We start from the raw sequence: 114,052 nt of genomic DNA on the forward strand, positions 1-114,052 counted from the left end.
CGGTGGGATGAATATCGCCGCTGGCCAGCCGTTCGCCCAGCCCGGCATCGGGCTCGTCGGCCGTGAACCGGCTGGCGCTGCCGGCCAGGTTGAAGACATCGCCCGCCAGCGGCGTCAGCCAGCACTCGCGGCTGATACGCTCGGCCAGAACGGCATTGAACAGGTAGCTGCGGGCACTGGACAGCAGCAGGCCCTCGCGATCGTCGCGGCGGCGCCAGCCCCGGGCGAACAGTCGCAGGGCGCGCGTCACGTTGTCACCGCCAACGCCGAAGCGCTGAGGGCCGAAGTAGTTCGGCACGCCGTGGGCCAGCAGGCGCTGCCAGCGCGCTGCCAGATCCGACTCGCTCGCCTCGACATCGCGCAGCACCAGCCGGAAGCGGTTGGCGCGATGCACGCCGCGCTTGAGCTTGCGGGGGTGGCGGGCATGCTCGAGCAGCTGCACCCTGCTCGCCCCGTCCTTCAGCGCCAGCAGGGCCGCCAGCCGCGCCGGCGTGGCCGCGCCCGGCAGCCACACCGACAGCCACTGACGGCTGACCGCCCCGTGATCCTTGAGGCCGCTGACGCCGATATCGCGCGGTCTGACCTCCAGCTGCCGTGCCACGTGCCGGACCAGCACCGGCGTGCTCATGGCACGCTTTTCCAGCCACAGCCAGAGATGTTCTCCCTCGCCTTCCGGCACGAAGGGCATGACCTCCTCGACCCGGAAATCCTCGGGCACGCTGCGAAAGCGCGCCGCTCCGGGCGGCGGACCGTGCCAGCGCGGCCAGTCCGGCAGGAGCTCAGCCGCCATGGGCCGGCCCCTGTCCGGTCAGCAGGATCACCGCTTCAGCAGCAATGCCTTCGCCACGGCCGGTAAAGCCCAGCCGCTCGCTGGTAGTGGCCTTGACGCTGACCTGGCCGAGCGTCACGGCCAGGTCCTCGGCGATGCACGCCCGCATGGTGTCGACATGGCGCGCCATCTTCGGCGCCTGGGCGATCAGGGTGGCATCGACATTGCCGACGACGTAGCCCGCCTCGTGAATCAGCGTCATCACATGACGCAGCAGGTCACGGCTGTCGGCGCCGGCCCACTCTTCGCTGCTGTCGGGGAAGTGGCGGCCGATATCGCCCAGCGCACAAGCCCCCAGCAGCGCATCGCTGATGGCATGCAGCAGCACATCGCCATCACTGTGGGCCACGAAGCCCTGTTCGAACGGAATGTGCACGCCCCCGATGGTCAGATGATCGCCGGGTCCGAAACGGTGGACATCGAATCCGTGGCCGATGCGCAGCGACGGGGTCGTGGCCTGCTGGTTCATGAAGCGTCTCGCTGTGACTCGAGGATCATGGCGGCAAAGCGCAGATCCTCGGGATGAGTGATCTTGATGTTGTCGCTGCGCCCGGCCACCAGCAGCGGCGACAGCCCCAGCGCCTCGACCGCGGAAGCCTCGTCGGTAACGGCCACCCCGTAGCTGCAGGCATGCTCGAGCGCCCGGCGCAGCACGCCGAAACGGAATCCCTGGGGGGTCATGGCGCGCCACAGTCCCTCTCGGGAGGGGGTCGCCGCCACCCGCTGGGTATCATCCTGGCGCTTGAGCGTATCGGTGACCGGCGTGGCCAGCAGCCCGCCCACCCGATCGCGCCGCAGCGCCGCCAGCAGCCGTGCCAGATCGGCGGCAGTCACACAGGGGCGCGCCACGTCGTGCACCAGCACCCAGTCCTCGTCGTCGGCCTGACCGTCGAGGGCGTGCAGCGCCGCCCGTACCGACTGCCAGCGCGCCTCGCCGCCGCTTACCCGCTGCCAGCGGGCAAAGGGGACGGCCGTCTCGTCGAACCAGTCGTCATCGGCATCGAGGCACAGCATAAGCGTCGCCTCGGGCCAGGCGCTGTGCAGCCTCGCCAGTGTCTGGCCCATCACGGTCCGCGCGCCCAGCGGCAGATACTGCTTGGGCCGGTCGGAGCCCATCCGCGTACCACGGCCGGCAGCCGGCACGATCAGCCAGGGGGACTCGTCACCTCTCATTGCGGCGCCTCCGGAGTCGCGTTCACGGTAGTACCGGGCACCCAGATGAACTGCTCATCCTGGCGCACCATGCCGAGATCGTTGCGGGCGCGCTCCTCGATGGCATCGAGGCCGTTCTTGAGATCGACCACCTCGGCGGCCAGCCGGTCGTTGCGCTCCTCGAGCTCGTGATTGTCGGCTTCCAGCAGATCGGCACGAGCCTCGACCCGCTCAAGCTCCAGCAGCCCGCCATCGCCCAGCCAGAGGTGGTATTGCAACAGCGCCAGCAGCGCCACCAGCGCCAGCGAAATCCATTTGAACATCGGGTCAGCCGTAAGCAGGCGCCCGCTGCGGGCGCTCATTGTATCGGTTCATTCGGAGCGCGATTATGCCATCATCAGCGCACTTGCACAGGGGCAGGCGCACGCGCTCAATCGGGACGGGCAGGCGCCTGCCAGCGCTCGAAGCTGCCCACGTGCAGGGCGTAACGTACGGCGCCGGGCGGCAGCTCACGGCAACGATCGTCGAAGTAGTGCTTGAGGGTGCGCTCGATGGTGGGAAAGGCCAGCGCCTCCCAGGGGATCTCCGCCTCCTCGAACAGCCGCACCTCGTGACTCTCCGGCCCCGGCGAGAAGTCTCCTGCCAGCCGGCCGAGAAAGATCATGTAGACCTGGTGGATATGCGGCAGATCGATCAGGGTATAAAGCGACAGCTCGGCCAGCTCGGCACAGGCCTCTTCGAGGGTTTCGCGGCGGGCGGCCTGCTCGGTGGTTTCGCCGTTCTCCATGAACCCGGCCGGCAGCGTCCAGTAGCCCTGGCGGGGGGCAATGGCGCGCCGGCACAGCAGCACCCGATCATCGACCAGCGGCAGGGTACCGGCCACGATGCGCGGATTCTGGTAGTGAATGGTACCGCAGCGCTCGCAGAGATAGCGCAGGCGATCATCGCCGGCGGGAATGGTCAGTCGGACCGGGGCGCCGCAGTGGCTGCAGAAGTTCATGGCACTCCAGGATGGGTTGGAGCCTGATACGCCGTACACGCATCGCACGGGCGCAAGCGGTCGTCGGACAAGAGAGTGGCTCATGTTAGAGAAAGCGCGAACCCGGCTGCAAGCCTGGACACCCCGCACCTTCGATGGCGAGCGCGCCCACGCGGCGGTGCTGCTGCCACTGATCGATGCCGCCTCGCCGCGGCTGCTGCTGACCCGGCGCGCGGCTCATCTCAGCCAGCATGCCGGCCAGGTGGCCTTCCCCGGCGGCAAGCGCGATGCCGGCGATCCCGACCCCGAGAGCTGCGCCCTGCGCGAGGCCGAGGAGGAGATCGGCCTGCCCCGCGAGCGGGTCGAGCTGATCGGCCGGCTCAGCGACCGTCGCTCGCGGCACGGGCTGATCGTGACCCCGGTGGTGGGCATCATTGCCGACGGCCTCGACTTCCGCCCCAGTCCCGCCGAGATCGCCGCCCTTTTCGAGATACCGCTGGCCACGCTGCTGACAGACCCCCGCCGGCACACGGATGTCATCGATGATGCCCGCGGCCGGCTGTTTGTGCCCAGCTACACCTTTGGCGAACATGTACTGTGGGGGCTGTCGGCCATGATGGTGGTCGAGCTGCTGGCCGTGGCCGAGGAGTTCTTCGACCCGGCGCTAATCGCTGCACTCGGCGACGAGCTCGACGAACTTGAACAGCATGGCGCGCTGACCCGCGCCGGGATCGGCCGTGGCCACGCGCATCAGCACCGCCCCGATATCCGGGGGGACTCGATCCGCTGGCTGACGCCCGATCACCCCGCCCAGCGCCACTACCTGATGACCCTGGCGAGCGTGCGTGATGCCATCAACCGGGCACTGTTTCTGGGCCTGTTCGAGTTCGAGGCCCACTTTGCCCGCTACCCGGTCGGCGCCTTCTATCAGCGTCACGTCGACAGCTTTCGCGGCCGCGCCAACCGCATCATCTCCAGCGTCACCTATCTCAACCGCGACTGGCCCGACGATGGTGGCGGCGAGATGGTGAGCTACGCCCCCGGAGACGAGACGCGGGAACTGGGCCGAGTGGCGCCCCGCGCCGGCACCTTCGTCTGTTTCCTCGCCGAGGAGATGCCCCACGAGGTGCTGCCGGCGCGGCTGCCGCGTGCCAGCATTGCCGGCTGGTTTCGTCGCAACAGCTCGCTGGGCAGTATCATCGACCCGGCCCGCTAGCGCCGGACCATGGTCGGGTTGTGGTGCCGCCGCCGGCCGGTCAGGCTTTCAGACCGAAGCGGCACTGCGCTCCGCTCACGCGTTACCCATGCACCTGCCACATGGAGCCCTCATGGTCATCTGCACCCCCTTTACCGCCACTACCGAAGACAGCTGGCTGAACCGCCCCGCCCATCGCCGCTGGCTGATCGCTCAGGGTGAATCGCTGATCGCCTTCGGCAAGGCGTCGCGCCGCCCCGAAGGCGGCTTCGCCACCCTCGATGAACGCGGCCACCCCATTCCCGCCCAGCGCCCGCAGACCCTGATTGCCGCCCGCATGACCCACACCTTTGCGCTGGCCGCCCTGCAGGGCATTCCCGGCGCCGGGGCGCTGGTCGATCACGGCATCAGCGCACTGACCGGCCTGTTTCACGACGACCGCCATGGCGGCTGGTTCGCCGAGCTGCCCGATGATGATGATGACCCCGGCATCGACACCACCAAGCAGGCCTACCTGCACGCCTTCGTGGCACTGGCAGCCGCTTCCGCTACCGCCGCCGGACGCCCCGGCGCCCGGGCGCTGCTCGATCGCGCCGTGGCTACCCTCGAGCAGCACTTCTGGTCGCCGGAGGAAGGCCGGATGCGCGAAAGCTTCTCGCGCGACTGGCAGCAGGGTGAGGCCTATCGTGGCGCCAACAGCAACATGCACTCGGTGGAGGCCTTTCTGGCCCTGGCGGATGTCCTCGAGGCGCCGGTCTGGCGCGAGCGCGCCCTGTCGATCGCCGCACACCTGATCCACGATCACGCCATGGCCGCCGGCTACCTGGTGGTCGAGCACTTCGATCAGCACTGGCAGGAGTGGCGCGACTACAACCGCGACCAGCCGGGCGATCAGTTCCGCCCCTACGGCCTGACCCCGGGACACGCGCTGGAGTGGTCACGGCTGTTGCTCAATCTCGAGGCCGGTCTCTTGCGCCACGGCGAGCACGCCCCCGCCTGGCTGCTCGAGGACGCCATCGGCCTGTTCGATGCCGCAGTCGCCACCGGCTGGGCCGCCGATGGCGCGCCCGGCTTCGTCTACACCGTGGACTGGGAAAACCGGCCGGTGGTGCAGGCCCGCATGCACTGGGTGATCGGCGAGGGTGTGGCGGCGGCCGCGGCGCTGCTGGCGCGCACCGGCCGGGCGCGCTTCGAACACTGCTATCGCCAGTGGTGGGACTACATCGATCTCTACATGGTCGACCGCGAGCACGGCAGCTGGCATCACGAGCTCGATGAGCACAACCGGCCGGCCGCCAGCGTGTGGTCGGGCAAGCCGGACATCTATCACGCCTACCAGGCCACGCTCTTTCCGCGGCTGCCGCTGGCCCCCACGGCCGCCGCGCTGCTGGCCGAACGGCCCGATCTGGCCGGCTGAGGCCCGGCTCAGGCAGTGCCTTCGGAGTGCCGGGCGGCGGGATTGCCGCTGTCGTCCGGCGTCTCCTCTTCCGCCCGGGCACGGGCCTCCTCGGCACCGGTCACCAGCGCTTCGGTCACCTCCAGCTCGGCACCCACCACCGACTGCATCGGCGCAGCCGCAAAGGGCGCGACCGGTTGCGGCGCCGGGCGCACGCCGCGCCGCCAGGCAAAGAACAGCGCCAGCGCCAGCGCCGCTAGTGCGAAGCCGTAGAACAGCCCGTCCTCGCCCAGCGCATTCATCACCGAGGTCAGTACCGGCGCGCTGAGCGTGCAGCCCACGGCATTGATCAGCAACAGCCCCTGGCTCATGCTGACCAGCGCCCCGGCCGGCGCGCGGTCGGCCGCATGACCGACCGCGACCGGATAGAAGGAGAAGGCGCCGCCGCCGAACAAAAACAGCACACCGGCCAGCAGCCAGAACTGCCCCACCACCAGGGTCAGGGCCAGCGCCAGCACCACCAGCACACCCCCCAGCGCAATCAGCACGATCTGCCGGTCGTGGCGATCGGACCAGCGCCCGATGGGATACTGCAGGGCCATGCCGCCGACGATCATGATCGCCATCAGCTGACCGATCTGTTCGACCATGTAGTTCTGCTGCTGCAGATAGAGCGGCAGCAGCGAATAGAGGGCAGCCACGATGACGCCGGAGCCGAACGCGCCGGTCACGCCGGTTGGCGTGATGCGCACCAGCTTCAGCGGCGACAGCGGTACCGCCTGCTCGAGCAGCGGACTGACCCGCGGAATGATTGCCAGCGGCAGGATCGACAGCGTCGCCAGCATGCCGATCAGCACATAGGGGGTGCTCACCGGGGCACTCTGGAACACGCCGAGCAGCAGCTGCCCCAGAGCCAGCGCGCCATACAGCGCAATCATGTAGAAGGCCAGCATCCGGCCGCGCATGCTGCGATCACCGCTGGTCAAAAGCCAGCTCTCGATCACCAGATAGACGCCCACCGTCGCCCAGCCCCCCAGCAGGCGCAGCGCAAACCAGCTCCAGGGCTCAAGCCACAGCGACTGGGCCAGCGCCGAGACGGCCACCAGCGAGGCGAAACAGGCGTAGGCGCGAATATGGCCGATGCGCAGCAGCAGCCGGTCATTGAACAGCGCCCCGAGCGCCAGGCCGATGTAGTACGCCGCCGACACCCAGCCGATGGTATTGACCGAAGCGCCCGCCATGTTCAGGCGCAGCGTAACCAGGGTGGAGAGAAAGCCGTTGCCCAGGGCCAGAATGAACAGACCCGAAAGAGGCGCCAGTACCAGCGCCAGCAGCTGCCGTGCCATGATGACCTCGCAGTGAAGAATGCCGCGGCAGGCGCCGCCGCCACCTCATTCAGGACTGACGAGGCGGCGGCAATATACGCCTGCCCTTTCGTAAAAGCATCCGTTTTTTCCGGCCGCCCGGCGGCAGGTGCCCGGCCGAATGGCCTGCCGGCGTCAGCCGCCGATTATATCGGGCACCGCAGCGGTGAACAGCCACGGAGTAGCCCTCCCCCCATGGCAGCCGGGCATGGCTTCGGTATACTCGGGCGCTGCCCGATCAACCGTGATGGATTCATGACCCTGACCGAACGACTCCAGACCCGCACCATCGCCACCCTGTGGCGGCTCTGCGGCAGCTGCTCGACCCGCACCCTGTGGCGTCTTGCCGGGGTACTCGCACCGCTTTATACCCTGCTCGCCAGGCGCGAGCGGCGCGTGACCCGGGTCAATCTCAGGCGCGCCTATCCCGAACTGGCCGATGCCGACAATCGTCACCTGAGCCGGCAGAGCCTGCGTCACAGTGTGGCCATGATCCTCGAGCTGGGCTTTTCCTGGTATGCCGAACCGCCACGCGTGGCCGGGGCCATTCACCGGGTCCACGGCCGCGAACTGCTGGATGAGGCGCGCGCCGAGGGGCGTGGCGTGATCGTGCTGGGACCGCACTTCGGCAACTGGGAGCTTCTGAACTTCTGGCTGGCCGAGCACTTTCCCATCACCGCGATGTACGAGCCCCCCAAGATGAGTGCGCTCGGCCCGCTGATCCGGCAGGGGCGGCAGCGCAATGGCGCTACCCTGGTGCCGACCACCTCGCGCGGGGTGGCCTCCCTGCTGCGTGCCCTGCGCCGTGGCGAAGTGGTCGGTATCCTGCCCGATCAGGTGCCCGACTGGGGCAGCGGCGTGTTTGCCGATTTCTTCGGCCATCCGGCCTACACGGTCACGCTGCTGTCCGGACTGGTGAGTCGCACCCAGGCCAGGGTCGTCACCGGCTTCACCCGCCGGCTGCCGGACGGTTCAGGCTTCGAGCTGCATTTCCTGCCGGTCGACGAACGGGTCTATGATCCCGATGAGGCCACGTCCGCCGCCGGCGTCAATGCCTGCGTGGAAGCGGCCATTGCGCTGGACCCGGCGCAGTACCAGTGGGAGTACAAGCGCTGGCGCAAGACCCCCGGCCAGCAGCACGACGAGCCCGGCTGGCGCGAACGCAAGCTGTACAGCCGGCGTCACCGCTGATCCGCCGGCGCTGTCGGAGCGCGTCTGTCCCGGCATCAGTCCCGGAAATTGTTGAACTGCAGCGGCAGATCGGGCCCCTCTTCGCCCTTGAGCAGCGCAATCGCCTGCTGCAGGTCATCGCGCTTCTTACCGGTCACCCGGACCTTGTCGCCCTGGATGGCGGCCTGCACCTTGAGTTTCGACGCCTTGAGCAGCGCCACGATGCGCTTGCAGTCGCCCTGTTCGAGCCCCTGCTTGAGTGTCACCTGCTGGCGCGCCCGCACGCCGGTCAGCACCGGCTCCTGCACCTCCATGCAGCGGGCATCGATGCCGCGGGCAATCAGCTTCGCGCGCAGCACCTCGAGCATCTGGCGCAGCTGGAAATCGGCGTCGGCTTCCAGCGAGACGCGCTCCTCTTCCAGCTCGAACGTGGCCTTGACGCCGCGAAAGTCGAAGCGGGTCTGGATTTCACGGTTGGCCTGATCGACCGCATTGGTCGCTTCATGCTTGTCGAATTCGGAAACGATATCGAAAGAAGGCATCACGGGTACCGGGTTGTGGCGGACAGGGGGCGATTATAGAGGCTTTCGCGCCGACCGGAATCCTCGATTGGCGGCATCCCCTGACTTGTTCGCGGCGCCCCGTGCCCGCATATTGTTCCCATTACTGGATCATGCATCGGGAGGCCCCATGCCCGAGACCTACGAACAGCAAGGCGCTCATCGCCACGGCAATGTCCCGGATCAGGCGCATCAGCGGATCATGGCGCGCATCGTCTATCTGCTCTACCTGGTCAGCCTGGTGGCCCTGATCACCGGCGTCATCGGCGCCGTCATGGCATGGTGGTATCGCCGCCAGTGCCGCGAACAGTGGCTGGACGATCATTTCCGCTTTCAGATTCGCACCTTCTGGATCGGCGCGCTCTATACGCTGGCCTCGGTGGTGATCAGTCTGATTCCACCCTTCAACCTGCTCGCCGGACTGGCGCTGTTCCTGTGGTTCGCCGTGCGTGCGATTCGCGGCTGGATCAGCCTGGAGCGTCAGCGCGCTCCCGAAGCCATCGACAGCTGGCTGTGGTAGCCACCCGGTATCGCCCGGCCCGCTTCAGGCACGCCCGGCCCGGTCACGGCTATAGTGTCGGGGCATGTCCCGACAGGAGCCCGCCATGACCTCCGACATGACCACCGGCTACAGCCGCGATGATGCCGACCCCACCCTGGCACGGGTGGTCTACATTCTGTATCTCGTCAGCCTGGCGGTCGGCATCACGGCCTTGGCCGGGCTGATCATTGCCTGGTTCTACCGTCGTGACGCCCCGCCCTGGCTTTACGCGCACTACCGTTTCCAGATCCGCACCTTCTGGATCGGCCTGTTGTGGTTCACGCTGGCCACGCTGCTGCTGGTGGTCGGTGTCGGCTTTCTGCTCTACGGGCTGGTCTATGCCTGGATCATCGTGCGCTGCATCCGCGGCTGGCGCGAACTGGAGCGCCGCCGGGCACCGGAACCGCTGCTCAACTGGTGGTGGTAGCCTTGCCTGACACCGACACTCCGCTGCTCGAATGCCGCGGCCTCACCAAGTCCTTTGCCACCCCCCAGGGGGCGCTGACCGTGCTCGACGGCATCGATCTGGTACTCGAGCGCGGCGAAAGCCTGGCGCTGATGGGCGAATCCGGCAGTGGCAAGTCCACCCTGATGCATCTGGTGGCCGGGCTGGACAGCTTCGACCGCGGCAGCCTGCGCCTGGGCGGCGAGGAGCTGGGCGAGCTGTCGGACCGCCCCCTGGCCCGCCTGCGGCGTGAGCGGATCGGCCTGATCTTTCAGCAGTTCCATCTGGTCCCCAGTCTCGACGTGCGCGCCAATCTCACCCTGCAGGCGCGCCTGGCCGGGCGCTTCGACCCCGACTGGTGCGCTCACCTGCTCGACCGGCTGGAACTGGCCGGCCTCGAGCGGCGCTACCCCGAGCAGCTCTCCGGCGGCCAGCAGCAGCGGCTGGCAATCGGCCGCGCGCTGGCGGTACGTCCCGAGCTGGTACTGGCCGACGAGCCCACCGGCAATCTCGACGAGCGCGCCGCCGGGGCGGTGCTCGAGCTGCTGCTGAACCTGATCGACGAACACGGCTGCGCGCTGATGATGATTACCCACAGTCCGGCCGTGGCCGCCCCGCTGAAGCGCCGCTATCGGCTGACCCACGGCCGGCTGGTGGATACCACCACGGACGGGGCATGACGGGACAGCTCACCCTCTGGCGCACCCTGTTCAGCCACTACCGGCGCCATCCTGGCCAGCTCGCCATGGCGCTGCTGGGGATCGTGCTTGCCGGCGCCCTCTACAGCGGTGTCCAGACCATCAACGATCAGGCCCGTGACAGCTTTGCCCGGGCCGAGGCGATGCTGGGCGGTGAACGGGTCGACCGGCTGCAGGCACCCGCCGGCGATCAGCTGCAGCAGGCGGATTTCGTGCAGCTGCGCCGCGCCGGCGTGCCCGTCTCACCGCTGGTGCGGGGGCAGGTCACGCTGGAGAACGGGCAGCAGCTGACCCTGCTGGGGCTGGATCTGCCCACCCTGCCGCCGGCCATGCAGCCCGATGCCGGCGCCGCCGGCGGCTCCGGCACCCTGGGCGGCAGCTTCATGCAGCCGCCCTGGCAGCTGCGGCTGGCGCCGGACAGCGCCCGCGCCCTCGGCCTGCAGAGCGGCGATCGCCCTCGGCTTGGCGATGGTCGCCGCCTGCCGCCGATTACCCTCCAGCCCCGGCTGGCGCCCGACAGCGGCATCACCGACATCGCCGCAGCAGCGGCCCTGCTCGAGCGGGGCCGGCACATCGACGCCCTGCTGCTGCCGCACTCGGCCACCCTGCCGCCCTCGCTCGCCGACCGGTATCGCCGCGTCAGCGCCGACCAGGCTCTCGCCCCGGGCGAGCTCTCGGCCAGCTTCCGTCTCAATCTCACCGCCATGGGCCTGCTCGCGCTGGTGGTCGGGCTGTTCATCGTGCACAGCGCCATGGGGCTGGCGCTCAGCCAGCGGCTGGATAGCCTGGCCGTGCTGCGAGCGCTGGGCGTGTCGCGCCGGGCGCTGGTAACGGGCGTGCTGATCGAGCTGCTGGTGCTGGGCGTGGCGGGGGCGATACTCGGTCTCATCGCCGGGGTCGGGCTGGCCGGCCTGCTGATGCCGGGAGTTTCGCAGACCCTCGCTTCGCTCTACGACGAGCGCGTGGCCGGCGCCGTGATGCTGACGCCCCGCGCCATCGCCAGCGGTCTCGGCATGACCCTGCTGGGCACCCTGACCGCCGGGCTGACCACGCTGCGCCATGCCGCCGGCATCAACGTGCTGGCATCCGCTCACGCGGCCTTTGAAGCGCGCGGCGGCATGCGCCGCCGACTGCGGCTCGCGGCACTCGGCGCCATCGTGCTGCTCGGGGCGGCGCTGCTCTGGTGGCGCCTGGCTTCGGCCAGCGGTGGACTGCTCGAAGGGCACCGGCTGGCCGCCAGCTTCGTGGTGGTGGCCGGGCTGCTGATCGGCAGTGCCCTGGGGCTGCCCGCCCTGCTGGATGGCGCGATCACGCTTTTCACCCGCGCGGGCCGCCGCGCCACCCTGCACTGGCTGCTGGCGGATACCCGTGCCCAGCTGCCGCGCCTGTCGCTGGCGCTGGCCGCCCTGCTGCTGGCGCTATCAGCCAATCTCGGGGTTTCCGGCATGGTGGGCGGCTTCCGGCTGACGTTTCTCGACTGGCTCGATCAGCGCCTCTCCGCGGAGCTCTTTGTCCACGCCCCCGCCGACCGGGTCGAGGCCATGCAGCAGTGGCTTGCAGGGCAGCCGGGGGTCGGCACCGTGCAGCGCCTGCGTCAGCTCGAGGGCCGGGTGGCCGGGCGGCCGGTCGATGTTCGCGCCCTGCCCATCGACTCGCACACCCGCGCCCGCTGGCCGCTGCTGAACGCCACGGCCGACCCCTGGCAGCGTGTTGCCAGGCAGGACAGTGTGCTGATCAACGAGCAGCTGGCGCGCCAGCTGCAGCGCCAGCCCGGTGATTCGCTCGATTTCACCACGCCCGAGGGGCGCTTTAATGCCACCATTGCCGGAATCTATGCCGACTACGGCAACCCGCGGGGCGAACTGACGCTGGCGCGGGCTGCCGCCGAGGGCCGCTGGCCGACATCTGCCGACCGGACATCGCTGCTGCTCTATGACCTGCACGGGGATCGCCAGGCACTGGCCGGGCAGCTGCAACGGCACTTTGCGCTGACCGGGGAGGACATGATCGACCAGCCCGCCCTCAAGCAGCGGGCCCGCCAGGTGTTCGAGCGCACCTTTGCCATCACCCGGGCGCTCAACGCCCTTACCCTGGGCGTGGCGGCCCTCGCCCTGCTGTCGGCTCTGCTGGCACTGGGGCGCTGGCGGCGCGCCCGGCTGGCGCCACTCTGGGCGATGGGGCTGACCCGGCGCTGGCTGGCGCTGGCGAGTGCCGGGCAGATCCTGCTGCTGGTGCTGCTGACCGCACTGCTGGCCCTGCCGCTGGGTGTGCTGCTGAACCAGGCGCTGGTGGCCCTGATCAATGTCGAGGCCTTCGGCTGGCGGCTGCCGCTGCATGTCTTCCCGCTGCAGCTGCTGCAAAGCGTGCTGGTCGCCGGAGTGGTGGCACTGCTGGGCGGTGCCATCACTGCCCTTCAGCTGTGGCGGACTCCGCCACGCCGACTGCTGGAAGAGTTCCGCTCATGACGTTCGACCACGCCCGCGCCCGCCGGCTGCTGCCCCTGCTGCTCTGCCTGCTGCTGGGCGCCTGTAATGGCGGCCGCGAAGAGCACGAGCAGACCGGGCAGGGCTTTGCCGATCTCGGCAGCGCCGCCTCGGGCTACCGGCACGCCAGGCCGGGGCAGACGCTGAGCTTTCCCCGTGATCACGGCCCGCATCCCGGCTATCGCATCGAGTGGTGGTATCTCACCGCCAACCTGCATGACAGCGACGGCCATACCTATGGAGTGCAGTGGACGCTGTTCCGACAGGCGCTGGCACCACCCGGCGAGCATCCGCCAGCCTCCGCTACCGGCGCCTGGCAGAGCGACCAGATGTGGATGGCCAATGCCGCCATCTCCTCGCCCGAGGGGCATTTTGCACTGGAACGCTTCGCCCGCGGCGGCACCGGCCAGGCCGGTGTCACCGCGCAGCCCTTCAGCGCCTGGCTGGACGACTGGCAGCTGAGTGCGACCGGCGAAAACCTTACCCCCATGCAGGTCGAGGCCGGTGGCACGACAAGCTCGGGTCGGACACTGGGCTACCGGCTGCAGCTCGAGGCCAGCGGTCCGCTGGTGCTGCAGGGGGATCAGGGGTTCAGTCGCAAATCACCCGACGGCCAGGGCTCGTACTACTACAGCCAGCCGTTTCTCGAGGCCGAAGGGCAGCTGCGCCTCGATGGCAAGCGGGTGGCAGTCGAGGGCCGCGCCTGGCTCGACCGCGAGTGGAGCAGCCAACTGCTGGGGGGCGATCAGCGCGGCTGGGACTGGTTCTCGCTGCATCTGGACGATGGCAGCCGTCTGATGGCGTTCCGGCTGCGCGGTGCGCGACACTTCATCTCCGGCAGCTGGATTGCCCCCGACGGCACGGTCACCCCGCTCGGTGGTGACCGATTGTCGCTTGAGCCGCTCGCCACCAGCCGTGTGGCGGATCGCGAGCTGCCGCTGAAGTGGCGTATCACCCTGCCCGGGCGATCACTCGAGCTGACCGTCGAGGCCGAGTATGCCGATCAGTGGATGGACACCGCCTTCCCGTACTGGGAAGGTGCGGTCAAGGTCAGCGGTGACCGTGCCGGTGAGGGCTATCTCGAGATGACCGGCTACTGAGCGGGCCTCCCTGCGACAGCGCAGCAAGGGCGGCCGGGCTCAGATATCCAGCCCGCCAAACCGGCCGGCCCGGTAGTCCCGGATCGCCTGCTCGATCTCCTCGTGACTGTTCATCACGAAGGGCCCCTGGGCGACCACCGGCTCATTCAGGGCAGGCGCATGACCGAACAGCAGCCGGGCATCACGCTCGGCCTCGATCAGCACTTCATCGCCATCGTTCTCAAGCTCGATCAGCTGATGCGGCGCGACGGCAGTACCGCCGACACTCGGCTCGCCGTCGATCACGTAGAGGAAGACGGTACGCTCGCGCGATACCGGCAGCGAGATGCGGGCACCGGCCTTCAGTTCGAGGGTCGACATGAAAACATCGGTCAAAGAGCGGATTGGGCCGATCTCACCGGCCAGAAAGCCGGCCACCAGCGCCAGCCGGGCACGTCCGTCATCCAGTTCCACCAGCGGAATCTCGTCATGCTGCAGCCCGGTATAGTCGGGCTCGACCATCTTCAGCCGTGCCGGCAGATTGATCCACAGCTGCAGGATTTCCAGCGCCCCGCCCGCGCGCCGGAAGGACTCCGGCGACACCTCGGCGTGTACCAGGCCGCTGCCGGCCGTCATCCACTGCACGCCACCGGCCTCGATCACGCTCTGGTGATCGTCACTGTCGGCATGTAACAGCTCGCCCGCCAGGATGAAGGTCACCGTCTCGAAACCACGGTGGGGGTGCGGGCCGAATGGCAGGCCATCGTTGTCCGGCGGATAGCTCTGCGGACCGTGATGGTTGAGCAGCAGAAAGGGATCGAGCTGATCGAGCGTCGCCCCCGGCAGCGGCCGCCGGGTCACGAGATCACCGATATCGTCCCGCGCCGCGGCGTGCTGATACCGGACGCTGCGATGAGCAGACTGGGTCATGAGGGCCATCCGTGACGTGACAAGGGATACCAGCCTGGCACGCGCACCAGCACCTGCAACTCTTCGGCAGGACCGTCAGGCGCGTCAGGCGCGAGCTCGCCGCGCACGCCTTCACGGCTTCCGCCCGTGCCAGTCACGCCATGTACGCAGCCTCTTGACCCGTGGCCGTGCGGCTTCCGACACTGCCGCTCTCTCCTCGCTTTTGGAGCATCATCATGAGTACCGCGTCAGCCGCCACCGGCTTCAGCTTCGATCATCTCAGACAGCGCCATGCCGGACTCTGGCAGGCCTACATCGAGCACGAATTCGTGTGCCGTCTGGGCAAGGCCTCGCTGCCCGAGGCGAGCTTCCGGCACTACCTGCAGCAGGACTACCGCTTTCTGATCCACTTCGCCCGCGCCTGGGGGCTGGCCGTCTACAAGAGTCCGGATCTGTTCGAGCTGCGCCGCGCCTTCGATGCCCTCAAGGCGATCGTCGATACCGAGCTGGAGCTGCATGTCGGCTTCTGCCGGCAGTGGGGCATCAGCGAGCAGGCGCTGGCCGAACTCGAGGAGGCCCGTGAAACGCTGGCCTATACCCGTTTCGTGCTCGACTGCGGCCATCGCGGCGATCTGCTCGATCTGCACGTGGCACTGGCGCCCTGCCTGATCGGTTACGGCGAGATTGCCAACCGGCTGCTCGCCCGATCCACTACGGTGCTCGAGGGCAACCCCTACCGGGAGTGGATCGAGATGTATGCCGGCGAGGATTTCCAAAGTGCCATGCACGATGAGCTGGCCTGGCTCGACCGGGCGCTGGCCGGGGTCTCGCGGGAGCGCTTCGAACAGCTCGCCGCCCTCTTCCGCGATGCCACCCGGCTGGAGATCGACTTCTGGCAGATGGGGCTGAATGCGGCCTGAGCGCGGAGCATGAACGCGCCTGCCGGGCAGCTTTCGGCAGTGGTCCCGTGGTATTGATGAGCACTCCGGTTCATTTGCAAGGGAGGATGGCGAATGCTCGATATCGGTCTGGGTATCGTGGCAGCAGCGCTGGTGCTCGTCACCCTGGTGCCGTTCGTGCCGCTGCGCTACTGGTGGGTACGCGGCTTCGACTTCCCCCGGCTGCAGCTTGCCTCGCTGGCGCTGCTCGCGGGGCTCACCCAGTGGCTGCTGGGCAGCGCCGAGTGGCGCTGGTGGAGCATCGCCGCCTGTGTGGCGGTCGCTGCGGTACAGTTCATGTACATCCTGCCCTGGACCCCGCTGGCAGCGACACCGGTCAAACAGGCGCCCGATGACCACCGTGGCCATCGCATCACGCTGCTGATTGCCAATGTGCTGACCCCCAATCGCAACGCCGAGGGTCTGCTGCGCCAGATTCACGCCCATCAACCCGACGTGATACTGACGCTGGAATCCGATGAGTGGTGGGGCGAGCAGCTCAACCGTTCGCTGGAAGACAAGTGGCGCTACTGCGTTCGGGTGCCGCTGGACAATCTCTACGGCATGCATCTGTTCTCGACCCTGCCGCTTGAAGAGGTCGAGGTGAAATGGCTAATCCAGCACGATGTCCCCTCGATCCACGGCTGGCTGCGGCTGCCCGATAACAGTCGCATTCGGCTGCATGCCATGCACCCCCGGCCACCGGCGCCCGGTGAAAGCGAGGAGTCGCTGTGGCGCGATGCCGAGCTGCTGCTGGTCGGCCAGGAGATCCGCGACAGCCATGAGCCCACGCTGCTGGCCGGCGATCTCAACGATGTGGCCTGGTCGCGAACCACCCGGCTGTTCTGCCATGTCAGCGGCATGCTCGACCCGCGCCGCGGGCGCGGCATGTTCAGTACCTTCCATGCCGGCTACCCGATCATCCGCTGGCCGCTGGATCACATCTTCATCAGCAGCCATTTCACCCTGAATCGGATACAGCGACTCGAGGCCTTCGGCTCCGATCACTTTCCGATTCTTGCCTCCTTCACCCACAGCCCGGCACATGCCGCCGAGAACGATGAGCCACAGGCCAGCGCCGATGAGCGCCGCGAAGCCGAAGCGACCGTCGAGGAAGGCCGTCAGCGCGGCGATGGCGAGGCGCACGGCTAGCCCTGCAGCGCCGCCGTGACCACCGCCGCCGGCTTGACCCTGCGCTGCCGGCGTCTGCAGACTGCCTGTGCGGCAATGGCAATCGCCGCAGCTTGACGGGGTGCCGGTGGAACCGGCTGAGATCGTCCTGTGTCGCCCGGCGGCACCACGACGGGTCCCGATGAACCTGATCCGGCTCGTACCGGCGTAGGGATCAAGCGGAGCGCTCGTCATCGTGAACCTCGCTCATCGAGCTGCCCCTCCCCTCCTGCGCTGTGCGCCGGCTGACTCAAGTCACGCTCTGGAGCACAACATGACCGACACCACGACTTCCCACGATTCGCGTGCGCCGCGTCACGACAGGCAGCGCCCAACGTTTCTGGCCGACAGCGCCCGCGTCGATAGCGCCTCCGTGTCGCCACTGCCCGGCTCGCGCAAGGTTCATATCGAAGGGTCGCGCCCTGACATTCGTGTGCCGATGCGCGAGATTGCCCAGTCCCCCACGACCACCAGCGGCGCCAGCGAGGAGAACCCGCCACTGCTGGTCTACGACACTTCCGGCCCCTACACCGATCCCGCCGCCAGCATCGACATCCGTCGCGGGCTGGCCGATCTGCGCCGCAGCTGGATCGATGAGCGCGATGATACCGAGTGGCTCGACGGGCCCACCTCCGAGTACGGCCGTCGCCGCGCCAACGATCCGCAGCTGGCGACCCTGCGCTTTGATTTAAAACGCACGCCGCGCCGGGCAAAGGCCGGGCGCAACGTGACCCAGCTGCACTACGCTCGCCAGGGCATCATTACGCCGGAAATGGAGTTCATCGCCCTGCGCGAGAACCAGCGCCGCGAGGCGCTCTCTGCACACTACTCGGGGAGCGCCGAGGTCGAGCGTACGCTCGGCCACCAGCACCGGGGCGAGAACTTCGGCGCAAGCATTCCCGATGAGATCAGCCCCGAGTTCGTGCGCGAGGAAGTGGCCCGCGGGCGGGCGATCATCCCCAGCAACATCAACCATCCGGAGAGCGAGCCGATGATCATCGGCCGCAACTTCCTGGTGAAGATCAACGGCAACCTGGGCAACTCGGCGGTCACCTCCTCGATCGAGGAGGAGGTCGACAAGATGACCTGGGGCATCCGCTGGGGTGCCGATACCATCATGGACCTCTCGACGGGTCAGAACATTCACGAGACCCGCGAATGGATCATTCGCAACTCGCCGGTGCCGATCGGCACGGTGCCGCTCTATCAGGCGCTGGAGAAGGTAGGTGGCGTGGCCGAAAACCTCACCTGGGAGATCTTTCGCGACACGCTCATCGAGCAGGCCGAACAGGGCGTGGACTACTTCACCATCCACGCCGGCGTGCGTCTTCACCACGTACCGATGACGGCCGAACGCACCACCGGCATCGTTTCCCGCGGCGGCTCGATCATGGCCAAGTGGTGTCTGGCCCATCACGAGGAGAGCTTTCTCTACACCCGCTTTGAAGAGATCTGCGAAATCATGACGGTCTATGACGTCGCCTTTTCCCTCGGCGACGGCCTGCGTCCGGGATCAATTGCCGATGCCAATGACGCCGCCCAGTTTGCCGAGCTCGAAACCCTGGGCGAGCTGACGCAGATTGCCTGGCGCCACGACGTGCAGGTGATGATCGAAGGGCCCGGCCATGTGCCGATGCATCTGATCAGGGAGAACATGGACAAGCAGCTCGCGTGCTGCGACGAGGCGCCCTTCTATACCCTGGGGCCGCTGACCACCGACATCGCGCCGGGGTTTGATCACATCACCTCCGGCATCGGCGCGGCGATGATCGGCTGGTACGGCTGCGCCATGCTCTGCTACGTCACCCCCAAGGAGCATCTGGGCCTGCCCAACCGCGACGACGTCAAGACCGGCATCATCACCTACAGGATCGCCGCTCACGCCGCCGATCTGGCCAAGGGCCATCCCGGCGCCCAGCGTCGTGACAACGCGCTGTCGAAAGCGCGCTTCGAGTTCCGCTGGGAGGATCAGTTCAACCTCGGCCTCGATCCGGATACGGCGCGCGAATACCACGACGAGACGCTGCCCAAGGACTCGGCCAAGGTGGCGCATTTCTGCTCGATGTGCGGACCGAAGTTCTGCTCGATGAAGATCAGCCACGAAGTGCGTGACCAGTTCCGAGGGCAGAGCCGCGAGCAGGGCATGGCGGAACAGGCGCGGCGTTTTCACGAGGAAGGTGGCCGACTCTACCGGAAAGTCTGACTCTCCCCTGCCGCTTCGACCAATGTCGGGGGCGCCATTCGGTCATGGCACCCCCGGCTGCAGGTGTCTTCGGTACAATGCGTTCCCCTTGAATCCCCGCCTTCTTCAACCGGAGTCTGCATGAGTCAACCGCAATCCGAACGCCCCAACCTCTGGCGTCGCATTCCCCTGTGGCAGAAGATTCTTGCCGGCCTGCTGCTGGGCGCGCTGGCCGGCGCCGTGATGGGCGAACAGGCCCGCATGTTCAAGCCGCTGGGCGATCTGTTCATCAGCGCCATAAAGATGCTGATCGTGCCGCTTGTCTTCTCGACCCTGGTCATCGGCATTGCCGGCATGCGCGACCCGCAGAAGATGGGCCGCATCGGGCTGCGGACCATTGCCCTCTACTTGCTGACCACAGCCTTTGCCATGGCCATCGGCCTGGGCGCTTCCATCCTGCTGCAGCCGGGCGTGGGGCTGGATCTGAGCTTCGATCAGGGCGCGGTCGATGCCAAACAGGCACCCTCGCTGGTCAGCGTGCTGACCGGACTGGTGCCGAACAATCCGATTGATGCGCTGGCCAATGGCAATATCCTGCAGATTATCGTCTTTGCCATCGGACTGGGCATCTCGCTGACCCTGATCGGCGACAGGGGCGAGCCGGTGGTGCGCGTGTTCGAGGGCTTTGCCGAGGCGATGTACAAGCTCACCGAAATCGTCATGGCGTTCGCGCCCTTCGGCGTATTCGGCCTGATCGCCAACGTCTCGGGCCAGTACGGGCTGGAGGTGCTGCTGCCGCTGGCGAAGATGATCGGGGTGGCCTATCTCGCCAGCATCCTGCACGTGCTGATCGTCTACAGCGGCCTGATCTCGCTGCTGGGCCGGCTCAATCCGCTGCGCTTTCTGCGCGGTATCGTCAATGCGCTGGTGGTGGCCTACTCCTCGGCCTCCTCTTCCGGCACGCTGCCGGTCTCCCTGCGCTGTGCGCAGAAGAACCTCGGCATCTCGGAGGGGGTCTCGAGCTTCGTGCTGCCGGTCGGCGCCACCATCAACATGGATGGCACCGCCATCTATCAGGGCGTGGTGGCGATCTTCATCGCCCAGCTGCTGGGGGTGGATCTGTCGATGACCGATTACGGCATGATCATCGTCACCGGCACGCTGGCCTCGATCGGCACGGCAGGGGTGCCCGGCGCCGGGCTGATCATGCTGTCGATCGTGATGTCCCAGGTGGGCCTGCCGCTGGAAGCCATCGGTGTGGTGGCCGGTGTCGACCGTATCCTCGACATGGCGCGCACCAGCGTCAACGTGGCCGGTGACCTGATGGTGACCACCCTGGTCGGCAAGAGCGAAGGCGAGCTGGATCGCACGGTCTATGACGGCGACAACGTCGTCTGAGACAAGCGATGGCGAGGGCCGGGGCGCTCGCCGGGGCGCTCGCCATCGTGCCCGGCCGGCACGCCCCCGACGGCGAGGGCCGTGCCGGCGATTCATGCCGCGGCAGCGGGCTCGAAGCGCTGTTGCAGGTAGCCCTTGATCGCCTCGGACTCGTACAGCCACTCGTCTTCCCCGGTCTCGCCGGTGATGCGCAGACAGGGCACCTTCACCCGGCCCCCACCGGCTTCGAGCGCCTGGCGATCGCGCTCGTTCTGGCGCACATCGCGCAGCTCGATCGGCAGGGCCAGCCGATGCATCTCCTTGCGCACCCGGATGCAGAACGGACAGGTCCGGTACTGATAGAGCGCCAGGGATTGGCAGGCCTGATCCACTTCGGCCTGCGCCTCGCTGGCGCGTGTGACCGGCTGCGGCCGGGTGAGTCGCTCGCTGGCGATCATGACCGGCCCCAGTGCCCGCCGAACGCCTCTGAAGAATGTGCGGGCCACGATACCCATGAAGTTACTCCCGATTGTCTGATGTGCCTGCGACGGCCGGTTTCAGCAGCTGGCGACCGCCGACAGCAGCCGGCTGCGTCGCTCGTCGTCCATGAAGGCTTCTTCCAGCGCATGGCGGGCCAGCTGCCGGAAAATCGCCTGCTCCCAGCCGAATGCGGCGTGACAGGCGATGAAGTTGTTGAGCATGCCCCCGCCGAAATAGGCCGGGTCGTCGGAATTCAGCGTCACCTTCAGCCCCTGCTCGAGCAACATGGGCAGTGGATGATCCTCGAGCCGCTCGACCACCCTGAGGTAGACATTGGAGAGCGGACAGACGGTCAGCGGCATCCGTTTGCTTCTCAGCCGCTCGACCAGCGCGGCATCCTCCAGACAGCGCACGCCGTGATCGATGCGACAGACATCCAGCGCATCCAGCGCCCCGCTGATGTAACCGGCCGGCCCCTCCTCGCCGGCGTGCGCCAGCCGCGGAATGCCCAGCTCACGGGCGCGTTCGAACACGGCCGTGAACTTCTCCGGCGGGTTGCCCACTTCGGCACTGTCGAGACCGATCGCGGCCAGCTGGTGATGCCAGGGCTGGGCCTGCTCCAGTACGTCGAGCGCCTCGTCAGCGGGGCGGTCGCGCACGAAGCTCATGATCAGCGCGCTGGAGATGTCATAGCGGCGCTCGGCTTCACGCATGGCACGCTCGAGCCCCTCGAACGGCACGCCAAGGGCCACCCCGCGCGCCAGGTGCGGCTGGGGATCGAAGGAGAGCTCGACATGGACCACGCCGTCGTCATGGGCACGCGCAAAATAGGCCATGGCCAGCTCGAAGAAGTCCTGCTCGGTGTGCAGCACCGTCATGCCCTGGTAGTAGAGATCGAGAAACGACTGCAGATCGCTGAACTCATAGGCCGCCCGCACCTCATCCACGCTGGCATAGGGCAGTGTGACGCCATTGCGCGCCGCCAGCTCGAACATCTGCTCGGGTTCCAGGGTGCCTTCGATATGCAGGTGCAGCTCTGCCTTGGGCAGTGCCTTCAGCCAGGTGTTCACCAGTCGCCTCCGGGGGATCGTGTTCTTGAGCCAATGGGTTATCCGGCGCCATCTTGCCATGGCACTGCCCCCCACGCCCTGACAGAATGATTTTTTCACTCATCTGCGGGGTTCGGTTCACCATGGCGCATACGGTTCCAGCGACGCTTCACCCCTCGCTCTCCTCTCGGGTACTCGACATGCCGGACAATCGGATCGTGGCGATCGCCGATCTGGCCCGTCACGATAGCTCGGTGATTCGCCTGTGGATCGGTGAAGGCGATCTGCCCACGCCGGCCTTCATCAAGCGCGCCGCCAGCCATGCCCTGGAGAGTGACGAAACCCGTTACAGCTACTCGCAGGGGCTGCCCGAGCTGCGCCGCGCCCTGGCCGACTATCACCACCGGCACTGGGCAGTCGACATCGACCCGGCGCGCTTCTGCGTTACCGTGGGCGGCATGAATGCCGTGATGATGGCCATGCAGGCGGTACTCGATCCGGGCGACGAGGTGATCATGCCGAGCCCGGCGTGGCCGAACTCGAAGCAGGTCATCGAGGTGCTGGGCGGCGTCAATGTGCCGGTCGCGTTCGACTTTCACGACGATGGTGCCATCGAGCTGGCGCTGGAGAAGGTGTTTGCCGCGGTCACCGAGCGCACGAAGGTAATCTTCATCAACTCGCCCTCCAACCCGACCGGCTGGCGCATGCCGCCGGAGGACATGATCCGGCTGCGCGACTTCGCCCGGGAACGGGGCATCTGGATTCTGGCCGACGAGGTCTACAACCACTTCGTTTATGACGACACCGGCCCGGCGCCCTCCTTCCTGTCGATCTGTCCCCCGGAGGATCGACTGCTGGTCACCAATACCTTCTCCAAGAACTGGTGCATGACCGGCTGGCGGGTCGGCTGGCTGGTGTTCCCGGCAGGGCTCGATCAGCTCTTCGCCCGATTGTGTCAGTACAACACCACCGGGGTGGCTACCTTCCTGCAGCACGCCTGCATCACGGCGCTTGACGAGGGGGATGACTTCATTCGCGAAATGGTCTCGCGCTGTCAGGCCTCGCGCGACATCCTGGTGGCCGGACTGGCCGAGCTGGACAACGTGACCGTGTTCACGCCGCAGGGCACCTTCTATCTCTTCTTTCGCATTCACGGCCTGACCGGCAGCAGCCTCGACATGGCCCGCCGCGTGCTCGACGAGGCCCGGGTCGGAGTGGCGCCCGGCAGCGCCTTCGGCCGGAGGGCGATGACTACCTGCGCATCTGCTTTGCCATCGAGCCGCAGCTGGCACGCGATACCCTGGTCCGGCTGGTGCCCTTCCTGAAGTCATTGCAGCACGAGTCATCGCAGCACGGCGGCTGATGGCAGGACGCGGTCGGCCGGACCGAAAGCGCTAGACAAAATTGCCGCGGCAGATATCTGCCGCGGCAATTCTCGTACTGCAGGCAGCATTCTGCAGAAAAGGGAATTCTGCAGAAACGGGAAGCATTACTTGCGGTTTTTCAGGGCGTCCTTGGTTTCACCCCGGGCCGACTTGCCATGACCCTTCGCCTGCTGGGCCTTGCCCTCGGTTTCGGTCTGATGGTTATCGGTAGCCTTGCCAACGCCTTCCTTGACCTTGCCGGCGGCCTTGTCGATTGCGCCTTCCGCCTTGTCGGCTTTCGAATCCTTTGCCATGACACCTACCTCCTTGCTGGCATGTCGGGTCGAACGACCCACGGCAAATGACGGCACGCCGGTGCCATCACCTGACTTCAGGATGGCTCAGATTCACAACAATGCCACCCCTGATTGCAACCGGATGTAAATATCGGGAGCGGTCGGTGCCCATGCCACGGGCAACCGGGGCCCTCCTGCTGTCATGGGTTACAAATGCGTACACAACGCCGACATTGTACCCGCGAGGCTTTGATATACTTTGGCCGACTCACTCTGAAGGAGTACGTCGCGACATGATCACGATGATGATCGGCGTAGTGCTGAATCTGCTGGGAATACTGACGCTCTGGTCCAGCTTCACCAGCAGCTATTACATGGACCCGGCGCTTCAGGATGTCTTCTATCTGGCACTCGGACTGTGGGGTGTCTCGGTGGTCGGTGCCGTGCTGTGTCTGGTGCCAGCGACACGCCGGATCGGCTCCACCCTGGTGTCGATCGGCTCGCTGATCTTCTTCCCGCTCGGCCTGATTGCCATGATCGGCGCACGCAAGATGCTGCTCGAACAGAAGAGCCGCGAGAAGACGGACAGGGAGCCGCCCCACTCGACCGGCTACTCCGATCTGGTCTGATCAACCGCACCCGACTGCCCGGCAGGCAGGTAACCCCGTCGGACAGGCCATGACAGCTGCCGGGGAAGCCGGCAGTGCCTCTCCATCCAGCGCCCGAGATCTCCCCCGGGCAGTGCACTGCCGGCCCGATCGGCTCAGCCGGTGCTGCCGTAACGGCTGATCAGATAGCGATTGATGTCCTCGGATTCGTACATCCATTCCACCCTGCCATCCTCGTGCGCAATGCGCAGACAGGGCACCATGGTGCGCCCGCCGCCCTGCTGCAGCTCCTGCTTCGCCTCCGGATCGCGGCGGGTATCCCGCAGCTCGATATCGAGCCCGAGCTGTTCGATCTGTCGCAGTACCCGCTGACAGAACGGACAGGCCGGAAACTGATAAAGCACCAACTCCTGAGTCATCAGACCCTCTCCCTGAACCCGGCAGGCCGGGTGTACATTTCGATCGTGGTGGCCCCTGTCTCCCGGGCCTTGTCCGTTGGGACACATCCCTCAATGTGGTCACGAATGGCCGAATTGCCAACCCTGGCATGCCGTCGTCGCGCCACTGCCGCTCTTTCGGCCGGCACTGCAGGCCCGGGCTCGAATGGCGCAGGGGGCGCTTCGGCCACCCTTGCTCACGACACCGGAAAGCACCGCTGGCTCAGGAGGCCGGCGAGGCCTCGCCCGCACGATAAAGCTCCTCCGGCACCGTCACCTCTTCGATGTCCACGATCTCGCTCCGGTTCATGGTGATCTTCCAGCGCTGGATGCTGACCTGCTCATTTTCCAGGGTGCGGATCACCAGATTGAGCTGATGACGCTTTTCGACCTCGTCACGCACCACCTCGTCCTTCTTGAGACGGTAGACCTGGTCAGTTTCACGCTCCATCAGCCGCGAGAGCGACTGGAGATCGAGCAGCATGGTTTCGCGGATTTTCTCGTAGCCGCGGAGAAAGCGACCCGGTGACATGCGCGACCGACTGCGGTAGTGCAGGATGACCTCCTCGCGCTGGCTCAGACTGCCCTTGCGCGCCGCCTGGATGACCTCATCCAGCTGCCGGTAGCGGGTATAGTCGAGCCATTCGAGCTGGCTGCCCACCGTCTCGCCGCTTTCCACATCGAAATAGCGCCGCCGCCAGCGGGGCCGCCCCTTGCGCAGCCAGCGCAGCAGGGTATGGCGCAGATCCTCCTTGAAGACCTCGCGCATGGCATACAGCAGCGCCAGCACCAGCACGAACTGCAGGGTCAGGTTATCCATGGCGTGACGCGCCAGGATCAGCAGCGTGGCCATCACGAGCATGATCAGTCCGGCTGCCAGCGCGCGCACCATGCGCCCCTGGTGGGCGCCCAGCTCCCGGGTACTCTGCCTGAGCATGATGGGATATTCGATCAGCCGGCGCAGCCGGCGCATCTTGTTGGCGATGCGTGACGGGTCCGCGGTGACGCGCGCCGAGTTGTACTGCTGGCGCTCGCGATGCGCGCTCTCCTCCCGGCAGAGATCCAGCAGGCGCTCGCGCGGGGCCGCCAGCGCCTCGTTCTCCGGCAGATGGGAGACCAGCCGCAGCAGCTGCTGCTCGGTCAGCCAGGAGAGATAGTTGTCGATGCTGTTGTGATAGCGGCGATGCTTGTCACGCTCGGGCACGAGCTGTCGCAAGCGTCCGAGCACATCCCGGCACTGTCCGGCCAGCTCGTCGAGCCGCGCGTCGCTGATGTCGTCGGCGTTTTCAACCAGCTGCTGTACGGCATGCTCCAGGGCCACGGCATACTGCCAGGCATAGAGACTCAGCCGGACGCGATACTGCCGACCGCCGCGCTCCTGTTCGACTGCCGGGTCCTCCCGGTTGCGGGGCAACCGGTAGCGGCTGCTGTGATACATGCGCCGCACATGAAAGGCCTGATGATAGAAGCTCTCTTCGGGCATGTACCGCGAATCGAGCCCCAGCTCGCCGGGCACGAACAGATAGATATCCAGCTGATGGGCGGTCGATTCCCGCAGCACCCGGGTCAGGCGCAGATTGAAGCCATCCCGGCGCTCAACGCTGATCACGTAACCGGCGGCCTCCTGCCCGTTCGTCAATGTGGCCGAACTCGTGCTCCAGACAGCGCAGCAACCGGTCGGCAGGATCGTCCTCCTCATCCGGATCCAGTGCCAGCAGGGCCACCGGACTGCGCTTCAGGAGCCTCATCGAAGCGCCATCGAACATCGCCGGATCCGTCTCCCGACAGTACACCAGCGCTCGTGCCCCGGTCCGCTCGATCAGCGCCGGCACCTCGCCCGGATAGCAGACCCGCACGCCGGCAATCCGGGTGCCGTGCTGCCAGGGCGCATCGCTGACCAGCGCCTCGAGGCGCAGCCGTGTCTCACCGGCCAGCCGCTGCTGCAGCCGGTGGTGCACCGCCTCGATGCCACAGATGATGACACCGTGCACGTCAGCACCGCGACCCGTGCCGCGCCTGCGATCATGCCAATACCTGAGCCACTTCTTCATTCCCTGCCTGCGTCTGCCATTTGCTGAAATATGCCGCCAGGCTGCCATGGCAACACCGCCAGCCCCTGCCCTGCGAGTGTCTGCCACAATGGCGCCAAACCATCTAGACTCCCTTCAGGAAAGCATACCAGTCCATGGGCTGTTCGATGGCAGCACCATCGCCCCAGTGATCGCCAGGAAACAACGTCATGACGTATCCCCCAGCGTCCGATCAGCCGCACACTCCCGAACAGGGTCCCGGGCGGGAAGCCGACACCCCGGCGGCCATTCCGGCCCGCGGCTGGTGGCAGACGCTGCTTCGCGTGCGTGCCGAGATCAACGACAATCACGCCAACCTGATCGCTGCCAGCATCGCCTTCTACGGACTGCTGGCACTGTTTCCCGCCATTGCCGCCTTCATTTCGCTGTGGGGCATGATCTTCGATCCCGACCAGGTGCAGGCCCAGATCCGCATGCTCAGCAGTGTGCTGCCCAGTGAAGCCTCCACCCTGATCGAACAGCAGGCCAGCGCCGTGGCCGCCCAGCCCGGCAGCGGCCTGGGCGCCACCGCCATCGGCGGCCTGGTGCTGACCCTGTTCAGTGCCTCCAAGGGCGTTCGCGGTTTCATGGCCGGGCTCAATATCATGTACAACGAGCGCGAGGAGCGCGGTCTGATCCGGCGCACCCTGATCACCTGGCTGCTGACGGCCGGGCTGATCCTGATGACCATCGTCACCCTGGGCAGCATCACCCTGCTGCCGGCGCTGATTGCCCGCCTGCCGTTCGGGGGGATGCTCAATGCGCTGCTGATCTACATCCGCTGGCCGCTGCTGCTGGCGCTGGTGATGATGGCCCTGACGATTCTCTACCGCTTCGGCCCCAGCCGCAGTCCGGCCCGGCTGGGCTGGGTCAGTGCCGGTTCGGTGGCCGCCACCCTGCTGTGGCTGCTCGGCTCGATCGGCTTTTCGATCTACGTGCGCAACTTTGCCAGCTACAACGAGACCTATGGCGCCATCGGCGCCGTCGTGATCCTGCTGATGTGGTTCTGGCTCTCCGCCTTCATTGTCCTGCTGGGGGCCTCGCTCAACTGCGAACTGGAGCGTCAGACCGAGCAGGACACCACCACCGGCAGACCGAAACCCATGGGAGAACGGGGCGCCTGGGCGGCGGATACCGTGGCCGGCGAGCCCCGCACGCAGCGCCGCTGACGCCGGCCGGCCCCTGCAGGACCAAAGCACAATGTCGGCCGGGCCCGGCTCCCGGCATGATGCGGACATGGCGATTCATCGGCCCACTGGCATCTTCGGGAGCCTACTCATGATCCCCTTCAGGCGATGGCTGACCCGTGACCCGCTGCCCTGGCGGGCCCGGCACATGTTCAACAGTGACGAGAAGATCGACACGCCCGCCGGTGCACCGACGCCCGTCGCCGGCAGTGCGCCCCGGCCGGTACGGGGCCGGCCGCCCTCCCGCGAACGGGATGCCACGCTCCGCCGGACCCACCGCAGTCGTTAACCCAGTTGAAAAAACAGTGTTCTCTTCTATAGTCGCTTATCCGGAGCGGCCTTCGACGCACATCGCCGAAGGCCGCTCCGGCCGGCACCATGCCGCTGGCATGGCCCGCCCGGAAAGGATTGCACACATCGTACAGGGAACAGACATCATGGCTCGGAAAGCACAACGTCTTACAGGCACGCTGCTGGTAACGGCAGGTCTGCTGGGCGCCACGCCCGCGCTGGCAGCCCCGCAGGGTCTCTACTCCTCCAGCGAACTGATGGATGCCGAAGTCTATCTCCAGGGCAGCGATCAGCGCCGCATCGGCGAAGTCGAGGATATCCTGCTGGGCGAGAACATGGGCGTGCAGGCCGTGGTCATCGAAACCGATGACGACAGCGAACTCGGTGAGCACGAGTACGTCATCAACAAGGGCGACTTCACCGTTCAGACCACCAACGAGGACAACCTCGACGAGCTGAGCTATCGGGTGACCGTCAACATGGATGAAGCTCAGGTCTCCAACCAGGCGGAGTACACCAACGACTGGTGGCAGAACGCCAAGCGCGATGCCGCGCAGGCCTGGGAGAGTACCCGCGAGAGCGCTTCCAGCGCCTGGCAGAGCACCCGCGAGGCCACTTCCAGCCTGCTGAAAAAGGCCAGCGACGCCATCAGCCCCGATCAGTGATCGTCCGCGCCGGCCGCTGCGCCAGCGGCCGGCATTGTCAGCGCCCCGGCCGGGCCGGGGCGCTGCCGGCTATCCCGGCATCAGGATCAGCGCCCCCAGCGGCGGCAGGGTCAGGGTCAGTGAACAGGGCTGTCCATGGGCCCTTGGCTGGCGCGCCGCTACCCCGCCACCATTGCCGACATTGCTGCCGCCATAGAGCTCGCTGTCGCTGTTGAACCGCTCGAACCAGCGGCCCTCGCGGGGCACGCCCACGGTGTAGTCCTGCAGCACCCGGGGCGTGAGATTGACCACCACCAGGGTGGCCCCACCGTCATGACTCCAGCGCAGCCAGGCCAGTACGCTGTTGTGCGCATCATCGCCGACCACCCATTCGAAACCATTCGGACGATCGTCCTGTTCATGCAGTGACGGCAGGGTGCGATAGAGCAGATTGAGCTCACGCACCAGGTGCTGAACCCCGGCATGACCGGCATCGCCGAGCAGCCACCAGTCGATTTCGCGATCGTGGCTCCACTCCTGCCACTGGCCGAACTCGCACCCCATGAACAGCAGCTTGCGCCCGGGATGGGTCCACATGAAGGTGAGATAGGCCCGCAGGCCGGCGAACTGCTGCCAGCGATCGCCCGGCATCCGGGTGATCAGCGATCCCTTGCCGTGCACCACTTCATCATGGGAGATCGGCAGCACGAAACGCTCCGAGTAGGCGTAGACCATGGCAAAGGTCATCTGGTGATGGTGGTAGCTGCGATAGAGCGGGTCCTGCCCCATGTAGCTCAGGGTGTCGTGCATCCAGCCCATGTTCCACTTCCAGTCGAAGCCCAGCCCGCCCTCGCTCACCGGCGCGGTCACGCCCGGCCAGGCCGTGGACTCTTCGGCAATCATCACTGCCCCCGACACTTCCTCGAGCACCACCTCGTTGAGATGGCGCAGGAAGTCGATCGTTTCGAGATTCTCCTGACCGCCGTAGCGGTTGGGAATCCACTCGCCCTCGCGGCGCGAGTAGTTGCGATAGAGCATGGAGGCCACGGCATCCACGCGCAGCCCGTCGATGTGGAATTCGCGCAGCCAGTGCAGCGCCGAGGAGAGCAGAAAGCCGTGGACCTCGCGGCGGCCGAGATTGTAGATGTAAGTGTTCCAGTCCTGGTGAAAGCCCTCGAACGGATGGCTGTACTCATAGAGCGCGGTACCGTCGAACCGGGCCAGCCCGTGCGGATCGGTGGGAAAGTGGGCCGGCACCCAGTCGAGAATGACGCCGATCCCGGCCACGTGACAGGCATCGACGAAGGCCGCGAAATCCTGCGGCGAGCCGAAACGGCCGCTGGGCGCAAACTGTGACAGTGGCTGATACCCCCAGGAACCGCCGAAGGGGTGCTCCATGATCGGCAGCAGCTCGACATGGGTGAAGCCCATCTCGCTGACGTAGGGAATCAGCGATTCGGCCAGCTCCCGCCAGCTGTAGCAGGGGCCATCGTCGCCGCCATGGCGGCGCCAGGAAGCGGCATGCAGCTCGTAGATCGAGATGGGCGCCTCGCTGGCCTGACGCAGGGGGCGGGCTGCCAGCCACTCGTCGTCGCGCCACTCGATGGGCGCCGGATCGGCCACCACCGAGCCGGTCAGCGGCGGTGGCTGCGTGGCCAGCGCGACCGGATCGGCCTTGTGCAGCAGCTGGCCATCCGCTCCGATCAGCTCGTAATGGTAGACCGCGCCGGGGGCCAGCCGCGGGATGAACAGCTCCCAGACCCCGGACGGATGACGCCGGCGCATCAGATGGCGGCGGCCATCGTGGCGATTGAACTCCCCGATCACCGAAACCCGCCGGGCATTGGGCGCCCACACTGCAAAACGCACGCCGGCCACGCCCTCCACACTCATCGCGTGCGCGCCCAGACAGGCCCCCAGCCGGCGATGCGTCCCCTCGCCGATCAGATAGAGATCGAGCTCGCCGAGCAGCAGCCCGAAGCTGTAGGGGTCCTCGACCACCTCCTCGCCCCACGGCCAGCGCACCCGCAGCAGATAGGGCTCGATATAGTCCAGGTGGGCCACGAACAGCCCGGGCAGCCGGCTGCGCCCCGGCCGCGCCAGCAGCCGGGCCGGCGTCTCGCGGGAGAGCACCTCGACGCCGATCGCCCCGGGCAGCCAGACTCGCAGGATGACCCCGCCATCGGGCTGCTCATGCGGTCCCAGCACGGCAAAGGGGTCGCCGTGGCGCCCCTCGCACAGCGCCTGGGCGGTATGCTCGTCGAGCTCCCGATCCGGTGCGGCAGTACCGGCGGCGGCCGACTCGATATGGCTGAAATCACTCATGAGATTCTCCCGGAATAGCGGCGCTCGTCGAGACCGTGATCATCCGTGCGTTGGATGGCCTCCGTCAGGGCCGCCAGACCGAACAGGGGCACCTTCAGCCAGTCAGGGCGATTGGCCGCCTCATAGGTCAGCTCATAGGCGGCCTTCTCGAACAGGCACAGATGCAGCAGGGTGGTGAAGGTATCGCCGCGCTCGCTCTCCATCTTGAGCGACGCTCCGGTGACTTCGCGGTAGGTGGCCAGAAAGGCCGCACTGGTGTCACGGTAGTACTGTTCGGCCACCCGGCGGTCCTGCTGCAGGGTGGCCTCGTCACGCTCGCTGCGCTGCGCATTCTCCAGCGCCATGGCGGCCGCGTAATCGAACGAGCGCAGCAGGCCGGCCACGTCACGCAGCGGGCTGTGCCGGGCCCGTCGCTCGGCCAGCGGCCGGGCCGGCTCGCCCTCGAAATCGATCAGCCAGGCATCCTCCTGGGCCACCAGTACCTGCCCGAGATGCAGATCGCCGTGAATGCGGGTACGCAGCGCGCCCACCAGCTGCGGCTCGACGGACTGCAGCCACTGCTCGAGCCGCTCCCGACCGCTCAGCACCACCGCCGCACGCGCCCGGCCGGCTTCGGTCAGCCCCGCCTGGCCATTGGCCAGCACCGCCATGGCCTCGCCCAGTCGGGCGCGGACACGTTCGAGCCAGGCGTGGGCCTCGGTGTCGTCAATGACCTGCGGCACGAAACCGGGCTCCTCGGTGGCGCGGGCCAGCACCAGGTGCATCTCGGCCAGCCGGCGCCCGAGGATGGCCGCAAAGGCGGTCAGCGTGGTCATGGCGCCAAAGCTCTCTTCAAGCGGCGGCTCACTGCTGCCGCCCTCCTCCGCGAGTCCCTCGCGGGCCTTCTCCTCGCTGGCCTCGCGCATGGCCCGCTCGAGCGTGTTGAGTGTCCACAGCCAGCCGTCGCCCTGGTTGGCGACATAGCCCTGGGCCACCATCAGCACATGGGGCGTGCCGCTCTCGTCGACACGCACGATCTCGCCCAGCAGCGGCGCAATGTGCTCGAAGCCCTGCCCGGTCAGGTAGCGGCCCATCTCGGCCTCGGGATGCTGACCGGATTCGAGCTTGCGAATCAGCTTGAGCACGATGCGATCGTCGATGATCACCGAGCTGTTGGACTGTTCGACGCCGGGATAGCGGACATCCTGCTCCTCGGGGGCCAGCTCGGCCCACAGCGGTGCCAGCCGCTCGCCGGGCAGGAACTGCAACTCTCCGTGTTCCAGCGCCAGACGCTGACCGAGCCGCAGCGACTCCATCAGCCGCAGGATCACCGACGGCATGGCGAAGGCATCGGTCAGATAGCCCACTTCGCGCCCGCGCCGCATGCGGGCCAGCGCCAGGGTTTCCACCAGCGCCGAAGGGTGCTGTTCATCGACATGGGTCAGGGCCAGCAGATAGCGCTGTGCCGCCTCGCTCTCGCCGGTCTCGATCCAGGTTTCGCACAGCAGCACGCTGGGCACCGTGTCGCCGGGCGGGGGCGTGAGGATGGTGGTGTGCCCCAGCTCGACCTCGAGCCGCGCCGCCTGCTTGGCGCCGAACCAGCGCCGCTGGGCGAGATAGATGGGCAGGATGTCCCGCTCCAGCTGACGCCGGGCGGGCGGTTGCAGGATATCCTCGATGCCGCGCTTGATGATCAGGGTCAGCAGATCCGGCATCACGCTGTGCGCCGGCGTGTGCCAGGCCGGCAGCTGGGCCTCGCCGGCCAGCGTGAACCAGTAGAACCCGTAGGGCGGCAGCGTCATCTGATAGGGCGCCCGCACGATCGGCGGAAAGGCACTGCCGCCGATCATTTCCACCGGCACCTCCCCCTCGAACGCCGACAGGTCGAGCGCCACCGCCTGGGCGGTACGGGACACGTTGGCCACGCACAGGATGACATCGGTCTCGCCGCCCTCCGCGCCATATTCGCGCAGATAGGCGAGAATGCGCCGGTTGGCCGGCGTCAGCATGCGCAGCGTACCGCGCCCGAAGGCGCGATGGCGATTGCGTACCGCCAGCAGGCGGCGGGTCCAGTTCAGCGGCGAGTGCGCATCGCGCGCCTGGGCCTCGACATTGATGGTCTGAAAGCCGTAGAGCGGGTCCATGATCGGCGGCAGCACCAGGCTTGCCGGATCGGCGCGCGAGAAGCCGCCGTTGCGATCCATCGACCACTGCATCGGCGTGCGCACCCCGTCCCGATCGCCGAGATGAATGTTGTCCCCCATGCCGATCTCGTCACCGTAATACAGCACCGGTGTTCCGGGCATCGACAGCAGCAGGCTGTTGAGCAGCTCCACCCGGCGCCGGTCACGCTCCAGCAGCGGGGCCAGCCGCCGGCGGATGCCCAGATTGATGCGCGCCCGCCGGTCGGCGGCGTAGTGCTCCCAGAGATAGTCGCGCTCGCGGTCGGTGACCATTTCCAGCGTCAGTTCGTCGTGGTTGCGCAGGAAGATCGCCCACTGGCAGTTGTCGGGAATGGCCGGCGTCTGGCGCAGGATGTCGGTGATCGGAAAGCGGTCCTCCTGCGCCAGTGCCATGTACATGCGCGGCATCAGCGGGAAGTGGAAGGCCATGTGGCACTCGTCGCCGTGACCGCTCCCGTCGCCGCCGAAATAGGGCTGGGTGTCCTCCGGCCACTGGTTGGCCTCGGCCAGCAGCATGCGGTCGGGATAGTGCCGGTCGATCTCGGCGCGAATCCGCTTGAGTACCGTATGGGTCTCGGGCAGGTTCTCATTGTTGGTGCCCTCGCGCTCGATCAGGTAGGGGATGGCATCCAGCCGCAGCCCGTCGACGCCCATCGCCAGCCAGTAGTGCAGTACCCGCAGTACCTCTTCCAGCACCGGGGGATGATCGAAGTTGAGATCCGGCTGATGGGAGTAGAAGCGGTGCCAGAAGTACTGCCCCGCCACCGCATCCCAGGTCCAGTTGGAGTGCTCGGTATCCAGAAAGATGATGCGGGTGCCGCTGTAGGCCTGGTCGCTGTCCGACCAGACATAGAAGTTGCGCTCCGAGGAGCCGCGCGGAGCCTGACGGGCGCGCTGAAACCAGGGATGCTGGTCGGAGGTGTGGTTGATGACCAGCTCGGTGATCACCCGCAGGCCCCGGGCATGCGCCTCGCTGATGAAGCGCTGGGCGTCGGCCAGCGTGCCGTAGTCGGGGCTGACATCGTAGTAGTCGGCAATGTCATAGCCGTCATCCCGCCTCGGCGAGGGATAGAACGGCAGCAGCCAGACGGTGTTGACCCCCAGCGACTGGATGTAGTCGAGCTTCTCGATCAGCCCGGCGAAATCGCCGATGCCGTCATTGTTGGCATCGAAGAACGACTTGACGTGCACCTGATAGATGACCGCGTCCTTGTACCACAGCGGATCCTCGATGAAGCGCTCGCCTGCTGCCTCGCCGCTTCCCGCTGCTGCACTCTCCACCGAGTGCAGGGCGGTGCGAACGACCCTGCCGCTGACATTGATCATGATCCTGCCCCCCCCCCAATCCCTGGTCTCGTCACCGTTGTCCCGTCAGGCCACCCCGCGCCATCCCTGATCCGGCGCGCGGACACGCCAGATCCCGAAGGGCATCTCCGGGGTCAGCCGGGTCCACTGCCACTTGCCGTACCAGCTCCAGCGGTGCCCGGTCATCAGGTCCTCGCCATGGAGCTCGGCATCATCAGCGAGTCCGAACCACCACAGCGGCAGCTCGAAGTGCCCCTCCTGGGCGGCATGCGGATCAAGACTGATGGCCACCAGCACCACATTGCCCTGCTCGGGCGTGCCCCGGGCAAAGTAGAGAATCCGCTCGTTGTCGATCTCCAGGAAGGTGATGCCGGTATGACGCTGCAGCGCCGGATTGTCGCGCCGGATCCAGTTGAGCTGGGCGATCTCGCCGTTGATGTTGCCGGGGGCGAAGTAATCGCGCGGGCGGATTTCGTACTTCTCGGCGTCGAGATACTCCTCCCTGCCGGGAATGGGCGCCGCTTCACACAGCTCGAATCCGGAATACATGCCCCACAGCCCCGAGCCCATGGTGGCCAGCGCGGCACGGATCAGGAATCCCGGACGACCGGAGGACTGCAGGAACACCGGATTGATATCGGGCGTATTGACGAAGAAGTTGGGCCGATAGCACTCGCGCAGCGGCGACTCGTTGAGCCGGGTGAAATACTCGGTCAGCTCGGCTTTGGTATTGCGCCAGGTGAAGTAGGTGTAGCTCATGCTGAAGCCGACCTTGCCCAGCCGTGCCATGATCGCCGGCCGGGTAAAGGCCTCGGCGAAGAACAGCACCTGCGGATCACGGCTGCGGATATCGGCAATCAGCCACTCCCAGAACGGAAACGGCTTGGTGTGCGGATTATCGACCCGGAAGATCTTCACGCCCTCATCCACCCACAGCTGCACCACATCCCGCAGCGCCTCCCAGAGCGCCGGCCGGGCATCCTCGGCGTAGAAATCGACGTTGACGATGTCCTCGTACTTCTTGGGCGGATTTTCGGCGTAGCGGATGGTGCCGTCGGGCCGCCAGGCAAACCAGCCGGGATGCTCCGCAAGCCAGGGGTGATCCGGCGAGCACTGGATGGCGAAATCCAGCGCGATCTCGAGATCATGCTCGTGGGCGGCGCGCACCAGCGCCCGGAACTCCTCGAAGCCGCCGAGCTCGGGGTGGATGGCGTCGTGACCGCCCGCCTCGCTGCCGATCGCATAGGGGCTGCCGGGATCATCCGGCGCCGGGGTCAGGGTATTGTTGCGCCCCTTGCGATGGGTATGGCCGATGGGATGAATGGGCGGGAAATAGAGCACGTCAAAGCCCATGTCGCGAATCATCGGCAACCGGGCATGCACATCGGCGAAGGTGCCGTGACGCCGGGCATCATCGGTCTGCGAACGCGGAAAGAGCTCGTACCAGCTGGCAAAGGCGGCGCGCTCGCGATCGACATCGAGCGGGTAGTGACAGTCGCTGCGGGTGAGATGTTCGAAGGCCTCCGCCTGCTGCATCGCCGCCTGGGTTTCGGGACTCAGCAGGGTATCGACACGCTCGGCCGTGGTGGCCGGTTCATGGTCAAGCTGTGCCAGGACCTGGCGGAGCTGGATCAGGGCCGGCGGCTCGTGCCACTCCCCGGTGCCATCCTGCAGTGGCTGACCATTGCCGTTGCCCAGCCGGTCGAGGGCATCGAACACCAGCCGGCGCCCCTCCTCGAGCTCAAGCGCAATCGGTACGCCGGCGGCGTGCTTTTTGGTCAGCTCGTTGCGCCAGGTTCCGAAGACGTCGCGCCAGGCTTCGATCACGAACTCGTACCGCCCCAGCGTCTGCGGCGTGATGAAACCTTCCCAGAGATCATTGCCCGCCGGCTGTACCAGCGTCATCGGCGCAGTATGCCAGCCGGCGGCCGCCTCCTGGCCCGGCGGCACGGGTCGCCAGCACACCCGTGCCGCCAGGGTGTCATGGCCATCGCAGAGGATCACCGCCGTGACCCGCACGGTTTCGCCGACAATGGCCTTGGCGGCAAAGCGGCCGTCATCGACGCTCGGCATCACCGCTTCGATCGCCAGCCGCGGGGCATGCATCATCTCCGTCAGCGAATGCCGGTCGCGCCCGGCATGACGCGGTGCCTCGGCCGACCCGAGGCTCGCGGTCATGCCGGCCCCCGCCCCCTCGCGGGCGCGGCCCACGGCGACGCCGGTATCGGCCCGCTCGGACCGCGACGCGCGATAATGCGCAGACTTGTTCATGGTCTCTCCCTGACCGCCCCTGGCGTGTCCTGTTTCGATCGAATGCCCCACACGCTGCAGACCCGGCGCTACCAGCCCGGCCCGTTGCTCTCGTGGCCCCTGACCAGTTCCAGCAGCACCAGCGAACGCCCCACCACGGCATAGCGCTCGTCACCCTCGAACATGGACAGGGTGTGGCGTTCGGGCTCGGCGGTATGCAGCCGAAGACACCAGCCCTCACCACTGTCCACCGGCGGCAGGCGGAACTCGACCTCCTCCGGATGGGTGTTGATCAGCAGCATCAGCGTGCTGGCGCTGCCCCGCTGACGAATGCCGGTCGGCTGGGCCCGCCCGTCGAGCAGTACGCCGATCGCCCCGGACTCGGGGGCCTCCCAGTCCTCGATGGTCATGCCCTCGCCCGCCGGCGTCAGCCAGCTGACGTCCCGCACATCGAGCTCCTCGTTGTATTCGCCGGTGAGAAAGCGGGAGCGATGCAGCACCGGATAGTGCCGGCGCAGGGCGATCAGACGCTGGGTGAAGGCCAGCAGCGCCTGTCCCTCGGCGGACAGGTCCCAGTCCACCCAGCCAATCTCGCTGTCCTGGCAGTAGGCGTTGTTGTTGCCGGCCTGGGTGCGGGCGAACTCGTCACCCGCCAGCAGCATCGGGGTCCCCTGGGAGAACAGCAGCGTGGTCAGCAGGTTGCGCATCTGCAAAAGGCGCAGCGCACGAATCTCGGGGTCGTCGGTTTCCCCTTCGACACCGTGATTCCAGGAGTGATTGTCATCGTGACCGTCGTTGTTGTCCTCGCCGTTGGCCTCGTTGTGCTTGTCGTTGTAGGTCACCAGATCGCGCAGCGTGAAACCGTCATGAGCGGTCACGAAATTGACCGAGGCATAGGGCTTGCGACCGCGATGGGCAAACAGGTCGGCGGAGCCGGTCAGGCGAGTGGCAAACTCCGCCAGCTGCCCCTCATCGCCCTTCCAGAAGCGGCGCATGGTGTCGCGGAAACGGTCGTTCCACTCCGCCCAGCCGGGCGGAAAACCGCCCACCTGATAGCCGCCGGGGCCGCAGTCCCAGGGCTCGGCGATCAGCTTGCACTGCGACAGCAGCGGGTCCTGACGGCAGGCGTCGAGAAAACCGCCGCCCTCGTCGAAGCCGTGCGGCTCGCGGCCGAGGATGGTCGCCAGATCGAAGCGAAAACCGTCCACCCGCATCTCCTCGGCCCAGTAGCGCAGCGAGTCGGTGACCATCTGCAGCACCCGCTGATGGGAGAGATTGAGCGTGTTGCCGGTCCCGGTATCATTGATGTAGTAGCGCGGCTCCTCGGGCATCAGCCGGTAGTAGGTGGCGTTGTCGATACCGCGATGCGACAGGGTCGGCCCCATCTCGTTGCCTTCGGCGGTATGGTTGTAGACCACGTCCAGCAGCACCTCGAGACCAACCGAGTGCAGTCGGGCCACCATCTCCTTGAACTCGTTGACGGTATCGGTGGCCATGTACTTCGGATGCGGGGCAAAGAAGGCCAGGGTGTTGTAACCCCAGTAGTTGTGCAGCCCCAGCTCCTGCAGATGGCGGTCGTCGGCGAAGGCATGGATCGGCATCAGCTCGATCGAGGAGATGCCCAGTCGGCGCAGATAGTCGGTGATCGCCGGCACCCCCAGCCCCGAGAAGGTGCCACGCAGCATCTCGGGCACTTCCGGGTGGCGCATGGTATAGCCGCGCACGTGGGTCTCGTAGATGACCGTATCGTCCCAGGGAATGTGAATCTCCCGGGAGCGCCCCCAGGTAAAGGCCGGATCGATGACCCGGCATCTGGGCATGAAGGGCGCGCTGTCGCGCTCGTCGAAACTGAGATCCCCGTCCTCGTGACCGATGGTGTAGCCGTAGAGCGCATCATCCCACTGCAGCTCCCCCACCAGCTGCTTGGCATAGGGATCGATCAGCAGCTTGTTGGGGTTGAAGCGGTGCCCCTGTTCCGGCTCGTAGGGGCCGTGGACACGATAGCCGTAAATCGTGCCGGGCCGGGCATCGGGCAGATAGCCGTGCCAGACCTCGTCGGTGTATTCCGGCAGCTCGATGCGTTCGCGCTCCTCGTGGCCGTCGGCACTGAACAGACAGAGCTCCACTTTCGTGGCATGGGCCGAAAACAGCGCAAAATTGACCCCCAGACCATCCCAGGTCGCCCCCAGCGGCCACGGCAGGCCTTCCCGCACCCGCGAGCGCTGACGCTTCTCGCCGATCTCTGCGATCTGCTCTTTCTGCGCTTCATCGGCCGGCTCCCAGCCCCCCGGCGGCATGGCCGTCTCCTCATGACTGGCACCGTGCTCGGTGCCGCGTGCGGGATCGTCGCTGTCGCCATACATGGTTGGATCACTCATCAATCAGGGCTCCGACAGGAGAATGCCATTCTGCTTGAGCAGTGGTTGCCGGCAGCGCCGGGCGTGCCCCCGGGGTCGCTCTTCCGGCAGCCTCGAATCCGCGGATCATGATTTGCGCGGTCGCCGGGACGAGCCGGTACCGGAGGTATTCGAGCCGGCCGTGCGTGTCCGGCGACTGCGCCCGCGCGGCTTGTCGGGCACCGGCGTTTCGGGCGGGGCCGCGGTATCGGGGCTGTCGGGGCCGGTTTCCGGCACGTCCGCCGGCGGCGGCACATCTTCCGGCGGGTCGGCCGGCCGCTCGAGGTCCGGATCATCCGGCAGCGCGGGATTCACCTCCGGCCGCGGAGGTTCGACGGCCGGTTCCGGTGCATCCGCAGCAGCCGGGGCATCCGGCGCCGCAGTGTGCGGCGAGGCCGCGCCGACGGACGCCCTGACGCCCGTTTCCGGCATTGGCGTGTGGGCATCGGTGCGGTGTTCGGCCTCGACCAGCCGGCACGCCATGTGCCAGTGCCGATCGGCCTCCCCCTCCGGACAGCCTTCCGACTCCCAGATGCGATAGGCCAGCAGTCTGATACGCAGTTGTTCGTCCATCATCGCCCCTCCTCAGGGATCGCCTGCATCGTCACGCACCAGCAGGCACAGCGGCAGCTCGGTCAGCAGCCGGCCAAGGGTCACACTCTGTTCCATGCTCCGACCCAGCGAGGATTCGGCACAGCGCAGGGTGACGGTTCGTCCTGTCAGCCAGTCCATCCATGGCATGCGACAGATCTGCATGTCGCTCTCGTCAAACCAGCGGAGCCGGGTCCGGCCCCAGTACTTCGGATCGATCTGCAGCGTCTCGCCCTCGAGCAGGGTGCCGACATGCCGCGCTGCCACCACCACCAGCTGTTGCTGACCGTGACGGCGCCGGAAGGCCACCACCTGATCGGCCCGTTCGCCCTCGGCAGGCAGCGGCTGGTAGTCGCCCTCGGCCAGCAGTGCCGGGTAGCGCTGACGCAGCAGCAGGAGCATGTGCACGAGTGCCTGCTTGACGTGCCCGTCACGCCAGTGCTTGTGCAGCTCGACGAGGGGCTGCGGACCGGCCAGGGTACGCTGGCGCATCGCAAAATCGACCGGTCGCCGGTTATCGGGATCCACCAGCGAAAGATCCCAGTATTCGGCGCCCTGGTAGAGGTCCGGCACGCCCGGCGAGGTCATCCGCAGCAGGGTCTGCATCAGCGAATTGAGTGCCCCGGCGGGAGCGATCCGCATGGCCATGGCGTGGATCGAGCGGCGCAGGGGATATCCCGCCGGCGAGGTCAGCAGTCCGCGGGTGAAGGCGCGGCACGCCTGCTCATAGGCCGTGTTGGGATGAAGCCAGTGGCTGGTCAGCTTGGCCTCGCGCAATGCCTTCTGCTGCCAGGCCTCGATTCGATCGGCAAACTCGCTCAAACCGGCCGCGTCGTCGGGTGACAGCTCCTGCGGCCAGGCCCCTGCCAGGATCTGATAGAGCATCAGTTCATCGGCCGGCAACGGGGTAATCCCCGAGTCGATCACCGGCGTTGCCTGGCTGCGCAGCGCGCCGGCATCGACGAACCAGTGGCGCACGGCCTCGGCATATTCACTCCCCCACTCCGACAGTGCCGCCAGCCGGGCACGTACATCCTCGCCACGCTTGTGATCATGGGTGGCCGTGGTCAGCATGGCGCGGGGAAAGCGGGCGTGACGATCGAGATTGGCGGCATGAAAGTGCGCCACCGACATCGCGAAGGTGGACGCCTCGAAGCCGACATCACTGCGCGACAGCAGCACGCCACTGCGATAGCCCGCGGTGTCCTCGACCGCCTTGGCGGCCACCGGCGAGGTCAGCTGCTGAAAGCGGGTAATGGCGCGCAGCCGGAGCGTGCACTCGGGCTCGTCGAAATCGCCTGGCGCCTCGCCCCCCAGCCACTTCTCCAGCGCATCGAGCACCTGCTGTCCGGGAGGTTCGACGCAGTTACGGGCGGCCTTCAGCGCCCGCTGGAAGTGCGGCTCGTCTACTGCCGGGCGGCCGTGCTCGTCAGCATAGGTCCGGTAGATGCCGAACTGCACCACCAGTTCGCGCAGGGCGCGCCGGATCATGCCTGCGGTCAGGTCGCGACTGGCCGGATGGCTGATCGCCACCGCCCGCAGGGCGCGTATGCAGCCCTCGAACTCGCTGGCCAGCAGGCTCCCCAGCATCAGCCGCCGCGCGCGCAGCGTCTCGAGCCGGAAATCCGCGGTACGCCCGGAGAGCGAACTCCACAGCGTGGCCAGCGGCATCTCGCCCCGGGGATCATGCTGCAGCGCATTGACACTGTTCATGAAGGCATAGCCGGTATCACCGTCCACGCCCCAGTCGTCGTGCAGCTGCTCGTCCTCGGCGAGGATCTTCTCGACCAGGATCGGCAGCCGCGCCGGCGCACTGCTGCGCTCGGTCGCCGGACGACGGGCAGCCAGTTCATCGACGCGCGCCCGCAGCCGGCGGCAGTAGCCGCGCGGATCGGCCAGGCCATCGACATGATCGATGCGCAAGCCATCCACCCAGCCACGCTCGATCAGCTCGAAGACCCGGGCATGGACCGCCTCGAAGACCTCCGGCAGCTCGACCCGTACGCCCGCCAGCTCGGTGATATCGAAAAAGCGCCGCCAGTTGAGCTCGTCGTTGCCGGTGCGCCACCAGGCGAGCCGGTACCACTGACGCTCCAGCAGCGCGTGCAGCCGCTCGGCACCCTCCGGGGTATCGCCCTGGTACGCCACCAGCACCCGGGCAAGGTCACGCTGCGCCGTCTCACCGGCCAGCCACTGACCGAGCTCGGCGCGCATCCCTTGCACTCCCGACCGGGCCCGCTCGGCCTCGTCCGGCGACAGCGGCAGTGCGTCGGCCTGCGCCGCCAGCGACTCGGCACCGGCTGCCCTCAGGATGTCGCCCAGCGAGTGCATCGCCAGCGGAAAGCGGTGCTCGTGGTAGCGCAGCTGCAGCACCCCGGCCGCTGCATCAAATTCCGGCTGCAGCTCGCCGGAGCGCAGCACCACGCCATAGGTATCCCCCAGCAGCGGCAACAGCATGCGCCCGTTGAGCGCCGGATCGGGCACCCGCCAGTCGATATCGAAACAGTGGGCCCGGGCACTCTGCTCGCCCATCAGCAACACGTCCTGCCACCAGGGATTCTCGTGACCGATGGCCAGATGATTGGGCACGATATCCATGATCAGGCCCATGTCATGGGCGTGCAGGCGCTCGATCAGCCGCCCCAGCGCCGCCTCGCCGCCCAGCTGCGGATCGATCCGGCCGGGGTCGATACCGTCATAACCGTGCGTCGAATCGGTACGCGAGGCCAGCAGCGGCGAGGCGTAGAGATGACTGACGCCCAGTGCACTGCAGTACTCGACCAGTTCGCAGGCGTCATCGAGGGTAAACCCCGGATGAAACTGCAAGCGCAGCGTGGCGCGCAACGACGTCATGAGGGGGTCTCCGGGCCGGGTGCGGGATCGCTGGCGTGATAGGCACGCTCGAGCGTGGCGCTGTCGACCCCCGGATTGCGGATCTGGCGCAGCATGGCCAGCCGCGCCTGCACGGCATCGGATGCCAGCCGGTTAGCCTCGGGTGGCTGACGCCGGCACCAGTTGGGATGGCCGTTCACGGTGCCGGGCAGGTTGGCCTGCTCGATTTCGCCCAGCAGGTCCTCGAGCGGAATCAGTGCCAGCCGGCTGGCACTGCGGGCGATCAGCCGGATCGCGCCATCCACCACCTCCGCCGGCACGGCGTCCGTGGCGATGCCCAGGGCAGCGGCCAGCCGCTGGCGCTCCTCCTCGCGTCCGGCCCGCTCCTGCGCCGGCTCGTCGATCAGCCCGAGGTGCTGGCGCCAGTCGATGTCGCGCTCCTGCCACCACCCGGCCACGGTAGGCAGGTCATGGGTACTGGTCATTGCCACGGCGTCCCGGGTGTAGTCCGCCGGGGAACGGAACCCGCCGTCATCCCCGCGCTCGAACCACAGGACCCGCATGCCGAGAATCCCCCACTCGTTCAGACGCTGCCGAAAGTCGGGGGCCACCGTGCCCAGATCCTCGCCGATCACGATCGCCCGGTGACGCCAGGATTCCAGCGCCACCAGCCGCAGCAGATCCTCTTCCGGATAGGAGACATAGGCCCCTTCGGTCGGCGCGGCCCCCTGCGGGATCAGCCACAGCCGCGACAGCCCCATGGTGTGATCGAGGCGGATGCCGCCGGCGTGGCGCAGCCCGGCGCGCAGCGTCTCGATGAAGGTGGCAAACCCCTCGCGGATCAGGCCGAGCGGCGAGAAGCCGGCCACGCCCCAGTTCTGACCGTGCGGGTTGAACTCATCCGGCGGCGCGCCGACATCGAGCGTGGTCAGGGTCTCGCCGGGGCGGCTCCAGGCCTGGCTGCCCTGGGGCGACACGCCCACGGCAATATCGGCAATCAGCCCGATGGCCATGCCGGCCTCCACCGCCGTGCGCTGCGCCCGCGCCAGCCCCCGGTCGATCAGCCACTGGGTGAAGGCATGAAAGGCGATCTCCTCGCGCTGGCGACGCATGAATGCCTGCGCCTTCGGCCGTTCGATGTGCTCGTGGCCCGCGGGCCAGCCGGCCGGATCACCGAAGCTTGCACACAGCGCCTCGAAGCAGCAGTGCTCTTCCAGCATCCGCCCATGGCTGCGGCGAAAGCGGGCAAAGTCGGCCTTCAGCCCGTGATCCTCGGCGGCGCCGCGAGCGTGACTGAAGCGCTCGAACACCCGCCGCAGCCAGCGCCAGCGCGCCGCTGCCACCGCCGGATAGTCGATCAGCTCCAGCGCTTCGAGCCGCACCCGGTCGAGCTCGAACGCCTCCCGGGTAAAGGTTTCGGCCAGCAGCTGATCGGGCGCGGCATGCAGGGCGTTGTAGACCAGCCGGCTGGAGGGGGCGTAGGGACTGATGCGCTCGGCATCATGGGCGAACAGGGCATGCACCGGGCTGATGGCCACGCTGTCGACTCCGGAACCGGCGGCACGCCTGACCAGCTGTTCGAGCGCGGCGGTATCGCCGAGCCCGCCATCCCCCTGACGCCGCAGCCCATAGACCGGCACGGTAAGGCCGTAGCGCCGCTCGCGCGGCAGGGCCATCGCATCGATATCGGCAAGCCCGAAGGCCCGCTCCGGCGCTACCACCAGGGTACCGCGATAGAGCACCGCCTCCTCGCCGGACGCAGCGGCCGGCCTGATCTCCAGCTGATAGTAGCCCGGTTGCGCCGGTGCGCTCAGCTCGCCCGGCGCGGTCAGCTCACCCTCGCGCACGCCCCCGTTTTCATCGGTCAGCACCCAGCGGCTGCCGGCGGGCACGGCCGATGGCAGCGCCACCGGCTGCGCCAGCCGGGCCGTCAGCAGGGGCGGCCACTGCGCCGGATGCTCGGGCTGGTGCAGCCGAATGAGGCGCTGCCGACTCGTGGCGATCTCCTCCTCGTCTCCGGCAGGCAGCCCCAGTCCTGCCAGCACCGCACGCAGCACGTCATCGCTGACCCGCCGGGCAGTATTCGAACCGTCCACCCAGTCGATACTGACCCCGGCCGCCTCGGCCAGCCGATGCAGTGGCGATGTCAGCTCGCTCATACCCCGGCCTCCAGCCGCCAGACACGTATCGCACCGCCGGGCAACTCGGTCACCTGCTCCCCCGTTCCCCACTCGAACAGCTGGTGGCCCCGGATCACCGGCTGCATCACCGAGGTGTCGCCGAGATTGACCGCCAGCGACAGCAGGCTGCCATCTCCCAGCTTCCAGCGCGCATGCACGGCCCGATCTCCCAGCACCTCGGCATCGAGGGTTTCGACGCCCTCGAGCCGCGGCACGATCTCGGCATGACGCAGCGCCAGCAACCGCTGATGCAGGTCGAGCCAGTGCTGCTGACGGGGGTCATCGTCCTGCCACCGGGGCTGCGATGTGGTAAAGCTGGCCTCGGCATTGGGGTCGGGAATGGTGGCGCGGACCTCCGGATCGGCGAAGGCAGGAAAGGCGGCGAACTCGCCACGTCGCCCCTCGCGCACCGCCTCCGCAAGCTCCGGGCGGTGGTCGGTAAAGAACAGGAAGGGACGCGTCTCCCCCCATTGCTCCCCCATGAACAGCATCGGAATGGGAGGCGCCAGCAGCAGCAGCACGGTCGCCGCCTCCAGCCGGGTACTGTCGACCAGCTCGATCAGACGCTCGCCGAAGGCGCGATTGCCGATCTGGTCATGATTCTGCAGAAAGTGCACAAAGCGGGTCGGCGGCAGATAGACGCTGGGCGCCCCGCGGGGTTCGCCCCGGCCGTTCGGCTGACCCTGATAGAGAAAGCCCTCCCCCAGCACTCGGGCCAGCCCGGCCGTGGGCTGTTCGCTGTAGTCGGCGTAGTAGCCGTGCTGCTCATCGGTCAGCAGCACATGCATGACGTTGTGAAAATCGTCATTCCACTGCGCGGTGAAGGCGGACTCCAGCAGCCCGGCCGAGTTGCGCTCGTCCTCCAGCACCAGATGCACATGCCGGCCCAGTTCCACGGTACTGTCGATCTCATCACTCAACCGACGCAGGAAGTCATCATCATCAATGGCGTGCACGGCATCCAGCCGCAGGCCGTCGAAGCGATACTCCATCAGCCACATCAGGGCGTTATCGATGAAAAAGCGCTGCACCCCGGGATGACGGAAATCGATCGCAGCCCCCCAGGGGGTGGCAACATCCTCGCGGAAAAAGGCAGCCGCATATTCGGGCAGATAGTTGCCATCCGGACCGAAATGGTTGTAGACCACATCCAGCAGCACCATCAGCCCGAGCCCGTGCGCGGTATCGATCAACGCCTTGAGCTCTTCCGGCGTGCCATAGGAGGCCTCGACGGCATACGGCAGCACACCGTCATAGCCCCAGTTACGGGCGCCGGGAAACTCATTGATCGGCATCAGCTCGATGGCGGTAATGCCCTGACCGGCCCATTGCGCCAGCTGCCGACTGACCGCCGCAAAGCCGCCCAGCAGCCCGACATGCACCTCCAGGATCACGGCTTCATGCCAGGGGCGCCCCGGCCAGTCGCCATGGCGCCAGCGAAAGGCCTGCGGATCGACCACCCGACTGGCGCCCTGTACGTCGCCATGCTGCGCCCGTGCCGCGGGATCGGGCACGGCCAGGTCCTCCCGGATGCGAAAGCGATAGGCGGTGTCGCGGCCACAGTCCGCCTCGATGCTGAAATGCCCCTCACCCTCGTCACTCATGGGCAACCGCTGCGGCTCGCTGCCCGGGGTTTCCAGTTCCAGCTCGACCGCTGTCAGCGACGGCGCCCACAGATCGAAGCGGGTGCGTCCGGCATCGATCAGCGTGGCCCCATAGGCCGTCAGGTAGTGGAAGTGACGGCTCCCCGTATCGCCCTGGGTGACATTCGTACTCATATCGGCCAGTCCCCCTGACGCAGATAAAGGGTCCCCAGCGGCGGCAGGGTCAGTTCGAGCGAGGCGGCATAGCCATGACTGGCGTGGGGCCGGGCGTGCAGCGCGCTGCCATTGCCGAGATCCGATCCGGCATAGAAGCGGCTGTCGCTGTTGAAGATCTCCCACCAGGAACTGAGCGCCGGTACGCCGACGCGGTAGTTGTAGCGGGCACAGGGCGTGAAGTTGACCACCACCAGCAGCGGGGCGGTCCCCGCCTCTCCGGAGCGCAGAAAGGCAAATACGCTGTTGTCGGCGTCGTCGCTGACCACCCAGGTAAAGCTCTCGGGGCTGCAATCGCCGACATGCAGCGCCGGCTCCTCGTTGTAGATGCGATTGAGGTCGGCCAGCGCCCGGGCCAGACCGCGCGGCCCCTGTTCATCGAGGCGGTACCAGTCCAGCTCGCCATCATGGTGCCACTCGTGGCGCTGACCGATTTCGGCCCCCATGAACAGAAGCTTCTTGCCGGGATGGGCCCACATGAAGGCCAGATAGGCGCGCAGCCCGGCGAACTGCTGCCATTCGTCACCGGGCATCTTCGTCAGCAGGGCGCCCTTGCCGTGTACTACCTCATCGTGGGAGAGCGGCAGTACATAGTGTTCGGCGAAGGCATAGTGCAGCCCGAAGGCGATGTCATGATGATGGTAGCGACGATAGAGCGGATCACGGCTGACATAGTGCAGGGTGTCGTGCATCCAGCCCATGTTCCACTTGAAGGTAAAACCGAGCCCGCCGACGGCCACCGGCGCGGTCACCCCCGGCCAGGCAGTGGACTCTTCGGCGATGGTGATGACGCCGCTGCAGCGCTCGCCGATGGCGGCATTGAGTTCGCGCAGGAAGGCCACCGCCTCGAGATTCTCGCGTCCGCCGTGGACATTGGGCAGCCACTCGCCCTCGGGTCGGCTGTAGTCGCGGTAGAGCATCGAGGCCACGGCATCCACCCGCAGCCCGTCCACATGGAAGTGTTCGAGCCAGTAGAGCGCGCTGGCGATCAGATAGCCGCGCACCTCGTGCCGCCCGAAGTTGTAGATCAGGGTATTCCAGTCGCGGTGCACACCCTCGCGCGGGTCGGCATATTCATAAAGCGCCGTCCCGTCGAACTGCGCCAGGCCGTGGGCATCGGCGGGAAAATGGGCCGGCACCCAGTCCAGGATCACGCCCAGTCCGGCGTTGTGGCAGGCATCGACAAAGCGGGCAAAGGCCTCGGGCGGGCCGAAGCGCGAACTGGGCGCGAACATCCCCAGCGGCTGGTAGCCCCAGGAACCGCCGAAGGGGTGCTCGGTGATCGGCAAAAGCTCGACATGGGTAAAGCCCAGATCGGCCACCCAGGGGATCAGTCGCGCCGCCAGCTGATCCCAGTCCGGCAGTCGCCCCCCCTCGCCGCGCTGCCAGGAACCGACATGCAGCTCATAGATGGAGAGGGGGGCATGATGCCAGGCGATCTCGCTGCGCCGCTGCAGCCAGTGGCCATCCTGCCAGACCAGCGGGGTATCCTCGGCGACGATCGACGCCGTACCCGGCGCCTGCTCGCAGAAGCGTGCCACGGGATCGGCCCGCAGCTCGGGCTGCCCGCCATGGCGGCCGATCAGCTCGAACTTGTAGCACTCCCCGGCCGCCACCCCGGGCACGAACAGCTCCCACACCCCGGCGGTGGCGTGATAGCGCATCGGATGGCGCCGGCCATCCCAGCTGTTGAAGTGGCCCACCACCGATACCCGGCGGGCGTTGGGGGCCCAGACGGCGAAATGGACGCCGAGGACTCCTTCATGCTCGATCGGATGCGCCCCGAACAGGCGATGGAGTTCGTAATGCCGCCCCTCGTTGAACAGGTGCAGATCGAACTCCCCCAGACGCAGCCCGAAGGCGTAGGGATCATCGGCAAGCTGAATGGCTTCCGGCCAGTGAATACGCAGCCGGTAGGGCTGCTGGGCCGGCAGGCGGGTCCGGAAGACACCTGCTTCGTGCAGCCGTTCGAAATCCGCCAGAGGATGGTGCTGGTGATCAACGGCCTCGACGGCCAGGGCACCCGGCAGCACGGCCCGCACGACCACGCCATTGCCCTCGGCATCGGCATGCGGTCCCAGCCATGCTCCGGGATCACCATGAATGCCTGCCGCCAGCGCCTCGATGGCAGCCCGTTCCGCGCGACTGATCGGCATGATCGGCTGTTCCGCCATGCTCATGCGCGCCTGCCGGTGCGAGCCAGTACCCGGTCCGAGGCCACCAGCGTCGAATAGAGATCGGCATAGGGCTGTACCGACAGTCGCCACTGATAGTGGATCGCCATCGCCGCACGGCGCATGGCGTAGAACAGATCGGTCGCCCCGAAGACCCGGAAGGCGCGCCGGATGGCCTCCTGGAAGTCATCCGGGCTCATCTCGTCGAACAGAAAGCCGGTGACGCCGTCCTCGATGGTATCGGCCAGCCCGCCGGTGCGGTGGGCAATCGGCAGCGAACCGAAACGCTGGGCGTACATCTGCGACAGCCCGCAGGGTTCGAAACGTGATGGCATCAGCAGGAAATCACTGCCGGCGAACAGACAGCGCGCCTCCCGCTCGCTGAAACCGATGCTGACCCCGATGGCGCCGGGGAAGCGCGCCGCCAGGTTGCGCAGGGCATTCTCGATCGGCGGCTCGCCGCAGCCGATCACCACGATCTGGCCGCCGGAGCGCACGATCGACTCCGCCACGGCGATGGTCAGGTCCAGCCCCTTCTGATGTACCAGCCGCGACACCACGGCAAACAGCGGACCGTGGCTGACCGCCAGCCGGAAGCTGCGCCTGACATACTCGGTATTGGCCCGCTTGCCGGCCCAGTCGCTGGTGGCGAAGGAGCGCGCCAGGTAGGTATCGGTACGCGGGTTCCAGCTGTCATCGATCCCGTTGACGATGCCGGTCAGCCGCCCCTGCCCGGCCAGATCGGCCAGCAGCCCGTCGAGCCCGCAGCCGAATGCCGGGGTGGTGATTTCGCGGGCATAGGTGGTGCTGACGGTGGTGATGTGATCGCTGTAGACCAGCCCGGCCTTCATGAACGAAAGCTGATCGAAGAACTCGAGCCCGCCTGCTTCGAAGGCGGAGTCCGGCACCCCCAGCCGGGCGGCGCTGGTGCGCGAAAACAGTCCCTGATAGGCCAGATTGTGGATGGTGAAGACACAGGGAGTGGTCACGCCACTCCAGCGCAGATAGCCGGCGGCCAGTCCCGCCTGCCAGTCGTGCAGATGCAGCAGATCGGCCTGCCAGGGCGCGGCAACCGGCTCGTGACGGTCATGGCCTTCACACAGCTGGGCGGCTGCCAGCGAGAGCCGGCCAAAGCGGATATCGTTGTCGCTCCAGTCCCGGCCCTGGGGGTCGAGATAGGGTGACCCGGGACGCTCATAGAGTTCCGGACAGATCAGCGTGTAGACGATCAGCCCCTCGGGCAGCTCGATCCGGCCCAGCCGGCAGGAAGGAATTTCCGCCCGCCCCGGCAGTTCGGCCACCACGGTGATCGGCCAGCTGCCGTTGATGACCTGCGGATAGCCGGGTATCAGCACCCGTACATCGTGATGCACCTGCAGCGCGCGGGGCAGCGCCGCCGAGACATCCCCCAGGCCACCGACCTTGACGAAGTCGGCAATTTCGGAGGTGACGAACAGAACCCGGTGACCGACCGGCTCACCGTCACGGCCGCGACGCTCGGCATCGTTGCCGGCTTCGATGTCGGCCGGGGTTGAAGCAGTATTCCGGGAAGCCAGAACTACCATGATGCGCACTCCCTCGCCTGTGAATGCGCCGGGATCCGGTTCGGCCGCCTTGCGCCATGACCACGCACCGCGCAGGCTCACTTCGGATCAGCGATCGGCAATCATGGCTGCCGGTACCCACCCGTGCAGCAGACCGACCTTCCGGCAGCTGTCTACGGAAACGCAGCTCCGTAGTTGTTACACCGGCCTCGTCACTGCTGCTGGACTGTTGATGGAGCGCCTGCGTCCCTGCCTGCGCCGGACAGCCTCTGACGGGCCTTGTAGTTTCGATATAGCCAGCCCGGTGGGCGGCGTCAATGGGCGGTTGAGACGCTTACATTATGTTGCAATCAATATTGCTCAATCGCTTCGATAAATGACTGCAATATCAAGCGAATGGTGTTCCGGCGCGCAAGCGGGGCCGTGAATGCGACATTCTGATCTCAGACCAAAAGCTGTCAATTCGACGGGCACAGGCATGACAGTCATCGACCGACAGGGATGACAGCTTTCGGGGCGTCAATTGACGCCGGCTGCGATATGATCAACCATGCAGGGATAGCACCGGGCCTTGCCGCTGTCCGACCGGGCCGGTTATGTCCGCGAATCAACGAAGGAGACCGCTCATGAATGCCATGCATGCACCACTGACCGAAGTACTGCTGGAAACCAAGCGGGAGAAGGGACTGACCTGGGCCCAGATCGGCGAACGGATCGGCACGTCCCCCATCTGGGTCGCTTCGGTGGCCTATGGCAACAATAGCGCGCCGCCGGACAAGGCCCGGGCCATTGCCGAGGTTCTCGAGCTCGACGAGGAAACCACCCGGGCACTGAGCATCTACCCCACCAAGAACTGGGAACAGACGATTCCCACCGACCCGCTGATCTACCGCTTCTACGAGATCATGGGCGTCTACGGTGAGGCCGCCAAGGATGTGATCCAGGAAGAATTCGGCGACGGCATCATGTCGGGCATCGACTTCGAGATGGACGTTCACCGCCAGCAGGATCCGAAGGGGGACCGGGTGGTGATCACGCTCAATGGCAAGTTCCTGCCCTATCGGGCCTGGTAGACTCGAGCCGGCCGGGCGCGCCCGCAGGCCCGGCGGCTGCCGGCCCGGTCTTCACGACCGGCGATGGGCGCCATGGCGGACTAGAGGGTGGGCAGCAGCACCCGGTCCAGGCCGAACAGCCGCCCCTGCGGCGTATCGGCCACCTTGCCGGTAATGTGTGCCCCGTTGACACCGATGACCCCGGAGCGCCTGACGAAGTGCAGGGCCTGCCCCTGGCGCGAGCCGAGCATGCCGGCTTCGAGTGCCTGATCGAGCGTGACTGCACGCTCGATGACATGCAGGTTGAGCACATCCAGCAGGCGGTCCCGGTTGCGCAGCGAGAACAGCTTGCGGCGCTCCTGCTCATCCATGGCCTCGAAGGCTGCATCGGTGGGGGCCAGCAGGGTGACGGCCGGCAGCTCGGCAAGCGACTGCTCCAAGCGGGTTTCGTGCACCGCTCGCAGGAACCAGTGATAGTGACCGTCGGCGCGGGCCGCCTCCAGCAGGGACTGCGCCTGCACCTGCACGGGCAGCAGCAGTAGCATGCCCAGCAGCAGCCCGCCGAGCCGAAGGCTCCGACGGCGCAGCCGCCGCCCTGATCGGATCAACATCGGCGCTCCTCCCCTGCCGGCGGCCCGCGTCCGGACCGGCCCGCTCAGTTTTCGTAGTACGGCACCAGCACCTGATCGATGGGATGGATGATGCCATTGCGGGTCACGATCTGCGACGGCGCGATATCGGCGCCATTGACCGTGTAATGATCATCGGCGTGACGAATCGTCAGCTGGCCGGTCAGCGCCTGGGGATGCTCGATCATGCCAAGACTGTCACCGGGCAGCAGGCCCGGCAGCAAATGGTAGCGCAGCAGCTTGCGCAGCCGCTCGACATCATCACCCTCGAGAATGCGGCGCTGCTCATCCGGCATGCGGGCAAAGGCGTCGTCGGTGGGAGCAAACAGGGTATGCGGCCCGTTGCCGGTCAGAAGCCCGGTCAGCCCGGCACGCTCCAGACCGTCCAGCAACGTGGTGAAGTTGCCCTGTGCCTTCAGGGCCTGCAGCTGGGTATCATACTGCGCCTGTTCGCGCACACTCTGATGGCGCTGCTGGTGGCGCTGCTGCTGCTGATCGAGTGACGCAGCCTGCGCCGGAGCACCGGCCAGACCGAGTGAGAGCAGTAGCCCGGTCAGTAGTATCGGACGCTTGTCCATGTCGCCTTCTTCCTGTAGCCGTGTTGTCACGCTGGCGTGACCCTGCGTTGATGGTTCGACCCCCTCGCGATGGGAGCCTCACTCCTGTTCGATCGCCTTGAACGGCAGCAGTTCACGCGCCTCGTTCATGCGCTCTGCGACCATTGGTCGCTCCCGCGACAGGAAATCTTCGACCGCATCACGAAACTGCGGATGCCGGATCCAGTGCAGCGAGCGGGTGGCAATCGGCTCAAAGCCGCGCGGTACCTTGTGCTCCCCCTGGGTGCCGGGATCGAAGCGGCTCAGCCCCCGCGCCACGCAGTGCTCGATGCCCTGGTAGTAGCAGGTCTCGAAATGCAGGCAGTCGGCTTCCACTTCACTGCCCCAGTAACGGCCGTACAGGGTATTACTGCCCTGGAAACAGAGCGCGGCCGCGACCGGCTGCTCGCCGTGCAGTGCCTGGATCAGTACCAGTGCCTCCGGCATGGTCTCGAGGATGCGGGTAAAGAACTCGAAGTTGAGATAGCCGCGCTGACCGTGCTCGAGATAGGTGATCTGATAGCAGCGGTAGAACGCCGCCAGATCCTCCTCGCCGATCTCGCTGCCCTGCAGGCGCCGCATCCACAGGCCCTGCTCGGCCACCTTGCGACGCTCGCGCCTGAGCTCCTTGCGCCGTTTGGAAGTCATTTTGCCCAGAAAGGCATCGAAGTTATCGTACGACCGGTTGAACCAGTGATACTGCATGCCATGGCGCTCGAGCAGGTCCGGCCACGCCGAATGCCACGCGTGCGCTTCAGGCTCGCCCGGAAACAGCAGGTGCCAGGTCTCGGGCGGCTGACGCTCGAGATACTCGCTCACCCGAGCGATCGCCTCCGCCGGCTCGACCTCCGCTGCCAGGCAGAGTCGCGGCCCGTGACAGGGAGTGAACGGAATGGCACTGAGCTGCTTGGGATAGTAGCTGCCGCCAGCCCGCTCCCAGGCATCGGCCCACTGCCAGTCGAAGATGTATTCGCCGAAGGAGTGCTCCTTGTCGTAGTGCGGCAACACCCCCACCAGCCGCTCCGACTGCCACAGGGTCAGATGACGTGGTCGCCAGCCGGTTTCCGCGGTAGCGGCACCGCTGCTCTCGAGCGCTTCAAGAAATTCATGACGCAGGAACGGGTAATCGGAGCCAGTCAGGGCGTTCCATTGCGTCCGGTCGATATCGGCCATCGCGCCGATCTCGCGAAGTTCCAGCGTCATCGCACCTCCGCTGCTGACTGTCGTTCGCTGCCGGCCGTAACACATCGAGCCTCTTCCGTCGACGCCGGGCTCCGGCAGGAGAACGTATTGCCGCCCAGTGTAGACACTCGACGCCGGCTGCGTCGCACAACCGGCGCCCTGCTCCATGGAGTCAGGTGGTCAGCTACGCTATGCTGTGTTCCACGGACTATCCATCAGGGACATCACCCCATCGATGCTGCACTCGATTCTCGATAATGACTTTTACAAGTTCACCATGCAGAACGCCGTGGTGAAACTCTTTCCCAATGCCATGGCACGCTATGCCTTCATCAATCGGGGCGAACACCGCTTTCCCCCCGGTTTCGGCAAGCGGCTGCGCGCGGCGGTCGACGAGATGGCAGCGCTGCAACTGAGCGTTGAGGAGCGGCGCTTTCTCGAGGTTACCTGTCCCTATCTCGACCCCACCTATCACGACTTCCTGCAGGGATTTCGCTACAACCCGGCGGAAGTGACCATCGAACAGCACGGCGATAACCTGTCCGTCACCGTCGAGGGGCTGTGGTATCGCACCATCCTGTGGGAAGTGCCGCTGATGACGCTGATCAGCCAGCTCTGGTTCGAGATGCTCGACGAGCGCCGTGACAGCAACGAGCTGGTGCAACAGCGCACGCGCGAAAAGATCGAGCATTATCATGAGCTGGGAGTGCGCGTGGCCGAGTTCGGCACCCGGCGACGCTACTCCTATGAAGTGCACGATCAGGTCGTGAACGCCCTCAAACAGTATGGCGGCAGCAGCTTCACCGGTACCAGCAACGTGCATCTGGCCCACCGTCATGACGTCAAGCCGCTGGGCACGCACGCGCACGAGTGGTTCATGTTTCACGCGGCCCGCTTCGGCTTCAAGATGGCCAACATCCTGGCCCTGGAGCACTGGGTGCGGGTGTACCGGGGTGATCTCGGCATCGCCCTGTCGGATACCTTCACCACCCAGGTGTTCTTCGAGAGCTTCGACAAGATGTTCACCAAGCTCTTCGATGGCGTGCGCCACGACAGCGGTGACCCGGTCGAGTTCGCCCAGCACACCATTGCCCACTATGAGCGCTACGGTATCGATCCACGCAGCAAGACCATCATCTTTTCCGATGCACTGGATACCGCCAAGGTCGACCGCATCGCCCGCTTCTGCAGTGGTCGGATCGGCATGTCCTTCGGCATCGGCACCAACTTCACCAATGATGTCGGGCTGAAGCCGCTGAACATGGTGGTCAAGATGACCGACGCGCGCCCCGAGGGCCGCCAGTGGGTGCCGGTGGTCAAGCTCTCCGATATCCGGGCCAAGAACACCGGCGACCCGGAAATGATCCAGCTGGCCCGGCGCAACCTGTCGCTGCCGGACTGAGCGAACATGAGCGGGGCGGCATCGGGTCGCCACCCCGGCTCGACCGCCCTACTGGGATTTGCTCCCTTTCGAGGTTCGGGCGAAGACCTGATCAAACAGGTTCAGCATGACCTGCCATGAGGCCGCATCAGCCGCCGGGCTGTAGGCCAGCGGCAGATCGAACTGCTCCGCCTTTGCATCCACATAGGGGTTGGTAAAGGCGTGCTGGGCATGGGGATACTGGATGACCGTGACACTGGTATCGACCTTCTGGAACGCATCGACCAGCGACTGCAGGGCTTCGGGCTTGACCATCTGATCGTCCTGACCGTTCTGGATCAGCACCCGGCCATCGAAGTGTTTGGGGGTTTCCACCACCTGCGCCGGGCTGCCATGGAAGCTGACCACGGCATCCAGCGGCATGCCGGCCAGTGCCGCATTGAGCACCACCGCACCACCGAAGCAGTAGCCGATGGCAGCCAGCCGTTCGGGATCGACGCCATCCTGGGACTTGAGCGTGGCCATCGCCACACCGAGGTTGCGCTCCGCAGCGGGCCAGTCCTGCATCACGTCCGACGAGAATGACCCGGCATCGTCGGGATGATCGGCCGTGCGGCCCTCGCCATACATGTCCACGGCAAAGGCGACATAGCCCAGCGCGGCAAGCTTGCGGGCGCGCTGGCGGATGTAGTCGGTCTGCCCCCACCATTCGTGCACGATCAGCACGCCCGGGCGCTTGCCCTCGGCGCTGACATCGCGCGCCAGATAGCCGCTGTACTGCTGATCATCGACCGTATAGGTGACCTGCTGCCCCTGCACATCGGGCCCGATATCGCCGGGCATGCCCTGCCCCTGTTCGGCACCATAGGTGCTGACGCTGGCCATCAGCATGCCGAAGCCGAAAACCATGGCTCTCATGATTCCTCCCGTCCCTTGCAAGTGGTCACCAGGACCACGATGGATACACGGAACAGTATAACGGGCGGCGAACAGGCTTAAAGTCCGGAAAAGGAGATCGTGGCATCGCGCGGCTGCCACACAGCCGTAATGACCGGGCCGCCGGTCGCGGTATCAGGCGAGCCGGCGCTGCTCGGCGAGCACTGGCGGGGCTCCGACGACCGTCTCCCCGGTGGCATGCCCGACCGGGCCGGGTGCGCGGGAGATCGTCTCCTGTCGGCGGCATGCCGCTACCAGCTCACGCAGCTGATCACAGGTCACGATGATGCGATCGGCGCGTCGCTGCCCCGCCCAGACAATATCCACGACCGGGTGGTCGCGGGTCTGATCGATGCCGACGATACGTCCTGTCCGGTCACGACGCCCGTCCCGCAGGGTCGAACCGATCAGGTGATGTACCCCCTGAACACACTCTTTGTCTGTTGCTTTCTGCATGAGCCGAGCCTCGATGGCCACCGCACCGGAAGTCGATGATCGGCAACCCTGAAATAGCAGGCAGTGAACTACCGTCAACGAATGATGGGGCGGAGTGTAACACCGCTACAGCAACCATAACAGACCCCTGGCTGTCAAACCCTTTGTCGCCGAACGGCAACACCGCACGGATACCGGACCCGCAGGCCCGGCGCCGGCTCACTCGCCACGCGGGAAGCGCTGCGCATCTTCCAGCACGTTGAGATCCATGTGGTTGCGCATGTAGCGCTCCGAGGCCACCTGCAGCGGCTGGTGATCCCAGGGGAAATAGGCCCCGTTGCGCAGCGCCTCATAGACGATCAGCCGGCGCGCCTGACTCTCGCGCACCTCGGCATCGAAGCGGGCCATGTCCCAGCGATCCATCATCTGACGGGTAAATTCGGTCAGAATGGCGTGATGCCCGGGGTCACCGGCCAGGTTGTGCTGTTCGTCGGGATCATGCTCCAGATCGAACAGCTGGGGCGGGTCGATCTCGCAGTGATTGAACTTCCACCTGCCCTGGCGAATGGTCACCAGCGGCGCATAGCTGCCTTCGGCGGCATACTCCATGAAGACCGGCGCCTCGCGCGTGCCGCCCTGCGCCAGCGGCAGCAGCGACTGGCCATCGGTCCAGGGATCGATCTCGCCAAGATCGATCCCCACCAGATCGGCCAGGGTGGCATTGACGTCGATCGAGGAGACCGGCGTGTCGACCCGCTTCGGCTCGAGCCCCGGGGCACTGATCATCAGCGGTACCCGCGACGAGCCCTCGAACGGACTCATCTTGAACCACAGCCCGCGCTCGCCGAGCATGTCGCCGTGATCGGAGACGAACAGCACGATGGTGTTGTCCTTCATCCGGGTGCGCTCGAGCACATCCATGATGCCGCCGATCTTGTCATCGATGTAGGAAAGATTGGCAAAGTAGCCCTGTCGCGCCCGATGCACGTTCTCCGGCCGGATATCGAATTGGGTGTAGTCGTTGGCCTCATAGAGGCGCTGGGAGTGCGGGTCCTGCTGCGCGTAGGGCACCGCCGCCAGCTTCGGCTCGAGATGCGCGCAATCGTTGTAGAGATCCCAGAACTCTCGTCGCGCCACATAGGGATCGTGCGGATGGGTAAAGCTGACGCACATCGCCCACGGCCGCTCGTCATGGCCGCGTGACAGGTCATAGAGCTTCTGCTCGGCGTGAAAGGCGACCTCGTCGTCATACTCCATCTGATTGCTGATCTCGGCGACACCGGCACCGGTGACCGAGCCCAGATTGTGATACCACCAGTCGATGCGCTCGCCGGGGCGGCGGTAGTCCGGAGTCCAGCCGAAATCGGGCGGATAGACATCGGTGGTCAGGCGGGACTCGAAGCCGTGCAGCTGATCGGGACCGACAAAATGCATCTTGCCGGAAAGGCAGGTCTCGTAGCCGGCCCGGCGCAGATGGTGCGCCCAGGTCGGCACGCTGGAGGGAAACTCGGCGGCGTTGTCGTAAACGCCGGTACGCGAGGGCAGCTGTCCCGACATGAAGGCCGCCCGCCCGGGGGCGCAGAGATAGCTGGGCGTATAGGCATTCCTGAAGCGCACCGAGCGTTCGGCCAGTGCCTTCAGGTGTGGCATGTGCAGAAAGTCGGCGGGGCCATCCTCGAACAGGGTGCCGTTCACCTGATCGGCCATCAGTACCAGAATATTGGGCCTTGTCATCTTCCCTCCCGGGCTGCCGTGAGTGCGGTCTGAACAGCATGCGCCCCGGGAGCGGAAGCGACAAACGATATTCCCGGCCGCTCAGGCCCGGCACTGCTGGGGCATGAAACGACTCATCTACCGTGTGCGCCGAGTGCCGCCGGCAGCTCGTCCAGCGCAACCACACGGCAATTCGGTGCCAGCGCCGGGTCCTCGATCAGGGCCGCGGGATCACGCTGGATCCAGGCCGCATTGAGCCCGGCATGGCGTGCGCCCTGTACATCCCAGTTGTTGCTGGAAACCAGCCACAGGCGATCATGCGCGCTCTGCATGCGCCGGGCCAGATGATGATAGACCGCCGGGTCGGGCTTGAAGCGCCTGATCTCGTCGACGCTGACCAGGTCCTCGAAGTGCTCGAGCAGCCCGGCGTTGCCAAGCACGCTGCGCATGGCGTCATGGCTGCCGTTGGAAAAGGCGACCCGTCGATACCCCTGCCGACCCAGCGCCGTCAGGGCATCGGCAACCTCATCGAAGGCCGGCAGCCGGGCATAGGCGGCCATCCAAGCCTGACGCGTCGCTTCATCGATTTCGGGTGCATGCGCCGCCAGTGCCACATCCAGCCCGTGACGGGTACAGACGCTGAAGTCGTCATAGCGCCCCATCAGCCCGCGCCGGAAGGAGAGCTGCAGCTGACTGGCGCGCCAGGCCGCAGCCACCGTCTCGGCCTGCTCGCCCAGCTGCGGCCGCAGTTCATCGGCGAGTGCATAAGGGTCGATCAGGGTGCCATAGACATCAAAGGCAAGCGTGATTTCGGACATTGCAAGTCTCCACTGCAGGGCCGGCGGGCAGGCGCGCGGCGGGGTCGGCACCGGAGGCTGACCGACACCCACCTGCCCAACACAAGGGGCGCCTCCCCGCAGGAAGGCGCCCCATCGGCTACCGAATGACTCGGCAGGCTTACTTCATGGTCTTCGACATCGCAAGCGCGGTGTCCAGCATGCGATTGGAGAAGCCCCACTCGTTGTCATACCAGGCCAGCACCTTCACCAGCGTGCCGGACACCCGGGTGTGGTTGCTGTCAAAGATCGACGAGTGCGCATTGTGGTTGAAATCAATCGATACCAGCGGCTTCTCGTTGACGTCCATGACCGCCGACTTCTGCGCAGCTTCCGACACCAGCCGGTTGATCTCCTCACTGGAGGTCTCGCGGCTGGCGGTGAAGGTCAGATCGACCACCGAGACGTTGAGCACCGGCACGCGGATGGCGAAGCCATCGAGCTTGCCGGTCAGATCCGGCAGCACCTTCGCCACGGCCGAGGCAGCCCCGGTCTTGGTCGGAATCATCGACTGGGTGGCACTGCGCGCCCGGAAGGGGTCCTTGTGATAGACGTCCGCCAGGTTCTGGTCGTTGGTGTAGGCGTGCACCGTGGTCATCAGCCCGGTCTCGATGCCGACACCCTCGTGCAGCGCCTTGGCCAGCGGCGCCAGGCAGTTGGTGGTGCAGGAACCGTTGGAAACCACGGTGTGCTCGCTGGTGAGGTCCTGCTCGTTGACACCGAAGACCACGGTAGCGTCGGCATCACCGCTGGGCGCGGAGATCAGCACGCGTCCGGCGCCGGCCTCGAGGTGTTTGGCGGCGCCATCGCGCGAGGTGAAGATGCCGGTGCACTCCATGACCAGGTCGACGTTCAGCTCTTTCCATGGCAGCTGCGCCGGATCCTTCTCGGCGAGGATGCGAATCCGGTCGCCGTCGACCGTCAGGCTGTCATTGTCATGACTGATGGGGAAATTGAAGTGCCCGTGCGTGCTGTCGTGTTCGAGCAGGTGCGCATTGAGCTCCGGATCGCCCAGATCATTGATGGCCACCACCTCCATGCGATCGCGATAACCGTTCTCATAGAGAGCACGAAAGGCGTTGCGGCCGATGCGACCGAAACCATTGATGGCAACACGTAGGGTCATCGCTGCTTCCTCCTGCGACTGGATGGAAAATGACAGGTTCGGGAACTATCCCGGGTCTGCCGGAAACCGGTTCTGCCAATGACATGGGGACGATGATGGAAGATTACTACATCCCCGGTGCAGATATCGTCAATCTCCGGCTCATCGAACCGGCCGGTGCGCCCCCGACCCGGGAACAACTGTTGCGGCGGCGGGTTACACCTGAAACGGTAACCCGTGATCCTGTTGTCCCAGTCTGGTCGTTCCACGCGCACCTTGCCAGTCCCGACCTCATATCGTGACGCCCGGCAGCCTTCTCCGCTAAAGTAGGGACGATATCGATCATGCGCCGACCTGCGTGGTCCGCAACGATGCACGCCCGCCCGGGAATGATCCGGACCGGTCGCCGGTAATCATCGGGGCACAGCGTTTGCCAGCCGGCACGCTATCCTCGTGGCCCGACCGCTGCGGCCCGTCGCGCACTCAGTACAGGTATGACCAACGTCAGGAGACCAACCCAATGACACGACCCGCTCTGGTCGGCGATATCGGTGGCACCAATGCCCGTTTCGCACTGGTGACACCCGGAGAGTTCGATCTGCACGACATCGAAACCCTGCCGTGTGCCGATTTCTCCAATCTCGACGAAGCGGTCCGCGCCTATCTCGACAAGGTTGGCAGCAAGGCCCCCCGGGAAGCCTGTCTGGCTTTTGCCTGCCCGGTGCATGAAGATGAAGTGAAAATGACCAACAATCCGTGGCATTTTCGCAAGTCGGCCATGAAGAAAACGCTCGGGCTGGACAATTTCAAGGCCATCAATGACTTCACCGCCATGGCGCTGGGGCTGCCGCACATCAGCGAGGAAGACCTGGTCAAGATCGGCGAAGGCGGCAGCGAAGCCGGCCGCGCCCGGCTGGTCATCGGCCCCGGCACCGGCCTCGGTGTAGCCGGTCTGGCGCCCAGCCAGCGCTTCTGGATTCCGCTCTCCGCCGAAGGCGGCCATGCCAGCTTTGCCCCCACCGACGATACCGAAATGCGCCTGCTCGAATGGTTCCAGCAGCGCTATGGCAGGGTCTCCATCGAACGCATGCTATGCGGTCAGGGCATTCTCGACACCTATCACGCCCTGTGCGAGTTCGATGGCGTCCGGGCAGGCCTGGACTCTCCCTCGGCCGTCTCCGAGGCTGCCGGCCAGGGCGATGACTACGCCCGCAGCGCCATCATGCGCTTTTGCAAGATGCTCGGGGATGTGACCGGTGATGTCACCCTCACCCTCGGTGCGCGTGGCGGGGTCTATCTCTGCGGCGGCATCCTCCCCAAGAACCTCGACTTCCTGCAGGACAGCGATTTCCGCCGGGCCTTCACCAACAAGGGCCGCATGGAGCACTACAATGCCACCATCGCCACCTGGGTGGTGACGGCCGAATGGACCGGACTGCTGGGCGCTGCCGAAGCCCTGCACAACGAGGAGGTATCATGATTCCCGAGGCCCTGCGTCAGGCCCTTGATGACACCAGTGGTCGCCGCGATATCCAGTGGGCTCAGCGCAGCGTACTGCTGATCAACGAGTCCTGGGGGGAGCTGGCCCTGTCGCGTCATGGCGGCCATCTGCTGCACTTCGCGCCCCGTGGCCAGCAGGACTGGCTGTGGACCGGCTCCACGCCCAAGGCGCCTCCCGGCGCAATCCGCGGTGGCATCCCGCTCTGCTGGCCCTGGTTCGGCGATCGCGAGGATGGTCAGGGGCCGGCCCACGGTACGGCCCGCACTGCTGACTGGATGATCGAGGCGGTGGATGACAGCGAGGACGGTGTCGAGATTCACCTCTTCCCCGAACAGCGGCTCGACGAGCAGCTCAGCCCGCGGCTGGTAATCCACGCCAACGCCCGCCGGCTGGCGCTGGAGCTGATGACCGAACACGACGGCGAGACCCCGACCCGTCTGACCCAGGCGCTGCACAGCTATTTCGATGTCACCAGCACCGGGGCGTGCCGGGTCGAGGGGCTGTCCGGCGCCCGTTACATCGACAAGCTCGACAGCTTCAGCGAGCACGATCAGGTCGGCGAACTCGGTATCCGGGGGGGTCTGGATCGCATCTATCACTCCAGCCGGCCACTGGTCCTCGATGATGGCCAGCGACGGCTGCGCATTGCCAAGAACGGCAGTGATTCCAGCGTGGTCTGGCATCCGGGCACGCCGCCCCCCGGCGATGTGGTCGCCGGAGAACTCGACCGGTTCCTCTGCGTCGAGGCCGCCTGCACCCAGCTCGATCCGGTCTGGCTGGCGCCGGGTGCCCAGCACCGGCTCTCCATGCACGTCTCCCTGGCCGACGAGTGAGCAGCACATGAGCGTGTTCGAGACGCCCCTGATCATGGGGATGAGAAACCTGCCGGCCAACGACCGGCTGAACTCGCCCCGTCATCTCGCCGACTGGATCGAGGCCCGGCTCGATGACGGGCTCTGCTGGTTCGATCACGCCGATATCTACGGTGCCGGCGGACACGGCGACCACGCCGGCGAGCGGCTGTTCGGCGAGGCGCTCGCCCAGCGCCCGGCGCTGGCCGGGCGGGTGCGCATCGTCACCAAGATCGGCATCGTGCCGGCCCATGTCGATGGGTCCCCCTGGCAGGTCAAGCATTATGCAACCGACCCGGCGTATCTCGAATCCTCGATCAATGCGGCCCTGCGCCGCCTCAATGTCGATCATATCGATCTGCTGCTGTTGCACCGCCCCGACCCGCTGAGCGATATCGACGCGGTTGGCGCCACGCTCGACAGCGCCATCGACGATGGCCGGCTCGGCAGCGCCGGGGTATCCAATCACCTGCCGGCTCAGTGGCGACGGCTGCAGGCCGCCATGCGTCACTCGCTGGCCGGTCATCAGATCGAGCTCTCCATTGCCCGCTCACAGCTGCTGTTCGATGGCCTGTGGGACGCCATGCGACTCGATGGCCTGCCCGGCATGGCCTGGTCGCCGCTGTGCGGTGGCCGGCTGTTCGAGAATCAGCTCGGTCACCTGCTCCACCAGCTGGCCGAGGACTATGGCGCCACGCCGGCCGGCGTGGCACTCGCCTGGCTCAGACGCATTCCGAACGGCCCCGTACCGGTCGTGGGCACCCTGCGACCCGAGAGACTTCGGGCCATGCGCGACGATGCCGGGCTGGAGCTGACGCGAACCGAGTGGTTTGCGCTGCTGGAAGCCGCTCGCGCCTGCCGGGTGCCGTAACCCGGCTGCCCCGAATCGCCCGGGCCTGCAGCAAAAAAAAGCCCATCCAACAGGATGGGCAAGGTCAACAGCCTGGGCTGTCGAGAGAGAGGGTTACGGTCGTCCACGGGCGACGAGCGTTGGCGGCTTCAGCCACCGATATCCCGTACGGTTTCCTCGGCGAGCGCACGAATGGCGCCCCAGTCCTCGCGCTCGATGAGCTCGGGGGGCATTACCCAGGAACCGCCCACGCACATCACATTGCGCAGCCTGAGGTAGTTGGCGGCATTGTCCGGCGTGATGCCCCCGGTCGGACAGAAACGGGCGTCCCGCAGCGGTCCGGCAAAGGACTTGAGTGCGTCCACCCCGCCACTGGCCTCGGCCGGGAAGAACTTGAAGCGCCGATAGCCGTACTGCCACCCGGTCAGGGCCTCGGTCATGGTGGCAATGCCGGGCAGCAGCGGTACCGGGCTGCGCGTGCCGTACTCGTAGAGCTGTTCGGTAGTCCCCGGTGTGACCACGAAATCCACCCCGGCCTCCTCGGCCTGACGGTACTGCCCGAGCGTGATGACGGTACCGGCGCCGATGCTGGCCTCCGGCAGGGCATCGCGCAGACGGTGCAGGGCCTGGAGTGCGCAGTCGGTGCGCAGGGTAATCTCGAGGGTGGTCAGCCCCCCCTCGTAGAGCGCCCGGCACAGCGGCACGGTATCCTCCAGATTATGAATGGTCAGTACCGGAATCAGGGGGACCCGTTGGCAGATGCTGTCGATTTCACTGGTCCGCGTAGCGGGCAGCTGTCTATCCGCGGTCATTGGCACCTCCTTGCTCCCGAGGGACTCCCTCAGGGCGCCCAGTAGAGGGCGATCGCTTCGCCCAGAAAGGCCCGGATGGGTAGCTCCCGGGCATCGTCACCACCAAAGGCTCGCGCAAACATGGCGCGCTTGTCATCGCCGGCGATATGCAGAAAGTGCCGCCGTGCCTGTATCAGCCGGTGGCGGGAGAGCGAAATGCGCCCCTGCGACACACTCGGCGAGTGCGCCGCCAGTGCCACGGCCTCGGTGGTCAGCCCCTCTTCCAGCTGCGGACTGTCGGGGAACAGCGACGCCGTGTGACCGTCGCCACCCATACCGAAGATGACCACGCTGGCCGGCCAGCTCAGCGCAGCAATCCGCTCGCTGATGTCGGCCACGCCCGCTTCGGGCGAATCGGCCGTGGTGGTCAGCGCATGAAAGCGGGCCGCCGCTGCCGGACCCACCAGCAGATTCTCGCGCACCAGCCGCTCGTTGCTGTCCTGGTGATCGGGCGCTACCCAGCGCTCGTCGGCCAGCGTGACATCGACCCGCGACCAGTCCAGTTCGCGGCTGGCCAGGGCGGCGAAAAACGGCACCGGCGTCGAGCCGCCGGATACCACCAAAAGTGCCCGCGACTGCTGCGCCAGGTCCTCGCGCAGCGCTTCGGCCACGGCCTCGGCCAGCGCCTGCGCCAGCCGGGAACGTTCATCCTGCATGTCAGTAGTCTTCATACCAGGACCTTCCATCCTGAGTGATCATGGCAATCGAGGAGACCGGCCCCCAGGAGCCCGCCGGATAGCGCTTGGGCGGCATGTCCCGGGCCTCCCAGCCGGCGATCAGGGTATCGACCCAGCGCCAGGCATACTCGATCTCGTCACGCCGCACGAACAGGTACTGCTGGCCCTTCATGACCTCGAGCAGCAGCCGTTCGTAGGCATCGGGAATCCGCGTGCTCGGAAACGCCTGATGAAAATCCAGGTGCAGCGGCCCGGTGCGCAGCCGCATGCCCTTGTCCAGACCGCTGTCCTTGGTCAGCACCTGCAGGGCGATCCCCTCGTCCGGCTGCAGCCGGATGATCAGCTTGTTGGAAGCCATGCCGCGCTGATCGGGATCAAAGATGTAGTGCGACTGCTGACGGAAGTGGATGACGATCTGGGAGAGCTTCTCCGGCATCCGCTTGCCGGTGCGCAGATAGAACGGCACCCCGGCCCAGCGCCAGTTGGAAACCTCGGTCTTGAAGGCCACGAAGGTTTCGGTGCGCGAGTCGGTATTGGCGCCCTCCTCTTCCAGATAGCCGGGCACCTGCTTGCCGCCACTGGTGCCGGCCACGTACTGGCCGCGGACCACATCGGTATTGAGCCGTTCACCCTCGATCGGCCGCAGCGCCTTGAGCACCTTGACCTTCTCGTCACGGATGCTGTCGGCATCGAGATTCGACGGCGGATCCATGGCGATCATGCACAGCAGCTGCATGAGGTGGTTCTGCACCATGTCACGCAGCTGTCCGGCCTGATCGAAGTAGCCCCAGCGCCCTTCGATGCCCACCGTTTCGGCAACGGTGATCTCGACGTGGGAAATCTGGTTCTGGTTCCACTGATTGCCGAACAGCGGGTTGGCAAAGCGCAGTGCCAGCAGGTTCTGGACCGTTTCCTTGCCGAGGTAGTGGTCGATGCGATAGATGCGCGACTCGTCGAAGACCGCGCCGATCGCGTCATTGATCTCCCGCGAGCTCTCCAGGTCGTAACCGATCGGTTTCTCGACCACCACCCGCGACTCGCTGTCCAGACAGCCGGTCTGCGAGAGGTTCGAGCAGATCTCGCCATAAAGGCGCGCCGGTACCGACAGATAGACCGTCAGCGGATGGGAATTGTGACCATGCCACTGACTGATCTGCCTGTACCCTTCGGTGGCGTCGAACTCGAGCTGTATGTAGGCCAGTCGATCGAGAAAGCGGGTCAGCGTCTCTTCGGTACGCTCATCACCGGGGACCCGACTCTCGAGCGCATCGCGTACCCGTGCCCGGAACGCATCGATGTCATATTCCTGACGGGCCAGCCCGAGGATCCGGGTCTCCTCGTGCATCAGGCCTTCACGATCGAGATGATAGAGCGCCACATAAAGCTTGCGCAGGGCCAGATCGCCCAGCGCCCCGAACAGGGCTACGTCGACGGCAGGCGTTGTTCCGTCACTCATGCCTCGCTCCTTCCCGACCTGTGAATTTAACGACAGCGTTAGCCATGAAGCTTACATCCTCGCAACTCGTTTCCGTAAGTTTACCAACTCCAGGGGCGACTCGTCTTCGGTCGCGGCAAGTTGGCGCTCGAGTTTCAACGTGGCAGGATTGCGTGTCACGCTCGACACTCTGCCGCCACCGGAGCGTCATCCCGGGCGCCCGCTACCGGGCAAGCGTTTCCGGGCGCCCCACCGTGCCGGTCTGCGAATCGCCGATGGGCGCAGGTCGGGGTCGCAACCACGGTTCTGCACCCGGTTCCGCAACCACAGTTCCGCAACCACAGTCTTACTCATGATCACTGGATGGAAAAGCACTCATGGCAGCCTATGATCTGCTGTCCCGAATTCGTGAACGCCTGGAAACGCTGAACCGTTCCGAGCGCAAGGTCGCCCAGGTCATTCTCGATGATCCCGCCGCAGCCACCGGCATGAGCATCGCCACCCTGGCGCAGGCAGCGTCGGTCAGCGAACCGACCGTCAACCGCTTCTGTCGCAACTTCGAAACCCGTGGCTATCCGGACTTCAAGATCAAGCTGGCGCAGAGCCTGGCCGGTGGTACTCCCTATGTCAGCCGCAGCGTCGAACACGGCGATGATGCCCGCTCGTATGCCGACAAGATCTTCGGCGCCACCATTGCGGCCCTCGACGAAGCCCGTCGCACGGTGGATGCCAGGCGCATCGAGCGCATGGTCGACCATCTCAGCCAGGCCCGTCAGATCAGCTTCTTCGGTCTTGGCGGCTCGGGTGCGGTCGCCTTCGATGCCCAGCACAAGTTCTTCCGCTTCAATCTGCCGGTCATGGCCTACGATGACGTGCTGATGCAGCGCATGGTCGCCGCGGCGGCGCATACCGGTGATGTGGTGGTCGCCATCTCCTACACCGGCCGCACCCGGGAAATGGTCGAGATTGCCCAGCTGGCACGCGAAAACGGCGCCGTGGTGCTGGGTATCACGGTAGCCGACTCGCCGCTGGCCGAACAGTGTACCGAGAGCCTCGGTATCAGCCCGGGCGAGGATACCGAATTCTACATGCCGATGACCTCGCGCATGGTGCATCTGGCACTGATTGACGTGCTGGCCACCGGCGTCACGCTGCGCCGCGGCGATGACTTTCTCCCGCATCTCAAGAAGATCAAGGACAGCCTCTTGCCGACCAAGTTCCCCCCGCAGGACGAGGCGGAATAGCCCCCGGCGGCAGCACTGATCCGCAGCAGCACATCCGGTTCTGCTGCGAAGGTCTATACTCGGACCACGGTCGGCGGTGCGTGCTCTCCACGCGCCGGGCTGCTGTCGCATGCAGTGGCAGCACGTCTTCTACTTTGGTCGCAAAGTTCCGAGAAAGGTTTCATGCGGCGCAGAGCGCTGACCATAATGAGCGTTTTCCGATACACCGGCCCCCTCTCGCTGTGGTAGCGACGCGTGCACGTCATTGCAGCAGACACGAAGGTACGCCGAACAATGCAACAAGGAGATGGTTCATGTCCGATCAATCCTCAGGCAGCGATACCGCAGCTGCCCGGGATCAGAAACCCGACGCTGTACTGCACGCCGATATCGTCCCCATGGTCTGGTTCAGCTGCGCGCTGGCGGCGCTGGCCGGACTGCTGTTCGGCATGGACATCGGGGTCATTTCCGGTGCCCTGCCCTTCATCAAGCAGGACTTTCACGTCTCGACCGCCATGGAGGGCTGGATCGTCAGCTCGATGATGGTCGGCGCCGCGCTGGGAGCCCTGATGGCCGGAGGCATCTCCCAGCGCTTCGGCCGCAGAAAGGCGCTGCTCTACAGCTCGCTGCTGTTCTTTGTCGGGGCCCTGGTCGCCGTCATCGCGCCCAACACCACCGTGCTGGTCATCGCGCGCATCCTGCTGGGTCTGGCCGTGGGCGTGGCCTCCTTCACGGCGCCGCTCTATCTCTCCGAAGTGGCCCCGGAGCGCATTCGCGGCACCACCATCTCCTTCTATCAGCTGATGGTCACCATCGGCATCCTGGCCGCCTTCGTCTCCAATCTGGCCTTCAGTTATGTCGAAAGCTGGCGCTGGATGTTCGGCGTGCTGATGATCCCCGCCTTCATGCTCTTCCTGGGGGTGCTGATGGTACCCACCAGCCCGCGCTGGCTGGCCGCCCGGGACCGTTTCGACGAGGCCCGGGAAGTCCTGCAACGTTTGCGCAGCTCGCAGGCCGAGGTCGACTATGAAATGAAGGAGATCCAGGAGAGCGTCGAATCCGAGAGTCAGAGCCGCGGCTGGGACATGTTCAAGGAGAACCCCAACTTCCGCCGCTCGGTCATGCTGGGCATCTGCCTGCAGCTGGTGCAGCAGTTCACCGGCATGAACGCGATCATGTACTTCGCCCCGCAGATCTTCCAGCTGTCGGGCTTCGAGGGCACCGCCGCCCAGCTCTGGAGTACGGTGGTTACCGGTCTGATCAACGTGCTGGCCACCTTCATCGCCATCGGATTCATCGACCGGCTCGGGCGCAAGCCGATCCTCTATGCCGGCTTTACCATCATGGCCACCAGCATGGCGGTGCTGGCCCTGATCCTGGGCATCGGCCCCTCCACGACCTTCCTGCAGTATACCGCCATGGGCGCGCTGCTGATCTTCGTGGCCGGCTTCGCCATGTCCGCCGGGCCGCTGATCTGGACGCTCTGCGCCGAGATCCAGCCGCTGCACGGCCGTGATTTCGGCATCAGTGCCTCGACGGTCTCGAACTGGGTGGGCAACTTTGCCGTCGGTCAGTTCTTCCCGGTGATGATCGCCGGAATCGGCGGTACCGCCACCTTCGGTATCCTGGCGGGTCTCAATGCCGTATTCATCGTGCTGACCTTCATGCTGATCCCGGAAACCAAGGGCATCTCGCTGGAGAGCATCGAAAAGAAACTGATGAGCGGCAAGGCGCTGCGCAACATCGGCAGCTGATCGGCCGTCTGCGCTTCGGGGGCCCTGCATCGTCTGACGATGCAGGGCCCCTGTCGTTCCGGCACCCTGCTCGCAAACCTGCGCGAAAGCCCATAAACTGCCCCTCCTGACATCCATCATGCCCCCGGGAGCTTTCGATGTGCCGCTGCCTGTTCGCCCTGCTGCTGACCCTGGTCAGCGTTCACGCTCTGGCCGATACCTTCCGTTTCACCGCCATTCCCGATGAGAACGAGGACAAGCTGGTGGCGCGTTTCGACAGGGTGGCCGACTACCTGTCGCAGCAGACCGGCCTGGACGTCGAATATGTACCGGTGAAGTCCTATCCGGCAGCGGTCAGCGCCTTTCGCAACGATCAGGTGCAGCTGGCCTGGTTCGGCGGCCTGACCGGGGTGCAGGCCCGGGAGCTGGTGCCCGATTCCGAAGCCCTCGCCCAGGGCCGGGAAGACGCCGGGTTTCGCAGCTATTTCATCGCCAATACCTCGACCGCCATTGCCGCCGACCAGCAGCGGCTGCCGGCTGCCCTCGAAGGACACTCCTTCACCTTCGGCGCCAGAACCTCGACCTCGGGTCGGCTGATGCCGGAATACTACCTGCGCCAGCGCTTCGAGCAGTCACCCGGCGAGCTCTTCTCGCGGGTCGGCTTCTCCGGCGACCATACCCGGACCATTGCACTGGTCGAATCCGGCGCCTACGACATCGGCGCGGTCAACTACAAGGTCTGGCAGGATGAAGTCCAGCAGCACGGCGTGGACACCGACAAGGTGCACGTGATCTGGAAATCCCCCCGCTACCCCGACTATCAATGGACCATTCGCGGTGATGTCGATCAGCACTTCGGTCAGGGCACCAAAGCCGCCGTTCGCCAGGCCCTGCTCGACATGAGCGATCCCGAACTGCTTGCAAGCTTTCCGCGCGCGGGCTTCATTCCGGTCTCCAATGACGACTATGCTCCCATCAGACGCGTCGGTCATCAGCTGGAACTGCTGCGCTGAACGGAGGACAGGGTGGCGCTGGTAACACTGCAGGAGACCACGCTGGCTCACGGGCGTGGCCGACACCGCCATGTGGTACTCGACAGCATCTCGCTGGCGCTGCAGCCGGGCGAGCGGGTGGCGCTGCTCGGGCGCAGCGGTGCAGGCAAGTCCACCCTGCTCGAAGCACTCCGGGGTGAGCTGGGCAACGCCGCCGCCTGGTGTCCGCAGGGCCAGGGGCTGGTCGGTGCCCTGTCGGTCTACCACAACGTCTACATGGGGCGGCTCGAACGCACCTCGACCTGGCGCAATCTCCGCAACCTGCTGCGCCCGGAGCACCATGCCTGGGAGGCGGTAGCCGAACTGTGTACCCTGCTCGGCATCGGCGAACTGCTGCGTCGACCGGTGGAACAGCTCTCCGGGGGCCAGCGCTCGCGCGTGGCCATCGCCCGGGCGCTCTACCAGGCCCGTCCCCACTTTCTGGGTGATGAACCGATCGCCAGCGTCGATCCTCATCAGGGCGCCCGGCTGCTGCGACTGATCACCGAACGCCACGGCATGTGCCTGATCGCCCTGCATCAGCGCGAACTGGCGCTGACCCACTTCGACCGGGTCATCGGCATCGAACAGGGGCGGATCGCGCTGGATGAGCCCACTTCGGATCTGACGCTGGAGCAGCTCGATGCGCTCTACCGTCCCTGGACGCCCGCGTCCCCTGGCTGATCTGCTCGCTTCCAACCGGCTCGGTCGACTGAATCGCGTGGCGCTGGGGATGATCGCGCTGACCCTGATACTGCTGCCGGCCGCCGATCTCTCGATCACCGTACGCGACCCCTGGGCGGAGCTGCAGCGCATGACCGGCGGTCTGCTGACGCCGGCCTTCAGCCAGCTGAGTGCTCCCCTCGAGGCCATCGGACTGACCGTCGCCTTTGCGCTCTGGGGTGTGGCACTGGGGCTGCTGGCCGGCATTCCGCTGACCCTGCTGTTTCACCGCTCGCGCCTGATACGCGGGCTCTGCGCTGCGCTGCGGGCCGTTCACGAGCTGTTCTGGGCCCTGCTGTTCCTGCAGGTCTTCGGCACTTCCGCGATCACCGCGCTGGCGGCCATCGCGGTGCCCTTCGCCGGCATCTTCGCCAAGGTCTTTGCCGAGATTCTCAACCAGCTCGATCCGGCACCGGCCAGCGCCCTGCCACGCGGTACGGGCCGGCTGTCGCGCTTTCTGTACGTGGAGTGGCCGCAGGCCCGCGCCCAGCTGCTGGCCTATATCCGCTACCGCTTCGAATGCGCCATGCGAAGCAGCCTGCTGCTGGGCTTCGTGGGTCTGCCGACGCTGGGATTTCATCTGGAAAGCGCCTTTCGCCAGGGGCGCTATCACGAGGCGGGTGCCGAACTGCTGATCTTCTATCTGCTGATTGCCGGGCTGCCCTGGTGGGGGCATCGGCGCCTGCTGTGGCTGCTGCTGCCGCTCAGCGGCTGGCTGCTCGGCCCCTGGCCGGAGATCGACCCCTCGCTGGCCTGGCGCTTCGTCAGCCAGGACATCTGGCCGCCCCCCCTGCTTGCCGGCGACCCGGCCGGCCTGGTGCAGTGGTGGTCGCGGCTGCCGGCGCTGGGTCCCGCCATCGGCAACACCCTGCTGCTTGCCCTGATGGGCACCGCCGGCACGCTGCTGGTCGCACTCGCACTCTGGCCGCTGGTCTGCCGGCATTTCAACGGCCCCGTGCGCCGCTGGCTGGGCGCGGGCGCACTGATCGTGCTGCGCTCGACGCCGGAGTTCTTGTTCGCCTTCGTGCTGCTGCTGCTGACCGGTCCTTCCATGCTGCCCGCCTGGATCGCACTGGCGCTGCACAACGGTGCCCTGATCGCCTTTCTGGTGGCCCGCCAGGCCGATGAGCTTAGTCCCGGTCTGCCCGGTATCCGCGGGCTCGATCTCTACTGCTGGGAACTGCTGCCCCGGATCTTCCCCGGGCTGCTGGCGCTGGTGTGCTACCGGGCCGAGGTCATCATGCGCGAAACCGCCATCCTGGGCATTCTGGGCGTGGCCACGCTGGGCTTTCAGATCGACGCTGCCTTTGCCTGGCTGCATTTCGATACGGCGCTGCTGCTGTTGATCATCACCTGTCTGCTCAACCTGGCCGTGGATGCCCTCTCCCGCCGCCTGCGTCCCGAACGTTCACTGACCGCTGCGAGCTGTGATTCGCCCGGCCCGCCGGCCTGATAGCGGGGCCGGCGGGCCGGAACGGCTTCACTGCGGATGAAACATCTGCACGCTGAAGGAGTCCGGGGTATGCGGGCGGCCGCCGTCGCGCTCGATGAAGCGGAACACGAACCCCTTCCAGGCACGATAGCGCGAGGCCCCCGAATAGGAAGGGATATGCTCGATACCGTCGCACACGATCCCGCTGTCATCGACGGTTACCGTAATCACCGGATCACGAAACTCCACCTCGCCGCCGGGGCAGGAAAGCTCCACCCGGCCATCCCCGGTCTCTTCATGACGGTCGAAGAAATCGCAGCCGGGGCCACCGCTGTCATGGCGATGCCAGCGCACGAACTGCGAAACGCCGGTCAGGGCATGGCGCAGCTGCCCCTTCTTGTCCACCAGTGCCGTTTCCCCCACGATTCCGGGCCGCTCTCGATTGATGCGGTACTCGTCGTAATGGAGCGTGTCATCCTCTTCCACCTGGCTGGCAAAGCGCAGGCGGCCATCCCATATCCCCTTCCGGCCGGCGGACTCGGCAGTATCGAACTCGATGTTGCCGCCATGCGCCGAGTGGCGAAATACCAGCGGATTGGTGTGCTGGCTCTTGCCGGAAGCGCTGCTCTGGATCACGAAGGGCGTCGCCGGCCCCCACTCATCCACCGTGGCGCGTATGGTGGAAGGCTCCACGCGGATGCCACTGGCCGTTGATTCCCGCACCACCAGGGTACCGCCATCGGTCGAGACCCCGCCCATGCGCCCGGAATTCTTCTCGTCGGAGAAGATATCCCGCCAGCCGTAGTGCGCCTTGTTGGCAGCGGCGAAGCAGCGCATGATCTGCTGGCTCATGCTGGTCCGCACCGTCGGCCAGGGCTGCTTGTCGCCCTCGCGACCCTCCCACCAGTTGCCGATGAAGTTGGAGTCGTAGATCAGCTGGGCGAGGATGGCGTCACCGCGCAGGTTCTCGAAGATATTGTCCTGGAAGGTGGTGCCGTGCAGCCGCCCCCGGGTGATGAAGGCATCGTTGCAGTAATTGAACTCGTTGCCGATGAGCCGCACCGTGGTCGACTCGCTGTCCTCGGAATCGACCAGCAACCCGGTACCGACGCCGACGAAGGTACAGCGCAAGAGGTTGAAGTTGACCAGGTTGTCGCCGGCATACAGCGCCCGGGCAGCGCTCTTGAAACTGACGTTCTCGATCACGCTGTTATAGCCGTAGACGCGCAGACAGGTGAGTTCGCCCCGGTAGCCGTCACCATTGAAGACCAGATCGCGAACCACCGGGCCGTGATTGCTGAACATCGGCTCATCGCCGAGGGTGTGATGCGGCACCAGCCGGGCGCCTTCATCATCGGAGCGATCCGCCCGGCTGCGACCGCCACCGATCAGGTTGCGTCGCCTGAGATCGACATGACGGCCAATGGCGTAGGTTCCCGGCGGGATATACAGATTCTTGACCCGCTCCGAACGCACCGCCCGCACGAAGGCTTCCGAGCTGTCACGCCGTCCTGAGGGATCGGCGCCCCAGTAGAGGATGTTCTCCAGCGCCTCGGCATCGAGTGCCTCGCTGCGCTGCCGCTGGCCATCCGCCCGACTCGGCGCCGCCACCGTGGCGACCAGACCGGCGGCCGGCACCAGGGTCAGGGCGCGACGCATGAAGCGACGCCGATTGCGATCATCCTCTTTCATGGACATGACGCTGCTCTCCCGCTGTTGATTCGATGACTGCTTCCAGGCGCCCCCTGGCTGAGCTGCCGGGGATACTGCCCGCCCGCACAAGGGGCGATCATTTATTTACATTCTGCAACATGATGCATTGCAGGCGGTTTATGATCGCCCCGGGAGCGCTTACAATCGCCCCGTAACCCATGACACCGTTGCCAGGACATCCGGCCATGCCTGCGTGCCCGCCAGCTTCCGACCTTCAGCTTTACCTGCGCGACTGGCGCGGCTGGCTACCCGGCAGCGCTGTTACCGACAACGAGCGGATCGATGTCAGTGACCAGCCTGCCGCCAACCACATTCCGGCGATGCTGCGCCGGCGCCTGACCCCGCTGGGACGGGCCGTCTGCGGCATGCTGCATGCGCTGGGCAGCGAAGCCGAGGGCATCCCGATCCTGCATGCTTCCCGCCATGGTGACGGTCACCGGCCGCTCGACATGCTGGACACCATCGCGACCGGTGACGGGGTGTCACCGGCCCGTTTCAGCCTGTCGGTACACAATGCCATTGTCGGGGTACACTCCATTGCCAGCGGCCATCACGCCCCGATGGCCGCCATCGCCGCTACCGGCGATGAATTTGCTGCCCTGCTCGAAGAGAGCCTGGGCTATCTGGCCGACGGTCAGCCGGAAGTCATTGCCGTCTTCAGTGACAGCCCGCTGCCGACGCGCTATCGTGCCGCCGACATTGCCCCGGAGACTCCGGCAGCCGTGGCGCTGAGATTCTCCTCTCGCCAGGGCCGCCGGCTGCATGAGCGGCCGCTCGACCACGCGGCAGCAGCCGAGACGATCACGCCACCACGAGTGATCGACTGGCTCTGTCGGGAGCGCAGCCGCCTGACCACGGCCCGGCCGCCCTGCTGCTGGACGCTGGAAGCCCCCCTCCGGGGCATGCAACATTGACCCGGTGACTGTCTCAATGATTGTCCCCAATGACTGCCCGCGACAAAGAGAGTTCCATGGCCGAAACCGCCCAGACCCCGCTTGAACGATCACTGGCCGAGATGATCATCGAAACCCTCGAGCTCGAGGATATCGCCACCGATGACATCGACCCCGAAGCGCCGCTGTTCGGCGAGGGGCTCGGGCTGGACTCGATCGATGCCCTGGAGCTGGGGCTGGCGCTGCAGAAACACCATGGCATCCGGCTGGACAGCGACAGCGAGGATAACCGCACCCACTTTGCCAGTCTGCGCAATCTGGCCGCGCTGGTTGAAGCACGACGCGCTACCTGAGTACGTCTGAATGCCTTTCCGGCGCCCTGGTTCGTCCATCCTCCCCCCGCTGCTCATCGGGCTATTGATGCCGCTGGCCTGGTGGCTGATCCTGCCTGTCACCGGGCCGCTGCCGGTCCTGCTGCTGGGGCTGGGCGTACTGCTGTGGCAGGCAGTGGTCACCCCGCATCGCGGGCGTTATTTCTTCATGATGGTGATCCTGACGCTACTGGCGCTGTTCGGCCATGCCGAAACAGGCATGCGCGCCTGGCCGGTGGTCATCAACCTGAGCCTGGCGGGAATATTCGCAAGCTCGTTGCGCGCCGGCCGCATACCGCTGATCGAGCGGCTGGCGCGCCGCAGCGAACCCGGACTGCCACCCTCGGGCGTGCGTTATACGCGGCGGGTCACCCTGGTCTGGTGCGGCTTTTTCACCCTCAATGCGCTGATCGCACTGCTGACCGCCCTGGCGGGCTCGCACGATGTCTGGCTCGGCTACAACGGCGGCATCAGCTACCTGCTGACCGGCCTGCTCATGCTCGGTGAGTGGTGCGTCCGCCGCCGGGTGCGTCGCCGGCATGCCCGAACATCGGCCATCGCACCGGAGGTCGTATCATGAGCGCCGCCCCGCCGGCCCGGCTGAGCGAGGCCCCGTGGCGTACCCGTGACGCCAGTGCCGCAATCGCCTGTACCACGGCCGAGACACGCACCTGCCAGCAGCTCCATCATGCGCTGGCCGAGCGTCAGCAGCAGCTGCGCTCGCACGGTACCACGTCGGCGGATATCGCCCTGTTCGAGCCCGATCCGTGGCAGTTCGTGGTCTCCCTGCTGGCGCTGTGGCATCTCGGCCACCGGGTCTGGCTGCCCGGCGACGACCGGCCCGAAACCCGACAGGCCCTGCAGCAGCGCCGGATTCCATGGCTGAGCCCGAGCGCGCTGCCGTTGCCCTCGGCAAGGGCCACCGCGCCGCGCCCCTGCTGGGGGCCACTGGCGGCGGAAGCCACCGCCGTGGTGCTGTTCACCTCGGGCTCGAGCGGCGAACCGGTGCCGCTGGCCAAGCGCTTTGACCAGCTCGACAGCGAGGTCGCCGCGCTTCATCACTGTCGCCCGCTCGCACCGGGCTGCATCATCAGTCAGGTCAGTCACCAGCACATCTACGGGCTGACCTCGGCACTGCTGCGTCCGCTCTGCGAAGCCCGCCCCTTCGGGCTCGAGCCGGCGTGGTGGCCGGAGAGCGTCAGCCGCCTGCTGGACACGCTCGGGGTCAGTGCCCTGATCAGCTCGCCGGCCCAGCTGTCGCGGCTGCCGGAATCCCTTCACCTGAGCCGGCATCCGCATGACATCTTCAGCTCCGGCGCACCGCTATCGGCCGAGGCCGCAGCGACCGCGGAACGCCTGCTGGCCGCCCCGGTGACCGAGCTCTATGGCAGCTCCGAAACCGGTGGCATCGCTCTCCGGCGTCAGGCCGAGGGCAGCAGCTGGCAGGCCTTCGCCGATGTCGAGACCGACATCCGTGACGGTCTGCTGTGGCTGCGCTCGCCGCGGCTCGATACGCCCGGGCAGTGGTACTGTCACGCCGATCGCGTCGCACCCGGTGCAGGCGGAGGCTTCCACCTGCTCGGCCGCGCCGACCGCATTGCCAAGATCGGTGGCAAGCGGGTGTCGCTGGTATCGATGAGCCAGCATCTCGAAGCCCTGCCGGAGATCAGACGCGCCCACTGCCTGGTCATCGAGCATGCCGGGGGCCGGGTGGGGGCCATCGTCGAGGCCGACAGCGCCGCCCAGCCCGCCGACCATCATTCGCGCCGAGCCCTGATCGACCACCTGCGAACCCGGCTGGCCGAGGCGTTCGAGACCACCGCCCTGCCCCGTTTCTGGCGCTTCGTGCCCGAGTGGCCGGTCAACGCCCAGGGCAAGCTGACCCGGGCGACCATTACCCGGCTGTTTGCCGATCTCGACGACCGCCGGCGGGTCCGCTGGCTGGGCACCCGCTTCGAGAGCGCCGACCACTGCCGGGTAACGCTCGAGGTTCCGGAGCGGCTGCTGCAGCTCGATGGCCACTTTCCCGGCCGGCCGATCGTGCCCGGCGTCGCCCAGCTCGACTGGGTGGTGCACTACTGCCGGGAGGCGTTTGCCGCTCACGGCGACGGCCAGTGCTTCGAGCGGATCAAGTTTCCGCTGCTGCTGCTGCCCGGTGAGCGGGTCACCCTGACCCTGCAACGTCATGACGCGCGAATCGGCTTCCGCCTCGACTCGAGCCGCGGCTGTCACGCCAGCGGCCGGCTGCTGATCGCACCGCGAACCACGGACCTCGACCCATGAGCCAGAGTCGAACCCGGCGGACCGATCACGGCGACGTCACTGCCTGTCTGTTGATTCCGGTCTACAACCATGAGAATGCCATCGCCCAGACCTGCGCGACGCTCTCGGCGCTCGGCCTGCCGATCATCCTGGTCGATGATGGCAGCCATGCCCGCTGCGCCCGGATACTCGCCGAGCTGGTCGAACGGGACGGTCATCGGCTGCTGACCCTGCCCCGCAATGGCGGCAAGGGCGCCGCCGTGCGCGCCGGGCTGGATTTCGCCGAGCAGGCGGGATTCACCCATGCGCTGCAGGTCGATGCCGACGGCCAGCACTGTCTCGCGGACCTGCCGGCCTTTCTCGAGCACGCCCATGCCGATCCGCAGCAGCTCGCCATCGGCTACGCCTGCTACGACCACAGCGTACCGCGTCACCGCTACTACAGCCGTTACATCACCCATGTCTGGGTATGGTGCAATACCCTGTCGACCGCGCTGCGCGATACCATGTGCGGCGTGCGGCTCTATCCGCTGGCCGCCACCAATGCGCTGCTGCGCCGCCACCCCTGCGGCAACCGCATGGAGTTCGATTCCGAAGTGCTGGTGCGCTGGTACTGGCGGGGCCATCGTCTGATCAACCTGCCGGTGCGGGTCTCCTACCCGCGCGACGGCATTTCGCACTTCCGGCTGGTCCGCGACAACCTGCTGATGGCGCGCATGCATCTGCGGCTGACCCTGGGCATGCTCAGGCGGCTGTTTCCCCTGCTCAGAAGGCGAACCCGATGACGGCACCACACGGACAGGACACTCACTGGTCACGGGTCGAGGAGTCCGGCACGGTTACCGGCATGCGGCTCATGCTGGCCATCGACCGCTGGCTCGGCGAGTGGGCCTTCCGGCTCCTGCTGATTCCGGCGGCCGCCTATTTCTGGCTGCGACGTCCGCTGGCGCGGCGGGCCTCACGCGAGTATCGCCATCGGCTGCAGCACACCTTTCCGCAGCTGCGGCTGGGGCCGCTGGCCACCCTGCGCCACTTCATCTGCTTCGGCATGACCATGCTCGACAAGGTTCGTGCCCTGCACGGGCGGATCGATGGCGAGCGGGTGCACCTGCCCGATCGGGCCACCCTGCGTGAGGCCATCGAATCGGGCCGGGGCGGCCTGATCCTGGTCTCCCACCTCGGCAATCACGAGATCTGTCAGGCGCTCTCCCGCCAGCGTCCCGATCTGCGCCTCAGCCTGCTGATGCACACCCGCCATGCCCAGCGCTTCAACGCCCTGCTGGCAAGTGCCGATCGCGGCGAGCGGGTGGAGGTCATCGAGGTCAGCGAGATCACGCCCGAGACCGCCCAGCGACTGCGCGAACGCATCGACGAGGGCGGTTTCGTGGTGATTGCCGCCGATCGCGAGCCGATCAGCGGCGATCAGCGCGCCCGCTCCTTCGACTTTCTCGGCGCACCGGCCCCCTTCCCGGAAGGGGCCTTCCGCCTCGCCCTGCTGCTGCGCTGCCCGCTCTATCTGCTGCTCTGCGCCCGCAACGGCCGCGGCTACAGCGTTCATTTCGAAGCGCTCGGCGACAGCCGGGGCGTGGCTCGCGCCGCCCGCGAGACATGGCTTGCCACGCACATGGCTGCCTTCGTACGCCGTCTGGAAACGTACTGTGGCCGCTACCCGCTGCAGTGGTTCAACTTCTATCCCTTCTGGAAATCGCCTGCCCATGGTTCAGATCGCGGTCAGCGCTGAAGTCGAGCTGCAGGTGGCCTTCGGCGACGTCGACATGATGGCGATCGTCTGGCACGGTCACTATGTGCGCTATTTCGAGGCCGCCCGCAATGCGCTGCTCGATCGGATCGGCTACAACGTCGAGACCATGCGGGCCTTCGGTCACGAGTGGCCGGTCGTCGACCTGCGCATCCGTTACGCCCTGCCGGCCCGTTTCAACCAGCGCCTGATTGCCCGCGCCGAACTGGTGGAGTGGCTGCACCGGCTGCGCATTCGCTACACCGTGTCGGATGCCGACTCCGGCACCCGCCTGACCCGGGGACATACCGATCAGGCCGCCGTGGACATGGCCACCGGGCGACTCTGCATGAACACTCCCGACATCCTGCGCGAACGCCTCGCGCCCTGGCTTGCGCCCCCGGCTTCCGGAGATCCCTGCTCATGATGCCCTCGCTGTTCTACCGCCCGGCAGCACTGCTGCTGCTGTTCATGCTGGGCCTGACCCCGGCCCGGGCGATGACCCTGACCACCCTCGATCAGCAGCTCTCCCGACAGGGCGATGTCAGCGGCACCTTCGAGCAGCACCGCTACCTGGCCGATCTGGAGACCACCATTGACGGCCACGGGCGCTACGCCTTCGAACAGGGGGAGCGGGTACGCTGGCACCTGCTGGCCCCGGTCGAGCAGGATCTGGTGCTCGGCCGTCAGGGGGTCGAACAGGGCGGCGAGATGTTCCGCGATGACCCGGCCGGCATTGCCCGCCTGATCCTGCAGGTCATGCAGGGCGATCTGGCGACACTGCGCAGCCGCTTCAAAGTCAAGCTCAGTGGCGCCCCCACGGACTGGCAGGCGCACCTGACCCCGCGCGGTGAAGCGCTCGGGCGCTATCTCGACCGGATCGAACTGGCCGGCGACCGGCACATGCGCCATGTCCGGATGCTGATGCACAACGGTGACCGGCTCGATATCCAGCTGCAGCCCAACAGTACCGACGCCCGATGAGTGCTTCGGGCCGCCCTGGCGAACGCAGCCGCTGGCTGGCCCGACTGTGGGGGCTGATGCTGCTGGGCTGCGTGATCGCCTCCACCCTGATGCTCCTGCACGGCGCCCGCTTCGACAACCGGGTCACGGCGCTGCTGCCCGAGGATCGCCAGCGCCCGCTGGTGGAGCAGGCCAGCGCGCAGCTGGGCGATCAGTTCGAGGATCGCTTCGCGCTGCTGCTGCAGCTGCCCGGCGGCGATACCGACCGGCTCGAACAGACCACGCGCAGCCTGGCCCGACAGCTCGAGCAGAGCGGTATGGTGACCGCACTGCACTGGCAGCCCGATGATTTCCGTCAGGGGGATCCGCTCGAGACGCTGGGGGCGCAGCGCTACCGGCTGCTGACCCCCGAACTGCGTCAGCAGCTCGACCAGGGCGACTCCGCCGCCCTGCTGCGCCACGCGCTGAGCGGACTGGTGATACCCGCCGGCCTCGACCGCGATCCGGTACGCGACCCCTTCGGTCTGCTGGATGCCTGGCTTGCCGCGCAGCTGCCGAGCCGGATTCACACCGACCACGGCCTGATCACGGTGGCAACCGAGGATGGCCGGGCGGCCATGATCACCGGGCAGCTGACCGGCAGCCCCTATGCTCCCGAGCTGCAGCAGCAGCTGATCGCGGCGATGCAAGGCTTCGAGCAGGCGCACCCCGACGCCACCCTGCTGCGTTCAGGGCTGGTGTTCCACGCAGCCGCCGGGGCCCGGCAGGCGAAACACGAGATTTCTACCTTTGGCGTGGGTGCGCTCATCGGTCTGGTGGTGATGCTGCTGCTGGTGTTCCGCTCGCCGCTGACCCTGCTGACCCTGCTGCTGCCGCTGGTCACCGGCACCGTGCTGGCGCTGACCCTGACGCTGGTCTTCTTCGGCGGCATCCATCTGTTGACGCTGGCCTTCGGCACCAGCCTGATGGGGGTGGCCATCGACTACGCCCTGCACCTGCAGTGCGCCCGGGTCAGCCTGCGCGAGCGCTTTCGGCTGCGCCCGCTGCTGCCCGGCCTGCTGCTGAGTCTGCTCTCCAGCGCGCTGGCCTACGGCGTACAGGCCTTCACCCCGATGCCGGGACTGCGTCAGATGGCCTTTTTCGCCACCTGCGGTCTGATCGGGGCCTGGCTGACCGTGGTGCTCTGGCTGCCGCAAGTGCCCGTTGGGCGTTCGCCCTTTACCGAACGCATCATCGCCAGCCTGTGGCAGCTGCTGGGCCGGTTGCGGGGACGCCTGTCGTGGCGCCTGGCGCTGCTGCTGGCCGTAGTGGCACTGACCATTTGCGCGGGTCTGACCCGCACCAACGACAGCCTGCGGCTGCTGGACACCTCCTCGCCGGCCATGCTCGATCAGGAGCGCCGGATCCAGCAGCTGTTCGGCCGCGATACCGGCACGCTCTATCTGCTGATCACCGCAGCCGACCGGCAGCAGTGGCTGGAGCAGGTCGAGGCACTGACACCGACCCTCGAGACGCTGGTCGACAATGATCATCTGGGCGGGTTCGACAGCCTGGCCTCGGCCGTGCCCTCCCACGCCCGCCAGCAGCAGAATCTCGAGCGGGTGCGCCGGCTCTACCGTACCACCCTGCCGAAACTCTATGACCGCGCCGGCCTGCCGGAGCAGCTCGAACAGCGGGCCATGCAGCCGCTCGCCGCCCCGCCCCGGCTGGAGATCGACGACTGGCTGGGGTCGCCGCTGGGCGAGGGGGATCGCCGCCTCTGGCTGGGCAACGTCGATCCGAAGGACACCCGGGCCGCCACAGGGCCGTCACCGGTGGCCGGCATGGTGGTACTGTCCGGTCGTTTCGATGCCACCGCCCGGGCGCGCATGCAGCAGCTCGCCGCCGACCACGAGGGCGTCAGCTTCGTCGATCGCGTCGGTCGGCTCTCCGCCGTACTGGGTGAGCTACGCCAGCAGATCGCCGTCTGGGTGGCCATGGCGCTGGTGGCACTGGTGGGGATCCTGACGTTGCGCTACCGTGGACGCACCTGGCGGGTGGTCACCCCGGCGGCCGGCGCGATCCTGCTGGTGCTGAGTGCCTACGCCCTCACCGGCGTGCCGCTCAATCTCTTTCATCAGCTCGCCCTGCTGCTGGTGCTGGGGATCGGCCTCGACGCCGGCATCTTCAGCGCCGAACATCCCGATGATCGCCATGTCTGGCTGGCGATCACGCTGTCGACCGCCTCGAGCCTGCTGACCTTCGGCCTGCTGGCCTTCAGTGCCACGCCGGTACTGCACTATATCGGCCTGACGGCGCTGATCGGTCTGAGTGCCGTCTGGCTGCTGACCGCGCTGGTGCAGCCCGCCGGCCGCCACCGTCCATCACGGAAACCGTCATGAGCGATGCCACTCACAAGCCGCAAGCCCACCCGGCACCGCCCCCGGAGACGACCGATATCGCCATCATCGGCGCCGGTCCCGCCGGTGCCGTCGCCGCCTGCCAGCTGCGCGATGCCGGCTGGCGGGTCAGCGTGATCGAGGCGGCACACTTTCCCCGCTTCTCGATCGGCGAGAGCCTGCTGCCCCAGTGTCTGGTCGATCTCGACCGGGCCGGGCTGGGGGACACGGTGCGCGCCGCCGGTTATCAGTACAAGAACGGCGCCCGCTTTCGCTGCGGTGCCGAGCAGCGGGATATCCACTTTCCCGACAACGCCTGGGACGAGACGCCGCCCCGGCCGGGCGATGCCTTCCAGGTCGAGCGCGCGGATTTCGACCAGCGCCTGATCAACGCCGCCGCCGAACGCGGCGCCCGGGTCCGCTTCGGCTGCCGGGTGACGGGTTTTACGCCCGACGCGCAGCATCCCGAGCTGGCGCTCGACAACGGCAGCCGGCTGCGGGCACGGCTGGTGCTGGATGCCAGCGGCTTCGCCCGCGTGCTGACCCGTCAGCTCGAAACCGCCCGGGCGTCCCGGCTGCCGGATCGCCACGCCCTCTTCACCCATGTCGCCCTGCCCGAGCATACCCCCGGGCTGGAGCGCCGGCGCATTCTGATCGGCATGCATCCCGATACGCCGGCACTCTGGTACTGGCTGATTCCGCTCAGCGGTGACAGGGCCTCGCTGGGCTTTGTCGGCGACCCCGAACGGCTGGCCGCCTTCGGCAGCGACGAGGAGAGTCGGCTGACAGGGCTGATCGGGCACTTTGCCGAACTGGCCGCACTGTTTGGTGATCCGAAGCGGCTGCGCCCGACAGCTACCCTGGCCGGCTACAGTAGTGACGCCGTGCACCTCAGCGGCCCCGGTTACGTGCTGCTCGGCAACGCCGGCGAGTTTCTCGATCCGATCTTCTCCTCGGGCGTGACCGTGGCCATCCGCTCGGCGATGCTGGCCGCCCCGCTGGCCGATCGCCAGCTGCGGGGCGAGACCGTCGACTGGGAGAGCAAATATGAACAACCACTGCGCCGCGGGCTGGCGACCTTCCGGGCCTTTGTCGAGGCCTGGTATGATGGCCGCCTGCCGCGGATCATCTTTCATCCCGAACCGCCCGGCTATCTGCACCGCATGATCTGCGCCGTACTGGCCGGTTACGCATGGGATGAGCGCAACCCCTTCGTACAGGCTCCCGAACGACGCCTGGCCACGCTGGCACAACTGTGTGAATGATCGCCATGTCTCCTGTCCGCTTGCCCTTTCATCGTCTCGTGCCGGCCCTGCTGCTGCTCTGGCTGAGCGGCTGTGTCGCCCCGCCGCTCTCGCCGACACCCGATCTGGCGGCCCGTCAGGCGCCCGACACCCGGGTGGCGCGGCTTGATTTCGTTCCCTTCACCGAGCCCGGGCAGGCACGCACCCTGATTGCCGCCATTCGCCGCGCCTGCGGTGAGCTGCGCGTCGTGCTGGCCACCCCCACCGGGCAGCGCCTGCTGACGCTGGTGCATGATGAGCAGGGCGCGCGCTATACCCAGCACCTGATGCCGGAGGCCCCACCCTTCCCGGCCATCTGGCTGGCACAGCGACTGGAGTGGGGGCTGTGGCCGCTCGACAGCCTGCAGCAGGCCTTTGCCGGCAGTGACTGGCATGCCCGCGAGACATCCAACGGACCGGGGATCATCCGTCGCATCGAGCATGGTCCGCGGCTGGTGGCGCGGATCGACCGCTGGCCGTCCCATGATGTGCTGACCGATTACAGCGGCGGCTACCGCCTGACCATTACCCCTCTGTCGGACAAGCCGGCCTCCCGGCAGGAAGCACCATGACGCACCCGTTCCCCTGTCGTCTCTCCGCCCCCGGGGTGATCTGCAGCATCGGTGGCGAACACGCCGCCATCCTCGAGGCGCTGACCCACGGTCGCCGCGGCCTGACCCCGAGCGACCGCCATACGCCCGGGCGCACGCTGCCGGTAGGCGCGATCGAGGCGCCGCTCCCGGATCCCTCGGCGTGGCCGACGGAACACGCCAGCCGCAACAATCAGCTGATCGCCCATGCCCTGGCGGCGCTGGGCGATGCCCTGCCCGAGCTGCTCGAACAGGTGGCACCACGGCGGATCGGCGTCGTCATGGGCACCAGCACCTCGGGCGTGCTGGAAACCGAACTGGCAATCGAGCGTACCGGCCCGGGCCAGCCGTTCGATGACGGATATCGCTACGCCCGTCAGGAGATCGGTGCCCCGGCCCGTTTCATTGCCGATCATCTCGGTCTGGGCGGCCCGGCCTGGACCCTGTCGACCGCCTGCAGCTCGGGTGCCCGCGCGCTGGGGGCCGCCCGCCGCATGCTGCGCTCGGGGCGGGTCGATGCGGTGATTGCCGGCGGCGCCGATACCCTGTGCGGTCTGACCGTCAACGGCTTCGACGCGCTGGGGGCGATCAGCGAGGCGCCCTGCCAGCCGTTTTCCGCCCATCGCCGGGGGATCAACATCGGCGAGGCGGCGGCGCTGTTCATCGTTACCGCGCAATCCGGCGGCATTCAGCTGACCGGGGTGGGCGAAAGTTCCGATGCCCACCACATTTCGGCGCCCGACCCGTCCGGCGATGGCGCCGTCGCCGCCATGCAGCAGGCGCTGAGCATGGCGCAGACCGGCCCGGAGGGCGTTGACTACCTTAACCTGCACGGCACCGCCACCGAACACAACGATGCCATGGAGGCTCGTGCCATCGCCCGGCTGTTCGGCGATCGCCGCCCGGCCTGCAGCTCGACCAAGGCGCTGACCGGCCATACCCTGGGAGCCGCCGGGGCGCTGGAGGCCGCCTTCTGCTGGCTGGGCCTGGCGCATCAGCAGCTGCCGCTGCATGTTCATGACGGCCATCCGGACCCGGCACTGCCGGCACTGCCACTGATCACCGCCAGCCGGCCGAGGCGCCCGATGACCCGGGCGCTGTCCAATGCCTTCGCCTTCGGTGGCAACAATGTGGCGCTGATGCTGGAGCAGACCTCATGAGCCCATGGCCCGGGATCGCCCGACTGGTGCCGCACGGTGGCCGGATGTGTCTGCTTGATGCCGTGCTGGCCTGCGACAGCCATCGCCTCGAGGCCACCTTCACGCCTGATGCGAGTGACCCCTTTGCCGGCGAGGCGGGCATCGGCGCCCACGTCGGGCTGGAGTGGATGGCGCAGGCCGTGGCCGCCTGGGCGACACTCAATGCCGCCGGCGAGAACGGCGCCGAGGCCCCCGCTCCGGGCATGCTGGTCAGCGTGCGCCGGTTCGAATCCACCTGCGTCCACTTTCCCTTCGGAGAGCCGGTCACGGTCGCAGTTGAACTCGAGTTGAGCGGCGCCAACGGCCTGTACGGTTTTCGCGGTACGCTGAAGAGCGCCGGAGAGCAGCGCGCCGAGGCCGAATTCCGGGTCTATCAGCCCACCCTCGGGGAGCGCGATCAGCCGGCTCCCGATGCCTCACAGGAGCCCCGATGAGCGACGACAGCCACCGCTGCATCCTGGTGACCGGTGCCGGTCGCGGCCTCGGTCGTGCCATTGCCCTGCGCCTGGCGCAGGATGGCTTCGATATTGCCGTGCACTACCACAACAGCCGGGAAGCGGCGGAGCAGGTGGCCGACGAGGTACGCGCCCTGGGGCGCACGGCTCGCCTGCTCACCTTTGATCTGGCCGACCGGGCCGCTGCCCGGGCTGCCCTGGAAGCCGATATCGCCGAACACGGGGCCTGCTACGGCGTGATCCTCAACGCCGGCTATCACAGTGATGCGCCCCTGCCCGGGATGAGCGACGAGCAGTGGGATCGGGTGATGGATGTCAACCTGGACGGCTTCTACAACGTGTTGCGCCCGATGATCATGGCCATGATCCAGCGCCGCCGCGGTGGCCGCATCGTCACCCTCTCCTCGGCTGCCGGCGAGCTCGGCAACCGCGGTCAGGTCAACTACAGCGCGGCCAAGGGCGGGCTGATCGCAGCCACCCGGGCACTGTCGGTGGAGCTGGCCAGGCGTAATATCACGGTCAACTGCGTGGCGCCGGGCTGGATCGAAAGCGACATGACAGCCGAGATCAGCCGGGAGGAGATCCGGCGTGCGGTGCCCATGGAGCGTGCCGGCCGGGCCGACGAGGTCGCCGGTACCATCAGCTTCCTCTGCTCCGCCGATGCCAGCTATGTCACCCGCCAGGTCATTGCCGTCAACGGCGGGCTGTACTGACCACCCCCCGATCAGGGAGCGAACGGGAGATGCGCGTGAGTCAACGAGAAACCCTCTACCGCTACATGGCGAGCGTCATCAACCGGCTGGACCGCCGGGGCCGCTGGCTGCGCTATCACTATCGCGACCGGCGCCTGCTGGAAGGTACCATCCTGCCGGCCATCGCTCGCGACGAGGCCCCAGGGCGACTGCTGATGGTCGGCTGTGACTGGTACACCCGGCACTATCCGCTCTGTTTCAACGGCTGCTCGGTCACTACCATGGACATCGATGCTGCCAAGGCCTGGTTCGGGGCCCGCTGCCACATTACCGATTCGCTCGCCAACGTATCCCGCCACTTCGACCGTGATTCGCTCGATACCGTCATCTGCAACGGCGTGATCGGCTGGGGGCTCGACAGTCGCGCGGAGATCGAGCAGGCGCTGGCCGGCTGCATCGAGGCCCTGCGCCCCGGCGGGCTGCTGCTGATCGGCTGGAATGACAAGGCCCCGCACAATGCCCACGCCCCGCACGCCATGACCGCGCTGACGCCCATGGAGCCGATCCATGTGCCCGGGCTGGCGACCCATGAGATGATGGCCCTGGCGCGCAATCGCCATACCTTTCAGGCCTGGCGCAAGCCCGTGACGCCGACCGTCGATCCGACGGCGCCAGCCCGGTCAGCGGCCTCCGTCGGGGATACGCCAGCCACGCCTGAGTCCGACTAGTCGCCCGTCGATGTGCCGATGGGCTTTGCCTGAGCGATCCCGGACGCTACATTAGGCGCCCTGTAAAGCCGTCGTTTTTCGCCCCCGGAGGAGCACGCATGACGCTGAAAACCACCCTGACCGCCGCTGCAATCGGCATGGTGCTGTCGCTGGGCATGGCCGGCAGCGCCCAGGCGCGCAACGATTTCCTGATGCAGCCGCTGGCCAGCGTCTTTTCGCAGCCCGAGGCCCAACAGAAGCTCGACCCCTCGATCCAGCTCTTCTTTGCCGATCAGCTGCATCCCGATATCGATACCCGACGCGGCGGCTACTACGTCAGCCACAAGGTCAGCTCGGTGTTCAAGTCCGACGAGGAAGCCTGCCGCCAGGCGGCGCTGGAATCACTGCTCGATCTGCAAAAGCGGGCGCGTGAAGTCGGTGCCAATGCCATCGTCAATATCATCAGCTACTACGACCAGCGCGCCAATCCCAACAATGATCGCTACGAGTGCCACGCCGGCAACGTGATTACCGAGGTCGCCCTCAAGGGCGAGATGGTCACCCTCGACAAGCAGTAGGCCACCCCGGTCGTGCCGGAGGCAGGCGGCTCCGGCACTCGGCGCTTTCTCAGCCCCGCGAGCGCAGCAGCAGCAGTGCGCCGGGCATGTGCTCCAGCAGGTGATGCGTGGTGCTGCCGCTCAGCCAGCGGCGCAGCGATGAGTGCCCATAGGCCCTCATGACCGTGAAGTCGATCTGCTGCTCGCGAGCGTAGCTCGGCAACTGCTGGCGCGCCTCGCCCTCCAGGGTAACGGCCCGCCCCGACAGTCCGGCTGCCGAGAGCCGCTCCACCGCTGTCTCCGGGGTGTTCGCGCTGGCCGACTCGCCGACCTGCACCACATGGCACTCCAGCCCTTTCAGCCAGCCGCACTCGATCAGCCATTCGACCTGACGCAGCGCGCGCGCACTGCCGTCGAAGGCAATCAGCACCCGCTGCGGCTCGTGATACTCGTCGGGGGCGATCATCAGCGGCGAGGTGACCGTATGCGCCAGTGACTCCAGGTGCTCACCGAGCGGCCTGCGGTCCTCGCCCAGCGCATGGCGGCGACCGCAGCGGCCGACCACCAGCAGCATGTTGTCGCGGCACAGCTCCGCCAGGGTGGATTCGACCTCACCGTGGCGCTGGAGGGTGGAGATCTCGTCGACCCTGCTGCTCAGTCGCTCGCTCAGAGCCTGCAGCATGGCACGTCCCTGCTCCCGGGCCCGGCGCGCCTGACGGGCATCCTCCTCGGTCAGGTCATCCAGCAGCTGCTCGCGGGCGCCCAGGCCGATCTGCCCGGAAAGGTCCCCCTGTGCACCACTGCCGGCGTGCTCCAGCACATGCAGCAGACACAGCGGCGCGCCCAGCCGGCGAGCCGCCCAGGCCGCATGGTCACCGACAGCACTGTCGGCGTGAGCGTCATCGTCGAAACAGGCGATGATGGATGCAGTCATGGCTTGCTCTCTGTCGGTACCGCACACCGCCCCTCGGGCAGCGTCGGAAATGGAGTCAGCGGGCCCCGGCCGGCGAGGCCCGCGCGAGGGCATGAGCGGGTCGGTTCAGTGCCCGCCCGGTTCAATGATGCCATCGCTCTTGTCGTGTACACTGAAACGATCGACCATCGTCTGACTCGCCTCGTTGAGGCCGACCACCTCGACCTCGGTGCCTTCACGACGGAATTTCATCACGATCCGATCCAGAATCTCGACCGCCGTGATATCCCAGAAGTGCGCCCGGCTGACATCGATGCGCACCCGGTCGATATCCTCCTTGAGATCGAAGGCTTCGGCAAAGCGGGTACTGGAGGCGAAGAAGACCTGCCCGGAAACGCGATAGATGCGCTGCTGCGGGTCCTCCTCGCTCAGGCTACTGTCGATGTGCAGGATGCGCCCGATCTTGTTGGCAAAGAACAGCGACGCCAGCAGCACCCCGACCAGCACGCCCAGCGCCAGATTGTGGGTCGCCACCACCACGGCCACGGTCGCCAGCATGACGATGTTGGTGGTCAGCGGCTTTTTGGGGATATCGCGGATCGACGCCCAGTCGAAGGTACCGATCGACACCATGATCATCACCGCCGCCAGCGCCGCCATGGGGATCTGCGCCACCCAGGGACCGAGGAAGACCACGAATACCAGCACCCCGATACCGGCGACCATGGTCGACAGGCGCGTACGGCCGCCCGATTTCACGTTGATCACGGTCTGGCCGATCATGCCGCAGCCGGCCATGCCGCCGAGAAAGCCGGTAGCGATATTGGCAATGCCCTGACCGCGGCACTCGCGGTTCTTGTCGCTGCCGGTATCGGTCAGGTCATCCACGATGGTGGCCGTCATCATCGATTCCAGCAGCCCCACCACCGAAAGGGTCAGCGCGGTCGGGAAGATGATCTGCAGGGTCTCGAAGTTCCACGGGATATCGGGCAGCAGAAAGATCGGCAGACTGTCCGGCAGCTCGCCCATGTCGCCGACCTGATGGACATCAAGCCCCATGATCATCGATACGGCGGTCATCACGATGATGCAGACCATGGGCGACGGAATCACCTTGCCGACCTTCGGAATGCGCGGAAACAGATAGATGATCGCCAGTCCGCCGAGGGCGATGGCATAAACCACCGGCCGGGCATTCTCCCCGGTCAGCTCGGGAATCTGCGCCATGAAGATGAGAATCGCCAGCGCATTGACGAAACCGGTCACCACCGAGCGGGAGACAAGGCGCATCAGGTTGCCGAGACGCAGGGCCCCCCAGAGGATCTGCAGCACACCGGTCAGGATGGTGGCCGCCAGCAGATACTGCAGCCCGTGATCGCGTACCAGCCCCACCATCAAAAGCGCCATGGCGCCGGTCGCGGCGGAAATCATTGCCGGGCGACCGCCGGCAATCGCGATCACCACTGCCATCGAAAAGGAGGCATAAAGCCCGACCGCCGGATCGACACCGGCAATGACCGAAAAGGCCAGCGCTTCGGGGATCAGTGCCAGCGCCACGACCAGCCCTGACAGCACATCTGCACGCACGTTGGAAAACCAGTGTCGTCTGAGTGTTTCCATCATCCTCTCTACTCTTGCGTTGGTGGTGATTGATCGGGTGAAGACCGTTGCCGCAGTCCGGCGCTGCCGCCAATGGCGGGGTGACCGACCGCTGCAGCCAGTTTCCATGACAGTCGTGGCGAACCTCATCGGACCCTGTCATGAAGCGGTGCTGACACTGAATGCTTGAAGCGGGAAAAGGATGCCGGACAGGCACGACGACCGCGCTCGGGAGAGCGCACCGTTCCGGGTGAACGGTAGCCTTGCGGCTCAGGTTGGCGTCGAAATCCGGTAGATCGTCACGGGCATCATGCTCATGGTTCGAAGGTCAATTGCAACCGGCAGGCAGTCTATCATTACAGTACGGGGTCTGCACTCCGGAGTGCCGGCTCGCGCTGGATGCCGGCGCCCCGGTGCCGTGACGGCTTACTCCTGGTTCGGCACGAACTCGGCCTCGATATCGAGTTCGACCTCGTCGCTGATACCCATGTCATCATCCCCCTCGGGGAGCAGATAGTCGATTCCGTAGTGGCTGCGCGTCAGTGTGGCCTCGCCATCAAAGCCCAGACGATAGTTCTTGTCGTAGGGATAGACCGCGGCCCGGTTGAACTCCGCCTCGATGGTCAGCGGATGAGTCTGACCGTTGAGCGTCAGCTCGCCCTCGATGGTGGCCTCGTTGTCATCTTCCATCGTGATGCTGGTCGACCGGAAGGTGGCAGTGGGATGCGCCGAGGTATTGAAGAAATCCTCGCTCTGCAGATGTTCATTCAGATCGCTGCCGGTAATGACCTGATCCAGCGGAATCTCGATATCGAGCTGGCTCTCGGCGGGATCGTCTGCCAGCTTCAGTGAGCCGGTAATTCCCGTGAACTGCCCCTGATAGGTGGAAAAGCCGTAGTGATCCACGCCCCAGGTCACCTTGGAGTGCAGCGCGTCGAGCGCATAGCTGCCCGCCGGCACTTCCTCGATATTGCGGGTTTCGGGGTTCTGCTGCGCGGCCAGTGCGGCACCGCTGCCCAGCATCCCCGCGAGCACCACGGCGCCCAGACCGGTCATCATTCGAACCATGCGTTCTTCTCCTGTAATGGCAACATGTTCGGATTCACGCTGCAGACTAGCATGAATCAATGGCTCTTCCCCGCCACAACAGCGGCACCGTTCAGCCGCTATTCAGGCCGGCTGCCGCCGCTCATCTGTTCGAAGATCTTCGTGAGCTCCAGCGGCAGCGGGAAGAAGATGGTCGATGAATTGCGGCTGCTCATGTCATTCATGGTCTGCAGATAGCGCAGCTGCAGGGCCGCCGGATTCTGCGACATCACATCGGCAGCCTCGACCAGTTTCTGCGAGGCCTGCAGCTCGCCATCGGCCGCGATCACCTTGGCCCGGCGCTCCCGCTCGGCCTCGGCCTGACGGGCGATGGCGCGCACCATGTTCTCGTCGATATCGACCTGCTTGATCTCGACATTGGCCACCTTGATCCCCCAGGCCTCGGTCTGAGCATCGAGAATCTCCTGGATGTCATCATTGAGCCTGTCGCGCTCGGCGAGCATTTCGTCGAGATCGTGCTTGCCAAGCACCGAGCGCAGCGTGGTCTGGGCGATCTGACTGGTCGCCATGCCGAAGTTCTCGATCTGGATGATCGCCTTCTCGGGGTCGACCACCCGGAAATAGACCACGGCGTTGACCCGTACCGTCACGTTGTCACGCGAAATCACGTCCTGACCGGGCACATCCAGGGTCACGGTACGCAGATCGACGGTCTCCATCTTCTGGATCACCGGAATGATCAGCAGCAGACCCGGCCCCTTGACGCGCTGAAAGCGGCCCAGAAAGAACACCACCCCACGCTTGTACTCCGGCAGGATTCGTACCGACGCGGCAATGAGGGCAATGATGATGACAATGGGAACAAGATAGGCGTACATCGCAATCTCCAGGCTCTGGGCGGTAATATCAGATCCCGTCGGCCTCGTCCGGGGCCAGCGGGACCACGGTGGCGGTCAGACCATCGAGGGCGGTCACGCGCACGGTATCCCCCTCCTGCACGGGCACCTCCGAGCGCGCCTGCCAGCGCTCGCCGTGCAGACGCACATGGCCACGGTAGACCTCCCGGGCATCGGCGCTGAAGCCCTGGAGCACCACGGCATGCGCCTGCAGCACGGCCTCCTGGCCACCGCGGGGCTGCTCCCGTCGCAGCCGGAGCGCCCGCGTCACGACCCAGCACAAAAAGCCCGCGATGATCAGCGCCGCCAGCACGATCAGCCCCACCCCCCAGAGAGACTCGCCCCCCGGCAGCAGCCCGGCATTGAAGAGCAGCACCGAACCGGTCACGAAGGCCAGCAGCCCCAGGGTACCGATGATGCCGATGGTGGGCGTCAGTGCCTCGACCACGACCAGCGCCAGTCCGATCAGCAGCAGCGCAACGCCCCATCCGACATGACCCTGTCGCGCCTCGGCAGCAGCGGCCGGCATGGCCGTCAGCAGTCCGAAGCCGATCATGCCGACGGCGACAAGCGTCACCCTGAAGCGCTTTCCAGAAAATCCGGCAGTTTTCATCATGCTATTCAGCCTAACGGGATTGACTGATTCTTTCCTGATCGGGTGCCGGATGCAATGAGGCCGAAGACGCAGCCCGCTCGGTTCGAACCACGGCCGACCGGCTGCGACCTGCCCGAATCGGGCCCATGTCGGAGCGACGGCCCGAGGCAGCGCAGCCGGTCACAGCAGTTGCGCGACGGCCCGCTCCACGCCCCTGAGCTCTGCCAGTCCGCGCAGCCGGCCGACCAGCGGATAGCCCGGCCGGCCGGTGCGGTGCAGATCATCGAGCAGCCGATGACCGTGATCGGGCCGCATCGGAATCGGTCGTCCGCCCGCAAGCGAGCGGCGCTGCTCCTCGCGAACCAGCTCTCCGATCACGCTGACCATGTCGACGTCGCCCTCGAGATGGGGCGCCTCGCTGAAGCTTGCGGGATCATCGGCGTCGCGACGGGTGGCACGCAGGTGGGCAAAGTGGATGCGGGGGGCGAATTCACGCGCCATGGCGATCAGCTCGTTGTCGGCGCGCACCCCCAGCGAGCCGGTGCAGAAGGTAATGCCGTTGGCCGGGCCGGGGGCGGCATCGAGCACCGCGCGCAGGTCGGCGGCGGTCGAGACGATTCGCGGCAATCCCAGCAGCGAATGCGGGGGATCGTCGGGATGAATGCCCAGCCGCATGCCCAGCCGCTCGGCAACCGGCACCACGCTGCGCAGAAAGGTGGCCAGGTGCTCGCGCAGCATCGCCTCGTCGATCTCCTGCCAGGCCGCCAGCACCCCGGCAAAACCTTCCGCCGTGTAGTGCTCCGCGGCTCCCGGCAGACCGGCGAGCACATTGTCCAGCAGCCGGCGCCTGTCAGCCTCGTCCATGGCCGCGAAGCGCTGCCGTGCCGCCTCGATGCGCCACTTTTCGTACTCTTGTTCGGCCCCCTTGCGCGCCAGCAGGAACAGCTCCAGCACGGCAAAGTCGGTACGATCGAAGCGCAGTGCCGTGCCGCCATCGTCGAGCGGCCGGGCCAGCTCGGTACGCGTCCAGTCCAGTACCGGCATGAAGTTGTAGCAGACGGTGTCGATGCCGCACGCCGTCAGATTTTCCAGCGTCCGCTGCCAGGCCTCGAGATCGCGCGATCGCGCCTCCAGGTGATCATCGCCGCGCTTGATCGCTTCGCTGACCGGAATGCTCTCCACCACCGCCCAGCGCAGGCCGGCCGCCTCGATCATGTCGCGGCGCGCGCGAATGGCCTCGACCGGCCAGACCTCGCCGGGGGCATACTCGTGCAGGGCGGTCACGATGCCGGTCGCCCCGGCCTGACGGATGTCGCTCAGTGCAATCGGATCCTCGGGTCCGAACCAGCGCCAGCTCTGTTCCATGCTTCAGCTCCCGTTGCCCTGCCCGCTCCATTCATGCTCGACGACATGCTGCAATGCGGCTGTCATGCCGTCACCATCAATCCTGTCAAGCGCGGCGACCACCGCCTCGTGAAAGCGCCGATCGGCGGCCAGCTCGGCAGGAAAGATATCCGTCACCCCCAGCATGGCGGTCACCAGGGTCTCGTTCGAGCCGTGTCGGCGATGCAGCTGCTGCAGGGTGTCCGCCAGCGGATCGCTGACCTCGAAGCTCGCCCCGTGCCCGTCATGACCGGCGGTATAGCGGATCCAGGCCGCCACGCCGAGCGCCACCGCCGCGATGCGCGGCTGTTCGCCGGCCAATTGTATCTGCGCGCCATGCAGCCAGCGCTGGGGCAGCTTCTGGGAGCCGTCCATGGCAATCTGCTGCAGCCGGTGGTGGAGGCTGTCATTGCCGAAGCGGGCCAGCAGCCGCTGGCCGTAGGTCAGCGGATCGACCCCGTCCGGCAGGGTCAGCGTGGGGGCAGCCTCATCGTGCATGTAGCGGTCAAGCAGCGTGGCCATGGCCGGGTCGGCGACCGCCTCGCTGACCGTCTCGAACCCCGCCAGCACCCCCGCATAGGCGAGCAGCGAGTGACTGCCGTTGAGCATGCGCAGCTTCATGGTTTCAAACGGCGTGACATCCGCCACCATTTCCACCCCGAATGCCGCCCAGTCCGGCCGGCCGGCGGGAAAGTCATCCTCGATCACCCACTGCGAGAAGGCCTCGCAGACCACGCCAGCCGGATCCTCGACGCCGAGGGCTGCCAGCTCGCGATGCGCCCGCGCATCCATCGCCGGCACGATCCGGTCGACCATGCTCGAGGGGAAGGCCACCTCGCGGGCGATCCAGCCGGCCAGATCGTCGCCGCGCCGGGCATCCAGCCGCTGCGCCAGCTCGAGCACCGCCGAACGTACCCGCCGGCCGTTGGTCGGCATATTGTCGCAGCTGAGCACGGTGAAGGGCATCGCGCCGGCTTCGCGCCGGCGGCGCAGCCCCTCGACCAGCAAGCCCGGAGCACTGCGCGGCCGCTCGGGGGTGTCGAGATCCGCGGCAATGGCTGGATCATCGAAACGCAGCCGGCCGCTGGCGGGATTCAGGCAGTAGCCCTTTTCGGTGACCGTCAGGGTCACGATCCGGGTGGCAGGCATGGCCAGCCGGCTCAGCAGCTCGGACAGATCATCCGAGACCACTTCACCGGCACCACGACCGATGAACAGCGCCCCCCGGATCGCCGTGATCTCGCGCAGCGTGACATGCTCGCGATCACGGTACTCCGCCACGTGGTAGCGACCCTGCTGCGCCCGCAGGGTGGTCACCCGTTCGTGGCCGCTGCGCAGATTGACGCTGCATATGCCCCAGTCACGCTGACCGGCCTCAATACAGTGCTGCAGGTAGACCGCCTGATGGGCGCGGTGAAAGGCGCCCAGTCCCAGATGCACGATACCGATGGCTTCGGGCACTGCCCCGGCAGCGCAATGTTCGATGCTTGTCATGACTTCTGCTCCCGCTCGGGAATCGCCGGTATGGGCTCCGCACAGGCGGACATGATGGGTCTGTCGGGCATGCTCACCGCTGGCCTGCCGCGTTTCAGGAAGCCGACCCCATGATCAGCTCCGGCAGCCACAGCGACAGTGCCGGCACATAGGCTACCAGCCCCAGCACACAGAGATTGCAGATCAGAAACGGCACGATGGCCCGGGCCACCCGGGTGACCTGCAGGTTGCCGATGCCTGCTACCACGAACAGGCAGACCCCCACCGGCGGCGTGGTCAGTCCGATCATCAGGTTGAGTACCGCCATGATGCCGAAGTGGATCGGATCCATGCCCACGCCGGTCGCGACTGCCAGCAGTGCCGGAAAGAGAATGATCAGTGCCGCGATGGTCTCCATGAAGGTGCCCACCACCAGCAGGATCAGGTTGAGCATCAGGATGACCACGATGGGGTTGTCGCTGATGCCGAGAATGCCGTCGGCCAGCATCTGCGGAATCTGCTCGCTGGTCAGGATCCAGCCGAACAGGTTGGCCAGCCCCACCAGCAGCAGCAGCGCCCCGGAGGTCAGTACCGTTTCCACCAGCAGCCCCGGCAGGTTGCGCAGTGTCAGCCCCCCTGTAGATGAACAGGCCCACCACCAGCGCATAGAGGCTGGCGACCACCGAGGCTTCGGTGGGCGTGAACAGCCCCCCGATGATGCCGTAGAGGATGATGAAGGTCATCAGCAGTGCCCAGAAGGCGCTGCGCCCCTCGCGCAGCAGGGTCTTCAGCGAGGCCCGCTGCTCCTTCGGATAGCGCCGGCGCACGGCAATCAGATAGACCGTGGCCATCATCGCCAGCCCCAGCAGGATGCCGGGCACGGCGCCGGCGAGAAACATCCGCCCGACCGAAATGCCGGAGAGCGAGCCGACGATGATCATCGGTACGCTGGGCGGGATGATCGGAGCCACGGTGGCGGACGCCGCCGTCACTGCCGCGGCAAAGGGCTTGTCGTAGCCGGCGCGCGACATGCCGGGAATCATCACCGAGCCGATGCTGGCGGCATCCGCCACCGCGGTCCCGGAAATGCCGCCGAAGAGCATCGAGCCGCCGACGTTGGCAAAGCCCAGCCCGCCCCGGATATGTCCCAGCAGGGCATTGGAGAAACGGATGATCTGTTCGGTGATGTTGCCGGTATTCATCAGGTTGCCGGCCAGCACGAAGCCGGGGATGCACAGCAGCACGAAGGAGTCGATACCACCGTAGAGCTTCTGCGGCACGATGGTCAGCGGAATGCCGGCCAGCAGCAGATAGCTCATCGAGGCCAGGCCGAGCGCAAAGGCAATCGGAATGCCGACCAGCAGCAGTACGGTAAAGACCGCGAACAGGACCAGCACTTCCATGGCCTACGCCTCCCTGTTGGTGCGACGGGGGCCGCGCATCGCCAGCACGGCCTCAAGCAGGCCGATCACGCTGTAGAAGAGCACCAGCGCCAGCAGCATGGTCATCGACACGAAGATCCAGATCATCGGTATGCCCAGGGTCGGCGAGGTCTGGAAGGCACCGACCCCGGCAAACCGCCAGGCAGGCGACAGCGCGATCAGCGAAAAGCCGCCCAGCACCAGGCAGACCACGCCCTGATGGAGCGCCCGACCGCGTCGCCCCAGGCGATGCTGAAACAGCTCGAGCGTGATATGGCGGCGGCGGCGCAGGATCAGGCCGGCACTCAGCGCCACCATCCAGATGAACAGATAGCGCGACAGCTCCTCGGTCCACGACAGCGTGATCGGCAGCATCAGTCGCGAGACGATCTGCGGCACGACCACCACCACGATGCCCAGCAGCGAAAGCGCCGAGAGCAGTGCCAGCAGGCGATCCAGTCCGCGCATCAGCCGACCGGCCAGTCCCCCCAGCGCGGGAACCTGCGCACCCTCATCGCCTGTTGGTTCAACATCGTGCCCGGTATCCGTCATGTCACTCGCTCGACCTCATGGCGTGGCGGCATCCCGGTGCGGAACGCCGCCGTGGACGATACGTCGCTTAGCTTACTGCTGCCGTTGCCGGATCTTCTCGTAGAGCTCAAGCTGCGCCTCAGAGAGCGCCTCGCGCACGGCCGGGCGGGCCTGCTCGGCAAAGGCCTGCTGATCGACCTCGATGAACTCCATGCCCTTGTCCTGCAGGGCCTGCTTCAGACGCTGCTGATCCTCGACGAACAGCTCGTGCTCGTAGCGCTGCATCTGCTCGGCGGCATTCATCACCACCTGCTGCAGCTCATCGGGCAGCTGATTGAACTTCTGCTGGCCGATGACCACGTAGATCCAGCTGCGCACGTGGTCGGTCATGTTCACGTACTGCTGCACCTCGTTGAAGCTGGCGCTTTCGATCAGCGACAGCGGGTTCTCCTGGGCATCGATGGTGCCCTGCTGCAGCGAGGTGAAGACTTCGCTGAAGGCCATCGGCGTCGGCCGCGCACCGAGCGCCTGCCAGGTCTTGACGAACAGCGGCACGTTGGGCACGCGCAGCTTGAGCCCCTCGAGATCGGAGGGCTGGCGGATCGGGCGATTGGAGGTCAGCTCCCGCGGGCCGCGCTCGAACCAGGCGATCGGCAGCAGTCCGGTCTGATCGATCACCTGCTCTTTGATCTGCTCGCCGGCCGGCCCCTCGATGGCCCGGCGCATCTGCTCGCTGGAATCGAACAGGTAGGGCACGGCCATCAGCGCGGCCAGCGGCGCCCAGTTCTGCAGGCTCTCGCCGGTAATGGTCATGTCGGCGGTGCCCAGCTGGATGGAGTTGATCACCTCCATCTCGCTGCCGAGCTGCTCGTTGGGGTAGACCCTGACCGCGATGCGCCCATCCGAATTCTGCTCGACCAGCGACTTGAACTTCATCGCCGCCTTGTTCCAGATATGGTTCTCGCTGGCCAGGTGGCCGAACTTGAGGGTGTACTCCGGCGCGGCCTGCGCCATCCCGGCGCCCAGCAGCGTGGCCGCTGCCAGCGCTCCGGCCGCCAGCGTTCTGCCCATGAAACGGGAAATGAACATGATGCGCTCCTGTATCGTGAAATGGCGTCAGGATGGGGCTTGCCCGGCCCCGTCAGTGACGGCTACCAGTGCCACAACGTGCCATCCTCGAGCCGATTGACCGGCAGGCTGGCGCGTTTGTAGGGGTACTTCGCTGCCAGATCCTCGTCGATATCCACTCCGTGACCGGGGGCGTCGCCCGGCGTGAAGTGGCCATCCGCGAAGCGATAGGCATGCGGGAAGACCGCCTCGGTCTCCTCGCTGTGCGGCATGTACTCCTGAATGCCGAAATTGGGCACCCAGCTGTCGAAATGCAGCGCTGCCCCCAGGCAGACCGGCGAAAGATCGGTGGGACCGTGAAAGCCGGTGCGTACGTGATAGAGCTCGGCCAGCGCCGCGATGCGGCGCACATGGCTGATGCCGCCGGCATGGGTCAGGGTGGCGCGGATGTAGTCGATCGACTGCGATTCGATCAGCTCGCGGCAGTCGTGGATCGAGTTGAATACCTCGCCAACCGCCAGCGGCGTGGTGGTGTGCTGGCGAATCAGCCGGAAGGCCTCCTGATTCTCGGCCGGCACACAATCCTCCAGCCAGAACAGATGATAGGGCTCGGCGAGCTTGCCCAGCCGCGCCGCCTCGATCGGCGTCAGCCGGTGATGGACGTCATGCAGCAGGTGCAGCTCGTCACCGAAACGCTCGCGCACCGCCTCGAACAGCTTCGGCACGAAGTTGAGATACTTCGCCGTATCCCAGACATGCTCGGCCGGCAGATCGGCATCGGCCGGTTCATAGCGCTCGCCGGCCCTCTTGGCCACGCCGTAGGTGGTGGCCATCCCGGGAATGCCGCACTGGACCCGCACCGCGCGATAGCCCTGCTCGACGTGACGCGCCACTTCCTCCAGACAGCCGTCGATGTCATGTCCGGTGGCGTGACCGTAGACCATCACCCGGTCGCGACTCTTGCCGCCGAGCAGCTGATAGAGCGGCATGCCGGCCGCCTTGGCCTTGAGATCCCACAGCGCCATGTCGACGGCGCCGATGGCGCTCATGGTGACCGGCCCGCGCCGCCAGTAGGCGCCGCGGTAGAGGAACTGCCAGATATCCTCGATACCGTGCGCATCGCGCCCGATCAGCGCCGGCACCACGTGCTCCTCGAGATAGGCCACCACCGCCTGTTCCCGACCGTTGAGGGTGGCATCGCCGATGCCGTAAAGCCCCTGGTCGGTTTCGAGCTTCAGGGTCACCAGATTGCGCCCGGGGCAGCAGACGATGACGCGGGCATGAGTGATGCGCATGGCAGTATCCGTCGTGATCGGTGTGCGAATGGGCCCAATGAATCACGCCATGATTGGCATACCAAATAGACATTGGTCTACCGCAGCGATGCTGAAAACCGTCCGTGCTGATCGGGTATCATGGGGATCATCGCTCCCCTTTCGGGCAATGACACGGGAGAGGAAGTCCGCAATTGGCATACCGGTTCGAGACACGCGCATGACACGCCAGTATCAGCACATCGGTCGCATGATCGAAGCCGACATCAACGCCGGTGCCCTGTCACCCGGCGACCGACTGCCGACCGAACGCGACTATGCCGAACGCTTCGGCGTCAGCCGCACCGTGGTTCGCGAAGCCTTCATCATGCTGGAGCTGGCCGGTCGGGTCAGTGTACGCAAGGGCTCGGGGACCTATGTACGCCACCGGGAGGAGAACCGGCCAACCGACACCGCTCATCCTGAATCCGAGCCTTTTCCGGATGGTGACATCGGCCCCTTCGAGCTGCTCAACGCCCGCCAGGTGGTGGAGAGTGCCATTGCCGCCAGTGCAGCACAGCTGATTCCCCGCTCGGATCTGCGCCGACTGCAGCAGCTGCTCGATGACGAGCGAGACGCGCTGAGCGCTCATCATCCCCGCGAACTGCCGCATGCCGGAGCCGATGCCGCCGATCGCGCCTTTCATCTGGGCATCGCGGAGGCGAGCCAGAACACGCTGCTGCACGAAATGGCCACCCGGCTCTGGGATCAGCGCCATCGCAGCGCCATGTGGCAGCAGCTGCACAGCCGCATTCTCGACTTCTCCTACCGGGAGAACTGGCTGACCGACCACGACGCCATCCTGGCCCGGCTGCGCAAGCGCGATGGCGAGGGCGCCCATCAGGCGATGTGGCACCACCTGGAAAACGTCAAGGCCACGCTGATGACCCTGTCCGATACCGATGACCCCCGCTTCGATGGTTATCTTTTCAATCAGCAGTGAAACATGCTTCGATAAACGACATTACATCAGCACAACACGGTAGGGACAGGAGCGTGGCAGGGCTGTAGTGCTTGCCGCTCCCGGCAACGGCCGGTCCGCATGACCGGCCACCCGCACAACAACCAGAAGGAGCGGGCATGACGTGGCTTGATTATGGTGTGATCGCGATCTATCTGAGCGGCTTTTTGCTGCTGGGCTATCGGCTGCAGAGTCACGCCAGCGGTGAACAGTACTTTCTGGGCGGGCGCGGCTTCGGCTGGTTTCCGCTGGCGCTGTCGGCGGCAGCCACCCAGCTCTCCTCGGCCAGCTTCATCTCGGCACCGGCATTCGTCGGTCTCAAGCAGGGCGGCGGCCTGATCTGGCTGACCTACGAGTTTGCCGTACCGCTGGCAATGATCTTTCTGATTGCCTGTTTCTTCCCCACCCTGTATCAGGCCGGTGTAGTCAGCATCTATGCCTATCTGGAACGCCGCTTCGGTCCCGGCACCCGAGTGCTGCTGAGTCTGGTATTCCAGTTCTCGCGTGCCTTCGCCACCAGCGTGATGATCTATGCCGTGGCCCTGATCCTGACCTACGCACTCGGCTTTCCGCTGTGGCTGACCATTCTGGTGATCGGCGCGGTCACCCTGATCTACTGCTATCAGGGCGGCATGAAGGCGGTGGTCTACGGCGACATGATCCAGATGCTGCTGCTGGTGATCGGGCTGTTCGTCTGTCTGATCGCGGGGCTCTCCCTGCTGGGCGGCTGGCAGGCGTTCCTCCAGCAGGTCGATCAGCAGCGGCTGACCACCATCGATTTCGGGGACTGGGGTGTCGGCAGCGACAGCGGCTTCGGTTTCTGGCCGATGGTCATCGGTGGACTGTTTCTCTATGTCTCCTACTACGGCACCGACCAGAGCCAGGCGCAGCGACTGCTGTCGGCGCGCGATCCCCGCACGGTGCGCAGGACCCTGCTGGCCAACGGTCTGCTGCGCTTCCCGGTGACCCTCTGCTACTGCCTGATGGGGCTGGTACTGGGCACCTTCGCCGCCACACATGCCGACTTCGGTCGTCTGATCCCGGCCGACAACCCCGATCTGCTGGTACCGCTGTTCATTCGTGACCATCTGCCGGCGGGGCTGACCGGCCTGATGATCGTGGCCATCTTCTCGGCGGCGATGTCATCGGTCAGCTCGGCGATCAACTCGCTCTCCGCGGCGTCCGTCGAGGATCTGCTGGCACGCCATCGACACCTCTCCGATGCACAGTACATGCGCTATTCGAAGCTGGCCTCGCTGTTCTGGGGGGTACTCTGCATTGCGCTGGCCTTCTTTACCGGCAACATCGCGCCGACCATCATCGAAGCGATCAACAAGATCGGCTCGGTCTTCTTCGGGCCGATTCTGGCTACCTTCATTGCCGCCATCATGCTTCCGCGCATCAACGGCTTCGGCGCCAACTGCGGCCTGCTTGCCGGTGTGGCGGTCAATGTACTGCTCTGGCTGGCCGTTCCCGGGCTGTTCTGGTTCTGGTGGAATCCGATCGGCGCTCTGGTCACGCTGGCCGTGGCCGGTGTCGCCAGCCTGCTGCGCAGCACCCCGCAGCGCTCCGAAAGGATTCAACCGGTGCTCGATCTGCACATGCCCTCCATCACGGTGCTGGGCATTTTCTTCGTGCTGATCATCGCGGTCAGCCTCGCCCTGCCCCGGCTGCTGAGCTGACGAAACGGTCAGCCCCGCTGCCGACGGCGGGCAGTGCGAGGAGGGCCGCCTCGACGGCGGCTACGTCATGACCGGCATCTCGCCTGCGTCGATGATGGCGCCCCGATGCCGGATGACCGTGGCCGCCAGCCGATGCCCCTGACGTGCCGCCTCGGTGCTGCTGCCGCCCTGCAGCCGACAGGCCAGGTACCCGGCGCTGAAGGCATCACCGGCGGCGGTGGTATCCACCACCTGCTCGACGGTTTCGCCGGCAATCTCCTCGCGGCCCTGCGCCGTCATGACGATGCAGCTCTGCGCGCCCCGCTTGATGACGACCTCCTCGATGCCGATCTCGGCGTAGTGCGCCAGCAGCGCATCGACGCTGTCGAAACCGTACAGCGCCCGATCGTCCTCGAAGGTCACCAGCGCCAGATCGACATGTTCGAGCAGCGCCCGATAGTGCTGCCGGGCCGTTGCCGGATCCCCCCAGAGCTGCGGGCGATAGTTGTTGTCGAACACCACCCGGGTGCCATGCAGCCGTGCCCGGGCGAGCGCCTCGAGCAGACGTTCACGGCCGCTAGCGGTCAGGATCGCCAGCGTGATCCCGCTGAGATAGAGGGTATCGAACCCTGCCAGCTGCTCCAGCCGGCGCTCCCCTTCGGCCTCGTCATCGAACATGTGCCGCGCGGCGGCTTCGCTGCGCCAGTAGTGAAAGTGCCGCTCGCCCTCGTCATCGGTCTCGATCACGTAGAGCCCGGGCAGACGATTCGCCAGCCGGGCCGTCAGCGCATGCCCGACCCCTTCGCGTGTCCAGCGCGCCAGCATCGCCTCGCTGAAGGCATCGCTGCCGACCGCCGAGACATACTCGACCTGCCACGCCCTCTCCCGGGTGAGACGCGCAAAATAGACCGCCGTGTTGAAGGTATCGCCGGCAAAGCCCTGTTTGAGCTCACTCTCGGGACGACCGTGGAGCTCGATCATGCATTCGCCGATCAGTGCCATGGACTGGTTCAATGCGTACTCCTGCAATTCCCGCGGCGTCCCGTGGACGCTATCCTGTCTAATGGATTCATGATGTCGGGCGAACAGCACGGCTGTCACCTCGTCCATCCTTAACGTACCGGCCACAAGGAGCGCCCATGGCCTCTGACCTCTGTCTGATCTTCGACTGCGACGGCACCCTGGTAGACAGTGAACCGCTGCTGGCCGAAGCTCTGGAGCACTCGCTCACCGGCGCCGGCCTCCCCTTTGAGGCACGTCGTTACATGGAAGAGTTCCGCGGTATCCAGTACGCCAGAATCGTGGCCGCCATGGAAGAAGAGCATGGCGTGAAGATTACCGATGAACTTCGGGATACTACCGAAGAGAGCATGCGCCAGCGGCTGGAAGAGAACATGCGCGCCTCGCTGGAGCCCATCGAGGGCGTCGAGGAGACGCTGGCGGAGCTCGATCAGGCCTGCTGCGTGGCCTCCAACGGGCCGCTGCGCAAGATCAGGCTCTCCATGGAGACCAGCGGTCTCGGCAGGTTCTTCGGTGATCGGCTGTTTTCCGCCTACGAGATCGGTACCTGGAAGCCCGACCCCGGTCTTTATCATCACGCCGGCGAGGCGATGGGCTTTGCGCCGGAGCAGTGTGTCGTCATCGACGATGCACCGGTCGGCGTCGAGGCCGGCCTGGCCGCGGGCATGCATGTCGTGCACATCAATCGCTTCAGCGAACGCGAATCGACCCCGCAGGGCGCCTGGCAGATCAGGCGCTTCGAGGAGCTGCCGGGCATCATCGAACAGCTGCAACGCCGGATCGCTTCCATGGTCCAATGATCGGGAAGGCACGCCTTTCCCGTTCCGAACCCGGCAACAGAAGGAGAGACCGGCCATGGCATCCGAAGAGCAGCGTCTGATTGATGATCTGTTCGCCCGGCTGAAAAGTGCCGAAACGCATACCGGCGAGCGGGATACCGATGCCGAGCAGCGCATCGCGGAACATGTCCGGCAGCAGCCGGCAGCGCCCTACTACATGGCGCAGACCATCCTGATGCAGGAAGCCGCCCTCAAGCGGTTGCAGTCCCGGGTCGAGCAGCTGGAGCAGGAAAATCGCGAGCAGCGCTCCAGCGGCGGCTTCCTGGCCGGACTGTTCGGCGCCGGCGGGAAATCCGAAGGGCGCGCCACACAGCACCCCACGGGAGCACCGGCTTCACAGCCGGGCTGGGGCGCCCGCGCCGAACCCGGTCAGAGCGGGCGCGGCGTCGGCTCCGGCATGAGCGGTCGTGGCGGCGGCTTCCTCGGCGGTGCCCTGCAGACCGCTGCCGGTGTGGCCGGGGGTGTCATGCTGGGCAACCTGCTGATGGACATGTTCGGTCATCATCAGCCGGAAGAGATGGCCGGGGTGCTCGACGATCCGGCTGCCGAGCATGCCGGTGCCGCGGCCGGCGGCAATGACCCGGAAGCCGCCGATGACCCGGACGACGCAGCCGGCTTCACGGATACCGGCTTCGACGGGCTGCCGGGGCTTGATGACGATGGCTTCGATGAGCTCTGACCGCCAGCACCGGAATCGCTCCCGCTGGCAGCAAGAAAGGTCATTGCAACGCTAAACGGGGGTAGACAGCGGCCCGTCGAACCCCCTAATATATGCGCCGCTCGGAGAGGTGGTCGAGTGGTCGAAGGCACCGGTCTCGAAAACCGGAGCGGGTTCACGCCCGCCGAGGGTTCGAATCCCTCCCTCTCCGCCACTGCATTGCAGAAAACCGGCTTCAACAGCCGGTTTTTTCATGTCTCGTGTCCGGCCGCAGGCATGGCGGGCACTGCTGCCGAGCGCGGCACTTTCCGGATCTCGCAACGCCCGGGCAGCCCTCTTGCCCCTGCCAACTTCCCGTTCGTCATGCCCGTCATCAGCCGCTAAATGCATCAGCGGACACGGACGCAGCATGCGCCCGTCACAGGCGGAGAAAATTTCCGGTAGCGTACTGGAATGTCACTGCAATGTAACTATAATTATCTCTTCGGTAATCCGGTAAGCAGGCGATAACACTCATGGCGGATTTTCTCTGGCGAATGGCCCCCTCTCTGCTATTGCTGACCCTCTCGATGCTCGCCCTGCTGGGCATGCGCATCAGTGACCGGCGCCGGCAACAGCAGCGCGACAGATAACCGCCTGCCGTCGGCCCCGACCGGCGGAGGATGGTTGCAGCACGGCAGGGGCCTGTCGCCCCTGCCCTCTCACACCCGCCCTTCACACCAGCTTTTCCAGCCGCTCGTTCATGATGCCGAGCTCGGTTTCCAGCTCGAGCAGTTCACGATTGCGTTCAGCCAGCAGCTCATTGCCGTCATGCTTCTCCGCCTGCGCCGAGAGTGTGGCAATCGCTTCGCGTACCCGTACCGCATCCTGCTTCACGGTGGCAATGGCCTGTTCCAGTGCCCGGCGGCGCTGAACCACGATTTCGGCAGCGATCTCCCGAAAGCTCGGATCTTCATCCCCATGGCGCTGAAACGATGCCATCAGCTGCCAGGCAACCTCTAGATGGTTGCTGTCATAGTCGCTCAGGTCGCGGGCCCGCCACTGATAGGCGTGACTGTTGTGAAGCGCCAGGGTGAGATCGCGCAGCGATTCCACGGCGGGATCATGCTCGTTAAGCAGGAACGTCCTGTACTGCTCGAAAGGGGTCATCGCTGAGTTCCATATTGGCGGGACGCTACTTAAACATATTTTCACCGCTCGTTACATCTCGGGCGGTGTGGTGCCAGCGGCGATACACCCTTTCGGCGGGCGCGCGCCGCTCCGCTCCCGGCAGACCGGGGCATGCGTCCCCGAACGGCCTGAATCAGACTTGCGCTCCTTCGAAAGTTGCACTGCCCTGCCCCGGGCAGATTTGAAACCTGCCAAAACTTCATGATACATAAAGATACACATCTGCTTATTCAGCTCCAGCCGGGTGACTGTTATGACCTATCTGCTGCTCTATCTCGTGCTTGCCGTGCTTGCCGGGCTCTTCATGCTGGGCGCCGCGAAGGTTTCGGCCCGCAGCGGACACTACATGGAAGATACCCTGCTGGAACTGCCGGAGTCCGAATGGCCCGACCCCTCGGAGCATGGCTGCCTGCGGGGCTGGTCGAGTCGAAACTTCATGGTGCAGCTGTTCGAGGAGGAGGAACCCGGGGTTGAACGCCTGACCGTGCATCGTACCGAAAAGCGCAATGGACGCTGGTACGGTCATATCACTCATGACGAGCTGGAAGCCGTCAGGAATGCCTGCGGTTTCACCGATCGCTGGGCGGTCGAGGTGTTTCCGCCGAGCCCCCTGGGCGAGGGCTCGCATGTTCGCCATCTCTGGCTCTATCAGCGCCGACCGCAGGTGGCCGAATCGTGGCAGTCACTTCACGAGCAGGCGGCCTGATCCGTGCCCTTTCGCTCTTCGCACCCGCACAAGCGCAAGGGAGCGGCACTTCGACTCATGATGCGTTGACCCGTCGCCCGAAACTGCCACGCTGACGGAAACGAGCGACAGCGTCCGATCCCGGACGGGAGGGTGAGATGAGCGAACTGGCACATCAGCAGTGCGAAGCCTGCCGCAGCGACGCGCCCCGCGTCGGTGTCGACGAGATCAACGAGCTCAAGCCTGCCATACCCGAGTGGCAGCTGGTCGAGCGTGGCGGCATTCAGAAACTGGAGCGGGTCTACACCTTCGACAACTTTCGCCAGGCCCTCGATTTCACCCGGCGTGCCGGCGAACTGGCCGAGCAGGCCGGCCACCACCCGGCACTGCTGACCGAATGGGGCCGGGTGACCGTCACCTGGTGGACCCACAAGATCCGCGGCCTGCATCGCAACGACTTCATCATGGCAGCACGTACCGACGAGCTCTTCTCCGCATGAAGGCTGCCGGTGGCTGCCAGGGCAGGCTCGGCCACGCCTCAGGGCGTGGCCTTCTTCGCTGCGGCCTGTGATGAGCCTGCGGTATCGCGAGCGGCAGCACTGGCGGAAGGCGGCTGCACCGGCTGGAGGATCGGCTCGCGTGAGACGTTCAGCGGCGCGCCACGGCAATCAAGCTGGCGCAGGGCGCCGCGGTCGAGCAGCTGGAAGGCCATGCACGAGGCACTGGGCATATCCGGCTCCAGTCGGAAGATGGTCGCCGACGGATCGGTCAGACTGCCCTTTTCGATCGTCCAGTCACCGGTGCGGCTCGTGGCCGGAGCCTGCGAGGTGGCATCGAGTCGCTTCTGATCGATGACATAGCCGGCCGGCAGGCCGGTGACGCCGGAACGCAGCAGCGTCAGCCGGGTATCAAGCCCCTGACAGTCCAGGCACGGCAGCACGCCGCGCCATGAATCCGATACCGTCAGCGACACCGGCGCTTCACTGACCTGCTGCTCGGGTGCAGAAGCGGTGCCGGCACAGGCCCCCAGCAGCAGCGTGGCGCAGAGTCCGCTGACCGCAATCGCCCCGCGTTGGAATCTCATGGCACTCTCCTTGCAATGAATGACGGTGACGAGGCAACGTCAGTGGGTAAAGGTACGCAGCCAGCATGCGGCATCATCGAGCATCTGCCGACCGCGCTCGAGCACACCATCCATGCAGATACAGGCATGGATGGTGCCGGGATAACATCGCTGGGTCACCAGCACGCCGTGCCGGGAGAGCCGCCAGCCGAAGACCTCGCCCTCGTCGCGCAGCAGGTCGTGTTCGGCGGTGGCCAGAAAGGTCGGCGGCAGTCCGCCGGGATCGGCATCGTAGAAGGGTGAAATGCGCACATCGCGCGGATCGTGGTCAGCAGCATAGGCCGCCATGTACCAGCGCATCCCCGCCAGGGTCAGCCCATGGCCTTCGGCATGCTGGCGCCGGGAGGGCGAATCGGCGGCCACGTCGCCCCGGGTACAGGGGTAGAACAGCAGCTGACCGGCGAGCTGTGGTCCGGGGCGATCACGCAGCTGCTGCGCCATCACCGCCGCCAGACTGCCGCCGGCACTGTCACCACCGACAATGATCCGCGCCGGATCGACGCCGTACGCCGCGGCATCGCGATGCAGCGCCCTCAGGGCACTCAGGCCATCCTCCAGCGCTGCCGGAAACGGATGCTCCGGGGCCCGGCGATAATCGACTGCCGCCACACGCACATGCCCCTCATCGGCCAGATGACGACAGGCCACATCGTGGGTATCCAGATCCCCGGTCACGAAACCGCCGCCGTGACAGTAGATCAGCAGCGGAGAAACGTCAGCAGCGCCATGCGGCACATACAGCCGGATGCCTACACCATCGAGCGTCAGATCCTCGATCCCGGCCATCTCCCGGGGCGAACCGGCAAAGGCGCGAGTCCGCTCATGCTGCAAAAGCCGCAACTGCGCCGCGGTAGGCTGCGATGGCAGATGGGCGCTCATCCGCGCCATGCATTCCAGTACCCGGAGTGCCTGAGAATCCAGCGACATGCCCTGTTCCCGCCTGCGAATCCGATGATATCGGCCGGGCCGAGGCCCGCCGTCCTGCCCCCAGGATAGACGAGCGCAACGGGAAAGACATCCGATCCGGAGCAATCAGGCCACGGCGCTCAATCGTCCAGTGCCGCGAAGCATTCGTCGGGACAGCCGGCCAGCGCAGTCAGCATTGGCCGGGCGAAGAAGTAGCCCTGCTGGCGCATGATGCCGTGACTGCGCAGCCAGCGGGCCTCCTCGACCGTCTCGACGCCCTCGGCCACCAGTCCGATGCCGAGCTCACCGGCCAGCCCGATGGTGGCTCGTACCAGCGCCTGACGACGCGGATCACGATCAATGTCACGCACCAGCTGGAGATCGAGCTTGAGCGTATCCGGCGTCAGCTCGACCAGCAGATCGAGATTGGCATGGCCACTGCCGAAGTCATCGAGCGAGGTGTGAAACCCCATCTCCCGATAGGCATCGACGATGTGGCGCAAATGCCCGCGATCACGAATCCGTTCGGTCTCGGTAATCTCGAAGTTGAGCCGCCCGATGTCCCAGTTCAGCCGCCTGGCGGTGGCCAGGGTGTTCTGGATGCAGGCACTCGGCTCATAGACGGCATTGGGCAGAAAGTTGATCGACAGATCGACCGGCATGCCGAGTTCGCTGGCCAGCTCGATGGCACGCACCCGGCAGGCCTGATCGAAACGATAGAGCAGCCGGTCATCCACCCGGGAGAGGATGCTCCACGCCGACTCTCCCTGCGGACCACGCACCAGCGCTTCGTAGGCCAGAATGCGTTTTTCCTGCACGTCGACAATCGGCTGAAAGGCCATGGTAAAGGCAAAGGGCAGTTCGATATCACAGCGCTTGCAGTGACCCGCTACCCGGGCACAATTGGTCATCGTGGTGACTCTCGTGGGCTACTGGATCAACGCGGACGGCGTTCGCATCGAGCCGCCCATCAGTTCAATAACGGCCGGTTTACTCATGACGTTAGTCCGCCGCGGTATTCCGTGCCATCGCTTTCCGGCCCCGCACTGCGCCGCCATGCCGGTAACGGCTCGGCCACGCCGGCCAGCGGTGCCCCCGTCATGGCATCCACCGGCCAATGACGTCACAATGACGACACGACCGGCAATTCATCGAAAGCGAGGCAAGCATGGCGTTTCGGGTCTATGTGGATGGACAGGAAGGCACCACCGGGCTCCGGCTGATCGACTATCTGACCGGGCGCAGCGATATCGAACTGCTGCGTATCGACAGCGAGCGTCGCCGTGACCGCGATGAACGCGCCCGCCTGCTCAACAGCGCCGACGTGGCCTTTCTCTGCCTGCCGGATGATGCCTCGCGCGAGGCCGCGAGCCTGGTCGACAATCCCGGCACCTGCATCATCGATGCCAGTACCGCCTTTCGCACCGACCCCGACTGGGTCTACGGGTTGCCGGAGCTGGCGCCCGAACAGCGCGATCACATCCGCACCGGCAAGCGGATTGCCAACGTCGGTTGTCACGCCAGCGCCTTCATCCTGCTGGTACGGCCCCTGATCGATGCCGGCGTGCTGCCCCCGGACTATCCGCTCTCGGCCTTTTCACTGACCGGCTACAGCGGCGGCGGCAAGCGGCTGATTGCCGAGTACGAGGCCGGCATCGGCGAGCAGCTCGCAAGCCCCCGCCCCTATGCCCTGGGCATGTCACACAAGCACCTGCCGGAGATGCGCCTGCATGGTGGAGTGGCGCGCGATCCGGTGTTCAATCCGGTGGTCGGCCCCTTTCTCAAGGGCCTGGCCGTCACCATTCCGCTGCACGTTGCCGATCTGGCGCCCGGCGCAAGCGCTCGGGCGATCCACGACATCTATCGTCGGCGCTACGCGGACGAGCCGTTCATGCAGGTCATGGCGCTGGATGATGACGAGCACAATCTCGACCGCGGCTTCTTTGATGTGCAGGGCTGCAATGATACCAACCGGGCCGATCTGTTCGTCTTCGGCGGCGCCGAACGGCTCTCGCTGACCCTGCGCATGGACAACCTCGGCAAGGGGGCGGCCGGCGCTGCCGTGCAGAACATGAACCTGCATCTCGGCCTCGATGAAGCCACCGGGCTGACCCGCGGCAGCGGCTGATTCGCCACTCGAACTGGCCGCCGGAGGGCATCGAACGCTCGTCATCTGCGCAAAGTGCATTACGCTGTGGTCAGCAGCGGTAAAAACACCGATATTCATTGCGACCACAAGGCGAGCGTCATGGCACAGGATGACACCCGGCATTACGCATCCGCTCCGGCGGCCGACAACACCATCATGTTCCTGTTCGGCGCCAGCGGCGATCTGGCCAAGCGGCTGCTGATCCCCTCCCTTTACAACCTTGACCGGGATGGGCTGCTGGACCCGAACATGAAGATCGTCGGTGTCGACATCAGCGAGGGTGATGACGCCAGCTTCCGGGAAGGCCTGACCGACTTCATCGCTGCCAAGGCCGCGGATCGCGAAGCCGAGGGCGGCGGCAACGCGCTGGATGAGGAGCACTGGCGTGATTTCTCGCAGCGATTGCACTACATGCAGGGCGATTTCACCGAGGCCGGGACCTTCCAGCGGATCGGTGAATACATCGAGCAGCGCGACGGCAACAGTGCACTCTTCTATCTGGCCACGGCACCCCGCTTCTTCGCCGAGGTAGCAGAGAACCTGGGGCAGGCCGGGCTTCTGGAGGAAGGCAGCGATTACTATCGCCGGCTCGTGATCGAAAAGCCCTTCGGCCGTGACCTGGAATCGGCCCGCGAGCTCAACGCCCGCCTGCTCTCCGTGATGCAGGAAGAACAGATCTATCGCATCGACCACTTCCTGGGCAAGGAGACCGTGCAGAACATCCTGGTGGCCCGCTTCGCCAACGTGCTGTTCGAGCCCTTCTGGAACAATCACTACATCGATCACATCCAGATCACGGCTGCCGAGACGGTCGGCGTCGAACAGCGTGCCGGGTTCTATGATCAGAATGGCGCCCTGCGCGACATGGTGCCCAATCATCTCTTTCAGCTGCTGGCGATGGTCGCCATCGAACCGCTGGCCGCCTTCACCGCCGATGCCCTGCGCAGCGAGAAGGCCAAGGTGCTGGGCGCGATCCGCCCCTGGTCGAAGGAGGAAGCCCGCGAGAATTCGGTACGCGGTCAGTACCGGGCCGGCCGCATCAAGGACGAGAACGTGCCCGGCTATCGCGAGGAGTCCGGGGTCGACGAGAACAGCAACACCGAGACCTATGCCGGCATGAAGGTCATGGTCGACAACTGGCGCTGGGCCGGGGTGCCCTTCTATCTGCGTACCGGCAAGCGCATGAGTGCCCGTGATACCGAGATCACCATCTGCTTCAAGCCGGCGCCCTACGCCCAGTTTCGCAACACCGCCAATACCGAAGTGGAGCACATCGGCTCCAACTATCTGGTGATCCAGATCCAGCCCAACGAGGGGCTCTGGTTCGACTTCCAGGCCAAGCGCCCCGGACCGACGCTGGACATGGATACCATCAAGATGGGCTTTGCCTACAAGGACTTCTACGACCTGCCGGCCACCACCGGCTACGAGACACTGATCTACGACTGCCTGACCGGCGATCAGATGCTGTTCCAGCGGGTCGATACCATCGAGAACGGCTGGCGTGCCGTGCAGCCCTTCCTCGACGCCTGGGAAGAGGATGACAGCGTTGACGGCTACGCGGCCGGCGAGGATGGTCCCGAGAGTGCTCACGAGCTGCTCCGGCGCGATGGCCGCGAATGGCACAAGGTCGGCGAAGTTACCGGCCCCGGCAAGGCGCCGGTCCCCGGCGGCCAGCGGCGCAAGTGAGACGGCTGCTCTGCTTCGGGGACTCCAATACCTTCGGCAGCGTCCCCATGCAGCGGGCGGACGATACCGCCCGCTTCGATGCCGCCACCCGCTGGCCGGGCGTACTGGCAGACTGTCTGGGCTCGCAGTGGCAGGTGATTGAAGAAGGACTGCCGAGTCGCACCACGACCCTCGACGATCCCGTCGAGGGGCGCCGGCTCAACGGGCTGGCCCGCCTGCCCGGCCGACTGAAGCGCCATGCCCCGCTGGACCGGGTGGTGCTGGCGCTGGGCACCAATGATCTCAAGGCGCCCTTTGCCCGCACCCCCGGGCAGATTGCCGCCGGCGCCGGTGCCCTGATCGAGTGCGTTCAGCGCGAGGGGTCAGGCCCCGCGGATGAGCCGCCGCAGGTGCTGCTGGTCATACCGCCGCCGGTGCTGCCCTCGCCCCTGTTCGGGGAGCTGTTTGCCGGTGCCGTGGAGAAATCCCGTCACTGGCAGGCGCCCTTTGTCGCCGAAGCCGAGCGTCATCA

At 66.1% G+C, this 114,052-nt stretch carries 103 protein-coding genes, 1 tRNA gene, 1 pseudogene and 1 riboswitch (2 of these 106 only partly in view); of the genes and pseudogenes, 53 read left to right on the forward strand and 52 right to left on the reverse strand.

Features of this window, described 5'->3' with window-relative positions:
* From truD to C7446_RS07360, 5 genes are all read right to left on the reverse strand, one after another.
* Nucleotides 1-790, reverse strand: partial view of a tRNA pseudouridine(13) synthase TruD gene (gene truD, locus C7446_RS07340; RefSeq protein ID WP_121172450.1) — the 5' portion only. It extends 260 nt beyond the left edge of the window; 790 of the gene's 1,050 nt are visible here — the first part of the coding sequence; it begins with the start codon at nucleotides 788-790; its stop codon lies beyond the left edge, outside the window.
* A complete protein-coding gene (gene ispF, locus C7446_RS07345) occupies nucleotides 780-1,271 on the reverse strand; it encodes a 2-C-methyl-D-erythritol 2,4-cyclodiphosphate synthase (protein ID WP_121172698.1) in 492 nt (163 codons plus the stop codon). Before ispF ends, truD begins: the two co-directional genes overlap by 11 nt.
* Nucleotides 1,272-1,294: 23 nt before the next feature.
* The gene (gene ispD, locus C7446_RS07350) at nucleotides 1,295-2,002 is read right to left on the reverse strand and encodes a 2-C-methyl-D-erythritol 4-phosphate cytidylyltransferase (RefSeq protein WP_121172451.1); all 708 of its coding nucleotides are present in this window, start codon (nucleotides 2,000-2,002) and stop codon (nucleotides 1,295-1,297) included.
* Entirely contained in the window at nucleotides 1,999-2,304 is a 306-nt protein-coding gene (gene ftsB, locus C7446_RS07355; RefSeq protein WP_121172699.1) for a cell division protein FtsB, read from the reverse strand. The genes ispD and ftsB overlap by 4 nt, the downstream gene beginning before the upstream one ends.
* A 107-nt stretch (nucleotides 2,305-2,411) precedes the next feature.
* A complete protein-coding gene (locus C7446_RS07360) occupies nucleotides 2,412-2,981 on the reverse strand; it encodes an NUDIX hydrolase (RefSeq protein WP_121172452.1) in 570 nt (189 codons plus the stop codon).
* A gap of 82 nt (nucleotides 2,982-3,063) precedes the next feature.
* Between C7446_RS07360 and C7446_RS16905 the strand changes: the two genes are divergently transcribed.
* A complete protein-coding gene (locus tag C7446_RS16905; protein WP_121172453.1) occupies nucleotides 3,064-4,176 on the forward strand; it encodes a CoA pyrophosphatase in 1,113 nt (370 codons plus the stop codon).
* Nucleotides 4,177-4,288: 112 nt separating this feature from the next.
* Nucleotides 4,289-5,572: a D-mannose isomerase gene (locus C7446_RS07370; RefSeq protein WP_121172454.1), complete on the forward strand. Its 1,284-nt coding sequence runs from the start codon at nucleotides 4,289-4,291 to the stop codon at nucleotides 5,570-5,572.
* Nucleotides 5,573-5,580: 8 nt separating this feature from the next.
* Here the strand turns inward: C7446_RS07370 and C7446_RS07375 are convergent, their stop codons facing one another.
* Entirely contained in the window at nucleotides 5,581-6,897 is a 1,317-nt protein-coding gene (locus C7446_RS07375; protein ID WP_121172455.1) for an MFS transporter, read from the reverse strand.
* A 273-nt stretch (nucleotides 6,898-7,170) separates the two neighbouring features.
* Here C7446_RS07375 and C7446_RS07380 point away from each other — a divergent pair, with 273 nt between their 5' ends.
* Nucleotides 7,171-8,106, forward strand: a complete 936-nt coding sequence (locus C7446_RS07380; protein WP_121172700.1) for a lysophospholipid acyltransferase family protein — start codon at nucleotides 7,171-7,173, stop codon at nucleotides 8,104-8,106.
* Nucleotides 8,107-8,141: 35 nt separating this feature from the next.
* On the opposite strand, the gene C7446_RS07385 is transcribed toward C7446_RS07380, so the two are convergent.
* Nucleotides 8,142-8,627, reverse strand: a complete 486-nt coding sequence (locus tag C7446_RS07385; protein ID WP_121172456.1) for a YajQ family cyclic di-GMP-binding protein — start codon at nucleotides 8,625-8,627, stop codon at nucleotides 8,142-8,144.
* Between the two features lie 148 nt (nucleotides 8,628-8,775).
* On the opposite strand from C7446_RS07385, the gene C7446_RS07390 reads away from it, so the two are divergent.
* The 5 genes from C7446_RS07390 to C7446_RS07410 all read left to right on the forward strand — a co-directional run bounded on the left by C7446_RS07390 (nucleotide 8,776) and on the right by C7446_RS07410 (nucleotide 13,912).
* Nucleotides 8,776-9,165 carry a DUF4870 family protein gene (locus C7446_RS07390; protein WP_121172457.1) on the forward strand — a complete coding sequence of 130 codons (390 nt, stop codon included), beginning with the start codon at nucleotides 8,776-8,778 and terminating at the stop codon, nucleotides 9,163-9,165.
* An 85-nt stretch (nucleotides 9,166-9,250) separates the two neighbouring features.
* Nucleotides 9,251-9,613, forward strand: a complete 363-nt coding sequence (locus C7446_RS07395; RefSeq protein ID WP_121172458.1) for a DUF4870 family protein — start codon at nucleotides 9,251-9,253, stop codon at nucleotides 9,611-9,613.
* A 2-nt stretch (nucleotides 9,614-9,615) separates the two neighbouring features.
* Complete coding sequence (locus tag C7446_RS07400) at nucleotides 9,616-10,311, forward strand: ABC transporter ATP-binding protein (protein ID WP_342768355.1); 696 nt, start codon at nucleotides 9,616-9,618, stop codon at nucleotides 10,309-10,311.
* Nucleotides 10,308-12,794, forward strand: a complete 2,487-nt coding sequence (locus C7446_RS07405; RefSeq protein ID WP_121172459.1) for an FtsX-like permease family protein — start codon at nucleotides 10,308-10,310, stop codon at nucleotides 12,792-12,794. The genes C7446_RS07400 and C7446_RS07405 overlap by 4 nt, the downstream gene beginning before the upstream one ends.
* Entirely contained in the window at nucleotides 12,791-13,912 is a 1,122-nt protein-coding gene (locus C7446_RS07410; RefSeq protein ID WP_121172460.1) for a lipocalin-like domain-containing protein, read from the forward strand. Before C7446_RS07405 ends, C7446_RS07410 begins: the two co-directional genes overlap by 4 nt.
* A 39-nt stretch (nucleotides 13,913-13,951) precedes the next feature.
* Here C7446_RS07410 and C7446_RS07415 read toward each other — a convergent pair whose 3' ends face one another.
* Entirely contained in the window at nucleotides 13,952-14,821 is an 870-nt protein-coding gene (locus tag C7446_RS07415; RefSeq protein WP_342768356.1) for a pirin family protein, read from the reverse strand.
* A 215-nt stretch (nucleotides 14,822-15,036) separates the two neighbouring features.
* On the opposite strand from C7446_RS07415, the gene tenA reads away from it, so the two are divergent.
* From tenA to C7446_RS07435, 4 genes are all read left to right on the forward strand, one after another.
* On the forward strand, nucleotides 15,037-15,720 hold the full coding sequence (gene tenA / locus C7446_RS07420) for a thiaminase II (RefSeq protein WP_121172462.1): 684 nt from the start codon (nucleotides 15,037-15,039) through the stop codon (nucleotides 15,718-15,720).
* Nucleotides 15,721-15,813: 93 nt separating this feature from the next.
* Nucleotides 15,814-16,890, forward strand: a complete 1,077-nt coding sequence (locus tag C7446_RS07425; protein ID WP_121172463.1) for an endonuclease/exonuclease/phosphatase family protein — start codon at nucleotides 15,814-15,816, stop codon at nucleotides 16,888-16,890.
* An 86-nt stretch (nucleotides 16,891-16,976) separates the two neighbouring features.
* Nucleotides 16,977-17,100, forward strand: a riboswitch (TPP riboswitch).
* 82 nt (nucleotides 17,101-17,182) lie between these two features.
* Nucleotides 17,183-19,111, forward strand: coding sequence for a phosphomethylpyrimidine synthase ThiC (gene thiC / locus C7446_RS07430; protein WP_121172464.1), 1,929 nt, complete (start codon nucleotides 17,183-17,185; stop codon nucleotides 19,109-19,111).
* Nucleotides 19,112-19,231: 120 nt separating this feature from the next.
* Entirely contained in the window at nucleotides 19,232-20,488 is a 1,257-nt protein-coding gene (locus C7446_RS07435) for a dicarboxylate/amino acid:cation symporter (protein WP_121172465.1), read from the forward strand.
* 92 nt (nucleotides 20,489-20,580) lie between these two features.
* Here the strand turns inward: C7446_RS07435 and C7446_RS07440 are convergent, their stop codons facing one another.
* Complete coding sequence (locus tag C7446_RS07440; RefSeq protein ID WP_121172466.1) at nucleotides 20,581-20,982, reverse strand: glutaredoxin family protein; 402 nt, start codon at nucleotides 20,980-20,982, stop codon at nucleotides 20,581-20,583.
* A gap of 42 nt (nucleotides 20,983-21,024) precedes the next feature.
* On the reverse strand, nucleotides 21,025-22,017 hold the full coding sequence (locus tag C7446_RS07445) for an adenosine deaminase (RefSeq protein WP_121172467.1): 993 nt from the start codon (nucleotides 22,015-22,017) through the stop codon (nucleotides 21,025-21,027).
* A 122-nt stretch (nucleotides 22,018-22,139) separates the two neighbouring features.
* Between C7446_RS07445 and C7446_RS07450 the strand changes: the two genes are divergently transcribed.
* Complete coding sequence (locus C7446_RS07450) at nucleotides 22,140-23,321, forward strand: pyridoxal phosphate-dependent aminotransferase (RefSeq protein ID WP_211327894.1); 1,182 nt, start codon at nucleotides 22,140-22,142, stop codon at nucleotides 23,319-23,321.
* A gap of 164 nt (nucleotides 23,322-23,485) precedes the next feature.
* Here C7446_RS07450 and C7446_RS07455 read toward each other — a convergent pair whose 3' ends face one another.
* Nucleotides 23,486-23,674 (reverse strand): CsbD family protein, encoded by a 189-nt coding sequence (locus tag C7446_RS07455; RefSeq protein WP_121172468.1) that lies wholly within the window; start codon nucleotides 23,672-23,674, stop codon nucleotides 23,486-23,488.
* 275 nt (nucleotides 23,675-23,949) lie between these two features.
* Between C7446_RS07455 and C7446_RS07460 the strand changes: the two genes are divergently transcribed.
* Entirely contained in the window at nucleotides 23,950-24,285 is a 336-nt protein-coding gene (locus tag C7446_RS07460; RefSeq protein ID WP_121172469.1) for a hypothetical protein, read from the forward strand.
* 134 nt (nucleotides 24,286-24,419) lie between these two features.
* Here the strand turns inward: C7446_RS07460 and C7446_RS07465 are convergent, their stop codons facing one another.
* The 3 genes from C7446_RS07465 to C7446_RS07475 all read right to left on the reverse strand — a co-directional run bounded on the left by C7446_RS07465 (nucleotide 24,420) and on the right by C7446_RS07475 (nucleotide 26,692).
* Nucleotides 24,420-24,683, reverse strand: coding sequence for a glutaredoxin family protein (locus C7446_RS07465; protein ID WP_245977754.1), 264 nt, complete (start codon nucleotides 24,681-24,683; stop codon nucleotides 24,420-24,422).
* Nucleotides 24,684-24,924: 241 nt separating this feature from the next.
* Nucleotides 24,925-26,340, reverse strand: coding sequence for a hypothetical protein (locus tag C7446_RS07470; RefSeq protein ID WP_245977755.1), 1,416 nt, complete (start codon nucleotides 26,338-26,340; stop codon nucleotides 24,925-24,927).
* On the reverse strand, nucleotides 26,297-26,692 hold the full coding sequence (locus C7446_RS07475) for a hypothetical protein (RefSeq protein ID WP_147408740.1): 396 nt from the start codon (nucleotides 26,690-26,692) through the stop codon (nucleotides 26,297-26,299). The genes C7446_RS07470 and C7446_RS07475 overlap by 44 nt, the downstream gene beginning before the upstream one ends.
* Before the next feature lie 248 nt (nucleotides 26,693-26,940).
* Here C7446_RS07475 and C7446_RS07480 point away from each other — a divergent pair, with 248 nt between their 5' ends.
* The 3 genes from C7446_RS07480 to C7446_RS07490 all read left to right on the forward strand — a co-directional run bounded on the left by C7446_RS07480 (nucleotide 26,941) and on the right by C7446_RS07490 (nucleotide 28,913).
* Nucleotides 26,941-27,939 (forward strand): YihY/virulence factor BrkB family protein, encoded by a 999-nt coding sequence (locus tag C7446_RS07480; protein WP_121172473.1) that lies wholly within the window; start codon nucleotides 26,941-26,943, stop codon nucleotides 27,937-27,939.
* Nucleotides 27,940-28,048: 109 nt separating this feature from the next.
* On the forward strand, nucleotides 28,049-28,246 hold the full coding sequence (locus tag C7446_RS07485) for a hypothetical protein (RefSeq protein WP_147408741.1): 198 nt from the start codon (nucleotides 28,049-28,051) through the stop codon (nucleotides 28,244-28,246).
* A gap of 148 nt (nucleotides 28,247-28,394) precedes the next feature.
* Nucleotides 28,395-28,913 (forward strand): PRC-barrel domain-containing protein, encoded by a 519-nt coding sequence (locus C7446_RS07490; RefSeq protein WP_121172475.1) that lies wholly within the window; start codon nucleotides 28,395-28,397, stop codon nucleotides 28,911-28,913.
* A 69-nt stretch (nucleotides 28,914-28,982) separates the two neighbouring features.
* Here C7446_RS07490 and glgB (C7446_RS07495) read toward each other — a convergent pair whose 3' ends face one another.
* From glgB (C7446_RS07495) to glgA, 10 genes are all read right to left on the reverse strand, one after another.
* On the reverse strand, nucleotides 28,983-31,217 hold the full coding sequence (gene glgB / locus C7446_RS07495) for a 1,4-alpha-glucan branching protein GlgB (protein WP_121172476.1): 2,235 nt from the start codon (nucleotides 31,215-31,217) through the stop codon (nucleotides 28,983-28,985).
* Nucleotides 31,214-34,705, reverse strand: coding sequence for a maltose alpha-D-glucosyltransferase (treS, locus tag C7446_RS07500; protein WP_121172477.1), 3,492 nt, complete (start codon nucleotides 34,703-34,705; stop codon nucleotides 31,214-31,216). Before treS ends, glgB (C7446_RS07495) begins: the two co-directional genes overlap by 4 nt.
* A 45-nt stretch (nucleotides 34,706-34,750) precedes the next feature.
* Nucleotides 34,751-36,955: an alpha-1,4-glucan--maltose-1-phosphate maltosyltransferase gene (locus C7446_RS07505; protein WP_245977756.1), complete on the reverse strand. Its 2,205-nt coding sequence runs from the start codon at nucleotides 36,953-36,955 to the stop codon at nucleotides 34,751-34,753.
* Nucleotides 36,956-37,023: 68 nt separating this feature from the next.
* On the reverse strand, nucleotides 37,024-39,312 hold the full coding sequence (gene glgX, locus C7446_RS07510; protein ID WP_245977757.1) for a glycogen debranching protein GlgX: 2,289 nt from the start codon (nucleotides 39,310-39,312) through the stop codon (nucleotides 37,024-37,026).
* Between the two features lie 105 nt (nucleotides 39,313-39,417).
* Nucleotides 39,418-39,906, reverse strand: coding sequence for a DUF2934 domain-containing protein (locus C7446_RS16570; protein WP_211327895.1), 489 nt, complete (start codon nucleotides 39,904-39,906; stop codon nucleotides 39,418-39,420).
* A 9-nt stretch (nucleotides 39,907-39,915) separates the two neighbouring features.
* Nucleotides 39,916-42,774, reverse strand: a complete 2,859-nt coding sequence (gene treY, locus C7446_RS07520) for a malto-oligosyltrehalose synthase (RefSeq protein ID WP_121172478.1) — start codon at nucleotides 42,772-42,774, stop codon at nucleotides 39,916-39,918.
* Nucleotides 42,771-44,912, reverse strand: a complete 2,142-nt coding sequence (malQ, locus tag C7446_RS07525; protein WP_121172479.1) for a 4-alpha-glucanotransferase — start codon at nucleotides 44,910-44,912, stop codon at nucleotides 42,771-42,773. The genes treY and malQ overlap by 4 nt, the downstream gene beginning before the upstream one ends.
* Nucleotides 44,909-46,711, reverse strand: coding sequence for a malto-oligosyltrehalose trehalohydrolase (gene treZ / locus C7446_RS07530; protein ID WP_121172480.1), 1,803 nt, complete (start codon nucleotides 46,709-46,711; stop codon nucleotides 44,909-44,911). The genes malQ and treZ overlap by 4 nt, the downstream gene beginning before the upstream one ends.
* On the reverse strand, nucleotides 46,708-48,930 hold the full coding sequence (glgB, locus tag C7446_RS07535) for a 1,4-alpha-glucan branching protein GlgB (RefSeq protein ID WP_121172481.1): 2,223 nt from the start codon (nucleotides 48,928-48,930) through the stop codon (nucleotides 46,708-46,710). Before glgB (C7446_RS07535) ends, treZ begins: the two co-directional genes overlap by 4 nt.
* A complete protein-coding gene (gene glgA / locus C7446_RS07540) occupies nucleotides 48,927-50,489 on the reverse strand; it encodes a glycogen synthase GlgA (protein WP_121172482.1) in 1,563 nt (520 codons plus the stop codon). Before glgA ends, glgB (C7446_RS07535) begins: the two co-directional genes overlap by 4 nt.
* Before the next feature lie 605 nt (nucleotides 50,490-51,094).
* Between glgA and cynS the strand changes: the two genes are divergently transcribed.
* Entirely contained in the window at nucleotides 51,095-51,541 is a 447-nt protein-coding gene (gene cynS, locus C7446_RS07545; protein ID WP_121172483.1) for a cyanase, read from the forward strand.
* 80 nt (nucleotides 51,542-51,621) lie between these two features.
* Here cynS and C7446_RS07550 read toward each other — a convergent pair whose 3' ends face one another.
* From C7446_RS07550 to C7446_RS07560, 3 genes are all read right to left on the reverse strand, one after another.
* Nucleotides 51,622-52,131 (reverse strand): fasciclin domain-containing protein, encoded by a 510-nt coding sequence (locus tag C7446_RS07550; protein WP_121172484.1) that lies wholly within the window; start codon nucleotides 52,129-52,131, stop codon nucleotides 51,622-51,624.
* Nucleotides 52,132-52,175: 44 nt separating this feature from the next.
* Entirely contained in the window at nucleotides 52,176-52,727 is a 552-nt protein-coding gene (locus C7446_RS07555) for a fasciclin domain-containing protein (RefSeq protein ID WP_121172485.1), read from the reverse strand.
* A 78-nt stretch (nucleotides 52,728-52,805) separates the two neighbouring features.
* Complete coding sequence (locus C7446_RS07560) at nucleotides 52,806-53,948, reverse strand: GNAT family N-acetyltransferase (protein ID WP_121172486.1); 1,143 nt, start codon at nucleotides 53,946-53,948, stop codon at nucleotides 52,806-52,808.
* 214 nt (nucleotides 53,949-54,162) lie between these two features.
* Here C7446_RS07560 and pncB point away from each other — a divergent pair, with 214 nt between their 5' ends.
* Nucleotides 54,163-55,329 carry a nicotinate phosphoribosyltransferase gene (pncB, locus tag C7446_RS07565; RefSeq protein ID WP_121172487.1) on the forward strand — a complete coding sequence of 389 codons (1,167 nt, stop codon included), beginning with the start codon at nucleotides 54,163-54,165 and terminating at the stop codon, nucleotides 55,327-55,329.
* Nucleotides 55,330-55,377: 48 nt separating this feature from the next.
* Here the strand turns inward: pncB and C7446_RS07570 are convergent, their stop codons facing one another.
* The 5 genes from C7446_RS07570 to gap all read right to left on the reverse strand — a co-directional run bounded on the left by C7446_RS07570 (nucleotide 55,378) and on the right by gap (nucleotide 60,354).
* Nucleotides 55,378-56,226 carry a dienelactone hydrolase family protein gene (locus C7446_RS07570; protein ID WP_121172488.1) on the reverse strand — a complete coding sequence of 283 codons (849 nt, stop codon included), beginning with the start codon at nucleotides 56,224-56,226 and terminating at the stop codon, nucleotides 55,378-55,380.
* A 153-nt stretch (nucleotides 56,227-56,379) separates the two neighbouring features.
* Nucleotides 56,380-56,700 (reverse strand): hypothetical protein, encoded by a 321-nt coding sequence (locus C7446_RS16295; protein ID WP_147408742.1) that lies wholly within the window; start codon nucleotides 56,698-56,700, stop codon nucleotides 56,380-56,382.
* A 198-nt stretch (nucleotides 56,701-56,898) separates the two neighbouring features.
* Complete coding sequence (gene betC, locus C7446_RS07580) at nucleotides 56,899-58,413, reverse strand: choline-sulfatase (RefSeq protein WP_121172490.1); 1,515 nt, start codon at nucleotides 58,411-58,413, stop codon at nucleotides 56,899-56,901.
* Between the two features lie 113 nt (nucleotides 58,414-58,526).
* Nucleotides 58,527-59,210, reverse strand: coding sequence for a haloacid dehalogenase type II (locus tag C7446_RS07585; RefSeq protein WP_121172491.1), 684 nt, complete (start codon nucleotides 59,208-59,210; stop codon nucleotides 58,527-58,529).
* A 139-nt stretch (nucleotides 59,211-59,349) separates the two neighbouring features.
* Nucleotides 59,350-60,354 carry a type I glyceraldehyde-3-phosphate dehydrogenase gene (gene gap, locus C7446_RS07590; protein WP_121172492.1) on the reverse strand — a complete coding sequence of 335 codons (1,005 nt, stop codon included), beginning with the start codon at nucleotides 60,352-60,354 and terminating at the stop codon, nucleotides 59,350-59,352.
* 499 nt (nucleotides 60,355-60,853) lie between these two features.
* Between gap and glk the strand changes: the two genes are divergently transcribed.
* The 3 genes from glk to C7446_RS07605 are packed head-to-tail and all read left to right on the forward strand — an operon-like array spanning nucleotide 60,854 to nucleotide 63,556.
* On the forward strand, nucleotides 60,854-61,813 hold the full coding sequence (gene glk, locus C7446_RS07595) for a glucokinase (RefSeq protein WP_121172493.1): 960 nt from the start codon (nucleotides 60,854-60,856) through the stop codon (nucleotides 61,811-61,813).
* Nucleotides 61,810-62,667, forward strand: a complete 858-nt coding sequence (locus tag C7446_RS07600; protein ID WP_121172494.1) for a D-hexose-6-phosphate mutarotase — start codon at nucleotides 61,810-61,812, stop codon at nucleotides 62,665-62,667. The genes glk and C7446_RS07600 overlap by 4 nt, the downstream gene beginning before the upstream one ends.
* 7 nt (nucleotides 62,668-62,674) lie before the next feature.
* Entirely contained in the window at nucleotides 62,675-63,556 is an 882-nt protein-coding gene (locus tag C7446_RS07605) for an aldo/keto reductase (protein WP_121172495.1), read from the forward strand.
* A 128-nt stretch (nucleotides 63,557-63,684) separates the two neighbouring features.
* Here C7446_RS07605 and C7446_RS07610 read toward each other — a convergent pair whose 3' ends face one another.
* From C7446_RS07610 to zwf (C7446_RS07620), 3 genes are read right to left on the reverse strand one after another with little or no spacing between them, the layout of a single operon-like run.
* On the reverse strand, nucleotides 63,685-64,347 hold the full coding sequence (locus tag C7446_RS07610; protein WP_121172496.1) for a bifunctional 4-hydroxy-2-oxoglutarate aldolase/2-dehydro-3-deoxy-phosphogluconate aldolase: 663 nt from the start codon (nucleotides 64,345-64,347) through the stop codon (nucleotides 63,685-63,687).
* A gap of 29 nt (nucleotides 64,348-64,376) precedes the next feature.
* On the reverse strand, nucleotides 64,377-65,057 hold the full coding sequence (pgl, locus tag C7446_RS07615) for a 6-phosphogluconolactonase (protein ID WP_245977758.1): 681 nt from the start codon (nucleotides 65,055-65,057) through the stop codon (nucleotides 64,377-64,379).
* The gene (gene zwf / locus C7446_RS07620; RefSeq protein ID WP_121172498.1) at nucleotides 65,044-66,519 is read right to left on the reverse strand and encodes a glucose-6-phosphate dehydrogenase; all 1,476 of its coding nucleotides are present in this window, start codon (nucleotides 66,517-66,519) and stop codon (nucleotides 65,044-65,046) included. The genes pgl and zwf (C7446_RS07620) overlap by 14 nt, the downstream gene beginning before the upstream one ends.
* 356 nt (nucleotides 66,520-66,875) lie before the next feature.
* On the opposite strand from zwf (C7446_RS07620), the gene hexR reads away from it, so the two are divergent.
* From hexR to C7446_RS07645, 5 genes are all read left to right on the forward strand, one after another.
* A complete protein-coding gene (gene hexR, locus C7446_RS07625) occupies nucleotides 66,876-67,742 on the forward strand; it encodes a transcriptional regulator HexR (protein ID WP_121172499.1) in 867 nt (288 codons plus the stop codon).
* Nucleotides 67,743-68,035: 293 nt separating this feature from the next.
* A complete protein-coding gene (locus C7446_RS07630; protein ID WP_245977760.1) occupies nucleotides 68,036-69,475 on the forward strand; it encodes a sugar porter family MFS transporter in 1,440 nt (479 codons plus the stop codon).
* A gap of 137 nt (nucleotides 69,476-69,612) precedes the next feature.
* Nucleotides 69,613-70,467, forward strand: a complete 855-nt coding sequence (locus C7446_RS07635; RefSeq protein ID WP_121172500.1) for a putative selenate ABC transporter substrate-binding protein — start codon at nucleotides 69,613-69,615, stop codon at nucleotides 70,465-70,467.
* 12 nt (nucleotides 70,468-70,479) lie between these two features.
* Complete coding sequence (locus tag C7446_RS07640; RefSeq protein ID WP_245977761.1) at nucleotides 70,480-71,169, forward strand: ATP-binding cassette domain-containing protein; 690 nt, start codon at nucleotides 70,480-70,482, stop codon at nucleotides 71,167-71,169.
* Entirely contained in the window at nucleotides 71,129-72,661 is a 1,533-nt protein-coding gene (locus C7446_RS07645; protein WP_245977762.1) for a PhnE/PtxC family ABC transporter permease, read from the forward strand. The genes C7446_RS07640 and C7446_RS07645 overlap by 41 nt, the downstream gene beginning before the upstream one ends.
* Before the next feature lie 27 nt (nucleotides 72,662-72,688).
* On the opposite strand, the gene C7446_RS07650 is transcribed toward C7446_RS07645, so the two are convergent.
* Entirely contained in the window at nucleotides 72,689-74,338 is a 1,650-nt protein-coding gene (locus C7446_RS07650; RefSeq protein ID WP_121172501.1) for a right-handed parallel beta-helix repeat-containing protein, read from the reverse strand.
* A gap of 200 nt (nucleotides 74,339-74,538) precedes the next feature.
* Here C7446_RS07650 and C7446_RS07655 point away from each other — a divergent pair, with 200 nt between their 5' ends.
* From C7446_RS07655 to C7446_RS07730, 16 genes are all read left to right on the forward strand, one after another.
* The gene (locus C7446_RS07655; RefSeq protein WP_170150024.1) at nucleotides 74,539-75,267 is read left to right on the forward strand and encodes a beta-ketoacyl synthase chain length factor; all 729 of its coding nucleotides are present in this window, start codon (nucleotides 74,539-74,541) and stop codon (nucleotides 75,265-75,267) included.
* Between the two features lie 56 nt (nucleotides 75,268-75,323).
* On the forward strand, nucleotides 75,324-75,599 hold the full coding sequence (locus C7446_RS07660; protein ID WP_121172707.1) for a phosphopantetheine-binding protein: 276 nt from the start codon (nucleotides 75,324-75,326) through the stop codon (nucleotides 75,597-75,599).
* A gap of 67 nt (nucleotides 75,600-75,666) precedes the next feature.
* Nucleotides 75,667-76,197 carry a COG4648 family protein gene (locus tag C7446_RS07665; protein WP_121172503.1) on the forward strand — a complete coding sequence of 177 codons (531 nt, stop codon included), beginning with the start codon at nucleotides 75,667-75,669 and terminating at the stop codon, nucleotides 76,195-76,197.
* Nucleotides 76,194-77,900, forward strand: coding sequence for an ApeI family dehydratase (locus tag C7446_RS07670; RefSeq protein ID WP_121172504.1), 1,707 nt, complete (start codon nucleotides 76,194-76,196; stop codon nucleotides 77,898-77,900). Before C7446_RS07665 ends, C7446_RS07670 begins: the two co-directional genes overlap by 4 nt.
* A complete protein-coding gene (locus C7446_RS07675) occupies nucleotides 77,897-78,664 on the forward strand; it encodes a glycosyltransferase family 2 protein (protein ID WP_121172505.1) in 768 nt (255 codons plus the stop codon). Before C7446_RS07670 ends, C7446_RS07675 begins: the two co-directional genes overlap by 4 nt.
* The gene (locus tag C7446_RS07680; protein WP_121172506.1) at nucleotides 78,661-79,620 is read left to right on the forward strand and encodes a lysophospholipid acyltransferase family protein; all 960 of its coding nucleotides are present in this window, start codon (nucleotides 78,661-78,663) and stop codon (nucleotides 79,618-79,620) included. The genes C7446_RS07675 and C7446_RS07680 overlap by 4 nt, the downstream gene beginning before the upstream one ends.
* Nucleotides 79,595-80,044 (forward strand): acyl-CoA thioesterase, encoded by a 450-nt coding sequence (locus C7446_RS07685; protein WP_121172507.1) that lies wholly within the window; start codon nucleotides 79,595-79,597, stop codon nucleotides 80,042-80,044. Before C7446_RS07680 ends, C7446_RS07685 begins: the two co-directional genes overlap by 26 nt.
* A complete protein-coding gene (locus C7446_RS07690) occupies nucleotides 80,041-80,601 on the forward strand; it encodes an outer membrane lipoprotein carrier protein LolA (RefSeq protein ID WP_121172508.1) in 561 nt (186 codons plus the stop codon). The genes C7446_RS07685 and C7446_RS07690 overlap by 4 nt, the downstream gene beginning before the upstream one ends.
* Nucleotides 80,598-82,961 (forward strand): MMPL family transporter, encoded by a 2,364-nt coding sequence (locus C7446_RS07695; protein ID WP_121172509.1) that lies wholly within the window; start codon nucleotides 80,598-80,600, stop codon nucleotides 82,959-82,961. The genes C7446_RS07690 and C7446_RS07695 overlap by 4 nt, the downstream gene beginning before the upstream one ends.
* Nucleotides 82,958-84,223, forward strand: coding sequence for an NAD(P)/FAD-dependent oxidoreductase (locus tag C7446_RS07700; protein WP_121172510.1), 1,266 nt, complete (start codon nucleotides 82,958-82,960; stop codon nucleotides 84,221-84,223). Before C7446_RS07695 ends, C7446_RS07700 begins: the two co-directional genes overlap by 4 nt.
* A 5-nt stretch (nucleotides 84,224-84,228) precedes the next feature.
* A complete protein-coding gene (locus C7446_RS07705; RefSeq protein WP_121172511.1) occupies nucleotides 84,229-84,813 on the forward strand; it encodes a DUF3261 domain-containing protein in 585 nt (194 codons plus the stop codon).
* Nucleotides 84,810-85,991, forward strand: a complete 1,182-nt coding sequence (locus C7446_RS07710) for a beta-ketoacyl-ACP synthase (RefSeq protein WP_121172512.1) — start codon at nucleotides 84,810-84,812, stop codon at nucleotides 85,989-85,991. The genes C7446_RS07705 and C7446_RS07710 overlap by 4 nt, the downstream gene beginning before the upstream one ends.
* On the forward strand, nucleotides 85,988-86,464 hold the full coding sequence (locus tag C7446_RS07715) for a hotdog family protein (protein WP_121172513.1): 477 nt from the start codon (nucleotides 85,988-85,990) through the stop codon (nucleotides 86,462-86,464). The genes C7446_RS07710 and C7446_RS07715 overlap by 4 nt, the downstream gene beginning before the upstream one ends.
* On the forward strand, nucleotides 86,461-87,198 hold the full coding sequence (gene fabG, locus C7446_RS07720) for a 3-oxoacyl-ACP reductase FabG (protein ID WP_121172514.1): 738 nt from the start codon (nucleotides 86,461-86,463) through the stop codon (nucleotides 87,196-87,198). Before C7446_RS07715 ends, fabG begins: the two co-directional genes overlap by 4 nt.
* Nucleotides 87,199-87,233: 35 nt before the next feature.
* Nucleotides 87,234-87,905 carry a class I SAM-dependent methyltransferase gene (locus tag C7446_RS07725; protein WP_211327896.1) on the forward strand — a complete coding sequence of 224 codons (672 nt, stop codon included), beginning with the start codon at nucleotides 87,234-87,236 and terminating at the stop codon, nucleotides 87,903-87,905.
* Nucleotides 87,906-88,003: 98 nt separating this feature from the next.
* Complete coding sequence (locus tag C7446_RS07730; RefSeq protein WP_121172515.1) at nucleotides 88,004-88,462, forward strand: YbjQ family protein; 459 nt, start codon at nucleotides 88,004-88,006, stop codon at nucleotides 88,460-88,462.
* A 49-nt stretch (nucleotides 88,463-88,511) separates the two neighbouring features.
* Here C7446_RS07730 and C7446_RS07735 read toward each other — a convergent pair whose 3' ends face one another.
* The 11 genes and pseudogenes from C7446_RS07735 to manD all read right to left on the reverse strand — a co-directional run bounded on the left by C7446_RS07735 (nucleotide 88,512) and on the right by manD (nucleotide 100,662).
* Complete coding sequence (locus tag C7446_RS07735; RefSeq protein WP_170150025.1) at nucleotides 88,512-89,375, reverse strand: universal stress protein; 864 nt, start codon at nucleotides 89,373-89,375, stop codon at nucleotides 88,512-88,514.
* Nucleotides 89,376-89,480: 105 nt separating this feature from the next.
* Nucleotides 89,481-90,977, reverse strand: coding sequence for a SulP family inorganic anion transporter (locus C7446_RS07740; RefSeq protein ID WP_121172517.1), 1,497 nt, complete (start codon nucleotides 90,975-90,977; stop codon nucleotides 89,481-89,483).
* Nucleotides 90,978-91,379: 402 nt separating this feature from the next.
* Nucleotides 91,380-92,021, reverse strand: a complete 642-nt coding sequence (locus tag C7446_RS07745) for a YceI family protein (protein ID WP_121172518.1) — start codon at nucleotides 92,019-92,021, stop codon at nucleotides 91,380-91,382.
* A 98-nt stretch (nucleotides 92,022-92,119) separates the two neighbouring features.
* Nucleotides 92,120-92,878 (reverse strand): slipin family protein, encoded by a 759-nt coding sequence (locus tag C7446_RS07750; RefSeq protein ID WP_121172519.1) that lies wholly within the window; start codon nucleotides 92,876-92,878, stop codon nucleotides 92,120-92,122.
* A 28-nt stretch (nucleotides 92,879-92,906) separates the two neighbouring features.
* A complete protein-coding gene (locus C7446_RS07755; protein WP_170150026.1) occupies nucleotides 92,907-93,473 on the reverse strand; it encodes an NfeD family protein in 567 nt (188 codons plus the stop codon).
* Between the two features lie 198 nt (nucleotides 93,474-93,671).
* A complete protein-coding gene (gene uxuA, locus C7446_RS07760; protein ID WP_121172521.1) occupies nucleotides 93,672-94,856 on the reverse strand; it encodes a mannonate dehydratase in 1,185 nt (394 codons plus the stop codon).
* Between the two features lie 3 nt (nucleotides 94,857-94,859).
* Nucleotides 94,860-96,368: a mannitol dehydrogenase family protein gene (locus C7446_RS07765; protein ID WP_121172522.1), complete on the reverse strand. Its 1,509-nt coding sequence runs from the start codon at nucleotides 96,366-96,368 to the stop codon at nucleotides 94,860-94,862.
* A 94-nt stretch (nucleotides 96,369-96,462) separates the two neighbouring features.
* A pseudogene (locus tag C7446_RS07770) lies at nucleotides 96,463-97,750 on the reverse strand (TRAP transporter large permease).
* Between the two features lie 3 nt (nucleotides 97,751-97,753).
* Nucleotides 97,754-98,320 (reverse strand): TRAP transporter small permease, encoded by a 567-nt coding sequence (locus C7446_RS07775; RefSeq protein WP_121172523.1) that lies wholly within the window; start codon nucleotides 98,318-98,320, stop codon nucleotides 97,754-97,756.
* Nucleotides 98,321-98,392: 72 nt separating this feature from the next.
* Nucleotides 98,393-99,388 carry a TRAP transporter substrate-binding protein gene (locus C7446_RS07780; RefSeq protein WP_121172524.1) on the reverse strand — a complete coding sequence of 332 codons (996 nt, stop codon included), beginning with the start codon at nucleotides 99,386-99,388 and terminating at the stop codon, nucleotides 98,393-98,395.
* Between the two features lie 62 nt (nucleotides 99,389-99,450).
* The gene (gene manD / locus C7446_RS07785; RefSeq protein ID WP_121172525.1) at nucleotides 99,451-100,662 is read right to left on the reverse strand and encodes a D-mannonate dehydratase ManD; all 1,212 of its coding nucleotides are present in this window, start codon (nucleotides 100,660-100,662) and stop codon (nucleotides 99,451-99,453) included.
* A gap of 199 nt (nucleotides 100,663-100,861) precedes the next feature.
* On the opposite strand from manD, the gene C7446_RS07790 reads away from it, so the two are divergent.
* Together C7446_RS07790 and C7446_RS07795 are read left to right on the forward strand one after the other, a co-directional pair.
* Nucleotides 100,862-101,623 (forward strand): FCD domain-containing protein, encoded by a 762-nt coding sequence (locus tag C7446_RS07790; RefSeq protein WP_121172526.1) that lies wholly within the window; start codon nucleotides 100,862-100,864, stop codon nucleotides 101,621-101,623.
* 137 nt (nucleotides 101,624-101,760) lie between these two features.
* Nucleotides 101,761-103,323, forward strand: coding sequence for a sodium:solute symporter family transporter (locus tag C7446_RS07795; protein ID WP_121172527.1), 1,563 nt, complete (start codon nucleotides 101,761-101,763; stop codon nucleotides 103,321-103,323).
* 60 nt (nucleotides 103,324-103,383) lie between these two features.
* Here the strand turns inward: C7446_RS07795 and kdgK are convergent, their stop codons facing one another.
* Entirely contained in the window at nucleotides 103,384-104,316 is a 933-nt protein-coding gene (gene kdgK, locus C7446_RS07800) for a 2-dehydro-3-deoxygluconokinase (RefSeq protein WP_170150027.1), read from the reverse strand.
* A 125-nt stretch (nucleotides 104,317-104,441) separates the two neighbouring features.
* On the opposite strand from kdgK, the gene C7446_RS07805 reads away from it, so the two are divergent.
* The 3 genes from C7446_RS07805 to C7446_RS07815 all read left to right on the forward strand — a co-directional run bounded on the left by C7446_RS07805 (nucleotide 104,442) and on the right by C7446_RS07815 (nucleotide 106,033).
* Nucleotides 104,442-105,122 (forward strand): HAD family hydrolase, encoded by a 681-nt coding sequence (locus C7446_RS07805; protein WP_121172528.1) that lies wholly within the window; start codon nucleotides 104,442-104,444, stop codon nucleotides 105,120-105,122.
* Nucleotides 105,123-105,177: 55 nt separating this feature from the next.
* Nucleotides 105,178-105,840 (forward strand): DUF2076 domain-containing protein, encoded by a 663-nt coding sequence (locus C7446_RS07810; RefSeq protein WP_121172529.1) that lies wholly within the window; start codon nucleotides 105,178-105,180, stop codon nucleotides 105,838-105,840.
* Nucleotides 105,841-105,943: 103 nt separating this feature from the next.
* Nucleotides 105,944-106,033, forward strand: a tRNA-Ser gene (locus tag C7446_RS07815).
* Nucleotides 106,034-106,533: 500 nt separating this feature from the next.
* Here C7446_RS07815 and C7446_RS07820 read toward each other — a convergent pair.
* Nucleotides 106,534-106,968: a hypothetical protein gene (locus tag C7446_RS07820; RefSeq protein WP_121172530.1), complete on the reverse strand. Its 435-nt coding sequence runs from the start codon at nucleotides 106,966-106,968 to the stop codon at nucleotides 106,534-106,536.
* Between the two features lie 274 nt (nucleotides 106,969-107,242).
* On the opposite strand from C7446_RS07820, the gene C7446_RS07825 reads away from it, so the two are divergent.
* Nucleotides 107,243-107,695 carry a DUF7694 domain-containing protein gene (locus C7446_RS07825; RefSeq protein WP_121172531.1) on the forward strand — a complete coding sequence of 151 codons (453 nt, stop codon included), beginning with the start codon at nucleotides 107,243-107,245 and terminating at the stop codon, nucleotides 107,693-107,695.
* A 137-nt stretch (nucleotides 107,696-107,832) separates the two neighbouring features.
* A complete protein-coding gene (locus C7446_RS07830) occupies nucleotides 107,833-108,174 on the forward strand; it encodes a 4a-hydroxytetrahydrobiopterin dehydratase (protein ID WP_121172532.1) in 342 nt (113 codons plus the stop codon).
* 38 nt (nucleotides 108,175-108,212) lie between these two features.
* Here the strand turns inward: C7446_RS07830 and C7446_RS07835 are convergent, their stop codons facing one another.
* The 3 genes from C7446_RS07835 to C7446_RS07845 form a co-directional block, all read right to left on the reverse strand.
* Complete coding sequence (locus C7446_RS07835; RefSeq protein ID WP_121172533.1) at nucleotides 108,213-108,758, reverse strand: copper resistance protein NlpE N-terminal domain-containing protein; 546 nt, start codon at nucleotides 108,756-108,758, stop codon at nucleotides 108,213-108,215.
* Nucleotides 108,759-108,797: 39 nt separating this feature from the next.
* On the reverse strand, nucleotides 108,798-109,724 hold the full coding sequence (locus tag C7446_RS07840) for an alpha/beta hydrolase (RefSeq protein WP_121172534.1): 927 nt from the start codon (nucleotides 109,722-109,724) through the stop codon (nucleotides 108,798-108,800).
* Between the two features lie 119 nt (nucleotides 109,725-109,843).
* A complete protein-coding gene (locus C7446_RS07845; RefSeq protein ID WP_121172535.1) occupies nucleotides 109,844-110,614 on the reverse strand; it encodes an EAL domain-containing protein in 771 nt (256 codons plus the stop codon).
* Between the two features lie 257 nt (nucleotides 110,615-110,871).
* Here C7446_RS07845 and argC point away from each other — a divergent pair, with 257 nt between their 5' ends.
* From argC to C7446_RS07860, 3 genes are all read left to right on the forward strand, one after another.
* Nucleotides 110,872-111,831: an N-acetyl-gamma-glutamyl-phosphate reductase gene (argC, locus tag C7446_RS07850; RefSeq protein WP_121172536.1), complete on the forward strand. Its 960-nt coding sequence runs from the start codon at nucleotides 110,872-110,874 to the stop codon at nucleotides 111,829-111,831.
* Between the two features lie 120 nt (nucleotides 111,832-111,951).
* Nucleotides 111,952-113,541 (forward strand): glucose-6-phosphate dehydrogenase, encoded by a 1,590-nt coding sequence (gene zwf / locus C7446_RS07855; RefSeq protein ID WP_121172537.1) that lies wholly within the window; start codon nucleotides 111,952-111,954, stop codon nucleotides 113,539-113,541.
* Nucleotides 113,538-114,052 carry the 5' portion of an SGNH/GDSL hydrolase family protein gene (locus C7446_RS07860; protein WP_170150028.1) on the forward strand. 124 nt of this gene lie beyond the right edge of the window, so 515 of the gene's 639 nt are visible here — the first part of the coding sequence; its start codon is at nucleotides 113,538-113,540; its stop codon lies beyond the right edge, outside the window. The genes zwf (C7446_RS07855) and C7446_RS07860 overlap by 4 nt, the downstream gene beginning before the upstream one ends.

Source organism: Kushneria sinocarnis (assembly GCF_003633775.1).
Classification (GTDB): domain Bacteria; phylum Pseudomonadota; class Gammaproteobacteria; order Pseudomonadales; family Halomonadaceae; genus Kushneria; species Kushneria sinocarnis.

Coding starts and splice junctions, on each gene's coding strand:
- glgB (WP_121172481.1), bottom strand. CDS start 48,930: ATGAGCATGGCGGAACAGCCGATCATGCCGATCAGTCGCGCGGAACGG.
- C7446_RS07385 (WP_121172456.1), bottom strand. CDS start 8,627: ATGCCTTCTTTCGATATCGTTTCCGAATTCGACAAGCATGAAGCGACC.
- C7446_RS07655 (WP_170150024.1), top strand. CDS start 74,539: ATGCCTGCGTGCCCGCCAGCTTCCGACCTTCAGCTTTACCTGCGCGAC.
- C7446_RS07370 (WP_121172454.1), top strand. CDS start 4,289: ATGGTCATCTGCACCCCCTTTACCGCCACTACCGAAGACAGCTGGCTG.
- C7446_RS07840 (WP_121172534.1), bottom strand. CDS start 109,724: ATGTCGCTGGATTCTCAGGCACTCCGGGTACTGGAATGCATGGCGCGG.
- C7446_RS07395 (WP_121172458.1), top strand. CDS start 9,251: ATGACCTCCGACATGACCACCGGCTACAGCCGCGATGATGCCGACCCC.
- C7446_RS07425 (WP_121172463.1), top strand. CDS start 15,814: ATGCTCGATATCGGTCTGGGTATCGTGGCAGCAGCGCTGGTGCTCGTC.
- C7446_RS07485 (WP_147408741.1), top strand. CDS start 28,049: ATGATCCCCTTCAGGCGATGGCTGACCCGTGACCCGCTGCCCTGGCGG.
- C7446_RS07750 (WP_121172519.1), bottom strand. CDS start 92,878: ATGTACGCCTATCTTGTTCCCATTGTCATCATCATTGCCCTCATTGCC.
- betC (WP_121172490.1), bottom strand. CDS start 58,413: ATGACAAGGCCCAATATTCTGGTACTGATGGCCGATCAGGTGAACGGC.
- C7446_RS07490 (WP_121172475.1), top strand. CDS start 28,395: ATGGCTCGGAAAGCACAACGTCTTACAGGCACGCTGCTGGTAACGGCA.
- C7446_RS07690 (WP_121172508.1), top strand. CDS start 80,041: ATGATGCCCTCGCTGTTCTACCGCCCGGCAGCACTGCTGCTGCTGTTC.
- argC (WP_121172536.1), top strand. CDS start 110,872: ATGGCGTTTCGGGTCTATGTGGATGGACAGGAAGGCACCACCGGGCTC.
- glgX (WP_245977757.1), bottom strand. CDS start 39,312: ATGAGTGATCCAACCATGTATGGCGACAGCGACGATCCCGCACGCGGC.
- manD (WP_121172525.1), bottom strand. CDS start 100,662: ATGCGCATCACTCATGCCCGCGTCATCGTCTGCTGCCCCGGGCGCAAT.
- C7446_RS07360 (WP_121172452.1), bottom strand. CDS start 2,981: ATGAACTTCTGCAGCCACTGCGGCGCCCCGGTCCGACTGACCATTCCC.
- C7446_RS07820 (WP_121172530.1), bottom strand. CDS start 106,968: ATGACCCCTTTCGAGCAGTACAGGACGTTCCTGCTTAACGAGCATGAT.
- C7446_RS07730 (WP_121172515.1), top strand. CDS start 88,004: ATGACGCTGAAAACCACCCTGACCGCCGCTGCAATCGGCATGGTGCTG.
- C7446_RS07830 (WP_121172532.1), top strand. CDS start 107,833: ATGAGCGAACTGGCACATCAGCAGTGCGAAGCCTGCCGCAGCGACGCG.
- pgl (WP_245977758.1), bottom strand. CDS start 65,057: ATGAAGACTACTGACATGCAGGATGAACGTTCCCGGCTGGCGCAGGCG.
- C7446_RS07600 (WP_121172494.1), top strand. CDS start 61,810: ATGATTCCCGAGGCCCTGCGTCAGGCCCTTGATGACACCAGTGGTCGC.
- C7446_RS07410 (WP_121172460.1), top strand. CDS start 12,791: ATGACGTTCGACCACGCCCGCGCCCGCCGGCTGCTGCCCCTGCTGCTC.
- C7446_RS07740 (WP_121172517.1), bottom strand. CDS start 90,977: ATGATGGAAACACTCAGACGACACTGGTTTTCCAACGTGCGTGCAGAT.
- C7446_RS16905 (WP_121172453.1), top strand. CDS start 3,064: ATGTTAGAGAAAGCGCGAACCCGGCTGCAAGCCTGGACACCCCGCACC.
- C7446_RS07415 (WP_342768356.1), bottom strand. CDS start 14,821: ATGACCCAGTCTGCTCATCGCAGCGTCCGGTATCAGCACGCCGCGGCG.
- C7446_RS07645 (WP_245977762.1), top strand. CDS start 71,129: ATGCGCTCTACCGTCCCTGGACGCCCGCGTCCCCTGGCTGATCTGCTC.
- C7446_RS07635 (WP_121172500.1), top strand. CDS start 69,613: ATGTGCCGCTGCCTGTTCGCCCTGCTGCTGACCCTGGTCAGCGTTCAC.
- C7446_RS07695 (WP_121172509.1), top strand. CDS start 80,598: ATGAGTGCTTCGGGCCGCCCTGGCGAACGCAGCCGCTGGCTGGCCCGA.
- zwf (WP_121172498.1), bottom strand. CDS start 66,519: ATGAGTGACGGAACAACGCCTGCCGTCGACGTAGCCCTGTTCGGGGCG.
- C7446_RS07715 (WP_121172513.1), top strand. CDS start 85,988: ATGAGCCCATGGCCCGGGATCGCCCGACTGGTGCCGCACGGTGGCCGG.
- C7446_RS07465 (WP_245977754.1), bottom strand. CDS start 24,683: ATGACTCAGGAGTTGGTGCTTTATCAGTTTCCGGCCTGTCCGTTCTGT.
- glgA (WP_121172482.1), bottom strand. CDS start 50,489: ATGGTAGTTCTGGCTTCCCGGAATACTGCTTCAACCCCGGCCGACATC.
- ispD (WP_121172451.1), bottom strand. CDS start 2,002: ATGAGAGGTGACGAGTCCCCCTGGCTGATCGTGCCGGCTGCCGGCCGT.
- ftsB (WP_121172699.1), bottom strand. CDS start 2,304: ATGTTCAAATGGATTTCGCTGGCGCTGGTGGCGCTGCTGGCGCTGTTG.
- cynS (WP_121172483.1), top strand. CDS start 51,095: ATGAATGCCATGCATGCACCACTGACCGAAGTACTGCTGGAAACCAAG.
- C7446_RS07480 (WP_121172473.1), top strand. CDS start 26,941: ATGACGTATCCCCCAGCGTCCGATCAGCCGCACACTCCCGAACAGGGT.
- thiC (WP_121172464.1), top strand. CDS start 17,183: ATGACCGACACCACGACTTCCCACGATTCGCGTGCGCCGCGTCACGAC.
- glk (WP_121172493.1), top strand. CDS start 60,854: ATGACACGACCCGCTCTGGTCGGCGATATCGGTGGCACCAATGCCCGT.
- C7446_RS07675 (WP_121172505.1), top strand. CDS start 77,897: ATGAGCCAGAGTCGAACCCGGCGGACCGATCACGGCGACGTCACTGCC.
- zwf (WP_121172537.1), top strand. CDS start 111,952: ATGGCACAGGATGACACCCGGCATTACGCATCCGCTCCGGCGGCCGAC.
- fabG (WP_121172514.1), top strand. CDS start 86,461: ATGAGCGACGACAGCCACCGCTGCATCCTGGTGACCGGTGCCGGTCGC.
- C7446_RS07505 (WP_245977756.1), bottom strand. CDS start 36,955: ATGAACAAGTCTGCGCATTATCGCGCGTCGCGGTCCGAGCGGGCCGAT.
- C7446_RS07680 (WP_121172506.1), top strand. CDS start 78,661: ATGACGGCACCACACGGACAGGACACTCACTGGTCACGGGTCGAGGAG.
- C7446_RS07685 (WP_121172507.1), top strand. CDS start 79,595: ATGGTTCAGATCGCGGTCAGCGCTGAAGTCGAGCTGCAGGTGGCCTTC.
- C7446_RS07390 (WP_121172457.1), top strand. CDS start 8,776: ATGCCCGAGACCTACGAACAGCAAGGCGCTCATCGCCACGGCAATGTC.
- C7446_RS07650 (WP_121172501.1), bottom strand. CDS start 74,338: ATGTCCATGAAAGAGGATGATCGCAATCGGCGTCGCTTCATGCGTCGC.
- gap (WP_121172492.1), bottom strand. CDS start 60,354: ATGACCCTACGTGTTGCCATCAATGGTTTCGGTCGCATCGGCCGCAAC.
- C7446_RS07660 (WP_121172707.1), top strand. CDS start 75,324: ATGGCCGAAACCGCCCAGACCCCGCTTGAACGATCACTGGCCGAGATG.
- hexR (WP_121172499.1), top strand. CDS start 66,876: ATGGCAGCCTATGATCTGCTGTCCCGAATTCGTGAACGCCTGGAAACG.
- C7446_RS07665 (WP_121172503.1), top strand. CDS start 75,667: ATGCCGCTGGCCTGGTGGCTGATCCTGCCTGTCACCGGGCCGCTGCCG.
- C7446_RS07630 (WP_245977760.1), top strand. CDS start 68,036: ATGTCCGATCAATCCTCAGGCAGCGATACCGCAGCTGCCCGGGATCAG.
- C7446_RS07440 (WP_121172466.1), bottom strand. CDS start 20,982: ATGGGTATCGTGGCCCGCACATTCTTCAGAGGCGTTCGGCGGGCACTG.
- C7446_RS07825 (WP_121172531.1), top strand. CDS start 107,243: ATGACCTATCTGCTGCTCTATCTCGTGCTTGCCGTGCTTGCCGGGCTC.
- C7446_RS07555 (WP_121172485.1), bottom strand. CDS start 52,727: ATGGACAAGCGTCCGATACTACTGACCGGGCTACTGCTCTCACTCGGT.
- C7446_RS07795 (WP_121172527.1), top strand. CDS start 101,761: ATGACGTGGCTTGATTATGGTGTGATCGCGATCTATCTGAGCGGCTTT.
- C7446_RS07670 (WP_121172504.1), top strand. CDS start 76,194: ATGAGCGCCGCCCCGCCGGCCCGGCTGAGCGAGGCCCCGTGGCGTACC.
- malQ (WP_121172479.1), bottom strand. CDS start 44,912: ATGAGCGAGCTGACATCGCCACTGCATCGGCTGGCCGAGGCGGCCGGG.
- C7446_RS07765 (WP_121172522.1), bottom strand. CDS start 96,368: ATGACAAGCATCGAACATTGCGCTGCCGGGGCAGTGCCCGAAGCCATC.
- C7446_RS07605 (WP_121172495.1), top strand. CDS start 62,675: ATGAGCGTGTTCGAGACGCCCCTGATCATGGGGATGAGAAACCTGCCG.
- treY (WP_121172478.1), bottom strand. CDS start 42,774: ATGACGTCGTTGCGCGCCACGCTGCGCTTGCAGTTTCATCCGGGGTTT.
- C7446_RS07570 (WP_121172488.1), bottom strand. CDS start 56,226: ATGAGAGCCATGGTTTTCGGCTTCGGCATGCTGATGGCCAGCGTCAGC.
- glgB (WP_121172476.1), bottom strand. CDS start 31,217: ATGAGTGATTTCAGCCATATCGAGTCGGCCGCCGCCGGTACTGCCGCA.
- C7446_RS07845 (WP_121172535.1), bottom strand. CDS start 110,614: ATGACCAATTGTGCCCGGGTAGCGGGTCACTGCAAGCGCTGTGATATC.
- uxuA (WP_121172521.1), bottom strand. CDS start 94,856: ATGGAACAGAGCTGGCGCTGGTTCGGACCCGAGGATCCGATTGCACTG.
- C7446_RS07700 (WP_121172510.1), top strand. CDS start 82,958: ATGAGCGATGCCACTCACAAGCCGCAAGCCCACCCGGCACCGCCCCCG.
- C7446_RS07810 (WP_121172529.1), top strand. CDS start 105,178: ATGGCATCCGAAGAGCAGCGTCTGATTGATGATCTGTTCGCCCGGCTG.
- C7446_RS07745 (WP_121172518.1), bottom strand. CDS start 92,021: ATGGTTCGAATGATGACCGGTCTGGGCGCCGTGGTGCTCGCGGGGATG.
- C7446_RS07780 (WP_121172524.1), bottom strand. CDS start 99,388: ATGTTCATTTCCCGTTTCATGGGCAGAACGCTGGCGGCCGGAGCGCTG.
- treS (WP_121172477.1), bottom strand. CDS start 34,705: ATGATCAATGTCAGCGGCAGGGTCGTTCGCACCGCCCTGCACTCGGTG.
- C7446_RS07460 (WP_121172469.1), top strand. CDS start 23,950: ATGATCACGATGATGATCGGCGTAGTGCTGAATCTGCTGGGAATACTG.
- C7446_RS07585 (WP_121172491.1), bottom strand. CDS start 59,210: ATGTCCGAAATCACGCTTGCCTTTGATGTCTATGGCACCCTGATCGAC.
- C7446_RS07775 (WP_121172523.1), bottom strand. CDS start 98,320: ATGACGGATACCGGGCACGATGTTGAACCAACAGGCGATGAGGGTGCG.
- treZ (WP_121172480.1), bottom strand. CDS start 46,711: ATGAGTACGAATGTCACCCAGGGCGATACGGGGAGCCGTCACTTCCAC.
- C7446_RS07380 (WP_121172700.1), top strand. CDS start 7,171: ATGACCCTGACCGAACGACTCCAGACCCGCACCATCGCCACCCTGTGG.
- C7446_RS07435 (WP_121172465.1), top strand. CDS start 19,232: ATGAGTCAACCGCAATCCGAACGCCCCAACCTCTGGCGTCGCATTCCC.
- C7446_RS07375 (WP_121172455.1), bottom strand. CDS start 6,897: ATGGCACGGCAGCTGCTGGCGCTGGTACTGGCGCCTCTTTCGGGTCTG.
- pncB (WP_121172487.1), top strand. CDS start 54,163: ATGCTGCACTCGATTCTCGATAATGACTTTTACAAGTTCACCATGCAG.
- C7446_RS07455 (WP_121172468.1), bottom strand. CDS start 23,674: ATGGCAAAGGATTCGAAAGCCGACAAGGCGGAAGGCGCAATCGACAAG.
- C7446_RS07450 (WP_211327894.1), top strand. CDS start 22,140: ATGGCGCATACGGTTCCAGCGACGCTTCACCCCTCGCTCTCCTCTCGG.
- C7446_RS16295 (WP_147408742.1), bottom strand. CDS start 56,700: ATGCAGAAAGCAACAGACAAAGAGTGTGTTCAGGGGGTACATCACCTG.
- C7446_RS07610 (WP_121172496.1), bottom strand. CDS start 64,347: ATGACCGCGGATAGACAGCTGCCCGCTACGCGGACCAGTGAAATCGAC.
- C7446_RS07710 (WP_121172512.1), top strand. CDS start 84,810: ATGACGCACCCGTTCCCCTGTCGTCTCTCCGCCCCCGGGGTGATCTGC.
- C7446_RS07735 (WP_170150025.1), bottom strand. CDS start 89,375: ATGACTGCATCCATCATCGCCTGTTTCGACGATGACGCTCACGCCGAC.
- C7446_RS07560 (WP_121172486.1), bottom strand. CDS start 53,948: ATGACGCTGGAACTTCGCGAGATCGGCGCGATGGCCGATATCGACCGG.
- C7446_RS07705 (WP_121172511.1), top strand. CDS start 84,229: ATGTCTCCTGTCCGCTTGCCCTTTCATCGTCTCGTGCCGGCCCTGCTG.
- C7446_RS16570 (WP_211327895.1), bottom strand. CDS start 39,906: ATGATGGACGAACAACTGCGTATCAGACTGCTGGCCTATCGCATCTGG.
- tenA (WP_121172462.1), top strand. CDS start 15,037: ATGAGTACCGCGTCAGCCGCCACCGGCTTCAGCTTCGATCATCTCAGA.
- C7446_RS07835 (WP_121172533.1), bottom strand. CDS start 108,758: ATGAGATTCCAACGCGGGGCGATTGCGGTCAGCGGACTCTGCGCCACG.
- C7446_RS07550 (WP_121172484.1), bottom strand. CDS start 52,131: ATGTTGATCCGATCAGGGCGGCGGCTGCGCCGTCGGAGCCTTCGGCTC.
- C7446_RS07405 (WP_121172459.1), top strand. CDS start 10,308: ATGACGGGACAGCTCACCCTCTGGCGCACCCTGTTCAGCCACTACCGG.
- C7446_RS07790 (WP_121172526.1), top strand. CDS start 100,862: ATGACACGCCAGTATCAGCACATCGGTCGCATGATCGAAGCCGACATC.
- C7446_RS07805 (WP_121172528.1), top strand. CDS start 104,442: ATGGCCTCTGACCTCTGTCTGATCTTCGACTGCGACGGCACCCTGGTA.